This window comes from Lysinibacillus xylanilyticus, assembly GCF_001183605.1.
Classification (GTDB): Bacteria; Bacillota; Bacilli; order Bacillales_A; family Planococcaceae; genus Lysinibacillus; species Lysinibacillus xylanilyticus.
The window spans coordinates 288,358-403,700 of sequence record NZ_LFXJ01000010.1 but is presented as its reverse complement, the minus strand read 5'-3'; the positions used below and the strand labels follow the sequence as shown (position 1 = coordinate 403,700).

The 115,343-nt window shown below is 37.9% G+C and carries 97 protein-coding genes, 3 rRNA genes, 1 pseudogene and 1 other annotated feature (1 of these 102 running past the window's edge); of the genes and pseudogenes, 25 read left to right on the top strand and 76 right to left on the bottom strand.

Translation table 11 applies throughout. From position 1 onward, the window contains the following. Window positions 1-129 precede the first annotated feature (129 nt). From ACZ11_RS19445 to ACZ11_RS19410, 8 genes are all read right to left on the bottom strand, one after another. Entirely contained in the window at window positions 130-1,128 is a 999-nt protein-coding gene (locus ACZ11_RS19445; protein WP_049668184.1) for an HD domain-containing phosphohydrolase, read from the bottom strand. Between the two features lie 66 nt (window positions 1,129-1,194). Next, complete coding sequence (locus ACZ11_RS19440) at window positions 1,195-2,688, bottom strand: helix-turn-helix domain-containing protein (RefSeq protein WP_049668183.1); 1,494 nt, start codon at window positions 2,686-2,688, stop codon at window positions 1,195-1,197. A gap of 1,338 nt (window positions 2,689-4,026) precedes the next feature. After that, entirely contained in the window at window positions 4,027-5,427 is a 1,401-nt protein-coding gene (locus tag ACZ11_RS19435) for a sensor histidine kinase (RefSeq protein WP_049668182.1), read from the bottom strand. Beyond that, entirely contained in the window at window positions 5,428-6,141 is a 714-nt protein-coding gene (locus ACZ11_RS19430; protein WP_049668181.1) for a response regulator transcription factor, read from the bottom strand. It lies immediately after the preceding gene. Between the two features lie 53 nt (window positions 6,142-6,194). Beyond that, window positions 6,195-6,569 carry a YxeA family protein gene (locus tag ACZ11_RS19425; RefSeq protein ID WP_049668180.1) on the bottom strand — a complete coding sequence of 125 codons (375 nt, stop codon included), beginning with the start codon at window positions 6,567-6,569 and terminating at the stop codon, window positions 6,195-6,197. A gap of 19 nt (window positions 6,570-6,588) precedes the next feature. Further along, window positions 6,589-7,320 (bottom strand): ABC transporter permease, encoded by a 732-nt coding sequence (locus ACZ11_RS19420; RefSeq protein WP_049668179.1) that lies wholly within the window; start codon window positions 7,318-7,320, stop codon window positions 6,589-6,591. A 12-nt stretch (window positions 7,321-7,332) separates the two neighbouring features. After that, complete coding sequence (locus ACZ11_RS19415) at window positions 7,333-8,085, bottom strand: ABC transporter permease (protein ID WP_049668178.1); 753 nt, start codon at window positions 8,083-8,085, stop codon at window positions 7,333-7,335. Further along, window positions 8,082-8,999 carry an ABC transporter ATP-binding protein gene (locus ACZ11_RS19410; RefSeq protein WP_049668177.1) on the bottom strand — a complete coding sequence of 306 codons (918 nt, stop codon included), beginning with the start codon at window positions 8,997-8,999 and terminating at the stop codon, window positions 8,082-8,084. The genes ACZ11_RS19415 and ACZ11_RS19410 overlap by 4 nt, the downstream gene beginning before the upstream one ends. A gap of 285 nt (window positions 9,000-9,284) precedes the next feature. On the opposite strand from ACZ11_RS19410, the gene ACZ11_RS19405 reads away from it, so the two are divergent. After that, window positions 9,285-10,157: a glycine betaine ABC transporter substrate-binding protein gene (locus tag ACZ11_RS19405; RefSeq protein ID WP_049668176.1), complete on the top strand. Its 873-nt coding sequence runs from the start codon at window positions 9,285-9,287 to the stop codon at window positions 10,155-10,157. A gap of 390 nt (window positions 10,158-10,547) precedes the next feature. Here ACZ11_RS19405 and ACZ11_RS19400 read toward each other — a convergent pair. The 3 genes and pseudogenes from ACZ11_RS19400 to ACZ11_RS19390 form a co-directional block, all read right to left on the bottom strand. Next, a pseudogene (locus tag ACZ11_RS19400) lies at window positions 10,548-10,754 on the bottom strand (HTH domain-containing protein); the annotation flags it as partial. 120 nt (window positions 10,755-10,874) lie between these two features. After that, window positions 10,875-11,258 (bottom strand): penicillinase repressor BlaI, encoded by a 384-nt coding sequence (gene blaI, locus ACZ11_RS19395; RefSeq protein ID WP_049668175.1) that lies wholly within the window; start codon window positions 11,256-11,258, stop codon window positions 10,875-10,877. A 20-nt stretch (window positions 11,259-11,278) separates the two neighbouring features. After that, window positions 11,279-13,051 (bottom strand): BlaR1 family beta-lactam sensor/signal transducer, encoded by a 1,773-nt coding sequence (locus tag ACZ11_RS19390; RefSeq protein ID WP_049668735.1) that lies wholly within the window; start codon window positions 13,049-13,051, stop codon window positions 11,279-11,281. 222 nt (window positions 13,052-13,273) lie between these two features. Between ACZ11_RS19390 and bla the strand changes: the two genes are divergently transcribed. After that, window positions 13,274-14,215: a class A beta-lactamase gene (gene bla, locus ACZ11_RS19385; protein WP_049668174.1), complete on the top strand. Its 942-nt coding sequence runs from the start codon at window positions 13,274-13,276 to the stop codon at window positions 14,213-14,215. Window positions 14,216-14,645: 430 nt separating this feature from the next. On the opposite strand, the gene ACZ11_RS19380 is transcribed toward bla, so the two are convergent. After that, window positions 14,646-15,263 carry a thermonuclease family protein gene (locus ACZ11_RS19380; RefSeq protein WP_049668173.1) on the bottom strand — a complete coding sequence of 206 codons (618 nt, stop codon included), beginning with the start codon at window positions 15,261-15,263 and terminating at the stop codon, window positions 14,646-14,648. Window positions 15,264-15,395: 132 nt separating this feature from the next. Further along, the gene (locus ACZ11_RS19375; RefSeq protein ID WP_049668172.1) at window positions 15,396-17,135 is read right to left on the bottom strand and encodes an ABC transporter ATP-binding protein; all 1,740 of its coding nucleotides are present in this window, start codon (window positions 17,133-17,135) and stop codon (window positions 15,396-15,398) included. A 218-nt stretch (window positions 17,136-17,353) separates the two neighbouring features. On the opposite strand from ACZ11_RS19375, the gene ACZ11_RS19370 reads away from it, so the two are divergent. From ACZ11_RS19370 to ACZ11_RS19360, 3 genes are read left to right on the top strand one after another with little or no spacing between them, the layout of a single operon-like run. Then, window positions 17,354-18,784: an ABC transporter permease gene (locus ACZ11_RS19370; RefSeq protein ID WP_049668171.1), complete on the top strand. Its 1,431-nt coding sequence runs from the start codon at window positions 17,354-17,356 to the stop codon at window positions 18,782-18,784. A gap of 13 nt (window positions 18,785-18,797) precedes the next feature. Beyond that, complete coding sequence (locus tag ACZ11_RS19365) at window positions 18,798-20,294, top strand: ABC transporter permease (protein WP_049668170.1); 1,497 nt, start codon at window positions 18,798-18,800, stop codon at window positions 20,292-20,294. A 16-nt stretch (window positions 20,295-20,310) separates the two neighbouring features. Continuing rightward, the gene (locus ACZ11_RS19360) at window positions 20,311-22,104 is read left to right on the top strand and encodes an ABC transporter substrate-binding protein (RefSeq protein ID WP_049668169.1); all 1,794 of its coding nucleotides are present in this window, start codon (window positions 20,311-20,313) and stop codon (window positions 22,102-22,104) included. Window positions 22,105-22,586: 482 nt separating this feature from the next. Here ACZ11_RS19360 and ACZ11_RS19355 read toward each other — a convergent pair whose 3' ends face one another. Continuing rightward, on the bottom strand, window positions 22,587-23,168 hold the full coding sequence (locus tag ACZ11_RS19355; protein WP_049668168.1) for a phosphatidylglycerophosphatase A family protein: 582 nt from the start codon (window positions 23,166-23,168) through the stop codon (window positions 22,587-22,589). Between the two features lie 112 nt (window positions 23,169-23,280). Here ACZ11_RS19355 and ACZ11_RS19350 point away from each other — a divergent pair, with 112 nt between their 5' ends. The 3 genes from ACZ11_RS19350 (at window position 23,281) to ACZ11_RS19340 (ending at window position 25,027) form a co-directional block, all read left to right on the top strand. After that, window positions 23,281-24,000: an alpha/beta hydrolase gene (locus ACZ11_RS19350; RefSeq protein ID WP_049668167.1), complete on the top strand. Its 720-nt coding sequence runs from the start codon at window positions 23,281-23,283 to the stop codon at window positions 23,998-24,000. 81 nt (window positions 24,001-24,081) lie between these two features. After that, on the top strand, window positions 24,082-24,597 hold the full coding sequence (locus ACZ11_RS19345) for a YjcG family protein (protein WP_049668166.1): 516 nt from the start codon (window positions 24,082-24,084) through the stop codon (window positions 24,595-24,597). Window position 24,598: 1 nt separating this feature from the next. Then, window positions 24,599-25,027: a GNAT family N-acetyltransferase gene (locus ACZ11_RS19340; RefSeq protein ID WP_049668165.1), complete on the top strand. Its 429-nt coding sequence runs from the start codon at window positions 24,599-24,601 to the stop codon at window positions 25,025-25,027. A gap of 207 nt (window positions 25,028-25,234) precedes the next feature. Here the strand turns inward: ACZ11_RS19340 and ACZ11_RS19335 are convergent, their stop codons facing one another. From ACZ11_RS19335 to ACZ11_RS19310, 6 genes are all read right to left on the bottom strand, one after another. Continuing rightward, window positions 25,235-25,483, bottom strand: a complete 249-nt coding sequence (locus ACZ11_RS19335; RefSeq protein WP_049668164.1) for a stage VI sporulation protein F — start codon at window positions 25,481-25,483, stop codon at window positions 25,235-25,237. Between the two features lie 464 nt (window positions 25,484-25,947). Beyond that, a complete protein-coding gene (locus ACZ11_RS27350; protein WP_049668163.1) occupies window positions 25,948-26,139 on the bottom strand; it encodes a YjcZ family sporulation protein in 192 nt (63 codons plus the stop codon). A 65-nt stretch (window positions 26,140-26,204) separates the two neighbouring features. Beyond that, complete coding sequence (spoVAE, locus tag ACZ11_RS19325; RefSeq protein WP_049668734.1) at window positions 26,205-26,564, bottom strand: stage V sporulation protein AE; 360 nt, start codon at window positions 26,562-26,564, stop codon at window positions 26,205-26,207. 16 nt (window positions 26,565-26,580) lie between these two features. Further along, on the bottom strand, window positions 26,581-27,576 hold the full coding sequence (locus ACZ11_RS19320; protein WP_049668162.1) for a stage V sporulation protein AD: 996 nt from the start codon (window positions 27,574-27,576) through the stop codon (window positions 26,581-26,583). Further along, the gene (gene spoVAC / locus ACZ11_RS19315; protein ID WP_049668161.1) at window positions 27,570-28,025 is read right to left on the bottom strand and encodes a stage V sporulation protein AC; all 456 of its coding nucleotides are present in this window, start codon (window positions 28,023-28,025) and stop codon (window positions 27,570-27,572) included. The genes ACZ11_RS19320 and spoVAC overlap by 7 nt, the downstream gene beginning before the upstream one ends. Further along, window positions 28,025-28,429, bottom strand: a complete 405-nt coding sequence (locus ACZ11_RS19310; protein WP_236690908.1) for a YhcN/YlaJ family sporulation lipoprotein — start codon at window positions 28,427-28,429, stop codon at window positions 28,025-28,027. The genes spoVAC and ACZ11_RS19310 overlap by 1 nt, the downstream gene beginning before the upstream one ends. A gap of 133 nt (window positions 28,430-28,562) precedes the next feature. On the opposite strand from ACZ11_RS19310, the gene ACZ11_RS19305 reads away from it, so the two are divergent. Beyond that, window positions 28,563-29,087 (top strand): CotY/CotZ family spore coat protein, encoded by a 525-nt coding sequence (locus ACZ11_RS19305; protein ID WP_049668160.1) that lies wholly within the window; start codon window positions 28,563-28,565, stop codon window positions 29,085-29,087. Window positions 29,088-29,151: 64 nt separating this feature from the next. Here the strand turns inward: ACZ11_RS19305 and ACZ11_RS19300 are convergent, their stop codons facing one another. From ACZ11_RS19300 to ACZ11_RS19275, 6 genes are all read right to left on the bottom strand, one after another. Next, on the bottom strand, window positions 29,152-29,553 hold the full coding sequence (locus ACZ11_RS19300) for a hypothetical protein (protein WP_134008735.1): 402 nt from the start codon (window positions 29,551-29,553) through the stop codon (window positions 29,152-29,154). A 52-nt stretch (window positions 29,554-29,605) separates the two neighbouring features. Further along, entirely contained in the window at window positions 29,606-30,982 is a 1,377-nt protein-coding gene (mgtE, locus tag ACZ11_RS19295; RefSeq protein ID WP_049668158.1) for a magnesium transporter, read from the bottom strand. Window positions 30,983-31,812: 830 nt separating this feature from the next. Continuing rightward, the gene (locus tag ACZ11_RS19290) at window positions 31,813-32,721 is read right to left on the bottom strand and encodes an RluA family pseudouridine synthase (RefSeq protein ID WP_049668732.1); all 909 of its coding nucleotides are present in this window, start codon (window positions 32,719-32,721) and stop codon (window positions 31,813-31,815) included. 1 nt (window position 32,722) lies between these two features. Next, complete coding sequence (locus tag ACZ11_RS19285; protein ID WP_049668157.1) at window positions 32,723-33,517, bottom strand: NAD kinase; 795 nt, start codon at window positions 33,515-33,517, stop codon at window positions 32,723-32,725. Beyond that, entirely contained in the window at window positions 33,514-34,185 is a 672-nt protein-coding gene (locus ACZ11_RS19280) for a GTP pyrophosphokinase (RefSeq protein WP_049668156.1), read from the bottom strand. Before ACZ11_RS19280 ends, ACZ11_RS19285 begins: the two co-directional genes overlap by 4 nt. 62 nt (window positions 34,186-34,247) lie before the next feature. Then, on the bottom strand, window positions 34,248-34,631 hold the full coding sequence (locus ACZ11_RS19275; RefSeq protein ID WP_049668155.1) for a UPF0738 family protein: 384 nt from the start codon (window positions 34,629-34,631) through the stop codon (window positions 34,248-34,250). Between the two features lie 571 nt (window positions 34,632-35,202). Here ACZ11_RS19275 and ACZ11_RS19270 point away from each other — a divergent pair. From ACZ11_RS19270 to ACZ11_RS19250, 5 genes are all read left to right on the top strand, one after another. Then, a complete protein-coding gene (locus ACZ11_RS19270) occupies window positions 35,203-35,484 on the top strand; it encodes a hypothetical protein (RefSeq protein ID WP_049668154.1) in 282 nt (93 codons plus the stop codon). 13 nt (window positions 35,485-35,497) lie between these two features. Continuing rightward, on the top strand, window positions 35,498-36,082 hold the full coding sequence (locus ACZ11_RS19265; protein ID WP_049668153.1) for a CYTH domain-containing protein: 585 nt from the start codon (window positions 35,498-35,500) through the stop codon (window positions 36,080-36,082). A gap of 39 nt (window positions 36,083-36,121) precedes the next feature. Then, window positions 36,122-36,910, top strand: a complete 789-nt coding sequence (locus ACZ11_RS19260; protein WP_049668152.1) for a lytic transglycosylase domain-containing protein — start codon at window positions 36,122-36,124, stop codon at window positions 36,908-36,910. A gap of 218 nt (window positions 36,911-37,128) precedes the next feature. Beyond that, window positions 37,129-37,536 carry a globin domain-containing protein gene (locus tag ACZ11_RS19255; protein ID WP_049668151.1) on the top strand — a complete coding sequence of 136 codons (408 nt, stop codon included), beginning with the start codon at window positions 37,129-37,131 and terminating at the stop codon, window positions 37,534-37,536. Beyond that, a complete protein-coding gene (locus ACZ11_RS19250; RefSeq protein ID WP_049668150.1) occupies window positions 37,529-38,338 on the top strand; it encodes a DsbA family protein in 810 nt (269 codons plus the stop codon). The genes ACZ11_RS19255 and ACZ11_RS19250 overlap by 8 nt, the downstream gene beginning before the upstream one ends. 79 nt (window positions 38,339-38,417) lie before the next feature. Here ACZ11_RS19250 and ACZ11_RS19245 read toward each other — a convergent pair whose 3' ends face one another. The 6 genes from ACZ11_RS19245 to spxA form a co-directional block, all read right to left on the bottom strand. Beyond that, window positions 38,418-39,017, bottom strand: coding sequence for a TetR/AcrR family transcriptional regulator (locus ACZ11_RS19245; RefSeq protein WP_049668149.1), 600 nt, complete (start codon window positions 39,015-39,017; stop codon window positions 38,418-38,420). An 81-nt stretch (window positions 39,018-39,098) separates the two neighbouring features. Beyond that, the gene (locus tag ACZ11_RS19240; RefSeq protein WP_049668148.1) at window positions 39,099-40,787 is read right to left on the bottom strand and encodes an MFS transporter; all 1,689 of its coding nucleotides are present in this window, start codon (window positions 40,785-40,787) and stop codon (window positions 39,099-39,101) included. An 873-nt stretch (window positions 40,788-41,660) separates the two neighbouring features. Next, on the bottom strand, window positions 41,661-43,472 hold the full coding sequence (pepF, locus tag ACZ11_RS19235) for an oligoendopeptidase F (protein ID WP_049668147.1): 1,812 nt from the start codon (window positions 43,470-43,472) through the stop codon (window positions 41,661-41,663). A 48-nt stretch (window positions 43,473-43,520) separates the two neighbouring features. Beyond that, window positions 43,521-44,642 carry a competence protein CoiA gene (locus ACZ11_RS19230; protein WP_049668146.1) on the bottom strand — a complete coding sequence of 374 codons (1,122 nt, stop codon included), beginning with the start codon at window positions 44,640-44,642 and terminating at the stop codon, window positions 43,521-43,523. A 381-nt stretch (window positions 44,643-45,023) separates the two neighbouring features. Then, window positions 45,024-45,692, bottom strand: coding sequence for an adaptor protein MecA (gene mecA, locus ACZ11_RS19225; protein ID WP_049668145.1), 669 nt, complete (start codon window positions 45,690-45,692; stop codon window positions 45,024-45,026). A gap of 439 nt (window positions 45,693-46,131) precedes the next feature. Further along, the gene (gene spxA, locus ACZ11_RS19220; protein ID WP_024362527.1) at window positions 46,132-46,527 is read right to left on the bottom strand and encodes a transcriptional regulator SpxA; all 396 of its coding nucleotides are present in this window, start codon (window positions 46,525-46,527) and stop codon (window positions 46,132-46,134) included. A gap of 606 nt (window positions 46,528-47,133) precedes the next feature. Continuing rightward, window positions 47,134-47,367, top strand: a binding site (T-box leader). A gap of 103 nt (window positions 47,368-47,470) precedes the next feature. Between spxA and trpS the strand changes: the two genes are divergently transcribed. Next, entirely contained in the window at window positions 47,471-48,460 is a 990-nt protein-coding gene (gene trpS, locus ACZ11_RS19215; protein ID WP_049668144.1) for a tryptophan--tRNA ligase, read from the top strand. Between the two features lie 62 nt (window positions 48,461-48,522). Here trpS and ACZ11_RS19210 read toward each other — a convergent pair whose 3' ends face one another. From ACZ11_RS19210 to ACZ11_RS19200, 3 genes are all read right to left on the bottom strand, one after another. Then, window positions 48,523-48,753 (bottom strand): hypothetical protein, encoded by a 231-nt coding sequence (locus ACZ11_RS19210; RefSeq protein ID WP_049668143.1) that lies wholly within the window; start codon window positions 48,751-48,753, stop codon window positions 48,523-48,525. A 509-nt stretch (window positions 48,754-49,262) separates the two neighbouring features. Beyond that, complete coding sequence (fabF, locus tag ACZ11_RS19205) at window positions 49,263-50,504, bottom strand: beta-ketoacyl-ACP synthase II (RefSeq protein WP_049668731.1); 1,242 nt, start codon at window positions 50,502-50,504, stop codon at window positions 49,263-49,265. Between the two features lie 31 nt (window positions 50,505-50,535). Further along, window positions 50,536-51,474: a beta-ketoacyl-ACP synthase III gene (locus tag ACZ11_RS19200; RefSeq protein WP_049668142.1), complete on the bottom strand. Its 939-nt coding sequence runs from the start codon at window positions 51,472-51,474 to the stop codon at window positions 50,536-50,538. A 1,145-nt stretch (window positions 51,475-52,619) separates the two neighbouring features. On the opposite strand from ACZ11_RS19200, the gene ACZ11_RS19195 reads away from it, so the two are divergent. Next, a complete protein-coding gene (locus ACZ11_RS19195) occupies window positions 52,620-52,814 on the top strand; it encodes a YjzD family protein (protein ID WP_049668141.1) in 195 nt (64 codons plus the stop codon). A gap of 48 nt (window positions 52,815-52,862) precedes the next feature. On the opposite strand, the gene ACZ11_RS19190 is transcribed toward ACZ11_RS19195, so the two are convergent. Beyond that, a complete protein-coding gene (locus ACZ11_RS19190; protein ID WP_082172846.1) occupies window positions 52,863-54,989 on the bottom strand; it encodes an ATP-dependent Clp protease ATP-binding subunit in 2,127 nt (708 codons plus the stop codon). Between the two features lie 271 nt (window positions 54,990-55,260). Here ACZ11_RS19190 and ACZ11_RS19185 point away from each other — a divergent pair, with 271 nt between their 5' ends. After that, window positions 55,261-55,947 carry a Crp/Fnr family transcriptional regulator gene (locus ACZ11_RS19185; RefSeq protein ID WP_049668140.1) on the top strand — a complete coding sequence of 229 codons (687 nt, stop codon included), beginning with the start codon at window positions 55,261-55,263 and terminating at the stop codon, window positions 55,945-55,947. 696 nt (window positions 55,948-56,643) lie between these two features. On the opposite strand, the gene ACZ11_RS19175 is transcribed toward ACZ11_RS19185, so the two are convergent. Both ACZ11_RS19175 and ACZ11_RS19170 read right to left on the bottom strand, forming a co-directional pair. Then, the gene (locus ACZ11_RS19175) at window positions 56,644-56,952 is read right to left on the bottom strand and encodes a metal-sulfur cluster assembly factor (protein WP_049668138.1); all 309 of its coding nucleotides are present in this window, start codon (window positions 56,950-56,952) and stop codon (window positions 56,644-56,646) included. A gap of 53 nt (window positions 56,953-57,005) precedes the next feature. Beyond that, window positions 57,006-57,770 (bottom strand): prolyl oligopeptidase family serine peptidase, encoded by a 765-nt coding sequence (locus ACZ11_RS19170; protein WP_049668137.1) that lies wholly within the window; start codon window positions 57,768-57,770, stop codon window positions 57,006-57,008. Window positions 57,771-57,891: 121 nt separating this feature from the next. On the opposite strand from ACZ11_RS19170, the gene ACZ11_RS19165 reads away from it, so the two are divergent. After that, window positions 57,892-58,701, top strand: a complete 810-nt coding sequence (locus tag ACZ11_RS19165) for a Cof-type HAD-IIB family hydrolase (protein ID WP_049668136.1) — start codon at window positions 57,892-57,894, stop codon at window positions 58,699-58,701. An 846-nt stretch (window positions 58,702-59,547) separates the two neighbouring features. Continuing rightward, window positions 59,548-60,405: a DegV family protein gene (locus ACZ11_RS19160; protein ID WP_049668135.1), complete on the top strand. Its 858-nt coding sequence runs from the start codon at window positions 59,548-59,550 to the stop codon at window positions 60,403-60,405. A gap of 97 nt (window positions 60,406-60,502) precedes the next feature. Here ACZ11_RS19160 and ACZ11_RS19155 read toward each other — a convergent pair whose 3' ends face one another. From ACZ11_RS19155 to ACZ11_RS19145, 3 genes are all read right to left on the bottom strand, one after another. Then, entirely contained in the window at window positions 60,503-61,969 is a 1,467-nt protein-coding gene (locus ACZ11_RS19155; RefSeq protein WP_049668729.1) for an alpha-amylase family glycosyl hydrolase, read from the bottom strand. 352 nt (window positions 61,970-62,321) lie between these two features. Next, on the bottom strand, window positions 62,322-62,684 hold the full coding sequence (locus ACZ11_RS19150; RefSeq protein ID WP_049668134.1) for a YisL family protein: 363 nt from the start codon (window positions 62,682-62,684) through the stop codon (window positions 62,322-62,324). A 397-nt stretch (window positions 62,685-63,081) separates the two neighbouring features. Continuing rightward, the gene (locus tag ACZ11_RS19145) at window positions 63,082-63,984 is read right to left on the bottom strand and encodes a fumarylacetoacetate hydrolase family protein (RefSeq protein WP_049668133.1); all 903 of its coding nucleotides are present in this window, start codon (window positions 63,982-63,984) and stop codon (window positions 63,082-63,084) included. Between the two features lie 228 nt (window positions 63,985-64,212). On the opposite strand from ACZ11_RS19145, the gene ACZ11_RS19140 reads away from it, so the two are divergent. Beyond that, entirely contained in the window at window positions 64,213-64,476 is a 264-nt protein-coding gene (locus ACZ11_RS19140) for a hypothetical protein (RefSeq protein ID WP_049668132.1), read from the top strand. A 145-nt stretch (window positions 64,477-64,621) separates the two neighbouring features. Here the strand turns inward: ACZ11_RS19140 and ACZ11_RS19135 are convergent, their stop codons facing one another. The 5 genes from ACZ11_RS19135 to ACZ11_RS19115 form a co-directional block, all read right to left on the bottom strand. Continuing rightward, window positions 64,622-65,788 carry a DUF418 domain-containing protein gene (locus ACZ11_RS19135; protein WP_049668131.1) on the bottom strand — a complete coding sequence of 389 codons (1,167 nt, stop codon included), beginning with the start codon at window positions 65,786-65,788 and terminating at the stop codon, window positions 64,622-64,624. 98 nt (window positions 65,789-65,886) lie between these two features. Next, window positions 65,887-69,603 carry a helicase-exonuclease AddAB subunit AddA gene (gene addA / locus ACZ11_RS19130; RefSeq protein WP_049668130.1) on the bottom strand — a complete coding sequence of 1,239 codons (3,717 nt, stop codon included), beginning with the start codon at window positions 69,601-69,603 and terminating at the stop codon, window positions 65,887-65,889. A gap of 1 nt (window position 69,604) precedes the next feature. Continuing rightward, a complete protein-coding gene (gene addB, locus ACZ11_RS19125; protein WP_049668129.1) occupies window positions 69,605-73,114 on the bottom strand; it encodes a helicase-exonuclease AddAB subunit AddB in 3,510 nt (1,169 codons plus the stop codon). Window positions 73,115-73,571: 457 nt separating this feature from the next. Then, window positions 73,572-74,201 (bottom strand): TVP38/TMEM64 family protein, encoded by a 630-nt coding sequence (locus tag ACZ11_RS19120; protein ID WP_082172845.1) that lies wholly within the window; start codon window positions 74,199-74,201, stop codon window positions 73,572-73,574. An 11-nt stretch (window positions 74,202-74,212) separates the two neighbouring features. Then, entirely contained in the window at window positions 74,213-74,764 is a 552-nt protein-coding gene (locus tag ACZ11_RS19115; protein ID WP_049668127.1) for a helix-turn-helix domain-containing protein, read from the bottom strand. Window positions 74,765-74,888: 124 nt separating this feature from the next. Here ACZ11_RS19115 and ACZ11_RS19110 point away from each other — a divergent pair, with 124 nt between their 5' ends. Both ACZ11_RS19110 and ACZ11_RS19105 read left to right on the top strand, forming a co-directional pair. Beyond that, entirely contained in the window at window positions 74,889-75,620 is a 732-nt protein-coding gene (locus ACZ11_RS19110; RefSeq protein WP_049668126.1) for an AzlC family ABC transporter permease, read from the top strand. Beyond that, window positions 75,617-75,943 (top strand): AzlD domain-containing protein, encoded by a 327-nt coding sequence (locus tag ACZ11_RS19105; RefSeq protein WP_049668125.1) that lies wholly within the window; start codon window positions 75,617-75,619, stop codon window positions 75,941-75,943. The genes ACZ11_RS19110 and ACZ11_RS19105 overlap by 4 nt, the downstream gene beginning before the upstream one ends. 52 nt (window positions 75,944-75,995) lie before the next feature. Here the strand turns inward: ACZ11_RS19105 and ACZ11_RS19100 are convergent, their stop codons facing one another. Both ACZ11_RS19100 and ACZ11_RS19095 read right to left on the bottom strand, forming a co-directional pair. Then, window positions 75,996-76,226, bottom strand: coding sequence for a DUF2198 family protein (locus ACZ11_RS19100; RefSeq protein WP_049668124.1), 231 nt, complete (start codon window positions 76,224-76,226; stop codon window positions 75,996-75,998). Further along, complete coding sequence (locus tag ACZ11_RS19095; RefSeq protein ID WP_049668123.1) at window positions 76,226-77,407, bottom strand: PDZ domain-containing protein; 1,182 nt, start codon at window positions 77,405-77,407, stop codon at window positions 76,226-76,228. The genes ACZ11_RS19100 and ACZ11_RS19095 overlap by 1 nt, the downstream gene beginning before the upstream one ends. Window positions 77,408-77,643: 236 nt before the next feature. Between ACZ11_RS19095 and ACZ11_RS19090 the strand changes: the two genes are divergently transcribed. Together ACZ11_RS19090 and ACZ11_RS19085 are read left to right on the top strand one after the other, a co-directional pair. Further along, on the top strand, window positions 77,644-78,357 hold the full coding sequence (locus tag ACZ11_RS19090) for a hypothetical protein (RefSeq protein ID WP_049668122.1): 714 nt from the start codon (window positions 77,644-77,646) through the stop codon (window positions 78,355-78,357). Window positions 78,358-78,647: 290 nt separating this feature from the next. Beyond that, window positions 78,648-78,941, top strand: coding sequence for a hypothetical protein (locus ACZ11_RS19085; RefSeq protein WP_049668121.1), 294 nt, complete (start codon window positions 78,648-78,650; stop codon window positions 78,939-78,941). A 143-nt stretch (window positions 78,942-79,084) separates the two neighbouring features. Here ACZ11_RS19085 and ACZ11_RS19080 read toward each other — a convergent pair whose 3' ends face one another. From ACZ11_RS19080 to ACZ11_RS18980, 21 genes are all read right to left on the bottom strand, one after another. Next, the gene (locus tag ACZ11_RS19080) at window positions 79,085-80,026 is read right to left on the bottom strand and encodes an IS3 family transposase (protein ID WP_134008725.1); all 942 of its coding nucleotides are present in this window, start codon (window positions 80,024-80,026) and stop codon (window positions 79,085-79,087) included. Further along, entirely contained in the window at window positions 79,912-80,475 is a 564-nt protein-coding gene (locus tag ACZ11_RS19075) for a helix-turn-helix domain-containing protein (RefSeq protein ID WP_049668120.1), read from the bottom strand. Before ACZ11_RS19075 ends, ACZ11_RS19080 begins: the two co-directional genes overlap by 115 nt. Window positions 80,476-80,661: 186 nt before the next feature. Then, window positions 80,662-83,016: a M13-type metalloendopeptidase gene (locus tag ACZ11_RS19070; RefSeq protein ID WP_049668119.1), complete on the bottom strand. Its 2,355-nt coding sequence runs from the start codon at window positions 83,014-83,016 to the stop codon at window positions 80,662-80,664. A gap of 456 nt (window positions 83,017-83,472) precedes the next feature. After that, window positions 83,473-83,571 carry a hypothetical protein gene (locus tag ACZ11_RS27590; RefSeq protein WP_403089645.1) on the bottom strand — a complete coding sequence of 33 codons (99 nt, stop codon included), beginning with the start codon at window positions 83,569-83,571 and terminating at the stop codon, window positions 83,473-83,475. Window positions 83,572-83,624: 53 nt separating this feature from the next. Beyond that, complete coding sequence (locus tag ACZ11_RS27585; RefSeq protein ID WP_403089642.1) at window positions 83,625-83,750, bottom strand: hypothetical protein; 126 nt, start codon at window positions 83,748-83,750, stop codon at window positions 83,625-83,627. Between the two features lie 66 nt (window positions 83,751-83,816). Then, window positions 83,817-83,932: ribosomal RNA gene (gene rrf, locus ACZ11_RS19060) — 5S ribosomal RNA — on the bottom strand. Between the two features lie 186 nt (window positions 83,933-84,118). Next, a 23S ribosomal RNA gene (locus ACZ11_RS19055) occupies window positions 84,119-87,046 on the bottom strand. Between the two features lie 180 nt (window positions 87,047-87,226). After that, window positions 87,227-88,778, bottom strand: a 16S ribosomal RNA gene (locus ACZ11_RS19050). The 16S, 23S and 5S rRNA genes sit together here, the layout of an rRNA operon. 646 nt (window positions 88,779-89,424) lie before the next feature. Continuing rightward, on the bottom strand, window positions 89,425-90,870 hold the full coding sequence (locus ACZ11_RS19045; protein WP_049668118.1) for a S41 family peptidase: 1,446 nt from the start codon (window positions 90,868-90,870) through the stop codon (window positions 89,425-89,427). A gap of 383 nt (window positions 90,871-91,253) precedes the next feature. Then, a complete protein-coding gene (locus ACZ11_RS19035) occupies window positions 91,254-91,841 on the bottom strand; it encodes a redoxin domain-containing protein (RefSeq protein ID WP_049668116.1) in 588 nt (195 codons plus the stop codon). Window positions 91,842-91,886: 45 nt separating this feature from the next. After that, entirely contained in the window at window positions 91,887-92,504 is a 618-nt protein-coding gene (locus ACZ11_RS19030) for a hypothetical protein (RefSeq protein WP_049668115.1), read from the bottom strand. A gap of 534 nt (window positions 92,505-93,038) precedes the next feature. Next, window positions 93,039-94,370, bottom strand: coding sequence for a murein hydrolase activator EnvC family protein (locus ACZ11_RS19025; protein ID WP_049668114.1), 1,332 nt, complete (start codon window positions 94,368-94,370; stop codon window positions 93,039-93,041). 68 nt (window positions 94,371-94,438) lie between these two features. Next, complete coding sequence (gene ftsX / locus ACZ11_RS19020; RefSeq protein WP_049668113.1) at window positions 94,439-95,323, bottom strand: permease-like cell division protein FtsX; 885 nt, start codon at window positions 95,321-95,323, stop codon at window positions 94,439-94,441. Beyond that, entirely contained in the window at window positions 95,313-95,999 is a 687-nt protein-coding gene (gene ftsE / locus ACZ11_RS19015) for a cell division ATP-binding protein FtsE (RefSeq protein ID WP_049668112.1), read from the bottom strand. The genes ftsX and ftsE overlap by 11 nt, the downstream gene beginning before the upstream one ends. Before the next feature lie 276 nt (window positions 96,000-96,275). Continuing rightward, on the bottom strand, window positions 96,276-97,469 hold the full coding sequence (locus ACZ11_RS19010) for a DUF4097 family beta strand repeat-containing protein (RefSeq protein WP_049668111.1): 1,194 nt from the start codon (window positions 97,467-97,469) through the stop codon (window positions 96,276-96,278). 502 nt (window positions 97,470-97,971) lie between these two features. Then, window positions 97,972-99,528: a glycoside hydrolase family 10 protein gene (locus ACZ11_RS19005; protein ID WP_049668110.1), complete on the bottom strand. Its 1,557-nt coding sequence runs from the start codon at window positions 99,526-99,528 to the stop codon at window positions 97,972-97,974. A 677-nt stretch (window positions 99,529-100,205) separates the two neighbouring features. Continuing rightward, entirely contained in the window at window positions 100,206-103,070 is a 2,865-nt protein-coding gene (gene uvrA / locus ACZ11_RS19000; RefSeq protein WP_049668109.1) for an excinuclease ABC subunit UvrA, read from the bottom strand. A 7-nt stretch (window positions 103,071-103,077) separates the two neighbouring features. Beyond that, complete coding sequence (gene uvrB / locus ACZ11_RS18995; protein WP_049668108.1) at window positions 103,078-105,057, bottom strand: excinuclease ABC subunit UvrB; 1,980 nt, start codon at window positions 105,055-105,057, stop codon at window positions 103,078-103,080. 517 nt (window positions 105,058-105,574) lie between these two features. Continuing rightward, on the bottom strand, window positions 105,575-106,714 hold the full coding sequence (locus ACZ11_RS18990; RefSeq protein ID WP_049668107.1) for a DUF4179 domain-containing protein: 1,140 nt from the start codon (window positions 106,712-106,714) through the stop codon (window positions 105,575-105,577). Beyond that, window positions 106,686-107,279: an RNA polymerase sigma factor gene (locus ACZ11_RS18985; RefSeq protein WP_049668106.1), complete on the bottom strand. Its 594-nt coding sequence runs from the start codon at window positions 107,277-107,279 to the stop codon at window positions 106,686-106,688. The genes ACZ11_RS18990 and ACZ11_RS18985 overlap by 29 nt, the downstream gene beginning before the upstream one ends. Before the next feature lie 230 nt (window positions 107,280-107,509). Further along, window positions 107,510-107,749 carry an IDEAL domain-containing protein gene (locus ACZ11_RS18980; protein ID WP_049668105.1) on the bottom strand — a complete coding sequence of 80 codons (240 nt, stop codon included), beginning with the start codon at window positions 107,747-107,749 and terminating at the stop codon, window positions 107,510-107,512. A 225-nt stretch (window positions 107,750-107,974) separates the two neighbouring features. Between ACZ11_RS18980 and ACZ11_RS18975 the strand changes: the two genes are divergently transcribed. Further along, the gene (locus tag ACZ11_RS18975) at window positions 107,975-108,484 is read left to right on the top strand and encodes a competence protein ComK (RefSeq protein ID WP_049668104.1); all 510 of its coding nucleotides are present in this window, start codon (window positions 107,975-107,977) and stop codon (window positions 108,482-108,484) included. Between the two features lie 60 nt (window positions 108,485-108,544). Here the strand turns inward: ACZ11_RS18975 and prfB are convergent. The 7 genes from prfB to fliS all read right to left on the bottom strand — a co-directional run. After that, window positions 108,545-109,649 (bottom strand): peptide chain release factor 2 gene (prfB, locus tag ACZ11_RS18970; protein ID WP_400910585.1). Its coding sequence is split into 2 segments (ribosomal slippage): window positions 108,545-109,573 and window positions 109,575-109,649, totalling 1,104 coding nucleotides; the frame shifts between segments, so codons are not numbered across the junction. A gap of 132 nt (window positions 109,650-109,781) precedes the next feature. Continuing rightward, the gene (locus ACZ11_RS18965; protein WP_049668102.1) at window positions 109,782-110,327 is read right to left on the bottom strand and encodes a competence protein ComK; all 546 of its coding nucleotides are present in this window, start codon (window positions 110,325-110,327) and stop codon (window positions 109,782-109,784) included. A 441-nt stretch (window positions 110,328-110,768) separates the two neighbouring features. Further along, window positions 110,769-113,282 carry a preprotein translocase subunit SecA gene (gene secA, locus ACZ11_RS18960; protein WP_049668101.1) on the bottom strand — a complete coding sequence of 838 codons (2,514 nt, stop codon included), beginning with the start codon at window positions 113,280-113,282 and terminating at the stop codon, window positions 110,769-110,771. Window positions 113,283-113,422: 140 nt separating this feature from the next. Further along, window positions 113,423-113,974: a ribosome hibernation-promoting factor, HPF/YfiA family gene (hpf, locus tag ACZ11_RS18955; RefSeq protein ID WP_049668100.1), complete on the bottom strand. Its 552-nt coding sequence runs from the start codon at window positions 113,972-113,974 to the stop codon at window positions 113,423-113,425. 161 nt (window positions 113,975-114,135) lie between these two features. Further along, window positions 114,136-114,519 (bottom strand): PilZ domain-containing protein, encoded by a 384-nt coding sequence (locus tag ACZ11_RS18950; protein WP_049668099.1) that lies wholly within the window; start codon window positions 114,517-114,519, stop codon window positions 114,136-114,138. A 345-nt stretch (window positions 114,520-114,864) separates the two neighbouring features. After that, window positions 114,865-115,224: a flagellar protein FliT gene (locus tag ACZ11_RS18945; protein ID WP_338048333.1), complete on the bottom strand. Its 360-nt coding sequence runs from the start codon at window positions 115,222-115,224 to the stop codon at window positions 114,865-114,867. Further along, window positions 115,221-115,343, bottom strand: partial view of a flagellar export chaperone FliS gene (gene fliS / locus ACZ11_RS18940; protein WP_049668097.1) — the final stretch only. It continues 282 nt past the right edge of the window; only the last 123 of its 405 coding nucleotides appear in the window; its start codon lies off the right edge, out of view — the gene reads right to left on this strand; the stop codon is at window positions 115,221-115,223. The genes ACZ11_RS18945 and fliS overlap by 4 nt, the downstream gene beginning before the upstream one ends.

Sequence of the window (115,343 nt, the reverse complement as noted above, 5' to 3'; positions counted from 1 at the left end):
AGGGGTCCGTGGCTCTGATCCCTAAGGAGTCACTCAGCCTTCCGATTTTCGGTATAGTCATTTTTAACAAAAAAGATTAAATATGGAAATAAATTATTGTAGTTTCCCCTATAACTCATAGTTTTGGACTTATAGAAAAATACTATTTTTATGAATAACCTTTTCGATAAACACTTCTACTAAATTAGGTTCAAACTTAATCCCCTTCTGTTCATTTAAATAAGAAAGGGCCTCTTCTTTTGTCCAAGCTTTTTTATAAGCTCTATTCCTAACTAAAGCGTCATAAACATCTACTATAGATATTACTCTCGCTTCAAAAGGAATTTCTTCTCCTTTTAACCCCATTGGATATCCTGTTCCATCCCAGTTTTCATGATGGTGTTTAATAATATTTTCAGCTATTTTTTTGTCATCAAAAACTTTATTGTTCATTTCATCAGCTAGTTTATTCAATACATCTACACCCATAAGAGGATGCATCTCGATAATTTTTTTCTCATAGACTGTTAGTGGCCCAGTTTTATACAGGATTGATTCCGGTATTCCCGATTTTCCAATGTCATGCAAAACACTGTATTCAATAATTTTACTAACATACTCTAACGATAAATTATAAGTTCTATCTTCAAAGAGGTTTAGCAAGAATTCCTCAACTAAGTTTTGCACATTTAAAAGATGTTCTGCTATATTCACATCGCGCATTTCACTTGACAGAGCTAACAACTTAAATAACTCCTTTTGATCTATTTTGTGCTGATTTACTTCATCTATTAATAGTTGTTCTGCTAAGCGCATAACTCCTACATAATAAATAATTCCTTTTATTTCAATTGGCGTAATCGTTATAAATGAGTATCTTAGCTCTAATGATTTGTTGACATTAACCATTGTCCCAGACCATGGCTTTCCTTTTTTTAATGTACTTTTTAACGATTTATACATAACAAATGGCGTTACACTTGATTTTAAACACTCTAGTGGTAATCCGATAAGAAATTCTCTTTTATAGCCGGTGATTGCTTCATATTGTTGATTTACATCGATAATTATTTGATCTTCATCAACGATTACAACAGCATCACCCAATTTCAAATAATACGATAATTCATTTGGTGTATTTTTACACATTTAGACCACCCCCATCAATAATTTAATCATTAGCAAAACTCATCCCCAAAATACCGATTAATTTCTTTAAACTTCACTTAATAAAGTTTTCAATAGTAGCTTATTTGGCTGTTGATACTTATTAAAATAGATTTCATGTAATCTTATTGATAACCTTTCATAATCGCCTTTTTGCGGAACTGTATTCCATACAAATATATCTTCTAAGTCTTTGTAAATATTTAAGTATAGGCGATCTGTTATAATTAGTTCTGCCTCTTCATCTCCAGAACATAACTCAACATGGACAAAAAGACGTTTTATTTGACTGAATAGATAAGGAACATCATTAATCATTGAATATATTTTTATTTTAATGGTATCTCTATTTACAAAATCAATTGTTTGTTTTAATAATTTATGATATCGACCAATTAATATTTCTTTGCGTTTAAATACGATCGCGAACGCCTCATTTTCCAATAGCCGATCGTAAAACTGATTCATGATTTCTATTTGAGCACTTTCATGCATTTCTAACCGCTTTTTATAAAGATCTTCTTTGAATAAATTAGCTGGACCAGAAAAGGTTAAAATAAAATAATGAAGATGCAGTAAGTTTACAAAGAGTGCCCCATATACTTCTACATCTAAAGTAACTGAAAAATGCTCTATAAATATTTCCATCCAATATAAAGTTGCTTGTATAAACAATTCCTGATTATGGTGCTGTGCAAAGTTCATCAATAAACTTACTGCACTATCTTTCTTCTGATAATGTCGCATACAACTAATAATGGAGAATGAAAACATTGTTTCTAATTCAATTTCTTCATCTGTTAAATCAGTAAATTCCTTAAATATAAACTTAATTTTTTTCGATAATTGCTCATAGTTATGATGATATTTCGTAAAGTTTGCATACATTGGATTATATTCAATTAAGCAACCTAGTTTTGCGCGTGTTAAGCAAGTAGCCAGCCAATATAAAAGTTGTTCGGAATAGGCTATATCTACATACTCCATTAATTCAATTATTTCTTCTCTTGCAACTAGAGCAAATGGCCATTCCTCTCCCCAACATGAATTCCAGTAGAACAAGAAATAAAAATAACGAAATTGCTTTTCTGTCCCTTCAAGACTGACTTCCGCATAAGATGTATACTTCAAGTAAAATTGATCTAACAAAGGCTTAACTTTTTTTATTCGTCGATATACGGATGCAGGGCTAGTGAAATTATCCAAAACAAACATGTTAATATCAAAAAATTTATTGTAAAACATCTCATCAAAAGCTTTATATGTTAAGGAGTTTTGTAAATAATATCTTTCTATAGTCTTCATAGAAAAATTATCTTTATAAATTAATTGAAAATACTTAAGCTCTTCTTTTTGGATAACAGCAGATTCGGTAATAAATTCTAAATCAATTGCTATCTCATCTACTATTTTTAAAATTGTTCTTTCAGACAAATCCATCATTTGAGATAACTCTAAACTTGAAAATAGTCTCTGTTCTTTGTAAATATGATGTAGTACATTCACTTTTTGCAAAGGTAAACGATCCAAAAAATTATACATAAAAACACCTCAATGTCTCCACCGGTAAACCCCAGCTGTGTCACACTAATAAACCCTTTATTTGAAGTTAGATAAGCTTATATAATTCTTATCAATACATTCTATTCCCGTTTTTTACGACACTAAACATTAAAAAGCATTATTTTCGATACTTTATAACTACTCTAGATAATAATTGTTGCTAATAAAGCAGATGTTAATGAATATATAAATTCCCTTTTAAACAACAAATGCATCTTATTTTCATCAAATTCACTCATTTTGAGAAACTGTGAATAATTCCTCTAGTTTTTAAGGATATTTACACTATAACAGGCATTTTTAAACAAACAAAATCACTTTTTGTTCGTTTCCGTGCAAAACTTGATAATCCTATAAATCCATTCAAAATATCTATCTTTTAGGGATATTCAATTCTAATTTTTCATCTTTAAACTAGACCATCTACAGAATTTCTATCGTTCTCAATGCCACAGTCTTTCACAAGGTTAGATGTAAAATACAAACGGTGGTATACATATCTAAAATAGAAAAAGAGATGTATCAAATTTCGAAACATCTCCCTTCATGGTTAGACTTATAAATCAAGCGCTCTGTATATGAACGCTGTAAATTGTCTACGTATTAAGTTCATATTGAATCTTCAATTTTCTTAACGCTTGATGTGGATTCCAACCTTTATAACACTCAAGCTTGTGATAGCATCTCCCTAACACGCTCTGTCCTCTATTTCTAAAATTGGCTGACCTTCTATCTCAGTAGGAATAACAATATCCTTGATTCATCCTTAATCGTACAATGGCAACACTGCCACTCAAACTCTCTATTATATAATCCCCTTCACTATCACTGTATTCATAAGTAGATAGATTACAATGATAGTTAAGATACTATCAAAAGTATAACAGTCAATAGTAAGCTAACTTTTTTCATTTACTACAAAATCTCCTTACTGTATTAATCAAGAAAATCAATATTTTAATATTTTACATTTGAAACTATAGCATCACCTATAAAATTAAAAAAATCAAAATTTGTTAGTTTTCGAGCAAATTTTGATAATCTTTTTTCTTGCAATTTTGAGTTTCATCAAAATCAGCACCATAACTTCAACCACGGCTCATTCCTTCCCCTTAAATCCAGCGATATATTGAATACAAAACACTTGCTAGCCATTACTTGCGGTAGCCTTCTACAAAAGATAAAGTGCAACATTAACCAGTGAGGGTTACGTACAGATAATATGGGATAAATTATTCTATGAAAAAAGACATTAGTTTTTATAACTAATGCCTCGTTTAAACTCTCTTAAGTATTTTATTTTCCTTTTATTTCTTCCTAATTTTCTACACTTTGTTGATTCACAGGAAATTCCATAATAACTTTTAGACCACTTTGATCTACACCACTTTCAAGAATTAGGCGACCATTGTGCGCCTTCGTAATCCTTGCCACCATTGGAAGCCCCAGACCGTGCCCTTGCTTGATAGTTCCCTTTCTCTTTGGTGAATAAGGTAGCTCGGTAATATCCTTTAATTGTTCTTGTGGGATACCTAGACCATTATCCGTTACGATAAATCGATACTTGGAGCCTTCCTTAGATAAGGTGGTTTCCAGTATGATTTCGCATCCCTCTGAGTTGTGATGCATACTGTTTTGAATAAGATTGTTAATTGCTCTAAATAGCAATTTCTCGTCACCCATGATTTGTGCTGCTTCAGCGCCCAGTTTTAAATCAATAGAATAGCGCTCATCTATTCCGCTATTAAAAAAATCAGTGGCAACTTGTCTCGCCAAAACCGATAGTCGGATGTTCTTCAAATGTAAAGGTTGCATTTCATACTCAAGCATCGAGACCAAATTCAGATCACTTACAAGTGAACGTAGCTTCTCGCCTTGACGCCGGATAATGCCAGCTTGATGTCTCTGCTCCTCTGGTAAGTCTGAATTTTCCTCCATGTCACTTGCATAGCCGAGAACTAGGGAGAGCGGTGTCCGAATATCATGAGAAATTCCAGCAATCCAGTTGGAGCGTGCCTCATCGCGTAGCTTCAAAGCGTCCGTTTTATGTTGAAGCATAGTAGACGTGGAATTAATACTCATTGCCAAATCACCAAATATTCCTTTGGAGTCCAGCTGAACCACTTCTTCCTTAGCAAGATTATGAACCCCGTCTACAAGCGGACGCACCTTTCTTATAAGTCTTGTTCCAATCATGATAGATATCAGCAAAGCAAGTACTACGTTAGAAATCAGCAACAGTATAAGTCTCAAAGGGAGAGACCCTACCCATTCTGAAAGATAATCAAATTGATACTTCCAGTGGCTTTTCTTTGGATATCCTACCACAATAAGACCATCTTGATGCTCCCAAGTATAAACAGGATATTCCATAAGATAATATCGTGAAAGCTTGGCTACTTCGACTAGACTATACGATTGCGGAACATCATTAGGTAAATGATAGCCCCATTGCACACGACCATCTTCACCGATTAACATAGTCCATGCATTATTTTTTTGTAGAAGCTCAGCAGTATGCTCGTTCAATTGATAGTTGTCGCCCTGCTTTTTTATACCCTGCGCTACTTGCTTCACTACGTCTTCCGGGGAAGGAGACTGATTATTTTCTGTGAACACTAGCACCCATAACATTGTGAAGTTAAAAATAAGCAAAAATATTGAGATTAAGATAGTGGCAGCAACAAATCGTCGTAATATGCGACTAACTCCTTCCACTTATTTTGTCTCCTTCACTAACAGTTTATATCCCAGACCCCTAACAGTGAGAAGATAAATTGGTTTGGAAGGATCCGTCTCGATTTTTTCACGAACTCGCCTAATATGTACCATCAATGTATTTTCATAACCGTAGCTGTCGTCTCCCCAAACTGCCTGACATAGGGCATCACTTGTAACAATTCTCCCCTGATTTTCATACAATTTCACAAGAATAGCATGCTCCTTTGCCGTCAATGGTAGCTCCTTTTGATTCTTGTATACGACTGCACTTTCCAGATTAATTGTCTGTTCTCCAAGTGGGAAAACAGACAACTTCTCCGAAATAGGAGAGGAGTAAACCCTTTTCAGAATTGCCGTAAGCCGTAATACTAGTTCTCGCGGTAAAAACGGCTTCACAATATAATCATCTGCCCCTAGCCCGAGTCCAAGTAAACGATCTTCATCCTCGCCCCGTGCCGAAAGAAAAAGGACTGGCATTTCCGAGAATTGTCTGATGGAAGACAAAAGTGAGAATCCATCGTCATCAGGTAGCATGACATCAAGAATTGCTATATCCGGCTTTTCTGTTTGGCAGATTGACAGGGCCGAGCTGCAATCAGTTGCACTATAAATTCGGAAAAAACCATCTTTTCTCAAAAAACCTTCAATCATTTTTCTGATTTCTGGTTCATCATCTACAATTAATATTTTTTTATCTTTTAAATTTTCCACGCTACATCACCTGACTTTTATTATACATGAATAGGAGGATTATCAGTATTTTCCTATTTCCAGCCGTTATTCTTTTCGTTATTTTTATACTTCTGTTGAACCGTTACTGTCAACTCCTCATAAGGAACTTCTTCCCAATAAGTTACACCCCGAAAACGTGTGTAATACAGCTGAACATAGGCTCCTTTTCTTAATTGTTTCCCGGCTGAAAACTCAAGCTTTTTTTCCTTTCCTTTCTTACTATAGGCAGTCACCTCATAGTCGTGGCGTTTATTATTATCTTGAACTCCTGAATCGTTTATCACTGTATAATAGATAGTCTTTCCAGCAGGATTTTCAGGTGTCAACTTCTCTGGGGTAAAAAAGAACAGTAATAAGCATGCCACAAGCACAATGATAAGTCCCAATATCAGCAATATTTTTTTCATCTAAAATTCCTCCAAACAATTAGGATGAAAGAATATCTTTTTTCTTCAAGCGGCGAATAGATATCGATGCAAAAATAATGATGAAAAATAAATTCGCCACCCAAAATAAAATATTCTGTATATTAGTCAGCTGATCTTGATTCAAGGCACTCATGCCAATCGTGAGGAGTGAGAACGGGAAAAATATACCTAGATTAGCAGTATACATCCCCAAACCGATAAAAACTGCACAAAGACAAATACCGATTGGTGTGGCAAAGCTACGAATTCGTAACGATATGGCCAATTGTAGAGCACTAATGGATAAAGTGGCATACCAACCACGAACGGACCAGCCAATCGTCTCTACTGGAAAATGACCTGGCAAGGAAAACAAGGTGCCCGCTAACCAGTACAACCCTAGAAAAAATGCTTGTGTGAACAGAATTAATATGCTAACTACAAGCAATTTGGCAAAAAAAACACTCGCAACCGATACAGGAGAAGTCAATATCATATTCCAATTTCGGTTCAAATGCTCCAGTCTACATACATAGGAACAGCAGATGGCAATCAAAATAGGCAGGAAGAACTCCCCGTAAAATATGCAAACTTGAGTCCATAAGCTGTACCATCCATTTTCCAGAACGCCTTGATTAAGATAAAAATTTGCACATCCAATCATCAGACTTATGCTGGGAAGTACAACTAGTACAAGACCAATACGAGAATGTCGCAACTTGAGCAATTCAGCAGAAATACTTTGTTTCATCATCTTCTCACCTCAAATTTCCTGCCGAGATACATGGATGCTTCCGGCAATATAAAATAGAACAGTCATCGCTAGTGCAAACAATACAATACCTGCCCCTACAGGCTGTGTTATATAGAGACTTGTAGAACCCGTGTAATGAAAAGTTACCGGGCTGAGATCCAAATAATACGACCAAATAAAAATATGTCTTGCTTCACCCGGGAATAGTCCTGCTGTCATCCCGACGAAGCCCCCTAACATACCTAGGCACAGCGCAAAGGTTTGGTTTTTAATGGCTAAAGAAATCCACTGCTGAAGAGCCGTAACAGCGAGAGTCGTCAGCAAGTTAACTACAATAAACTGGAGTAGAATCTCTATAGGAGGTGTACCAGGAAAACCTTTCATCAATCCGAATACAATCATCATTACGGCCTGTGTAAGAATGCCAAACAAGAGCAAACTATTCGCACAAATATACTTCGCTGCGTAGAGATTGCCGCGTCTCACATTAGTAGCAACAAGCAATTTCCAGGTTGCCCCTTTATGCTCCATATCACAAATACGAGAGACAACAATGGCCGAAATAATTGGCATAAAAAGCCCATTCATAGAGGATATATTGAAAACGATAGATTCCCACACAGCGTGATCCGGATTTTTAGCTATGGACCGGGTAATAGACATGAATGCCCACAGCATCTCCACGCCAAGAAATAATGTAATCATGAGCCATATTTTTTTGCGACGTATTTTGTAATATTCTAGTCCTAATGTTTTAATCACAAGCTTCGCTCCTTCCCTGTCAGCTCCAGGAAAATGTCCTCCAAGCTTTTCTTTTGCTCTTCAATCCTAGTGACAGGAATGTAATGTTCTACAAGTAGTCTATTTATTTCTGCGACCTCTCTGTCCGCAAGATTGTCGAATTCAAGACGGCTACCGCCTTTTGTTAGACTATAGCCTTGCGTGAGGAGCAACTCCTCTGCTTTAGTGTTGTCTCCGGTTTTAAGACGGATTGCGCTTCTACCTTTTTTTCGTAAACTTTCCATACTTCCTTGAAACAGTAGATTCCCATCGCTGATAATGCCTACTGAAGTAGCAATTTGGTCGATCTCTGAGAGCATATGGCTAGAGAGCAATACAGTTATCCCATAGCGTGCTGGCAATGATTTAATGAGTTCTCGAATTTCACCAATGCCTGCGGGATCAAGACCGTTCGTTGGTTCATCTAGAATCAGTAGCTTCGGGAAGGCGAGCAAGGCCATTGCGATACCTAATCGTTGCTTCATTCCTAGAGAATATTGTTCAGCTTTTTTGTCCTTCTGATTTTCCAGACGTACGATACGAAGTACCTCATGTATGTTTTTATCTGGTACATTTCTTAGTCGTTGCATGACCCTCATATTCTCGAGTCCTGTCAGATGCCCATAATAAGAAGGTGATTCGATTAAGGATCCCGTACGTTGTAAAATGGTTGACCGACGTTTGTTTAAACTTTCCCCAAATATATTGATTGTCCCTTCAGAAGGCTTGATGAGGCCAAGCAGCATTTTTAGCGTAGTTGTTTTTCCAGCACCATTCGGGCCCAAAAACCCATAAATCTCTCCTTCCTGAACATAAAGATCCACTTTATTTACTGAATTAATAGATCCATGTTTTTTGGTAAGATTCTGTGTTTGTACAATAGCGGATGTATTCATAGGAAAAAATCATCTCCGTTCAAGTCTTTTATTTTCTGTTCAACTCAAACATTAATGAATTTACCTTTCTCAAATCTAAAGTGAGTCTTACGACAGCCTTAAATTAAAGATTCAACGGCTCTTAAACATGAACTTTTTTACTTGTCCTATCTCAAATCTCCCTTTAAGATTTACAATTTTATAAACAAGCAGATTTGACAAAAGTAACAACCTTTTGATAACTTTAAGTTGTTACTTGTTAATATTTAGATATATCTCATCCTGTAATAAAGAGAGGGAGATTTTATGAAGTTCGGTAATTTAGTGAAGATAGGATTGGCTTTTGCATTACTGTTAGTATTAACTGCTTGTAGCTCAAATGATGGAGGCACGAAAAATAAAGAAAAAAATGAAGTAAACTTAGCCTATGTTGAATGGGATACTGAAATCGCCTCTACAAACGTAGTAGGGCAAGTTCTAGAGGATCTAGGATATGATGTAACACTTACACCACTAGATAATGGAATTATGTGGGAAGCTCTTGCAAAGGGCGAGGTTGATGGTATGGTGTCAGCCTGGTTACCACAAACACATGCCCCACAAGTTGAGAAGTACAAAGATAAAATAGTAGATTTGGGTGAAAACCTTGCAGGTGCAAAAATTGGCTTAGTTGTCCCTAGTTATATGGATGTAAACTCTATCGAAGATTTAACAGATGAAGCTGGTAAAACGATAACTGGCATTGACCCAGGAGCAAATATGACAGCAACTACAGAAAATGCTTATAAAGAATATAGTAACCTTGAAGGTTGGAATGTAGTTACCTCATCAGGAGGCGCAATGACAGCAGCCCTCACTCAAGCCATTGCGAAAAATGAAGAAATCATAGTAACTGGTTGGTCTCCACACTGGAAATTTAACGCTTTTGATTTAAAATATTTAGATGACCCTAAAGGTATATACGGAGCCGAAGAATATATTGGTACATTTGCACGTAAAGGATTGAAAGAAGATAATCCGGGAGCGTATAGTGTTCTTAAAAACTTCCACTGGACTCCAGAAGATATTGAAAGTGTTATGTTCGATATTATGGAAGGTACTGATCCTAAAGAGGCAGCAAAAAAATGGATTAAGGACAATAAAGATAAAGTTTCAGAGTGGACAAAAGATACAAAATAAGCAAATGATGAGTTTCATATACTCGTCTAGCATTACATATTAGGAATAGAATTAAATACAACCAAGTACCTTCTGCACTTTAGTTGATGTTATTTAGAAAATAATTAAAACGTTGAAATTCTGTCTTTTGAGGTTCAACCGAAAAACATACTCTATGCAATTAAAAAGTCAATTCCCAGTACAATATGGAATCGACTTTTTTGTTTTATGCTGCGATTGTTTAACATTTGATTCTAATAATTTTTGAAAGCGTTTTGGTTCAAATTATGGACTTTTCCATAACGCTTCGCACCTAGTATAACGAGTGATACAATGATGCTCCCAATAATCATCATACCAATAGAGATTAAGACTCCTATTCCTGGCACTGATTCATGGTAGGTTATGATTCGATTCGATTCGTTTTATACCGATTAATTCAACATCTAAACCCGCATTTTCAAAAATTTCTCTTGGGAATTTACCTTTTTCATTTTCCGCAATAAAATGACGTTTAAATTCGTCAGTATATGTGATCGCTTTCTCGCTAACTGCTTGCACATTTGGATTACATTTTAGTTGTTCTTGTTCCATTTTCGTAAAATATCTTTTGGTCATTTCACTCTACCCCAACATCTTTTTTCTCATTATAAACAAAAGTACCCTATAGGATAGACTTTTTTCAAAGTGTCTATCTAATAGGGTACAGTTTAAAATTCCAAATCGCTTTTTTAAATATTATTGCTTTTTAGACTTTTTATCTAAAATTAAGCGTAGCTCATTGATATCATCATTAGATAGAGTATCTTCCTGAATGAATTGGGCAAGCATCGATTTCAAGGTACCTCCATAGATACGCTTGATAAATGATTCGGCCTCTGCACGCTGGCACTCTTCCTGTATATAGAGCGGGTAAAAAGTGTAAACTCGTAAATTTTTATTGACACCTACTACATTTTTTTGAACCAATCGATCGAGAAGAGTGCGTATGGTTTTTGGCTTCCAATCAGTTCTCTCCTGTAAGGAAAGTATGATGTCATTCGCCGTTTGAGGAGCTTTATCCCAAAGCACATTCATGATTTCCCATTCCGATTCTGATATATTAGGAATGTTTTTCTCCACAATTATCTCCTCCATTTTCTTTAATAGATTCCTAAATCTTTTAAAATTGATAAAGTAATTTCTATAGCCTTGCTTCCAGATGCAACATCTTCATTTTGTATATTGGTAGCAAAGAAATAAGTATTGTTCTTCGTCTCTACATACCCAATAAACCAACCATTGATGTTTTTTCCATTCACCGTACCTGTACCTGTTTTTCCTGATAGGCGAGCTTCTTCATTCTTTTCTAAGTATAGTGCATCCTTCACAGCCTGGATATTCATTTCCTTATATCCTAACTGATTGTTATAAAAGGCTTGCAGTAGTTGCACTTGCTCGACTGGAGAAATTTTTAATGAGGATTCGTTCCAGAATTCATCTAATCCCCCAGATACATTGGAGTTTCCATAGTTGATGTCTTGTAGATTTGATTGTATGGTTTCAAATCCTTTTCTACGATCTAGTTCTTGGAAATACCAGTTTACAGATTTTTGTAAAGCAGATGCGACATCCTGATCCATATTCCAAGCATCATAGGGGTACTCCGTCCCATCCCATGAAAGGGTGGATTCTTCGGGTGATATCACATTTGATTCTAGTGCAAATAGGGCACTATAGATTTTATATGTGGAATCAGGTGATACTCGCAACGTACTTTTCTCATCATTATAAATACGGTATTGTTTTGCACTAGAATCATATAAAACAAAGCTGCCTTCATACCCATTAAAGAATTGATGTAAATCCTCATAAATTGTTCCGTCATTATTAAAATAGTATCGATCGTTCTCCGTCGAAAATGCGGAAATGACAGGTAATTGGACTGTCAAAATGATACTGGCCAAAACATAAATAAAGACACTTTTTCTTATTGATTTCTTTGCGCCAGGCTTATAGGCAGCAATTTGTTCAATTCGTTTTTTAATTTGACTCTTCGTACCGTTTATTTGTGTAACTAACGGTAGCTTACTTGAACGTTTCGAAAGATCTACAAAATTAATGATTGTATTTCCATATTCATTAAATGAATTATCATCTAGTAAATGTAAAACAGATATATCACATGCGATTTCCCGATCTAATCTCATTTCTCTAAAAGCAAGCCAAACAAGGGGATTAAACCAATAAATGCTTTGATAGAACAACATCAAGTAATTTGTCAGCAGATCCTTGTTTTTATAGTGATTCAATTCATGAAGAAAGATGTGCTCGTAATGTTTCAAGTTGATCCAGTTTTCATGCTGAGAAGGTAAGACGATATATGTTTGAAAAAGTCCAAATATCATTGGAGATTGGACTCTTTTCGAAATAACAATCTTTATTGATTTTTTAATCTGTAGTCTTTTCTTGCATTCTTCGAAAAGCACAAGAACTTCTTGATTGGAAAACGTAGAAGAATAATTCTTTATCCTTCTAAGTGTGATCCACCCACGAACCATTGTAAAAGTAAATAATAGCAACCCTAAGATCCATAATCCCATTACTCCCATATTAAGTAAGGTCAGATCTGTCTGATTGACAGATACAGAAAAGTCTTGTATAAGGTGTAAGCCCTGCATCATATTAGTTCCGTTTTTTTCTGTATTAGGGCTGACAGCAGTAGTCTGATACATATATTCACGGCTAAAGAGAAAACCAAAGTTATACAGACGAGTGGGTATGAATGGAAGTGTTAAAGCGATAAAAAGAAATATCCACAAATGATAGTGCCATTTTGCTGTTAGTTGTCTTCCAAACCATTTTCGTATAAGTAGAATAACAGTAACGGAAAATGAAGATACCAATATGCCAATTATAAAATGCGTTAAAAACATTTCCTCCAACACCAACTCTCTTAGATTTTTACATTTTTAAAACAGGTAGCATATTTATTGGAGCTTAATGGTAAAAAAAATAATGAGTTGACTTAATTTGATTACTTATGTAATACTATACTACAGATGTAATCGGACTACAAACGTAATCTTTGTAAACCCCTTGAAAAAGGTTGTTTTTCAATTCATTAAGAGTCCAATAAAATAATTAGGAGGTTTTACATCGTGAACAAAAAAAGGTTTTTTCAAATCCTAGCACCGATCGGATTGATGCTTATGGTTGTAGGATGCTCGAATGACAACAAACAGGTTATACAACAATCAGAAACAGAACCAAACCAAACGTCAGAAAATATAGTGGAAAATACTACAATAGATAAATTTGAACAACTTGAGAAGAAATATGACGCGAGACTTGGGGTCTATGCTATTGACACCGGAACAAAAAAAACCGTGGAATTTCGTGAAGACGAGCGATTTGCTTACACATCCACATTTAAAGCACTGGCTGCTGGGGCAGTTTTACAACAAAATTCTATAGAAGAACTTAACAAAATAGTTACCTACACTAGTGATGATCTTGTGACCTACTCACCGATTACAGAGAAATATGTTGATACAGGCATGACTCTTAAAGACATTAGTGAAGCAGCAATCAGGTACAGTGACAATACTGCTGGAAATCTTTTGTTTAAGGAACTGGGCGGTCCTGAGGGATTCGAAACATCTTTAAAAAAACTTGGTGACCAAGTAACTAATGCTGAGCGTATTGAGACAGGCCTAAATGAAGCTGTACCAGGAGAAACTCGTGATACTAGTACACCAAAAGCACTTGCTAATGACCTTCAAGCATACGCGCTCGGCGAAGTATTAACACATGAGAAACAAACTATGTTAGTTGATTGGTTAAAGAGAAATACAACTGGAGATAATTTAATCCGCGCAGGAGTTCCCAAGGGGTGGGAAGTTGGTGATAAAACTGGCGGAGGAGGTTACGGAACACGCAATGACATTGCGATTGTTTGGCCGCCTAACAGAGAACCCATCGTTATTGCAATACTATCCAGTCGCGATAAACAGGATGCAACTTATAACGATGAGCTTATTGCACAGGCCTCAGAGGTAGTAATGAATGTTTTTAATTCCACTCCAAATAACAAGTAGTGGAATGAATTATTATAAAAAATTGCTTAACATTGTAAATATGCAGTTTCTTGACGCTACTTCCTTATGAAACAAATAACAAAAAGCCAATTTCCTTAGCTTACAGGAAATTGGCTTTTTCACTGTCGAAATTCGAGTTTCGTTGGTGGGACCCCATGTCCAATGTCTTTTACATAGGGTACACTTTACAGTACAATATCGAATCGACTTTTTTGTTTTATGGCTACGATTGTTTAACATTTGAATCAAATAATCTATGAAAGCGTTTCGGTTCAAATTATGTACTTTTCCATAACGCTTCGCACTTGAAGCCTTTTGACAAATTCAACAAGCTTCACTTTATTTACAACTATATATTTTGAATTAAGAAAGGACCGCCCTCAAAAGGCATTTTCATTACCTTTTGGGACAGTCCCTTTATTAATATCTTCTATTTTAATACTTCCGGATGGAAACCATCTTTTTGGAAGTAATTTTGATGTGACCAAATATTTAACTTTTCTTTTTCTGCATCTTGCTGGATGTCTCTAAATTCATCCTCAAACGTATTGTTTGGTTTATGGATAAAGCGCACTGCTGCAAGACCTTCTTTTAATAATGATTCTTGCAACATTACATCATCAATAAAGACATAGGCTAATAAACGATCGTAGTTATCTGTTTCTGGTCCAACATCGTAAACCGCTTCAATCTTTTTGGCGTGTTCTAACAACTTAATCGTATAATCTCTCGCATCTTTAGCATAAGGCTGTGCTTCACCTTTGTTATAATTCATCTCTGGTGTATCTACCATCAATAGGCGAATTTTTTGTTTCTTGCCATTTATTGTCGCCTGAATTGTATCACCATCATATGCTTTAATATAATCTATATCAAAGCGTTTATTTCCTGTTTTTTCTTCAACCTGTTCAATCGAAATAGCACCATTCTGGTCAGTAGATGTTGTATCTTTTTCTTGGGCTGGTGATCTGCCAAAAATCATATACAATGCAACAGCAATAATGATTGTACCACTCGTAATTAACGTTTTTATATCTTGCATTTTCATGTAGTAGGTCCCTCACAACTATTCATCTTCATTACACTTTAAGGAAGCTTCTAAAAGAATCCTTAACTCATCAAAAGTCCTTAAAAGTTTCACGATGTTTCTATTGTAAAATATCGGGCTACTACATTCAAGCTATGTAGTTGCAATGGCCACCCAATGATTTGGGGATACTTCTACAAGCTGACTATTTTCTATCTCATAGTGTGTTTGTATGTCCTTATTTTCGGTATCCATAAATTTTTGCTTTTCTATTGCCGGATCTGGAATCGGTATTGAGTGTAATAAAGCTTGTGTATATGGATGCTGTGGATTAGAGTACAGCTCCTCACTTTCTGCAAGCTCTACAATTTTCCCACTATACATGACAGCTACACGATCGCTAATATGTTTAACCATAGACAAATCATGTGCAATAAATAAGTAGGTCAATCCAAGACGCTGCTGTAAATCCATTAACAAGTCTACAATCTGCTTTTGAATAGAAACGTCAAGTGCTGAAAGTGGTTCATCACAAACAATAAAATTTGGCTCCACTGCTAAAGCTCTTGCGATACCAATACGTTGTCGTTGTCCGCCTGAAAATTCATGTGGATAGCGCATTGCATGTTCTTTATTTAAGCCTACAAGTTCAAGTAATTCCTCCACACGCTGTTGACGCTCTTCATTTGTTTTAACAAGTTTATGAATATCTAGTGCTTCCCCAATAATATCTATTATCTTTCTTCGAGGATTCAATGAAGAGTATGGATCTTGGAAAATAATTTGCATATGACGTCTCATTGCTTTAAGCTGCTTTTTCGTCAGTCTTGTAATTGGAATACCTTGATACAAGACTTCCCCATGCGTTGGCTGATGAAGCTGCAAAATAGTTCGACCTGTCGTTGATTTTCCTGAACCTGATTCACCTACTAAACCTAACGTTTCTCCTGGGTATATATGGAACGATAAATCATTGACGGCCTTTACTGTCTGACCATGCCCTAATGCGAATTCCTTTGAAAGATGTGTTACTTCGATTAATGGTTTATTTTTATCTATGTCAAGCTGTACATTCGCAATTGGTTTAGGCTGCTTTCTCTCATGGAGCTTTGGTAAAGCATTTAATAGTTTTTTAGTATAAGGATGTTGTGCATTTTCAAAGATTTCCTCTGTTGTACCTTGCTCAACAATTTCTCCTTCCTTCATAACAATAACGCGATCGCACATACCAGCAACAACACCTAAATCATGTGTAATTAATATGATTGAAGTGCCCATCTTTTTTTGCATATCTCGCATTAATTTTAAGATTTGCGCTTGAATAGTTACATCAAGGGCTGTAGTCGGTTCATCTGCGATTAGTAAAGATGGATGACAAGCAAGTGCCATGGCGATCATAACACGTTGACGCATTCCTCCTGAAAACTCATGCGGATATTGTTTATATCGTTCTTCTGCATTTCGAATGCCTACAAGCTTTAATAACTCTATTGTTTGCTTATATGCCTCAGCTTTGGACATTGACTGATGTTTTATTAAACTTTCAGCCACTTGTTCACCAATACGAATAGTTGGATTTGTAGATGTCATTGGATCTTGAAAAATCATACTAATATCTTGCCCACGGATTGCCTCCATTTGTTTTTCGCTCAATGAAGTAATCTCTTGGCCCTTAAACAAAATATTTCCTGACTTTAGATATGAAGGTGGTGATGGTAATAGACGCATAATTGAACGAGCCGTTACACTTTTACCACTACCTGATTCCCCCACAATTCCGAGTGTTTCACCTTGATTTACATGAAAATTAACGCCTTTAACGGCTTCAAACTCTGTCTCTCCCGTAATAAAAGATACATGAAGATCGCTGATTTCTAGAAGCTTTTCACTCATTCGATCCATCCTTTTGTAAATTTTGTGATTGACTTAATTACAAGTATAATCCATACTTTACAATACTGATAGGAATTATACAATATAAACTACTAAACGTTTCTTCTTGCAATCTATTCAATAGAACCTAACTAAAAACGAGTTGGCAACTACGTGTGCTGATGTGGTTTTATCCACACTTTAGAATCTATTATTTTACTTACGTCTGGAGGAAATGCATGGTTATTTCAAAAGTTCGTTCTTCAACTAAGGAACATGTATTCTTTTTTTCAGTTTATCAAAAGCTCATGCACCATAAGTCTTACAATGCTCTATTCTTTCTTTTAAGTATTTTAGTACACCCTTTAACCTACTTATCTTATCGGAAAAGAAAGCATTCACTCCAATACCGACAAACTTTTGAGCAACGAAGTCAGTACTACAAAGAAAAGGGTTTGGTCACAAAATGGCAAGTTAAATTTGCCGAGCAAGAATTAGCCAAAGCTAAATTCTTTCATGAAAGTGTGTCAGAAAAACAATTACAGGAAACTGCTTCGAAACTAGCCGAAACAAAAATTCAACAGTTAGTAGAACAAGATTTATCGAAGGATGGTTTAGAAGATCCATCCTATTTACAATTTTTTAGTCAGCAACTTAAAAATAAAAGCTTTGTGGTCCTTACTTTTTTACCGGCTTTTTTATTTTATGTAGCCCTAATATTGTTTGCGAATCCATTTCTACAATATGTCATTGAACGAATACTACAAAGTTTCATTGTAATTGTAGGTGTCGCGACATTGGTGTTTACAATTTTGTATTTGTCGCCATTCGATCCAGCAAGAAACTTACTTGGTGTTACGGCAACGCCTGAGCAAATAACTAATTTTAATCATATTCATGGTTTAGATCAGCCATATTTATCACAGTTATGGAATGCATTATCTGGCCTATTCACATTCGATTTAGGTACTTCCTTTGCAGGAAAGGAAAACATTACGCATAGCATTGTAAACAAATTTCCTATCACACTTGAAATAGCTATCCTATCACTTTTAATGGCTATCGCTATTGCTATTCCGGTCGGCATTATATCAGCTGTTCGTCCGAATTCATATTTGGACTATACATTTATGTTTATCGCCTTGATTGGATTATCCATTCCAAGTTTTTGGCAAGGATTGATATTTATTTTAACGTTTGCATTAAAGCTACAATGGTTCCCAGCTACATACAATCCTCAAAACTGGCTATCTTTAATAATGCCAGTTATTGTCTTAGGAACATCCATTACGGCTTCCATCGCCCGTATGACAAGATCCAGTATGCTTGAGGTGATACATGAGGATTACATTATTACAGCGAGAGCTAAAGGCTTGAATGAATTTAAAGTGATTTCAAAGCATGCTATTCGCAATGCCATGATTCCTATAATTACAGTGATTGGACTTCTTTTTGGTGGAATGTTAGGTGGAGCATCTGTTACAGAAAAAGTTTTCAATATTAGTGGTATTGGTAGCTATATTGTTGACAAGCAGTTTATTCCGGACATTCCGGCTATCCTTGGTGGGGTCGTCTATATTGCTATTACAATTTCGATAGTTAATTTATTCATCGATATTTTGTATGCCTTTTTCGATCCACGCATTCGCTCGAAAATGAAGAAGTCTTAAAGGGGGATCACCATTGAAAAACAGCTTACATGTCAAACTACTTTTGAAGATTACACAGGAATATGTCAATGCACATTTTACATTTGTCTTTTCCTTACTGTTTTCTTTATTATTTCTAGCTTATAGCTATAATTTCTCTACTCAAAGTTGGCGACCAATCGTCTTAATCTTTTTCGTCATTTATGCAATTACCACAGCCTATGTTGGTTTCCTGACTTTACGAATTAAACAGGATTTAGCAAGCCATAATGACATACGAAAAAGCACTCGATTACTCGGTTATCCACTGTTATTGACAATAGTTTCAGGTAATATTTTTTCCACATCTTTTGCTTTTTTGCTTATGTCAAAAAGTAAGACAGCTGAATATATTTTTGCAGCTTATGCATTCATCACTCAGCTTTTTATTATCGGTATTTCAGCACTGAACTTATTTAAACCGTATGTCACAGATACGTTTTTACTAGCAATGGGGCTTTTCTTATTCCTTGCAATCTTTTATATCGTGATGTTAATTCTATGTACAAAATTTGTAACTTCCGAGGCCGCACCGAAATGGATGCTGTTTCCTGGCATTTTGCTGCTTATTGCCTCTTTGACTGGCAATCTATTTGCAACATTGCTAGGGTATAGCCTTATTCAAAAAGCTCGAAAGTCGAATCCATCTACAATTGAAAAATGGCAAAGGATTTGGGAAAAGATTTTACGCAATACGATGGCCGTCTTCGGGTTATTTTTCATAGTATTTATGTTTTCTTTGTCCGTAACGAGCTCTTGGACATTTGACTATGACTTCGCTATTGAAAATAACTATGGAGCATTGTTACAAACGCCTTCGTTAGAATATCCACTTGGCACCGATAATTACGGACGTGATTTATTTTCTCGCATTGTTTTTGGTGCACAAATATCGCTTATTGTCGGACTTTTCTCAACGATTATACCTGCATTAATCGGCGGTACACTTGGAGCCTTTTCAGGTTATTACGGGAAAGCGACCGACAACCTAATCATGCGAAGTCTTGATATTTTATATGCCATTCCTGGAATTTTACTAGCAATTGCTATTATCGCGGCGTTTGGTGCCAATACCATTAATTTAATCATCGCACTAAGTGTTGGAGCAATTCCAACGTATGCTCGTACTATGCGCGCAAATGTAATGCAGCTCTCTAATTTCGAATTCGTGGAATCAGCCAGAGCATTAGGAGCATCTGATGCTGCAATCATTTTTAAGCATATTGTTCCTAACTCGTTAGCACCGATGATTGTCAAAGCAACATTAACCATTGGTGGCGCTGTGATTTCAACAAGTAGTTTAAGTTTTTTAGGGCTCGGAATTGAACCACACATTCCTGAATGGGGCAATATTCTAAAGGTTGGTAGTACGTACCTGGAAACACATTCTTATGTCGCTATTTTCCCAGGTCTTTGTATTATGCTTCTCGTTCTCTCCTTTAACTTCTTAGGTGATGGGTTGCGAGATGCTTTAGATCCAAAATCAAATTAATAATGGAGGTTTTTAAATGAAAAGATTACTTGTATTCTTATTCATAGCAGTATTAGCATTAGCAGGCTGTGTACAAACAAAAACTGAAGTAGAAGGTAGTAAAGATGATTCAAAAGGTAAAGGTAAAAAATCAATTGAAGTATTAGGAATGTCCGCTTCTGAGGAAGACATGAATATTGTTCGTGACCAGCTAGTTAAAAATGGCTTTGATGTTAAACTAAATATTCAACCTGATTATGGTTCATTTTCAGCACAAAAAGAAGCTGGCAATTACGATTTAGCACTTTCGAGCTGGACAACAGTAACAGGAAACCCTGACTACGCTGTTCGTGGTTTATTTAAAACGGGCGGTGACTATAGTACTGTATCTGATTCAAAATTAGATGCTCTCATCGAAGAAGCAAGTACATTAACAGGTGATGAAGCTGCTGCAAAATATAAAGAATTAGAACAGCTCTTAGTATTCGATCAAGCTTATATTGCACCGTTATATATTTCAAATAAATATCAAGGAATTTACTCTGAATTAGTAAACCCCAAAACAGTACATCTACCAAAATCCCGTGCGCAAGTATGGGAAAGTATTGAATTCAATGACTCATCAAAAAATGCAACTGAACCATTGATTTTACATCAAACAATTAGTTCGTTAACATCGCTTGATCCTATTAAAGGAAATGATGGTTCTATTAATACATTAAATACTAATATGTATGTACGACTTGTAAACTTAACAAATACAGACGACGTCGTTTCTGATGGATCATTATCTTATAATCATGCTATCGCTGAAGGTAACCAAGAATATTATTTCATTTTACGTGATGATATTAACTTCGCTGCTGTAAAAGACGGTGCTGCTGTTGATACAGGTGAATTAGTTTCAGCAGAAGATGTTGTATTCTCATTAAATCGTGCAAAAGATCCAAAATCAGTACCAGACCATCGCACATATAGTCTTCATGAAAATATTGAAACAGTCGAAATCATTTCTGACTTAGCTGAATTACAAAAGAAAAAAGTTGCGGGCTCTGATCAGTCTGTATTAGATGCATTATCTCAACACCTCCCTGCTTCCGTAACGCAATTAGCAAAAGATAAAGGGACTGTTAATAATACAGCTGGAGCATACCAAGTTGTTAAAATTACAACACCAACACCATTCCCACAAGTGTTAAATTATTTAGCACACCAATCTGGTGGTATCGTTTCTGAAAAACAAGTAACAAGCATTAACACATATGATGTAGCAAGCTATAATCCCGATAAGGATATCGCCTATGGTGATCAAACTACAGTAACGGAAGGCACAGCATACAACAACCATCTTTATGCAAGTGGCCCTTACATTCTTGTGAAGAAAAATGATTATGAAGCACAATTTGTAAAAAATCCTGCTTATCGTGTAGGTAGTGAATATGAACCGAAGATCGCAAAAGTTAATGTTCGTTTTATCGCTGATATCGATAGTGCTTTATCAGCATTACGAAATGGTGAAATTCATATTCTCCAGTCAGTACCAGAAACAAAGCTAGACATTGTAAAATCTGATAGTAAACTAACGTTACACACTGCTGATAGTAACGCAGTATCATATTTACTAATGAATACATCTGGTCGCGCTGTATCAGATTCAGCAGACCTACGTAAAGCAATTCTTTACTCAATTAATCAGGATGAATTTATTAGCTACTATCAAGGCAATAAAAAACCTGCTGTATCCACTGTTTCACCACTAGTTAATACAGGATTAAAGCTTGAGGCAGACAGTGCAAAAGTAAAAGAATATTTAAAAGCCTATAAAGATTAATTATTAAAATTAAGTGTGTGCGTTACAAAACAATTGGCTAAGCATACTAAAAAGCAGAACCTCCTCAATAATATGAGGAGGTTCTGTTTAGCTTTTCGGCAAAACGAGAGGTTGATTTCCGTTCCGACTGAGCGCTTTGCCGCTGACGCTTCGCTTTCGCGCAGAGCAGAGCTTCCTGGGGGCGTCCGATGAGCCGCTCAGTCTCCACTCCAATCAACTACTTTTACACAACATGTCACTTTAATTTATAGTGAAAACGAAACTTCAGCAACATTGTTTTATTTGTGCGAAAGCGGAGCGGCAACAACAATGTTTTATCTGTGCGAAAGCGGAGCGGCAACATTAGCGGAGAAAGCGGCTCGACGCTCCAAAATGCCGATAATCGCTGATAACATCGAGAAAATCAAATTTATTTTTCAACACTAAAAAAACAGAGCCCTCACATACTTAAAGAAGGCTCTGTTATCTATAGTAATACTCTATTAAATTTCATTATGTGATTTTGGTTTTGGTCCTAGCTCTTCTGGCTCAATATCAGCAAATGTCTCGCCTTCTTCTTCCAAGTCACGCATACGATGTGCAATACGGGAAGCGGCAGAAGCTGCAATACTGCCAACTAAATCATCTAAAAACGTATTTACATGATGGCCAGGTTCTGTATCCAACTTCTTAATTATACCTATTTTTTGCTTATCTAAGTGTCCGAAAGTCGTTACCGCTATGCTACCATATGTAAATACAGATCCAAGTGCGATTGTTTCATCCACACCAAATAAACCCTCATCGGATTCTATTATTTGCTGTAATGGTGCCGATAATAACTTTTTCTCTGCAAGTTCATCTAATTCAATCCCTACTAATAAAGCATGTTGAACTTCACGCTTACGTAATACACGTTCGACAGAATGAACACAGTGGTCTAAAGTTAAACCTTCATTATAGGGTTTTTGCATTTCATAAACGATTTTAGCAATATCCTCTAGCGATACACCGCGACGAATAAGTGCAGCTTGGGCTGCTTTCGCTACTTCATCAGAGTGTACGCGAGTACTTTTATCATGCATAACTATCCCTCACTTCGATTTTATTGCTAGAATAGTGCTAGCCCAACCTATTATACCTTTACTTTGGGTATATGGTACAATTTTGTTACAAACACGAGAAGGAGTGTCATCATTGGATAAGGGAACTGTACAGGATTTAAAGTTCTATAGTGAAGCATTACAGGAGGAATTACAGCTCTATATTTATGTTCCTGCAAATTATTCTCCACTATATAAATATAATATTTTAATTGCATCAGACGGAAAAGATTATTTCCAACTTGGAGGTATTACAAAACTTGCTGATGAACTTATCGATGACTATGAAATCGAAAATTTAATCATTGCCTTCGTTCCTTATAAGGATATTAAGGATCGACGTCATAAATATATTCCAAGTGGAGAGCAACATGAAGCATATCTTCGTTTTTTAGCACATGAGCTTGTGCCATATCTAGACGCTGAATATGCAACATATCAAATGGGTATGAGTCGTGGGGTCATTGGTGACTCAATGGCTGCAACCGCTTCCTTAATGGCCGCATTAAAATACCCAAGTATTTTTGGCAAGGTCATTTTACAATCACCTTATGTTGATGAAGATGTTTTGCAAGCTGTTGAGAATTTTAAAGATCCAGGTGCAATTTCCATTTATCATATTGTCGGAAAAGAAGAAGATAAAGTTGTTACGATGGATAAAACAATTAAAGATTTTTTAACACCAAATCGTGAGCTTCATAATCTCATGTTAAACAAAGGATTCTCTACATTTTATGAAGAATTTGATGGGAATCATACATGGAAATATTGGAAACCTGATCTACGCCGCGCATTAATTGAAAATTTTAATTAATTAAGACGATTCAAATTACGAAATCGGAAATTTCTGTTATACTTAAATAAAAAATTGTTTATTTTCGGGAGGTAATGGCCTATGAAGTATGGTATTGTGGCATTTCCATCAAAAAAATTACAAGATTTAGCGAATACTTATCGCAAACGTTACGATCCTCATTATGCGAAGATTACTCCGCATATAACATTAAAGGACAGCTTCGATGCAACAGAAGAAGATATTCAATCTGTTGTAAAACAATTAGATGGGCTTGCTGCCAAATATGCACCTTTAAACATTCATGCATTACGCATAAGTTCATTTTTCCCAACAACAAATGCGATTTATTTCCGTATTGAACCAACTGAACAATTAACAACATTCCACCAAGTTCTAGAAGAAAAAGTACCTTTTGGTGAGTCAAAACACGTATTTGTACCACATATTACTATTGCTCAAAAAATGACAGATTCCGAGCACGATGATATCTTTGGGCAATTACGTATGACAGGTGTTGACGAAAAAGATACAATTGATCGTATTCATCTTTTATATCAATTGGAAGACGGCTCGTGGACAACATATGAAACTTTCCGATTGACTGGAGCTGAGTAATCTGTTTAACGTTAAGATTGTTGAAACAACAAAAGAACATGAGGATGCGTTTGCAGTCCGCAAGCAAGTTTTTGTTGAAGAGCAAGGTGTGCCGCTTCATCTAGAATGTGATGCTGAGGATGCATCTGCAACTCATTTCATTATGTACGAAGACAATGACCCTGTAGGTGCTGCACGTTTACGAAGTATCGATGACGATGCTGCAAAAATTGAACGCGTTTGTATTTTACAAGATCAACGTGGCAAAAAACTAGGTGCTTTAATAATGAAAGAAATGGAAAAGTACGCCATTTTAATCAATAAGAAAAAACTAAAACTTAATGCACAAAGCTATGCTATTCCGTTTTATGAAAAGCTTGGCTATACGGTAACATCTCCTGAATTTATGGATGCTGGTATCCCACATCGTGCTATGGAAAAAATGATTTAACTTCTTTCAATTAGTTCTTTGTGCAAGCACAAAGCCGATTCTGGACGATATTATGCGAGACATAATTGATCAAAAAGGTGTTACGAATGCAGATGCATATCGTAACACCCTTTTTTATTGCACTACAATGCTTTAAAGGTTGATTTATAAATGAGAATCCATTTAAATCAACCTTTTAGATATATTACTTTGCATAGTAGATTCATGTTATTTCATCATTTTAGTAATTTTATCTAGATCTAGTGAATTACCATCTTGAATAATAGATTGTACTAACTGATCTTCAAGCTCTTGCGTAATTTGTCTCTTTGACATTTTACTTACGCGTCGTACGATTTTTCTTACTTGTTTTTCATTTTTAAAATCAGCATGTTGAATTTCATTTGCTAATGCGAAAATTTCATCCATCGATACCCCAGTTTTTTGTTCAATTGAATTAAAGAATCCGCGATTCATGTTCCCCCTCCTATCAGTTAAAATTCAAATTTATTACCACTATTGTTCTTATGCATGAAACATATGACAACTAGTGAAGGCTTTAAACTTTATTCAGAAAATGGAGCACTCTGAATAAAAGCTAAAGCCTCTATCTACTGTCACAATCAATTATGCCTCGGCATAATTGCGTTCAGAATCGGCTTTATGCTTAGGCCTGCACGAGGGCCGACACGATGTCGGTCATTTCGGTAATGCCACAGGACGTGGCGTTTTTACCGATGCAGGTCAGTTAGCCGTTATCGCATGGATGCGATGATTTTAGGCTAACATCCTCTAAGAACTCCTTTCCGATTCCGTAACATCCGCCGGAGGCTTTAACTTCTTTCAGTAAATGTTTAGACATCCGCTGAAAAATAGCTAAACCCGCATTCGTCTCACCATCTATAAAGGAGAGAGACTTCTGCCGAAAGAAGTTAATCAAATTATATGCAAGCAGCACCGACAATGATCAGAAGAATGAATAGGACAACAATTAAGATAAAAGTCGAACTATGACCATGTCCACAGCCATAGTAACCGTCGTGGTGACCACCATAATAACCGCCATAGTCTCCTCCGTAGCAGCCATCAGCATGCCCTCCATAAGAATGCGCACCCCAGCCTTGATATCCCATAAAAATACCCCTCCCTTCTACAACCTATAATATGTTAGCGTTGTAAAAATGGGTGGGGTATTCGTCTAGTCAACATTTCCTTTAGGTTTAAATATTAATGCTCCGATAAAGCCAAAAACAACAGCAGCACTGATCCCTGAGCTTGTCACCTCAAACATCCCAGTTAACACACCTACAAGCCCATGTCTTTCCGCCTCAGCAAGCGCACCATGCGTTAAGGAATTACCAAAAGATGTGATAGGGACAGTTGCACCGGCACCAGCAAAATTAATAAGTGGTTCATACAAACCCATTCCGTCTAGAATTGCACCAGCTACAACTAGAGTACTTAATGTATGTCCAGGTGTTAATTTACCATAATCCATTAATAATTGACCTATGGCGCAAATAATGCCTCCTACAAAAAATGCAAACACAAATGTCATAGCCATGATTTTTGCCTCATTTCATTGTAATTTCAATTGCATGTGCCGTACATGGAATTGTTTCGCCCTGTTGAAACGTAAGCGGAGACAGTAATGCTCCTGTCGCCACTAGAAGTACTCGCTTAAAAGTACCTGCTCGCATCTGTTGGATCACATAACTTAAAAAAACAGCTGCCGAGCAACCTGCACCACTTGCACCTGATTGGAATGTTTCATCCTGTCCATAAAACTCCGCGCCTGCATCACGTAAAGGCGTTAACTCCTCACTCTTTATGCCACTTTCAACAAACATTCCTTTTAGAAGTTTTAAGCCAAGTTGACCTAAATCACCTGTTAAAATTAAATCATAGTGGTAAATTTTTTGATTACGCTGTGCTAAATGTGATTGAATCGTCTGAAAAGCGGCGGGTGCCATCGCTGCGCCCATGTGAAATGGATCATCCATACCGTAATCAACCGATTTTCCAACAGTTGCTGCTTCAATAGAAGGGTATTCCTCATGATGTTTACCAATTAGAGCATATCCAGCAGCCGTTACTGTCCATTGAGCAGTTTGGGGCTTTTGCGAGCCATAATTGATTGGATAGCGGAATTGTCGCTCAACCGCATTGTGTTGACTAGATGCACCAGCTAGAGCAAAATTGGAGGCTCCTACTTCTGTCAAAAGGCTTGCGACAATTATTGAAGATATGGAGGTGGCACAAGCTGAGAATAATCCGATAAAAGGAATGTCCAAATCTCTGGCAGCAAAATTGGTTGGTGTCATTTGATTAACTAAATCGCCGCCCATAAAATAATCAATGTCCGTTTTTTTCACGCCTGCTTTTTTCATGGCAAATTCACAGGCTTCTTCAACCATTTTTCGATGACCTTGTTCATTTGTTTTCATTTGCCAACGTTCATCATCGTAGTTTGCATCAAAATATTGACTAAATATACTGCGTTTCTCTAGTGGACCTGCTACCACACCACCTGCTATTAAGGAAGGCTTCGATTGAAAGACAATTACCATGAAACCACTCCTATCGTCACAAGAATGAATTTAATAAGTGCAACAAAAAAGGCGGAGACAACCCCAAATAATACAACTGATCCAGCTAATTTAAATAAATTCCCACCGACACCAAGTACTAATCCTTCAGATCTATGCTCAATGGCAGCAGAAATAACAGCATTACCAAACCCTGTTACAGGTACAGCTGATCCAGCTCCAGCAAATTGACCAATCTTCTTATATAAGCCAAAACCCGTTAAAATCATAGCAAAAAACACCATTGTTGCAACTGTTGGATTTCCGGCAGTCGCTTCGGTAAAATCAAAGAAAATTATATAAAAAAGGGATACGGCCTGTCCGATTGTACAAATAAGTCCACCTACTAGAAACGCCTTTGCAACATTTTTAAAATAGGGCGGTTTCGGCGTGACATTTTGCTCTAATTGCTGGTATTGTTCTTTTTCCACTATGTTTCCTCCTTTGCAAGCTTTTTCAATTTCTTAATTTTATCTTTCAGTTTATTATCTTCAACTTGTTCCCTTTTTATTTTATTTGCTTCATAAAATATTTTATAATCAGCTGAGACAAAAACATCTTTGCTTGGATATTTTTCATCAAATTTCTTTTGCAACTTTTTCTCTAATTTAGCCTTTTTCCACTTATCCCATGGTTTAATTTGCACTGCCACAAGCATACTATTGTCATATTGGATAACCGTTGTTTTGTCTACATAATCCTCTTCTTTTAAAACGGCTTCAACTTCCTTTTCATTTTCGGGTGAACCGTAGACGATAACTTTTTCTTTTTCACCGCAACCGCTTAAAAGCGATAAACTGACTAATAGAGGTAACATCATTCCTAAGAGCTTCAAGTTTTACCCTCCTTTTCTTTAAAGTTTCTCCATACATAAAAAAACTATTCATTTAACTATATATACGAAAGCCCGAGTCCATTTTTCAGAAGCACATATTGTAGAAGTAGTAACAAGGAAAGGAGGTGACAATATGGGTTGTGGCAAGCCAACAAATCCTATTGGACCAATCCATTCAGCAGGCTGCGTTTGTGACGTAGTACGCGCTATTTTAGACATTCAGAATCAAGCGGTGAGAGATGAATGTCAACCATGTACAGCTAACTGTTTCTTAGAACCACTTGGAGGCATTGTAAGTCCTGCACGCTCTCATGCAGATACACGTGTATTCATGTTAATTACGAAAGACGGTACTCCTTTTAAAGCATTTTTCAGTTCACCAACAGCAGATCCATGTATATGTACATCAGTATTTTTCCGTGTAGAAGATATGTTTGATGAGTGCTGCGCTACTTTGCGTGTTTTAGAGCCTTTATGTTCATTTGACTCCAGCGAAAGTACAGTAGATCTATTAAGTCGAGATGGCTGCTGTGTCAATATGAAAAAAATATGTAAAGTAGATGATTGGAATTCAACTGAGAGCTGTATCACTGTAGATTTATCATGCTTCTGCGCTGTACAATGTATTGCTGATGTTGACTTAGGAATTTGTGACTAATCTTTTCTCCTTTGACACACTACACATAAAAAAAGTGTACAGCATCCTCTGCTGTACACTTTTTTCATAAGGTCGGTAATTGTTTACCTCGCCATAATACTTGATCTATGTCCTCAAAATAGATAATCTCTTGCGTCTTTAATTCGTAAGAAGTAAGCATCAATGAATCGGTCTGTACTTCAGATGCACTACCACGTAATTCTCTACCATCCTTCAAACAAACAAGTAACGGTTGATAAGCTTTTTGACGAAAAGGCTTCTCTAAAAATTGAAGCTGCTTTAGTAAATACGGATCTATTTGTGCTTTTTTAACCACTTCTTCTTTTTCTTCAAAAGTTTGCTCATTGCAATAGCCGTCCTTGGTATACACTGACGTACTTTCATCCAATTCAAGTTCATGTAGCATCTTAGAAATATTTAGAAAATAAGATGGTGACTTTATAAACAAGCGTGGCTCATGCCCCACATTACTCACTTCCCTTTTTTCATACAATATGCAAAAGGAAGATATTTGGTTCTCAGCCTATCTGACTTAAGAATACTGTTGCCAAACCTAAGTAAATTAAAATACTTGTAATATCATTTAATGTTGTAATAAATGGACCTGATGCAACAGCCGGGTCAATCTTCATGCGATGCATTAGTAGTGGAATAAAAGAACCTGCAAGTGTTGCTACTAAAATAGAACCACATAGCGCTGCTCCCACCAACATTCCAAGAACCAACTCTTGTTTCCAAACATAAACGATGCCGATCACAATTAGTCCACAAACAATTCCAGACATTAAGCCTGTACCGGCTTCACGTAGAAGTAATTTTAGCTTACTATGTTCTTCGACATCTCCTGTTGCAATTCCTCGAATAGCTACCGCTAGTGCCTGTGTTCCACTATTTCCAGAAGTACCTGAAATGAGAGGGATAAACACTGCGAGTAACGCAACCTGTTCTAACGTTGCCTCAAACTGTCCCATCAAATTTGCAGTCAACATCCCTAAAAATAATAATATAACAAGCCATGGTAAACGCTTCTTAGCCGCTTGGAACGAGGTTGTATCAAATTTATCCATATCGGAAATACCCGCTAATTTAGAGTAATCCTCAGATGCTTCCTCATCAATAACGTCGATAATATCATCGACTGTAATAATCCCTAGTAATTCTCCCTTATCGTCAATAACTGGTGTCGCTAAGAAGTTATAGTCCTTCATAATTTGAGCAACCTCTTCTTGGTCATCCCCTGCGTGCACCATCACAACACGTTCATTCATAATCGAACGTATAAGGGTATCTTCATCAGCAATAATTAAATCACGAAGCGAAATAACGCCTGTTAGTCGATGTGCTTCATCAACGACAAAAATATAATAAATAGTTTCGGCATTTGGCGCTTCTTTCCGTAAAATCGCCATCGCTGAACGAACTGTAGAATTTTCTGGTATCGCAACATATTCAGTCGTCATGATAGAACCAGCTGTACCTTCGTCATAGCTTAATAACTCATTAATCTCTTCAGCTGTTTCCTCATCCATCATGCCTAAATAGCTTTCACGTTGTTTCGTATCCAACTCATTTAAAACGTCTGCTGCATCATCTGCATACATATGAGAAAGCATTTCTGCACCATATGACGGATCCATTTCAGCTAGATACGCTGTGTATTCATCATCATCTATTTCGATTGCCTCAAAAATATCAGCCATTTCCGCCGGAGACAAGAACGAATAGATGATCTTCCTTATATCAGGCTCCACCTTCTCATAAAACGTTGCCTGATCATATGGATGAAGCTCTAAAAACTCATCGCGGAATGCGTTAATTTCATGTGCTTCGAGCATTTCTCGCAAACGTGCCTCGTCGAACTGCACATCATCCTTTTCTTTTCTTTCCTCTATCATGCTTGTCCCCTCCTTCCGAGCAATCAATTATGCCCCGGCATAATTGCGTCCGGAATCGGCTTTGTGCTTGCACAAAGAACTCCTTTCCGATTCAGTGACATCCGCCGGAGGCTTTATATTATTTCAGCGGGTGTTTGACCAACCGCCGAAAAGTAAATTCATTTGTACCTGTCGCTATGCTTTCAGGTACAGAAAACATTTGCTGAAATAAATTAAATAATTGATACGGGCAATGCCGTAAATCTACCCTATATATAATAGAATGTATTATGCCTTTTCTGCAAACCCTTTTTTTACTACATAGCAACCTACACCATTACCAATATCTAATTGGATAAATCTACAGGTAAACGTTTCCGTTTTTCATCTGTTACCATACCGTGGGGTTGACTTCCGCCTGAGGCTTCTTTCAGCGGATATTTACACACCCTCTGAAAAGTGACTTAAAATCGCATTCATCTCATCACCTATAGAGGAGGTGGGAGACTTCTGTACCTGTCGCTACACTTTCGGTACAAAATACATTTGTAGCTGACGCTTCGCTTTCGCTACCAACACACTTGCTGAAAGAAGTTAAAAAATGTCATTCCTAACTTGCGGTACTGAGCTAAATAACCCTCTGCTCAACTATACCCTACAATCACTTTCTTTTCTGTTACCGTGCTGTTAAGAAAAACTTATTACTTTAATAGTGTTATAAAATGGTAAAGAGATGCCCGTTTGTGCGAACATCTCCTTAAATATATAACATATTCAGTATTAGTTTTCACTCTTAGTGAACTAATGAAGTCTTCGTTCATAGATAGGTTTTGAAAAACAATAGCCGAGCTTCAAACTAAGGAGTCATTCATTAATCGTTGCATATCTTCATTTAAATAACTAGTGAATTGTAAACTCTCACCTGTCAGAGGATGAAGCATCTTTAAGGATACACAATGTAAGGCTTGTCTATTTATATACTCACGACCTCCACCATAAAGTTCATCTCCAACAAGTGGATGTCCCATATAGGCCATATGCACACGAATTTGATGTGTACGCCCTGTGTGCAACTTTAGTTGTATATGTGTCATAGGTTCATCCTGTAAATAAAAGCGCTTTAAAATTGTCACATCTGTATGTGCAAATTGACCATCCTCACGTACCTCTCGCTCAATAATACTCGTCTCCTTGCGTCCAATAGGAGCGATGATTGATTGTACATCTTGTGCAACATGTCCATGTACAATTGCTTCATATTGTCGAGAAATCTCTCCACTGCGCTGTGCAAGTCCCGTTAAATGATGAATATGAGCATGTTTGGCAATGCATAACAAGCCAGAAGTATCACGATCAAGTCTCGTTACGATATGAGCTGTTGATGCTAGACCTTGCTGCTGAAAATGACCACACACTAGATTAGCTACGCTATGTGTTGGATGCTCACGCGAAGGAATCGTACTCTGATGTGCTGGCTTATTAAGCACTAAAATAGCTTCATCTTCATAAATAATAGAAAGTTCACCATGTTCAACAGCAAGCCCTTCACTTTTTTCTTCTGGAGGGAATTTAACTTCAACTCGATCTCCAACGTGAAGAGGATGTCGAACATTGCGCTCAACATCATTCACTGTCAGCAAGCCTCCATCAAATTTAATTGCCGTTAAAGCTCGCTTGGAAATGCGCCATTCAGATAAGGCCTCCCTTAGTAGTTGGCCTTCCTTTTCCGCTATAAAATGCAGTGTAAATCTTGTATCCATTTTACTCATTTGCCACGAATGATTCATGTACTCGTTCCCAGAATGGGAATGGACGGAAACGAGCAAAACGTACTCTTTCAGTTGCTACATTAAATGAAATCGACTTCACATCGTCTTGCGTGACTTGTAAATGATCAACTGTCATATTAAAGTTTTGTTCATTTACTGGACGTAAAACACAGTGATGGTGTGCTGGTAAAATGAGTGGTGAACCAACTGTACGGAAGACACGGTTATTGATAGATGCTATCTCAGTAATTTGGAGTGCCGCTAAAGTTGGGTGAATAATTGCTCCACCGAGGGCTTTATTATAAGCTGTACTACCAGAAGGAGTTGACACACAAAGACCGTCTCCACGGAAACGTTCAAACTGATTACCATTTAACTCCACATCCATAACAAGCGTGACATCAGGTGATTTCACAGTTGCTTCATTTAACGCTAAATACGTATTGGATTCCGCATTATGATGCTCCACCTTTACCTCTAGTAGTGGATACTCCACAACGTTAAAGTCCTTTTTGGCAATGGACAAAACAAGCTTTTCTAATTCAGATGGCTTCCAATCCGCATAAAATCCTAAATGTCCCGTATGGATACCTACGAAAGCAACCTGATCTAGCAAATGAGCATATCGATGAAAGGCATGTAGTAAAGTGCCATCTCCTCCAATAGAGATTACTATCTCAGGAGCCTCTTCATCATAAGTTAACCCAAAGTCCTGCAAATACGTTCTGGCTAGCTCCATTAATTCGTTCGACTGTGCATCTCTACGTGATTGAATGGAAAATTTCATTTTGAGTCACGCTCCTTCTCCGATAGTAAATTAGGATTCGATGCTTCTTTGTATTCACTAAAATAGGCCTGCGCTTCTTGTATCTCACTACGAATGGACGACATTTCCTCATCCAATCGGAAGGCGGCCTCTGCTGCACTTTGAAGGCGATTTTTAATTTCCTCTGGGAACATGCCTTTATATTTATAATTTAAAGAATGCTCAATAGATGCCCAGAAATTCATAGCTAGTGTTCTTATTTGAATTTCAGCTAATACCACTTTTTTCCCCTGTATCGTCTCTACAGGATATTCGACAATCATATGATAAGAGCGGTAGCCACTTGGCTTATTATGTGTAATATAGTCACGCTCTTCCACTACACGCATATCTTTACGTTGACGTATTAGCTCTGTAACTGTTGAAATATCATCTACAAATTGACACATAATACGTAAGCCTGCGATATCCCCTAGCTCATCACCTAGCTGTTTAGACGGCTCAAATGAGAGTCCTTTTTCTAAAGTTTTATCGTATATACTTGCTAAAGGTTTTACACGTCCCGTCACAAATTCAATTGGTGAATTTGCATTAACAATACCAAACTGAGAACGCATACCCTTTAATTTTACTTTTAACTCATCTACTGCTTGTTTATAAGGACTTAAAAATATTTCCCATTGTCCCATCACAAAAACCTCCCGACATTCGGTATCGAACAAAACCAACACCGTCTGTTCGTTTCGTCTTTTTATTCAGAAAGAAATGTCTTGAAGTGTTTCTCCACCTCTTGGACAAATTCCGCCCCATAATTGAAATTTCCTTCAATATTATACACGAGCATTTCTAGTTCATCGTAAAAATTTGTCAGCTCAATAACTTCTGCACCTAGTTGTAGCTTTGGATTTTGCTTTTTTTGTAAAATATGTACAAGTTCATCCCAACTACTCGGTGGAAAACGCAAGTAATGATAATTCTCCCCTGCATCAAGTAAATAAATAAACGCAAAGTCATCAGAATCTGCTATTAATTGTGCAGCAGGTTTTAACTGTAAATTTGCTTCAATGTCGTTTAAACTAAAATGAAGTTGCTCGTTTTCAAAATTCAATGTTTCTATTGTATAAATTTTACGCACACGCGGTTCCCCTTTTCGTCGTACTCTTCCTCTTATTTTATCATAGAGGGTAAATAGTTGCAGTGTGTAAATATTAATTCAATGAAATCAATTATGCCTCAGCATAATTGCGTCTGGAATCGGCTTTGTGCTTAGGCCTGCTCGAGGGCCGACACGATGTCGGTCATTTCGGTAATGCCACAGGACGTGGCGTTTTTACCGATGCAGGTCAGTTAGCCGTTATCGCATGGATGCGATGATTTTAGGCTAACATCCTTTATGAACTCCTTTCCGATTTCCGTGACATCCGCCGGAGGCTTTAGGCCAACGTGATGTTGGTCATTCAGTCGTTGCCACAGGACGTGGCGTTCTTAGACTGAGTTCCTATATTTCAGCGGATGTTTGTACACCTGCAGAAGTAACTTAAACTCGCATTCATCTCACCACCTATTGAAGTGAGAGACTTGCTGAAAGAAGTTAAATCAATGAATTAAACTTTTTAACGCATAACAATACCGTGGGGTTGATTTCCATTCCGACTGAGCGCTTTCCTAGTGGCCTCCGATGAGCCGATTAGGACAACACATGTTTTTTGTGCGAAAGCGTAGCGACAGCGGCAACTGGGGTTTGTCTGTGCGACAGCGTAGCGGCAGCGGCAATTGGGGTTTGTCTGTGCGACAGCGTAGCGGCAGCGGCAACTGGAGTTTGTCTGTGCGACAGCGTAGCGACAGCAACAAAAGGGTTTTATCTGCGCGAAAGCGTAGCGGCAGCGGCAGCGGCAGCGGCAGCGGCAGCGGCAGCGGCAACGACATGTTGGCACACAGCGTTATTCGACCGATCTTTCTTAATCAATACACAAAAAAAATTTATATAAACAGGTGAGGATAATGGCACAACAACTTGAAATAGAATTTAAAAATCTCTTAACAAAACAACAATACGAACATTTATTGCAAGCTTTCAATATTCCCGAAAATGCTATTCATCGTCAAACAAATCATTATTTCGACACACCCTCTCAAGCTATTCGGAAACTACAAAGCGGGCTTCGTATTAGACAAATCGACAAATATTTTGAATGTACTTTAAAAGAAAAAAATGCAGAGCATGCTCATTTAGAGACGACTGACGAATTAACCGCTGAGCAAGCTAAGAAAATGCTTGCTGGAGAAGGTTTCTATGCCCCAGAAGTTGCAAAAAGACTAGCTCTCTTCAACATTTCTTTAGAAAAATTAGCAGTATTTGGTTCACTTACAACTGATCGTGTCGAAATTCCTTATAGGGATGGCCTTCTAGTATTCGATCATTCTTTCTATTTGCAGTGCGACGATTATGAGGTAGAATATGAATCAAAAGATGCAATAAAAGGAAATGCAATCTTCGACGAATTTCTACAGCAATATGGTATTGAAAAACGAGTTACAGATAAAAAAATCGCACGTTTCATGAAAGCATTACAAATGAATAATTAACAGTAGCCTAACTAGTTTACAAGAAAGGATGACAATTCCTTGGATATCCAATCACTCAGAACTTTACTTGAAATTCAAGCATTACAAACACTAGGATCTTCAGAAAATTCATCGTCAAACAATCTTACAGACAGCAATTCTATATTTTCTGATATGATTAGCGAATTGCTCGGCGACTCAACTACTACTAACAATGCAAAATTATCCAGTTTGCTCGGGGGCGTATCAAGCGCTTCGTCAATGATGAGCCAGTTCAGTAGTTTAAATGGGTTAGCTGAAAACATGCAAAATAGTGCGTATCAATCATTACTTTACAATGGTTCTAACGACGTCTTTATACCTTCTGCTGTACAGACGGCATTAGCAAATACACAATCTAGTACAAAACTCGACTCCTATGTTTCGGATAATGTAATTGGTTCAACAGCGTATGCCAATTCATTAGCAGGTGCAAACCAATACGCTTCGATTATTCAAAAGGCAGCAGCTACATATAATGTACCTGAGAAACTTATCGCCGCAGTGATCAAGCAAGAGTCTAATTTTAATTCAAGCGTGGTTAGTCATGCTGGAGCACAAGGATTAATGCAATTAATGCCAAAAACAGCGCAATATTTAGGGGTTACAAACGCCTTTGATCCTGAGCAAAATATTATGGCAGGGGCAAAATATTTACGCCAATTGCTAGATAAGTTTGATAATGATCCTACTTTAGCGTTAGCTGCTTATAACTCAGGCGCTTCACGCGTAACAAAGTACGGTGGCATTCCTCCTTTCAAAGAAACACAGAATTATGTCAAAAAAGTGATGAATTACTACACAGTCTAATCGCATAAACATTGTTAATACAGTCTTTTTCGGCAAATTTCACCCGCGTGGTGAAATTTGTGCTTTTCTAGCGAAAAAAATTTCGGAAAGCGCTTTGTTTGTGTTAACGAAAAGACGTTGATAGAATGAAGGTAGTCACAAGAAATTCACATTTGTAAAGATGACCAAGTATAAAAATATACTTTACGATATAAAGAATTAAAAGGGGCATTAAACATATGAGTCGAAAATACACTGTTCCTTATGAGGAGCTGGGGGCTGAAAAGCTTTCAGAGCTAATCCATGCATTCTATAAAAGAGTTGCTCAGCATCCTGATCTTATTCCAATCTTTCCGAAAGATTTAACAGAGACAGCTCGCAAGCAAATTCAATTTCAAACACAGTATTTAGGTGGACCAAATCTTTTTACTGAGGAGCATGGACATCCGATGATGCGTGCACGCCATATGAATTTTCCGATTACACCTGATCGTGCTCAAGCTTGGCTTGAATGTATGTCCGAGGCGATGGATGAAGTTGGGTTGGAAGGGAAGTTCCGTGAAACTTATTATCAACGTTTAGTATTAACAGCTCATCACATGATTAATACACCAAATGACGATGAGGGGGAATTGTTACGTGAATAATATTCAAATGCTGCAGAAGCCAACGCCTGAGATTTCTACTGCTAATAAGCCTATTGAATTGTATATTTTCGTAGATCCACTTTGTCCAGAAGCATTTAATATGCAAGCCATTCTTCGTAAGTTAAATCTTGAGTACAACCATTACTTTACATGGCGCTTTGTACTAAGCACAGAGCTCGCCTCTTTGAATTGTTTAAGCAAACGTGTAAAGGGTTGTATATCAGGTATTGAACTCGACATTAATCACCCTGTTTTACCATCTATCGCTATTAAAGCGGCAGAATTACAGGGCAAACGTGTAGGAGCTCGCTATTTGTCGAAACTACAAGAATATGTATTACTAAACCAGCAAGATGTCAATTCATATGCAACGCTGTTAAAAATTGCAGAAGATGTTCAATTAGACATGAATGAGTTTTCTGCAGACTTTGGTTCAAAAGAAGCAGCACGTGCCTTCCAATGCGATTTATATATTAAACGTGAAATGGAAGTTGATGAAGTACCGAGTATTGTATTTTTCAATGAATGTATTGAAGATGAGGGTCTTAAAGTTAGTGGTAACTATTCCTATGAAGTTTATGAACATATTTTACAAGAAATAATGGATGAACAGCTTGTGCGTCAACCATTACCAACATTGGAAGAATTATTTACAAAATTTCATACACTTTCAACAAATGAAGTAGCTTTCATCTACTCATTAACAGAACAAACGGCTGAACGCGAATTAAAAAAGCGTATGCTGCAACAAAAGATTGAACGAATTCAGACAGATCACGCTACATTGTGGCGTATTAAATAATGCAATTATACTATTATTCTAAGCTCCAAAGAATAAGAGCAAGTGAAGTTTTCTTCACTTGCTCTTATTTGTCTTTTCATTAACTTTCTTTAGGATTATACAAACTTAAAGTAAATAAATGCACAACCTCATCTATCATCTCATCAATATCTGGATTAATATGCTCATTTATATATGGTAACGTCAATTGGAAAACTAAAATTGAGGACAGCAAAGAATAGAAAAAATTTGCTGTATATTTAAAGTTCCCTTTTGGAATTTTCCCTTGCTCATGTAATTTAATTAAATAATTCTCTAAATGGTGAAATAACTTATTTGGGTATTCAAAAAACATTTTTTCAAATTCTTTGTCTTGTTGAATCTCACGCATAAGTACCCAAATAGTTTCCTTGACAGGAATGTTTTCTTCAAAATAAGCTTGTGCCAAGATTTTAAGGTCATGCTTAATATCACCCGTAAACGCCTCTTCTACTTTAGGAAAATAATCTCTGTCTGTTTTATGTGAAATAACACTCTCACGAAACAAATTCTCTTTATTTCCAAAGTGTCTAAAAAGTGTAATGTGATTCACACCGGCACGTTCAGCAATTTCACGTGTCGAAGTTCCAGCAAACCCCTTTTCACCAAAAAGTGTCAATGCAGCATTAAGAATTTTTTCTCTTGTCTTCAACTTTGCCATTATGCCCACTTTCCTCCTTCGAACATAATTTGCTCAATATTATATCGGAATCAGAAAGTGATAGCAATCAGTTGCGTTCAATTAACGTTTCATAGCAACCTCAAAGTTTCGTTTTCTTATATATTTCTTCATTCTTCTTGCATTTATGCCATTTAAATAAGCGAAAACGGCACCAACTAACATGACAATTGCTCCAAATCTAAAAACTGCTTTAAATGCTAAAGAAATATGATCCTTAATTATTTTTTCTAACGCTGGATAAATATTTATTATTTCCTTTCTTTCAATGGCAAATCTCTTATTAATTTCAGCATGTGCGATGTCTGGTGAAGATTTTAGTACTTTTTCCTCTTCGTCCGTTAGCTTATGTAAAACATCCTGTAGTGACGATTTATTTTCTGTTAGCTCATTTTTATTTTTTTCGAATTGAAGTTTTAGCTTTTCCTTAGTATTATCACTAAGTTTACTAATTTCAACCTTTTCGATCATCTCATTTTTTGCTGTTTTCATTTCGTTCTGCATCATATGCTGTAGCATCACTACTAAAATTGCCACGCCAACCGCAGCCCCAATTACACGACTTACTTGAAATAACCCTGATGCAATCCCTGCCTTTTCTTCGGGAACCTGCAAAATGAGTGCTATTGATAATGGGCTAAAGATTAATCCTGATCCTAAACCGACAATCATTAAAACTCCAACAATAGCCCAAACCGATTGATCTGGTGAAATAAAACCTAACAAGTAGGTTCCAATACTAAATAGTACATAACCAATGACACCAAACCACAATGTTCCCCATTTATTTGCTTTAGCTGCAATAGGTGTAATGAGCATTGTCGCTATAGAAGATGAGCTAAGAATTAAGCCCGCTTGTATCTGAGAAATTCCGTTTACTGTTGTTAAATAAAATGCCATTAAAAAGTAGACACACATCATACCGATTCCTAAACATAACAGTGCGATATTCCCACATGCAAATTGATAGTTTTTAAACAACTGAACTGGAAGCATTGGATCTTTATTTTTTGATTCAATCTTTACAAACAATAGTAAACCTATAACACTGCCAATTAAACAACTAAGAACAAGTGGTGATGACCACCCAAATTCTTTCACTTGTAAAAGACCGTATATAAGTGCAAACAATGAAATACTAATTGTTATCATACCCATCCAGTCTATTTTCTTAGAGGCAGTAGGATCATACGATTCATGTACAAAGGAATGAATTAAACTCACTGCTAAAATACCGATTGGTAAATTAATATAAAATATCCACTGCCATGAAAAATTCTCTGAGATTACTCCTCCAATTGTCGGTCCCAATGCTGTCGATATTCCCGCCATTATTCCAAATAGTGCCGTTACAACACCAACCTTTTCAGGCGGAGTATGAACAAGTACTAAAGGAATACATACTGGAACAATCATTGCTGCCGCCAAACCTTGAATCGCCCGAAATAAGATTAATAACTCAATAGATTGCGATATTCCACATAAAACTGACGCAACCACAAACAAAATAAGCCCTATTTGAAATATTTTCTTCCTACCAAATTGGTCTGCAAATCTTACCGCCGTTAGCAAAACAACGCCAAATGCAATGTTGTAGCTATCAATCACCCAAGAAATTTGATCAATTGTAGTTTCATAGTATGCTGTAATTTTTGGCAAAGATACATTCACAACTGTGGTGTCCAATAAAGCCATAAAAAAACCAAGCGCCGCAGCAATTACCGGCATAATATAACTTTGTTTACCTTTCATTTTCTAGCCTCTTTTCATTAATTTCGCCTTGGCGTAATTGCCGCTGTCGCTGATAAACAATGCGTCCGGATTTTGAATTGTGCCCAGGCCAGCTCGAGGACCGACACGATGTCGGTCAATTCGGTTATGCCACAGGACGTGGCGTTTTTACCGATGCAGGTCAGTTAGCCGTTTTCGCAGGATGCGAAGGTTTTAGGCTAACATCCTTATATCATTCCTTTAAAAATCCGTGACATTCGCCGGAGGCTTTATCTCCATTCAGTGGGTGTTTTGACACCCACTGAATGGAGATATAATGTAATCATTTGATTGCATTATAAAGAAAAAATAAAATGAATGCAACTGGTTGCATTCATTTTATTTTTGAAAAATCGGCGGTTCTCGGTGTTTTGGAGCATCGAGTGGCTCTTCGGAACGCCCACCAGAATTAGGCTATATATATTTATCGGAATGTTCTAGTGATTTATCGGAACGTTTCGGTGATTTATCGGAACGTTTTTGAGTTTTATCGGAATACTTCGCCGTTTGATCAAGATTTATAAAAAATAAAAGAAGCGCCACTATCCTCGACAGATAGTGACGCTTCTTTTTCACAAAGGGGATGGGAGAAATGTTCACGTTCAAACAAAGGGGTGTATGTTTGTTTTGTGATTTATTTCACATGAATTACTTTATCATGGGATAGTAAATATAGCAATAAATCCGATGGTAGATTCACAAATTTGTCAAATAGAAAGCGATTTCAAACAGTATTTTTTCAAGATACGCACTTTTAAACATTTAGAAATCAAAAAAATTCATTATTCTTTTATTGTTAATCACTCAACTAACCATAGAAAAAAGGCTGTAGTGAAATACCTACAGCCTCCAAAATTAATTATTCAACAATAATTTTTCTAACTCATTTAAACGTTCTTCAAATACTTTACATGCATCATCAATCGGCTTAGCAACGTTCATATCAACACCCGCTGCCTTTAATACCTCAATTGGGAAATCAGAGCAACCTGCTTTTAAGAAGTTATTAATATAACGTTCTACAGCTGGTGTACCCTCTTCTAAAATCTGTTTACTTAATGCTGTTGCAGCTGACTTACCTGTAGCATATTGATACACATAGTAATTATAGTAGAAGTGTGGAATACGAGCCCATTCTAAGCCGATTTCCTCATCTACAACTATATCCTCGCCGAAGTATTGTTTATTTAAATTATAGTAAACCTCTGTTAAACGCTCTGCTGTTAAAGATTCACCATTCTTATCCATTTGGTGGATTAGGTGTTCAAATTCAGCAAACATTGTTTGTCTGAAAACAGTACTTCTGAAGCCATCTAACCAATGATTTAATAAATAAATTTTCTGTTGTGGATCTTCAATTGTTTTAAGTAAATAATCATTTAACAGTTCTTCATTACATGTCGAAGCTACTTCAGCCACAAAAATAGAATAATCACCATAAACGAACGGCTGATTTTTACGTGAATAATAACTGTGTACACTATGACCAAATTCATGAGCTAGTGTAAATAGATTATTAACATTGTCTTGCCAGTTCATTAAAATGTATGGATTCGTCCCATAAGCACCTGAAGAGTACGCACCACTGCGTTTCCCTTTGTTTTCTAAGACATCCACCCAACGGTTATCAAGACCACCCTGAACAATCCCTTGATATTCCTCACCTAGTGGCGCTAAAGCCTTTACTAAAATATCCTTAGCATCGTCGTAAGTGACTTTCATATCGACTTCCTTAACGAGTGGAGCAAATAAATCCCACATATGCAGTTCATCCACACCTAAAAGTTTCTTACGTAATGAAATATAGCGCTGCATAGCTGGTAAATGCTTATGGATTGTTTCTACTAATTGATCATAAACACTTTCTGGAATGAAATTGTTAGACATTGCTGCGTGGCGTGCGGAATCATAATTACGGATACGTGCGTTAACATTATGCTTTTTAACATTGCCAGTTAATGTAGACGAAAACGTATTTTTAAAGTTACCGTAAGTTTCATACATTGCTTTAAAGGCATTTTCACGAACAGTACGATCTTTACTTTCTAGAAACTTAATGTAGTTACCTTGAGTTAGCTGTACTTCTTCCCCTTCTTCATTTTTTACTTTTGGGAAGACCATATCAGCGTTATTTAACATACTAAATGTATTGGAAGCAGTACCTGTAACCTCAGACATTTGTGCAAGTAATGCTTCATGTTCTGCTGGTAAAACGTGCGGACGTGCCATCGTTATTTCAATTAAGGATTGCTTATACAGTTGTAAATCTTTGTTTTCTGCTAAGTACTGTTCTATCGTTTCTCCACTCAACGATAAAATCTCAGGTGTTAAAAACGCTAGGGCAGCTGAGATACTAGTCGCTAATGTTTGAATACGACTATTCATATCTTGGTAGAAGCTATTTGTCGTATCTTGGTCATTACGCATATGAGCATACGTGTAAAGCTTCATTGTACGTTGATAAATATCATCGTGATAAGTAAGAACTGCTAATAACGCATCTGCTCCGTTTTTTAAAGTACCTGCAAAGCTAGATGCCTTTTTTGCAATTTCTGAAACTTCTTTATACTCCTCTTCCCATAGAGCGTCAGTAGCAAATATATCCTCCAAGCGCCAAGTTAACTCTTCTGGAACTTCATTTCTTATTAAAACTTTATTACTAGCCATGTGCCAGCCCCCTTTATATGTGAGTTTTTCCTATACTCTCATATTTTCTCAGTATATTGTGGCAATTGCAAATAAATGTGCGTACACCTGCTCACAAATATCCGGAAAACAATCATTTTCCTTATAACTTTTCGCCAGCACCATTCCATAATTTTTGATTGCTTGTACTGTTTGATTTGTTACCTCTACATTTTGTTGAATTAAAAACGATCGAATATTTCCCTCGTTTAGTTCATGAGGTACTAATTGTAAACGACGACAAAAATAATGTAAGATCGTTTGCCACTCAATAGAAAACATCGGTATCGCTTCCGCATCTTTTACCGGAACACCTACGTAATCAGGCATAGCGATTAAAGCAAAACGTAATTCATAACAACTTCGTAAAAATGAATCTTGTACCCCACTTTTACTATGTAATAAACGTTGATATACGAATTGCTTACAATGCTTTTTATAAAGCTGCCAATAAAGATGAAATTCCTCTTTCGAAATTGACTTAGGCTCATAAAAAGGAAAATGTTGCTTGTGAATAGTTAGTTCCTGTACTTTACCTATAAAAGTATGCCCATGAACATGAAGAAGATTCGTCCAATAAATAAATCTCGATGTGTTTGCATCATAGGTCACCAAATAAGCCAAGCCTCGTGCTGTGGCAATTATCATCTTTTGCATAATTGGGGAAATAGAAATTTTTTGAATACCTTGTGTAGATTGTCTTTGAGGTGTTTGAAAAAGCCACAATGGCTGTATAGAATTATTCTCGTATCCAGATGTACGCAGTTGCCACTTTTCATGTGAAATTGTACTACATTGAAATTCAATGGCAATTTGCTTTTGCTCCTTTATCAGAAGCATATCTGGTCGCTGTGAAAGTTTCTGTAAATAAGGCTCCAGCTTTACTGTATGCCCGAGTTTTCTCAGCCATTCAAATAATTGGACTTTCCCTTGTAAATGAAGTTTTGATTCACCCTCTGCAAATAACTGTACACAGCTATTATTAGCAATATGAGCGAAATGAGGGATATTATATTTACCTATCTTTAATTGAACAGGCTGTTGGCATTGGGGACAATAAAATTTCATCTGCCGCCTATATCGTTGTAAAGCTTCCCTTGAATATTGGTATGGAAGAAAAATCTGCCGCTGCTCGTTATAGGCCATAAGCATAAAATCATCTCCTTTTTAACTAATTGTAAAGGAGTGTTTTTATAGCAACAAATAAAGAACGGCTTTTTCTTGAAATATCAATTTTGCCTCGGCATAATTGTAGCTGCCGCTACGCTTTCGCTATAGATAAACAATACCTCCGGAATCGGTTTTGTGCTTAGGCCTGCGTGATGCAGGTCAGTTAGCCGTTATCGCATGGATGCGATGATTTTAGGCTAACATCCTATGTGAACTCCTTTCCGATTCTACGATGTTCGGACACCGCTGAAAGACGTTAAAATTGCTATCTTTTTAATCCTTTTAAATAAAAAGACTGTAAATAAACTTGATAATCACCAAGTTTGTTTACAGTCTAAGCCACTGAATCAAGTACTCATTACTTTAAATAAAATATTTTCGTACTGTTTCAAAGCAATTAAATTCTATAATTTTTTCGCCATATTCCTCTAAGCGATGGATTGTGAAATTTGATGGTATTAAAAATTCTTTAATAACGGCATTTCTATCGTGATGATTCAGTTCTTCATCTGCGTTCGCAAAGTCTACTACTAAATAGTACCAATTTTCATATTTAAATAATGAGGAATCCACTAATTCATCTGTCATGCGTTTCGCTACAGGGATTAACTCATCAATATCTTTAAATTTATAAACATAAATGTCTGTATCCATAAATAACTCTGACTCATCTAAGTCACCAAACTGAGTTAGTTGACTGAGAAGATCCTCTCCAACGTCCTCGAATGGGGCAAACATCTCTTTGTGTTCGTCAAATTGCGAAGAACCATCTAAGGTTTCACCGTCTTTTAAAATATGTGCACGTGTGACAATGATTTCTAAGCCTACTTCAGACGCATTGATATGAATCCAAATAGGACCTTCTACATCAAAGTAATCCTCCGTGTTTACTTCATCAATCATATCCCAAAAAAGTTGTTCACCCTTTGCTCGATTGTACCAGATTTCTTCACGACTATAGCCGCGATCCTCTATATCATTGTACGTAATAAAGAGCTTGAGTGTATTTTCGTTTACACGTTCGATGTCCACTAGACCTCATCTCCCTTCACTGTCATTTGTCGAAAAACAGTTTTGTTTCATTAGTATGCTTTTATTCATTGTTTTTAACCTCATACTCCGTTTTGTTTTTCAACCTTTGACCACACTACAGTAAAACTCTTGAGCAACCGAAATCAAAAATAAAATTAATTGTCCACAGTTGTCTCTAATTATATTGTATGCTGTTCTGTCATAAAATGAAAAGGATATACACCGTTTCACAGAAGATATTTGAATTATTGAAATTGTAGTAAACTATTAAGTTTAAATCAAGTTTAACATACTTTACGGAAATATATGACTTCTCCCTATTATTTATTATACTTTATATAGAAGGTTTTACATAAGTAAAACAAAAAAAAATAGATGTCACAATATGCTTGATGCACATGTAACATCTAATACTTATTCTATGCAGAATACGGAGATATTAGTTCACCATACGCTGTGCTTCTTGCAATTGATACGCACGAACCTTACGAGGTAGGAAACGACGAATTTCATCCTCATTGTAGCCAACTTGTAAACGTTTCTCATCTAAAATGATTGGACGACGTAATAAACCTGGATACTCTTGAATTAACTCATATAAACGTTGTAATGGTAAGCTTTCAACATCAACATTCAATTTCTGGAAAATCTTTGATCGAGTTGAAATAATTTCATCCGTACCATCCTCTGTCATACGCAAAATTTCTTTAATTTCACTAATGCTTAATGGTTCGGAAAATATATTACGTTCTGTATATGGAATTTCATGCTCCTCTAACCATGCTTTCGCTTTTCGGCAAGACGTACAACTTGGTGATGTAAATAAAGTTACTATCATACTGACACATCCTTTCCATTTAATCATTATCTATAACCAGTGTGTTAAATTAGAATTAATGTAATGTAATCTACATACCATTATACAGTACTCTGTGATGTTTGAATATAGTCCCAATAAAAAAAGAATAACCTTATCACACTAAATTTTCTGTCTATTTGTTTAACTTTTCAAAGCAGCAGTTACTTCTTGTCATGTCTAATGAACTACTAATAATATACCCATTCGTAGCGTATTTTAAACACTCATCTCTGATTGTTTTTGTTCTCATTTAAAAAATTTAAACGAGAATATTGTCAGTTCAGTGTGTACAATATAGACGTATATTTACTAATATTGGTTGCATTTTCAAATAAATAGCTCATCACCATAACGTTTGGTTAATTTCCATACCGACTGGGAGCTTTTCTAGAATGCTAAATGGATAAAAAAAGCAACAAAAATAGCATATAATTTTTTTTCGAGAATGACCACCGCCAAAAGTCTGACTTTGCACACTTGCATTTCACTAAGCCTTTATAATATAATTTTTTGCAATCAATCAATTATGTCTTTGGTGAGTTCACCTCATCTATACACTTGGAAGACAGTTATTGAACTAAATAAAAAACGCTGACGAAGAGTAGTACATTTGCACTTTACACGTTTAGAGAGTCTGTGGTTGCTGCAAACAGATCGTGTAAGCATTTGGAATGGGCTTCCGAGTTAGCTTTGTGAACGTCTTAATTTCCTTACTGGAGTCTATTAGCAGAGCTCGTCCCTTCACGTTACGAAGTAAAGTGGCCTATTTAGGCAAGCTGGGTGGTACCGCGGATTCAAACATCATTCGTCCCTTCATTAGAAAACTAATGAGGACGCATGATGTTTTTTATTTTGGAACAATTGACCTGGTCTTATGTAAAGACTATCTGAGGCAACAAAATTCAAGGAGGAAATGACAATGACAACTATTTTTTCAGGCGTACAGCCAACAGGTATTGTAACTCTAGGGAATTATTTAGGTGCGTTTAAGCAATTCCCTGCATTACAAGATGAAGGAGACGCTGTTTATTGTATCGTCGATCAGCATGCAATAACAGTGGCACAAGATCCAAAGGAATTACGTCAAAATATTCGCAACCTAGCAGCTATGTATATCGCTACTGGTATCGATCCTAAAAAATCTACATTATTTATTCAATCAGAAGTGCCCGCTCATGCACAGGCAGGATGGATGTTACAATGTGTTGCATCGATCGGTGAGCTTGAACGTATGACACAGTTCAAGGATAAATCTCACGGTAAGGAAAGCGTATCTGCCGCTCTACTAACATATCCACCATTAATGGCAGCAGATATCCTTTTGTATAATACAAACATTGTTCCTGTCGGTGATGATCAAAAGCAGCATATTGAGCTTACTCGTGATTTAGCAGAGCGCTTTAACAAACGTTATGGTGACGTTTTAACGATTCCTGAAATTCAATTACCAAAAGCAGGGGCTCGTATCAAATCACTACAAGAGCCAACAAAGAAAATGAGTAAATCTGATCCAAATACAAAAGCGACAATTAAGCTTTTAGATTCAGCGAAAGATATTGAGAAAAAAATCAAGTCAGCTGTTACTGACTCTGATGGTTTTGTGGCATTTGATGTAGAAAATAAACCTGGTGTTTCTAATTTACTAACAATCGAATCTGCCATTTCAGGTGTATCTATTGACGATCTTGTAAAAAAATACGAAGGCGTTGGCTATGGTGGTTTTAAGCAAGGTGTGGCAGCAGCGGTTATTGATCACCTGACTCCAATTCAAGAGAAGTTCTATAATTTGGTAGAATCCTCAGAATTAGATACTATTTTAGATGCAGGTGCTGAAAAGGCAAATGCAATTGCAAGTGCTACATTAAAACGTATGGAAGAAGCAATGGGCCTTGGTCGTGCACGTCGCTAAAAATAAAAATTTATCATAGAGATAATCAGAAGAGCTTGGCCAAAAAGAGAGTAATTTAAGAGTTACATCTTATCTTTTTCATTTAAAGTTTTATCATAACCAAGATCAAGCACAACAGCACATAACACAACGGCTGATCCAATGGCCAGATAAAATGCTGATGTTTGTGCCATGAACTTAAAAACCACTAGCCAGGTATATCCAAGTGTACGATAATTTAAATACAAGATGAGATTCCCTACGGAGAGAATCAATAAGCCATAGCTCATTAAAAATAAAAATAGTCGGAACAAGATAAGAGCATCCTTTCTATTTCTTCTTAATTATCATCTATTCACAAAACTATAAAAAAAGACGTCAGCCACGTAAATAAAATGGGCTGACGTTTTTTTGATCATATTAAATAAAGTAAGGCTCTTCTGTAAAACAAGTGGTTGATTTCCGTTCCGACTGGGCGCTTTGTTGCTGACGCTTCGCTTTCGCGCAGAGCAGAGCTTCCTAGGGGCGTCCGATGAGCCGCTTGGGCCAACAGATGTTTTTTGCGCGAAAGCGTAGTGCTAACGCAGCGTCAGCAGCACGATGTTGGTCACGAAGGCGTTATCACAGGACGTGATGGTTTTAGCCTTCGTTCCTCTATTGCTAATCCCCAAGGAGTCGCCCAGTCTCCACTCCAATCAACCACTTCTCTTAGCGTGCATCTTGTGGCATGTCAATCTAATTTATAGTGATTAAACAGCCCTTTGGTGAATACTAAAAATCAGTGGAAGATGAAGAACCTCCCACTGATTATAGTTTTACTTTATTATTCCTCGATTTTTTTGAATAGTAGACTAGCGTTGTGTCCACCAAACCCAAGTGAGTTACTCATAGCATATTTAATATCTGCTTTTCGAGCTTCATTCGGTACATAATCTAAATCACAATCTGGATCTGGATCTGTTAAATTAATTGTCGGTGGTAAAATGCCTTCTTTAAGTGCAAGCGCTGTGAAAATAGCTTCAACACCACCAGCTGCACCTAATAAATGACCTGTCATTGATTTTGTAGAACTCATTGCAAGATTATAGGCATGTTCACCAAAGACTGTTTTTACTGCCTGTGTTTCAAATAAATCGTTATATGGTGTACTTGTTCCATGTGCGTTAATATAGTCTACTTGTGAAGCTTCTACGCCGCCATCAGTTAAAGCTTGCATCATAGCACGAGAAGCACCTTCTCCTTCTGGAGCTGGAGCTGTAATATGATGTGCATCCCCTGTTGCACCGTAGCCAAGAACTTCTGCATAGATTTTTGCACCGCGTGCTTTTGCGTGCTCATACTCCTCCAAAATAACAATACCTGCACCTTCACCGATAATGAAACCATCACGATTTTTATCGAATGGACGGCTAGCTGTTTCTGGATCTGTATTTAAAGATAATGCAGTATTTGAGCAGAAGCCTGCTACTGCCATCCTAACGATTGGCGCCTCAGCACCACCAGTAATCATAACATCTGCATCGCCTCGTTCAATTACTTTAAAAGCATCCCCAATAGAGTTTGTACCTGAAGCACAAGCAGTTACTGAACAAGAATTAATTCCCTTCGCACCAAGGTGAATCGACACTTGGCCTGAAGCCATATCTGGAATCATCATTGGAACTAGAAATGGACTTACACGTCTTGCTCCACGCTCTTGGAATGTTAAAAATTGTTGTTCGTATGTTTCCATACCACCGATTCCAGAGCCAATCCAGACACCTGCACGTGGTGCTAGCTCTTCATCGATTGTTAATTGTGCATCTTCCATCGCCATGATGGACGCTGCTAAAGCATAATGTGTAAAGCGATCCATTTTACGCGCTTCTTTACGTTCAATATATTTTTCTATATCAAAGTCCTTCACTTCAGCGGCAATTTTTGCTGCGAAAAGATCTTTATTTAAACGTGTTAATTCGCCGACGCCAGATTTTCCTGCTTTAATGTTAGTCCATGTTTCTTCGATGCTATTTCCTAGTGGTGTAACTGCGCCAATTCCTGTAATTACTACTCGTCGTTTACTCATTGTATTACTCCCCTCAAGCATTTTTCGTTTTTTATTTTCCCCATCTAACTGTAACGGCACCCCATGTTAAGCCACCGCCAAATCCAACAAGTACTAATAAATCATCATCTTTAATCTTACCTGCCTCAAGCTCATCTACCAAAGAAATACCTATAGACGCTGCCGACGTATTACCATATTTGTGAATCGTTTTCGACATTTTTTCCGGTGGTAGTTCTAGACGCTCTCGAGCAGATTCCATAATTCGAATATTCGCCTGATGCGGCACTAAAAAATCTACGTCTTCTTTTGTTAAACCTGCTTTTTCTAATACGTTTACTGCAGATTCACCCATTTGACGAACTGCAAACTTAAATACTTCACGGCCATTCATAGCGATTGTGTCTTGCTGTGTTAAATACAAGTTCTTTCCACCTGTACCGTCAGCTCCAAGCTCAAATGATAAAATACCTCTACCTTCTGATACTGGACCAACAACTGCTGCACTTGCACCGTCACCGAATAACACAGCGGTATTACGATCTTCCCAATCAAGTACTTTCGACAGCTTTTCAACACCTACTACTAAGACATATTTATAAGTATTTGATTCTACAAACTGCTTTGCTGTCACTAAACTATATATAAATCCTGCACATGCAGCCGCTTGGTCCATCGCAGCCGCATTGACTGCTCCAATTTGCTCCTGAACCATACATGCTACACTTGGAAAGTTTTGATCTTGTGTTACAGTTGCTACAAGGATTAAGCCTATTTCCTCTGGCGTAATACCTGCTTTTGCAATAGCTTCTTTTGCTGCAGCTACTGCTAAATCTGAAGTTTCTTGGTCATCTGCGGCAAAACGGCGTTCTTCAATCCCTGTACGAGTTCGAATCCATTCATCCGAAGTGTCCATAATTTTTTCTAAATCAAAATTTGTAACGACTTTCTCCGGAACGTATTTGCCAATTCCTATAATACCAGCGTTCATTTAGCAACCCCTCTGCTTTCTTACTATCAATTATTAGTAACTGGTCTTAATTATAACTCATAATGAAGTATTGGTGCAAGATGAATTAAATTTAACGTTCCTCATCACGATAATGTGGGGTTGATTTTCGTTCCCACTTTGGGCGTCCGATAAGCCCTAAGGAATCGCCCAGGCGGAACGAAAATCAACTTATATACATGGCATACGATTTAACAAATGTCATCTCCAACTTTTAGAGCTGATGCAAGAAAAAGCATATTTAAGTGAGGCTGATAAATTTAATAATAACGGGTTAATGAAAAAAAGCTGCAAATAAATCTGCAGCTTTAGCCTAGCAATTGCTAACATATATTATCAACAACGTAAAAGTTGATATCGTAAAAAGATGAAAGGTGGCAATCGCATGAATCTGCGTACGTCCAATCTTTTTTCTAATAGGTCGTTAAGGATCATTTTCTCTTTAGAACGCTTAATGCTCTGAAGAAATCGCTCGATGGGTTGAAGTTTCAAACGACGTGTTGTAAGTTTCTTTTTGTTTGGTTTGCTACCGTAGTTGTGTCGACGTAATAGCTGACGCTTTAATCGTCTGGTGTTGCGGTGGTGTTTTTGGTTCAATAAACAACGTTGAGTAATACGCATCCGCAATGGTAATCAAGTAAATTACAAAAAGTAATTGTTTCATTCAATGGTTCAAAAATTCATTTCTCCCTTTTTTCAGTTCTATCAATTCGAATTGTCTAGTTATAATACGAATGGTACGTAAAAAAGTTTCAAATTAAAAATGACAAACGCACAGATAATCCCAATAAGCCACCTCGGTATGAGATTAACATTGGTTTGAAGAACAGCGGCAAGATGAATTAAAATTAATGCTTTTTTGCCTTAATCGACTCGACTACGAATAGAACGACTTTTCCTTAGATTAAAACAACCACGGACACTCCCTAGCATTCAGCATTTACGACGTCCTCGAATTTCGCCGATCCTACTGAAATTACATAAAAGTACAAAAGAAAGATTATCGTTGTGACAAATTCGCCATGTTTCACAGAAATGGTTCTTTTTTTTTCGATTTATGATATGATATGATAATGAATATGTAGTAAAATTTTATGATATAAAAAAGTTCGGTTGAGGTGAAATTAATGCAATATATCGTAACATTCATATGGTCATTCCTACTAGTTACAATGTTAAACTACGTAGTAAGCTCTGTACTTGGTGTAGATTTTGATTTCCAAACTGCTATTGTAACATCAGTTGTATTTACAATTCTTGTTTTCATTATCGGTGCAGTTATTCCAAACGAGTCAACTCCAGAAGCTGCAGACAATCATTAATTCAACTAGAAAAAACCTGTTTCGCTCAATGCGGAACAGGTTTTTTTGTTATTTTTCAACAATACATTGACCATCATGCATTCTAATGTGCAAAGTTTCTCCTGGTAATACTTCACCTCGAAGCAATTCTTTTGCAACTGCAGTTTCAATATAACGTTGCACGAAGCGTTTTAGTGGTCGTGCGCCAAACTGAGCATCTGCTCCTTGTTCTACAACCCAATCAATTACATTTTGTTCTACTTGTAAAGTAATATCTTGCTCTGCAACTCGTTTGACAAGCTGCTCGACATATTTCCAAGCAATCGCTGTAAAGTGCTCATCTGATAGTGCATGGAACATAATAATATCATCCATACGATTTAACAGCTCTGGTTTAAAATGTTGACGCAGCGCAGCCATCACTAAATCCTCCACTGCTATATCGTCTTCTTTTGCTTCCATTAAATAGCTTGAGCCAATGTTAGAAGTTAAAATGACCACCGTGTTCGTAAAGTTTACCATACGACCTTGGCTATCAGTAATACGTCCATCATCTAAAATTTGCAGTAAAATATTCGCAATATCAGGGTGGGCTTTTTCAATTTCATCTAATAATACAACTGAATATGGATTTCGACGAACAGCTTCTGTTAATTGCCCACCTTCTTCATAGCCAACATAGCCTGGAGGTGCCCCTACAAGTCGTGATACGCTATGCTTCTCCATATATTCACTCATATCAATGCGAATAAAATGATCCTCAGAATCAAACAGCTGTGCCGCTAGTGCCTTCGCAAGTTCTGTTTTCCCAACACCTGTTGGCCCTAGGAATAAAAAGCTACCAATTGGTCGATGTGGGTCTTTGATGCCAGCTCGAGCACGCCATACCGCTTCTGTAACAAGCTGTACAGCATTATCTTGTCCGACTACACGTTCATGCAATGTATCTTTCAAGCGCAATAATTTTTCACGCTCACCTTCTACTAATTTCGTCACTGGTATTCCTGTCCAACGTGAAACGATAGATGCGATTTCTTCAGCTGTTACCTCTTCACGTAAAATACGTGATTCCGTAGCATTCTCTAATTGTTTTTCCATCTCTTGAATTTCCTTTTCAAGTGTAGGAATTTTCCCATGTCGTAGTTCGGCTGCTTTATTTAAATCATACTTACTTTCTGCTTCATCTAAGTCACGGCGGTATTTATCAAGTTTTTCACGTTTTTTCTGAATGCCATGTAACGCTTCTTTTTCGGTTTCCCATTGTTTACGCATGCCCTCAGAGGATTCCTTCAGCTTTGTTAATTCTTCACTGAGTTGCTCTAGACGCTTTTTACTTGCCTCGTCCTTTTCCTTACGTAGTGCTTGCTCCTCAATTTCGAGCTGCATAATACGTCGTGTGACTGCATCCAATTCCTGTGGCATGGAATCAATTTCTGTTCGAATCATCGCACATGCTTCATCGATTAAATCAATGGCCTTATCTGGCAGGAAACGCTCTGTAATATAGCGATTTGAAAGTTCTGCTGCCGCTACAATCGCACGGTCATGAATACGTACCGCATGATGTAACTCAAAGCGCTCTTTCAAACCACGTAAAATGGAAACTGTATCTTCAATAGATGGCTCACGTACAAGTACTTGTTGGAAACGACGCTCTAAAGCAGGATCTTTTTCAATATACATACGGTATTCATCTAATGTCGTAGCCCCGATACAATGTAGCTCACCTCGTGCAAGCATTGGCTTTAACATATTCCCCGCGTCCATCGCGCCATCCGTTTTACCTGCACCAACAATTGTATGAATTTCATCGATAAATAAAATGATGCGCCCCTCTGAGTCTTTTACCTCTTTTAAAACACCCTTTAAGCGCTCTTCAAATTGTCCACGATAACTAGCCCCTGCTATTAAGGCACTCATATCCAACTCATACAATATGCAATCTTTTAATCCCTCAGGCACATCGCCTTTTACGATACGTTGGGCTAACCCTTCTACAATTGCTGTTTTACCTACCCCCGGCTCACCTATTAAGACAGGATTATTTTTCGTTTTGCGTGTTAAAATACGAATAACATTACGAATTTCTTCATCACGACCGATTACCGGGTCCATTTTGCCGTTTTTTACTTCTTCAATTAAATTACGACCAAATTGTTCTAACGGTTTTTTGTCATTAGTTTGTTGAAATTGCATATTTAGCACTCCTTTTCAATAATGTTAAGCGGAATCCCGTTTGCCATTCTGTTTCTAAAAAAAATGTTTGACCTTCTTTGACTAACTTTATTTTACAACATACGACAAACCTTCGCAAAGAATTAGCACTAAAATTCCTTCCCTTATAACTGGAAAATTACGTTATAATAAAACTATGTTTCTTAGTTTTAGTATCGAAAATTGTACCATTCTTTTGTAATAATTAGACATTTTTACAAAAAGAAAGCGATGTGTTGGAGATATGGTTATAATGAATAATATACAAGAAAAATTTCACGATCTTTTTCAAAAGCACGGTGTTTTTATTAAAGTGAATAAGGATAGTAAAATTTTTTTAGAGGGCGAACGTTCGAAAGAAATTTATTATATAAAAACAGGAGCTATCTCAATTAGTCAGGAAACGGAGAATGGAAAGGAATTAACCATTCGTATTTGTGGTCCAGACAGTATTATTGGAGAAGGCTCATTATTTTGTAACCTTACTTACAATTCCATGACTGCTAAAGTTTTAGAACCCTCTAGTTTATATGTACTAAGCCGTGAATCATTGGAACTTTTACTAGTGGAACAACCTGATTTAATGGTGGAATATATGAAGTGGTTGCAAACAGAAAATTTAAAGCATCAAAGTCGTTTACGAGATTTGATTTTAAATGGTAAAAAGGGTGCTTTATTTTCAACACTCATTCGCCTTTCGAATACTTATGGTAAGCCTTTAGAGAATGATACTATTTATATTGACCTCCCATTAACAAATACAGAAATCGCTAATTTATGTGCGACGAGTCGAGAGATGATTAATCGCATGCTTAATGACTTAAAAAAGCACAATATCATATCCTTCGAAAAAGGTTATATTACCATTCACGACCTACAATTTTTAAAGGATGAAATCTCCTGTGAGAATTGTCCGTTACAAATATGTCGTATCGATTAATTCGTTACACGCAAAATCCCCGCTTATGCGTTATAAGCGGGGATTTCATGTTATGGTCAAGGAAATCATTGTGAATATTATAATATTTAAATGAGGGGGATTTCCGTTCCAGGCTACTCGCTTTCCTGTGGGCGAGCGTCGAGCCGCTTCCTCCGCTGCGCTCCGTCCAGGGTCTCGCCTGTCTCGCTTTCCCACGGGAGTCGAGTAGCCTTCCACTCCAATCAGCGATAGTGTAGAACTTTTATAAATTTTTGTATTTCAAAAGTGAACGCTATGGAAACTTATCCATAATCAAACAGAAGAATCTTATAACAGTAATGCTATTGTACACCTAATCTTGCTGACGCTCCGCTTTTGCACATAAAAACATTGCTGAAGTTTCGTTTTATCGCTATAAATTAAAAGTAACATGCCAGAAGATACATACTAAGAGAAGTTGTTGATTGGAGTCATCGGACGCCCCCAGGAAGCTCTGCTCTGCGCGAAAGCGAAGCGTCAGCGGCAAATGTTTATCTGTGCGAAAGCGAAGCGTCAGCAACAAAGCGCCCAGCCAGAACGGAAATCACCCCCTCTTTTTTTGCCGAGAGCTATATTTTTTATATGCCACCTTAATTTCATTGGCACAGTAGTTTTTCGACAGCAAAAATCCCCGCTTACTGTTGCAAGCGGGGATTTTTTATCGTGCTTTAAGTGGACTTAGCGTACACCTAATGCCATTTTTGCATAGCGTGACATTTTATCTTTTGACCAAGGTGGATTCCATACAATGTTGACATTTGTACTTTTTACCTCAGGAAGCTCACCTAAAGCTGTATTTACTTGATCAACAATAACAGGTCCAAGTGGGCAGCCCATAGAAGTTAATGTCATTGTAACAGTTGCTGCACCTTCTTCATCTAACTCTACATCATATACTAAACCTAAGTTGACGATATCAATACCAAGCTCAGGGTCAATTACATTTTCTAATGCACCTAACATGCTGTCTTTCATATCTTGATCCATCTGTATTTCTCCTTCCGTCACAGTGTTAACTTAATCATAGCAGATGCATCTTATTATGCCAAATGCTGTGCAAGCCATTCAGTTGCTGCTAACATACCATCTCGCGATACAGCATGGCCTGCTCTTTTGTTAGCTAAGAATTTTAAGTCTTCTGGATTTGTTTCATAGTATTTGCGTAAAGTTAAATAAAAATCATACGTTTCATTGAAAGGTACAGTTTTATCTAATTCCCCATGCCAAAATATCACAGGTCGTCCTGCGAATTTTTCTGGTGTTATGCTAACATCGTATTTAGCTAGAAGCTCATTCGTTTGATGTACTTCTTCTTCGGTCATAGGCAAATCCACACCGCTTTTAGCGAATTGTTGTAATTGATACTCTGCTAATTTAAGAAAACCTGGTGCGCCCATACATACGGCAGCTGTTTTGATCCAATCATACTGCTTTAAACAGCCTGATGTTACAATTCCACCCATCGATGTACCAGCAACGCCAATTTTATCATTCACTAATAATTTTTTATTCTTTAATTCATTATATAATTGTTCAACTTCATGAATAGAATTTAAAACAATATCCCAAAAATGTAAGCTCATTTTCATCTCAGATAGGCCTTCACTACGGTCGCCATGTAATTTTGCATCTGGTAATAGGACACGCACCCCGCTGCCTACTAATTGATATGCATAATGTAAGTTATGTTCTTTTGCACTCATAAAGCCATGTAAAAAAATCACTACTGGGGTTGTTTCATTCATATTTTCTGTATGTATATGTAATAAAGGAATATTCCCCCACAATTCTTTCTCAACAATCATCTTTGTCACTCCCAATTTTTGTCTCATCTTTATGTTAGCAAACTTTTCTCGATGTGACAAAATTTTGACGAACGGTTTACAAAGAGATACTATTCAAATTATAGGAAAGGGGCAATGAGCTATGAAACCGCATTTAATCGTTTTAGACTTAGATGGTACGTTATTAACGGACCAACAACAAATTTCAGCCAAAACTAAAAAAACATTATTGCAGGCAAAGGAACAAGGCCATCAAGTTATGATTGCTACAGGTCGTCCTTATCGTGCGAGTGATATATATTATCACGAGCTTGGCCTTACAACGCCCATCGTGAATTTTAATGGTGCTTATGTCCACCACCCAAAAAATGCTGCTTGGCAGACTATGCATACTCCTATTGATTTAGGCGTAGTGCATAATGTCGTCGAATCCATTAATAGCTATGAATACGAAAATATTATTGCAGAGGTTAAGGACGATATTTACGTGCATACAGAGGATGAACGTATATTAAATATCTTTAACATGGGGAATCCAAAAATTACTCTTGGAGATCTCTATATCCATTTACTTGATAACCCAACTAGTTTACTGATTCAAGCTAATGAAGTAAATTCCATGATTATTCGTGATCATTTACAGGAAGTTCATGCTGAGGTCATTGAGCATCGCCGTTGGGGAGCGCCACTTCACATTATAGAAATTGTTCGCCGCGGTTTAAATAAAGCAGTGGGAATCGCCCATGTGGCAAAAGATTTAGGTATCCCACGCGAGCGTATTATTGCATTCGGTGATGAAGATAACGACTTAGAAATGATTGATTACGCCGGCATAGGTGTAGCAATGGGCAATGGCATTCCCACTTTAAAAAATATTGCCAATGAAATTACCACAACCAATAATGACGATGGAATCGCTAAAATACTCATCGATCGCTTGAAATTATCCTAGTTAAGTAGTGATATCCTATTATTTAGCTCATCACCAAAAGTTTTGGATGACATTTGTTAAAACCTATGAAAGTTGATTGGAGTGAAGACTGGTCGACTCTTATGGGATTAGCAATAGAGGAACGAAGGCTAAAACCATCACGTCCTGTGATAACGCCTTCGTGACCAACATCCTGCTGTTGCTGTCGCTACGTTAGCACTTCGCTTTCGCGCAAAAAACATCTGTTGGCCCAAGCGGCTCATCGGACGCCCCCAGGAAGCTCTGCTCTGTGCGAAAGCGAAGCGACAGCAACAAATGTTTTATCTGTGCGAAAGCGAAGCGACAGCAACAAAGCGCCCAGTCGGAACGGAAATCAACCACACGTTATAGTGATGAGCTCATTCTTTTCAGTTTAACTCTATTCAGGGGTATTTTTTATTTAATGGGTACTTATTGAATAAAGATCACTTATGCCTCGACATAGTGCGTCCGGAGGCTTCAGGCCAGCAAGATGTTGGTCACTCAGTCGTCTCCACAGGACGTGGCGTTCTTAGACTGAGTTCATCTTTTTCAGCGAATGTCTTTTGACCGAAAGCGTAGCGACAGGTACGGATGTTTTTTGCGCGAAAGCGTAGCGTCAGCAGCGGATATTTGGACACCCGCTGAAGTAAGTTAAAAATACATCAGTATTCCTGAGTTGCAATTATACTGAAACTCGATATGATAATATATCTATATAACATTTCATTTAGAAATAGTTTAGAGAAACATAGAGTGGAAAGTGAAAGCTCGACACTTGTTCACCTGTTATGTAGTATAGGTATTTGAAAACTTCTCATATAGAATATTAAATTAGGGGGACAAATGATGAAAATTTTTACTGATAGTGGATGCGATTTACCAAAGTCTTACTATGAAGAAAACAATGTTGAACTACTTCCACTACGAGTGCAATTGAACAATAATGAATATGATGATGTCATTTCAATTGATTCCAAAGAAATTTACGAAGCTATTCGTCAAGGTGCTCGCCCAAAAACATCCCAAGTATCACCAGAGCTTTTTCTCAAGCATTTCGAAAATCTAGCAAAGAATGAAGAGGAAGGTATCTATATTACCTTTTCATCAGAACTATCAGGCACCTATAATACGGCGGTCATGATTCGCAATCAAGTTCAGGAGCAATATCCTTCCCTTAAATTAGCTATCATCGATTCTAAATGTGCTTCGCTAGGTTTTGGCCTAGTAGTCGAAGAGGCCGTTCGACTCCGAAATACAGGTGCCTCATTGGAGGAACTCGAAGCAAAAATTACAGCCCTTACCCCACAAATGGAACACTTATTTACAGTAGAGGATTTAGATTACCTTGCTAAAGGTGGGCGTGTATCAAAGGCAAGCGCATTTCTAGGAGGACTCCTTAGCATTAAACCTATTTTAAATGTAGAGGACGGTAAGCTTGTGCCGATTGAAAAATCTCGCGGACGCAAAAAAGCTGTCTCTCGCATGTTAGATTTAATGCAAGAGCGCGGCGGTAATTTTTCAGAGAAAATTATTGGTATTAGTCACAGTGATGATGTGGACTTTGCCAACGAAGTAAAAGCTTCTATCCAAGAAAAATTTTCACCAAAAGCCATTCAAGTAACAATGATCGGTTCAGCTATCGGCTCACACGTAGGACCAGGTACAATTGCCATCTTCTTTACAAATAAAAGCTATCAAGCTTAACAAAAACCCCCTCCGCACTTAAAAGTGTTGAGGGGGTTTATCATTTTATCTTGCAATAACTGCCCGTAAAATCAATGAGGGATGAAGCCCCTCTTCATTATTGAACATCTTGCTCCTTACGTCGTACTTTACCTCGTCTAATAATAACTACTACAAATCCTATGAATATAACCCATACTAATCCTAGTGCTACCATATAAGGTACATTTAATCCTTCATCATCTCTAACTTGATAAATCTCTACCATTTCACGATCTAAAATAACCGGATACACGTCTTTTTCATTAATACGAACTTTTTCTTCGTGTAAAATACCATTTAGCATTTTACCTTCTCCAAGTTGAGCAGGTGTTAAATCAACGCGTTGTGTTTTACTAGTGTTGTTAACCATGATGACCCATTTCTCTTTATCAGATGTTCGTGTAAATACAAGTAGGCCATTTTCATTTGTAATAACTTCAAAATCACCGTCGCGTAATGTCTCAGATTTATTACGTAAAGATTGAACATTTTTAATATATTCGATTAACTCATCGTCTGTTTTAAAGTTGAAAATTTGGTGCGTATCTGGCTTTGTTTCCCCGTTCATTGCAATTTCTGTACCATATTGCACAACTGGAACCCCTGGCATCATAAATAAAGCACCCATCGCCATTTTCAAACGCGTCGGTGGGAACATATTTTCAGCTGCAGAATCAAATGTAAAACGACGTGTTTCTAGCGAATCCACCATAATTTGAGTTGGCTTTTCACCTGTAAGAGGTTCCATCAACTTAGAAGAATCCATATCAACATTTTTAAATATATTACGGTAAATATCAGCCGTAGCCGGTGAAATGCTTGCATCAAAGTTTGCATCACTTTCTTCATTAGAAATCACATAGAGCGATTTTTTCGAATCCTTTAATGCTTTAATCATTTCATTGATAAATCCTTTATCGACACCAGCAATATTTGTTAAACGCATCCCACCAACATCATATGTAGAAACAAAATCTGTTGCTGATTTAATAAGTGCTTCTTGTACATCTTTGTTTGTTAAGTCCCACTGTACTTGTCCATTATTCGTTGAAGCAATCCAGTCCTTTTTCGCTGGATCCTTTGCCCACTCATGATTCGGACTTACATTATTTAGTGGAAAATCAACCATGATCGATACATTTTTTGCTTTATAGGTCTCAATGACACTGTGAAACTCCTCAGCTGTACCAAAATGACGTTCAATTGTTGAGTAGCTCGTCGGCATCGATCCATCATATTTCTCAGTGGCAAAAATCGGACCAATAGAAGCTATTGTAAAGCCCATCTCTCCGATAAATTTTAGTTTATCCTGTAAACCTGCAAAATCGCCTCCTGCAAACTTAGTAGGGTCTTGCGTATTTGTATCAAAATCGTTAGTGCCCGAACCATTAAAGAAACGGTCAACGAGTAAATCATAGATGCTTTCTTCTGCAATCGTTCTTGCCGACGCTTCATCAGCATGTGCAACTGGTGTAGCACTAACTAATGAAGTTGCTAGTAAAAGCGATGCAGCTGTCGCACTTATCCACTTCTTGAATTTCACTTTTTTTCCCTCTCTTTCAAACCAATCCATCGTCATTTTACCAAATAAAATAGTCACGTCGCTATCATTTCAAAATATTTTCCGAAAATGCAAAATTAATTACGGCAAAAAGGTGTCAACTTCACCTATAAATTTATTCGGCGGCTTGGGAGGGGGCGCCGAGCGATTCTTCAACTTACCTGAGCAGTTTTCTGTCCTACCCGATTATTTCTCCGGCTTACCTGAGCAGTTTTCGGACCTACCTGATCACTTCTCCAGCTTACCTGAGCAATTTTTCCAGCTACCTGAGCGATTTACCTTCCCCCAAAAAATAAAAGCCGTGAAGCGAAATCTTCACGACTTTTCTAAATAATTATGCCAAGAAATCTAGTCCTATTGGCAGTTTGAAGCCTAAGAATAATGTAATGAATAAGAATACTGCGAATAAAATCCAAAACAGGCCGGTTGGTTTATTTTTCTTTTGACGAACTAATACCATTTCCATCATACCAATGACTAAAATACCGCCTAAGAATTTCATGCCATAAAGCATTGGATCATTAGTTTGATACTGGAAGAATAGTGCCCCACCAGTAATGATAATTAAAATGTAGAATAAACGTAAAGTCATATGTAAGCCTTTTGACTGCTTGCCCAATGCTGCAATTAAAAAGATTACGATTGCAATTACCCAAGTAGTAATATGCAAATGCGTTTGGCTAGTTAAGAAATCCATTATTGTCCCACCTCATATTCTTTTTTCTATCAAACTCTATCCTACCATGTGATGGAAAGGGTTTCAAACATTACAATAGTGTTCATGTAATTTACATTAATTTTGCCTCGGCATAATTGATCCTGACGCTTCGCTTTCGCACAGAAAACATTTGTTGCTGGCGCTTCGCTTTCGCACAGAAAACATTTGCCGCTGTTGCTTTCGCTACAGATATACAATGCGTTCGGATTCAGCTTTGTGCTTAGGCGTACATGAGGGCAGCCATTATGTCGGTCATTTCGGTAATGCCACAGGACGTGACGTTCTTAGACTGAGTTCCTCTATTTCAGTGGATGTTTGAACACCCTCTGAAAGAAGTTAAAAATCCGCGGAGGTAAACTCACGCGGATTTGAAAAATTATTCAAAATGATTCACTAAAGTACCGATGCCTTGGATAGACACTTTCACAGTATCACCAGCTTTTAAGAACTGAGGTGGATTCATGCCTTTGCCAACACCCGCTGGAGTACCAGTTAAAATAACATCGCCTGGCTCCAATGTTACATGCTGAGATAAATTCGATACTAATGATTCTACAGTGAACATCATATCTTTTGTTGAGCCGTTTTGACGAACTTCGTCGTTCACTTTTGTTACCACTGTTAATTCTTGTGGATTCGGAATTTCATCTTTTGTTACAAGGTAAGGTCCAAGTGGACAAGTTCCTTCCAAGCTTTTTCCTAAGAAGAATTGCTTATGTTTTTCTTGTAAATCACGAGCTGTTATATCATTGGCAATCGTGTAGCCAAATACATAATCGTATGCTAAGTTTTTCGGAATATTTTTACCACGTTTACCAATGACAACTGCTAATTCGCCTTCATAATCCATTCTCGATGAAAGATCAGCATGGATAGAAATTGTTTGGCCATCAGCTGCAATAGCAGTCGGAGATTTTGTAAATACCATTAAGTCTGTTGGAGCTGCCTCTGCACCCATTTCTTTAGCATGTTCATCATAGTTTTTCCCAATACACATAATGTTTTTTGGTGTACGTGGAATCGGTGATAACCACTCGATCACTGTAAATTCACGTTTGAAGCTTTCTGCACGGTCTGATTTTTCAGCGGCTTCTACTAATTTACGAATCTGTTCAACAAAATCAAAGCCTAGAGCAATGCCATCTACAATTGAACTTGAAAAAGAAGGGAGAACTTGAAGTTCATTTTGAATAGCGAGTACATCCCATACCGCTTCTTCTTTTTTTACTTTTGGTCCAAAGCTTACATGTCCACCTAATTTAAATGATAAAATTTTCATGATTTTCAGAGCTCCTTCTTTTTTCTACATGATACAACAAAATAATAGAAATTGCCTTACTTTTGCGACAATAATTTTTATTCCTAATCAACCGCGGGGCCATTCACCATAACGTGGGGTTGATTTCCGTTCCAGCTGGGCGCTTTGTTGCTGTCGCTTCGCTTTCGCACAGATAAAACATTTGCCGCTGACGCTTCGCTTTCGCGCAGAGCTTCCTGGGGGCGTCCGATGAGCCGCTTGGGCCAACAGATGTTTTTTGCGCGAAAGCGTAGTGCTAACGCAGCGTCAGCAAAAGGGGTTCATTCTGTGCGAAAGCGTAGTGCAACGAAGCGACAGCAACAGCAGGATGTTGGTCACGAAGGCGTTATCACAGGATGTGATGGTTTTAGCCTTCGTTCCTCTATCGCTAATCCCCAAGGAGTCGCCCAGCCTCCACTCCAATCAACTTATATACATGACATATGTTTTAACAAATGTCATCACCAACTTTAATGATGAGCCAAATCGCAATAAATTATTCTTATAATACAAGACGTGATTATTAACTATATGTTTCCACCACATAGAAGATGAAGGCTGATTTCCACCGTAGATTGCTAGATTGCATGAGAATCGAATACCTTATATCGATAAAACATTAACCCACTTTAGCATTCGCCTTATATGTTAATTTGCGCCATAAAGCTTCTAACGGACCTTGTTGCCATTTCGCTAGCCAAATTTCTGCCACAATCATTTGGACAATAATAATACTGACTGCTATTAACACGCCTGTTGCGACGCTCACTTTTCCATACCAGCCAAATCCAAATTGATAAAATAAACACGTTCCTATGATTGATTGAAGTATGTACATCGTTAATGACATGCGCCCCATTTTTGCAAAAGGACTAAGCAACTTTGATACAGCTGGAAGTAAACAAAGTAAAACAATGAGCCCCGTATAGCCAACTGCTAAAATCGGACCACCTATGTAAACTTTCAAGTAGTCTAATAAATACGTACGTGTAAACATAATCGGTAAGCTCTTGATTAATATACCAACTGCTAATCCAGCTATTGCTAATGCAAGCCAAAGCCATTTTAGCTCCTTCGCTCGTTCCACTAAACGCCATTTAGAGGCCGCTGCACCAATTAACATAAATGGTAAAATTGTAAATAATGCCACAAACCACATGCCGATCCCAGCCTGAACAGATAAATCGGTTAAACGTTGCATAAATGCATCTACCCAACTGCCCGTTCCGTAAGCAGTTATCGCCTGCTCTACCGAAGTAATATCTAAATACTCATCAATTTTCGTATTAAAATTAATATATCCTACAATAAATAACATAAAAACTTGCATAACACCGTTAATCAAAATACCGATTGACAATAACCAAATAGGATGAAGACGTAGTAAAAGCAATAAAAAAATGCCGCAAAATGCATACATCATCAAAATGTCGCCCCACCAAATGAGCACAGCATGTATTAAACCAAATACAAATAATACAGAAAGTCTTCGCAGTCCTATCTCATAAAAATTTTGTTCGCGACTTTGAGCTTTCTGCCATTGCATAGCGAGTCCATAGCCAAATAACATGGCAAACAGTGGATAAACGCTACTTTGAACATAAATATCTAAATTTTGTTGCCACACCATATCTGACGGTGTAGTAAACCATGATGCCAAATCAATATATGGCATTGGCAAATAAAAGGCAAACATATTAACGAGTAAAATGCCTAGTAAGCTAATACCACGTAAAATATCTAATGTTGCGACGCGTTCTTGCAACATTGTCGGTTTTAACTCCACAAAATAGCCTCCTCTATGTATATGTCGAAAACAGGGCTCTTTAAATTCATTCCCTTATATGAAACTATATCAGATAGCCCTGTTTTCACCGCAATCACTTATGCATGTAAAGCGCGTTCAATATCGAATAAATATAGAACCTTATCACTTACTTTGATTTGAAGGATAGCTTCAATCGCCTCACTATAAACTCTTAGCTGAACACCATACCGGTCTAAGAGTTCCTTCGTTAGCGCTGGTTCCTCAGCAAAATGTGATTGAATACGATCTGTCTTATAATCAAGCAAGATCCATTCACCATTCTCATCCTCAAACAAGCAATCGATAATCCCTTGTACTATTTGAGCGTCGCCATCTTCATCTACTCTACTAATCGTAAATGGCAGTTCTCTCCGGATTGTTTTTGCTTTTTTAAAGCGTTGTCCAATGCCTGTTGTAAAGAAATTATATATTTTTTTCCATGGAACAACCTTGCCCTCAGTCTCTGTCAGAAGCTGCCTTGCCACTAAATTAGCGACAAACCCCTTAACCTCCTGTACATCCTTAAAGCCGTTTTGAGGCACATGCTGCATGACTGTATGGACAGCTGTTCCTATTTCAGCACCTGTCAGCTGTTTGTCCTGTAAAAAGGTTGGACGGGGTGCAATAGTTGTCGTTTTTTGCTTAGAAGGTACTGAAAAGTAATATTCAGGCTCCTCCTGTCGCTGTAGATTTTCTAAACGCTTTATTTCACTTACAGATGTTTTTGAGCGTTTTTGTGTTGATTTCTGAAATGCATAATGTGCTTGAAAGCGCATCGTAATTTCCGACAGCAAAGCTTCGTCCTCTGTCGTTTCTAGCAATGGCTGTATCTCATCCTCTAACGCCTGTATGTCATACGCATAATGGCTTGTTTCAACAGCACGTACCCACCAATGCGATACATCATCAGGTGCCTTATAGGAAGAAGAAGCAAGTGTTGCAAAATCTGCGTGTCTAGCAACTGCAGGTCCAAGCCAATCAAAGTAACTATTAGCTCTCGCGCGTAAATACTCCTGTAGTGGGGCATCCACTGGTAAACTTTGAGCATCATGCCAATTATCGAGCGTTTTATTCCAATTTTTCACGGAGCCTACTAAAATAAGTCGCTCTTTCGCACGTGTCATCGCTACGTATAATACACGCATTTCCTCAGCACGCATTTCAAGCTCCTTTTTCTCCTTCAAAGCTAAAAATGGAAGAGATGTATACGTAATACGATTTTCTGGATCAATTGCCTTCACGGCAAGGCCAAAATCTTGATCGAATAAATATGGATTGTGGAAATCCATTTTATTAAACGGTCTCCCCATCCCTGCAACAAAGACAACAGGGTATTCCAAACCTTTTGAAGAGTGGATAGTTACAAGACGCACAACATCATCCTTTTCTCCAATCGATTTAGCTGTTCCTAAATCATCCCCACGTGTACGCATACGATCAATGAAACGTAAAAAGCGAAATAGTCCTCGAAAGGCCGTTTTCTCATACATTAAAGCACGGTCATGTAAAATACGTAAGTTGGCCTGACGCTGCTTACCATTCGGCATCGCCCCTACCATCTCATAATAATGCGTGTCTAAATAAATTTTCCAAATTAAATCTGACAGTGAACCACGTCGCGCTAAATCTCGCCAGTTTTCAAATGCTAGCATAAATCGCTGAAGCTTCACAAAAATGTCAGTTTGCACACCATGCCCATCACTGCGAATAAATTGCCTTAATGCATCATAAAATGGCGCTTTTTTATCTGCTAGCCGTATTTTTGCTAGCTCATTTTCTGTTAAGCCAACAAATGGTGCGCGTAGTACTGAAGCTAAAGGAATATCCTGATATGGATTATCGACAACCTTTAGTACATTCAGCATAATCATGACCTCAAGCGCATCAAAATATCCTTTGGAGGACTCCGCATAGAGAGGGATTCCCGCAAGCTTAAATTCCTCAACTAAATCAGTTGACCAAGTCATTGAACGCATTAAAATCACAATATCACTATATTTTAATGGACGTTCTGTCTTCGTTTTTGTATCGAATACGGTTGTCCCATCCTCCATCATCTGGCGAATACGCTCAATGATAAAACGTGCCTCATACTGCGATTTTTTTAATTCCTCTAGCTCAGAGGCGTCGCTTGCAATGTCTTCCGCCTCTTCGTCCAACTCCTCATCCCCGGGAGGATGCATGATGACTAGCTCTACCGGAACTTCTTTATCATCATACGGCGCTGCTGGCTTTAATGAAGCATTTTCATCATAAAGAATTTCCCCTACACGCTCACCCATAATTTGTGCAAATACGTAGTTTGTAGCGTTCAACACTTCTTTTCGACTACGGAAATTAGCGTTTAAATCTATACGCATTCCCGTTAAATCTGGGGCCTCTAGAAACTCACTGTACTTTCGCATAAAAAGCTTCGGTTCTGCTAAACGGAAACGGTAGATGCTTTGTTTTACATCCCCAACCATAAATAGATTTCCCTCTTGCTCACTACCTGTTTTCACAAGCTGTAATATTGTCTCTTGTAGCATATTTGTATCTTGGTATTCGTCAACAAGTACTTCTTTAAAACGTTGTTTCAAATCTAGAGCAACAGGTGAAGGCTGTAATTCACCTTCGACTTCTATTGTTAAAATTTGCAACGCGAAATGTTCTAAATCCGAGAAATCAATAATTCCTCGTTCTAATTTTGCCATGCGGAACTGTTCACTAAAAACATTTGTCAATTCGACTAATGTTCCTATCGTCGGACCCATTAATCGTATTTCTTCAAGCAAGCGCGCAGGAGTCCGAACAAAATAAGTTTCTTTCAGCTTGTTCACAATTTTCTTAGCTGCCTCACGCTTTTTCTTGGCAAGCTCCTGGAGCTCCACATCCACTAAAGCATCCTTTGATACACGCTTTAAAGTTGACCATTTCACCGTACCAAAATAATCAAATAGTTCCTGCCACGTTCCTTCACGACTAATGCGAATGCCTTCCTGAATCATGGCAAAATCCATTTCTGCTGTTTCAGCATATGGTGCAGGTCCCTCGGGCTGTAGCGTAATGGCACGCATTTCAGAAATTAATACGAATGCCTCTTCAAAACTATGCTTTACTGTTAACTTCACATATTTCGACAACTCTAAATCATCAATGGTCACGTCCGCTGCTAAGTCATATGTCTCTGGTAGACTACGAAGCCATTTTTGAGGCTCTGCATGAACACGAGACGTATCATAAAGCTTGCTCATTAATGTTTCGATAGCTTGATCATCACGATCCGACGTAAAGCTATCAACAAGACGGTAGATTGCTTGAACCTGAGCCTCATCCTCAGAATCGTAAGCATCTTCTAATACTTCTGCTAATATATCGTCCCTTAACAAAGCAACCTCAGCCTCATTTGCTATACGAAAGCCTGGGTCAATATCTAACATATAGGCATACTGTTTAACTATGGCTAAACAGAAGGAATGCAGCGTTGAAATTTGCGCTTTATTGACAAGGCTTAGCTGGCGTCGTAAATGGTTGGAAGTTGGATTTTCTGCAATAGCCTTTTCAAGTGCCTCCGCCATACGGTGTCGCATCTCAGCAGCGGATGCATTTGTAAATGTTACGACAAGTAACTCGTCCACATTGATGGGACTCTCTATCGCAACTACCTTTTCAATCATGCGATTAATAAGTACTGCCGTTTTACCAGAACCTGCCGCAGCTGATACTAGTGTATCCTGACCGCTTGCATAGATGGCCTTCCACTGGTCGTCGGTCCACGTCACTTCCGCTGGCTTTTCGGGTATTTTTTGTACCAACTTACTTCATCTCCTTCCGAATTTTCTCAACGATATCATTCGGTTTTGCTTGCTGTAACTGACGATAGCTTTGCTTGCCATCGGATGGGTCAAATTGACAAACCGCTGTAAATTGACAATAGTCACATGCTGTTTTTGTTTTAAGTTTATAAGGACTAATGGAAGTATCCCCTGCTAAAATTCCATTACCAGCCTCTTGATGCTTGCGCCGTACAAAATGCTGTAGATTTTTCATATCATTAACAGGTACAATACGTGACTGAGATTCTGATGGTGTCCCATCTTTCTTCATATAGACAGGAATAATTTTCGAATGCCCAGACGATTCCTCTAATTGCTCGTCCATCGATAAAATGGCCTCTGCATTTTCTGACAAAAGACCTTTCATTTTGTATTGTTTTAAACGGTCTTCCTCAATTTCGCTATCGCTTAAATCCTTATCAAGCTTTAGCATTGGATTGTGGACATGTACATAAAGAACCCCGGCTGGCTCCGCCTCACCTGGCAGCCAATAAGACGAGTTTTCCATCGCCACATCTAGATACGTTAATACCTGTAGAGACAATCCGTGGTAAACCTCATTCAAATCTAAATCACGAGCTGATGATTTATAATCGACAATCCGTAAATAAGAGCGGTCATCAATAGACGCACTATCCACCCTATCAATACGACCTCGCATAAACATTTTCTTACCACCTGTTAAATCAATTTCAAGTGGAGGAAGCTGTTCATTTTGTCCCGGTCCAAATGATGCCTCAATGGCAATTGGCTTAAAGTGGGATACATTCGCATGCTGCGTAAGTGCCGTCATTGTTCGTTCGACAATACGAATAAGCTTGCGTTGAATGTAACGATAACGTGCACTTGACAGTAAGATTTGATGAGAGAATACCGGCACAATTTGCTCTACAGCTTGGCGTGCTAATTGTTTAATTTGCTGATGTGTTAAACGTATCCATGATAGTTGCAGACGGTGTGTCTCCTCCGTAATCCATTTCAATGCCTCATGGAATAAATCACCCATTGCAAATGTTTCTAGTCTGTACTCTGCCCGCTCTTCTAGATGAAGCCCATACGTTGTAAAATGAGAGAATGGGCAACGGAAAAATTTCTCAATACGAGACACACTAGATGTTAGCTTTTGACCATATAATTCCTGAGTGATGTAGTTTTCTAATGGCTCTGCTTCATTTTTATGAGTGATTGGATGTAACACTCGATCATATACAAGTGCCCAATAAGGGTCCTGTTTATAATATTTTTGTAAAGCAAGCCACTCTGGTGCTAGCTGTCGGCTATGCTCAGCTTGACGTTTTTGCACCATTAAATGTGCTAAAGCTGTACGTGGATGGCGTAAATAAGGTAAAGCACTTTCATTCAGTAATTCAATTGGATCAATCACAACTCGCTCTACCTCAACACCGCTCAAAAGGCCAGCTGTTTTATCATTACCGATAATTTTCTTTATATAGAGTGAAGACAGTAGTGCCTTGCCCTCTTCATCTGCCGTTGGATAGGACATATATAATTTATCGGATGGCGTCGTTAAAGCTCGATATAGCAAGAAATTCTCCTGCAGTAAACGATTTTTAGATGTCGGCGCTAGCTCATAGCCAATTTGACCAAACCATTCACGTTCAGTATCTGACAGCAATCCCTCATAATCTATACGAGTTGGATAGACTCCATCATTCATTCCTAAGACAAAAGCAACTTTTATATTCGATAAACGAGCTAAATCAACTGTCGCTACCATTACCTCATCTAATGTAGGTGGGATACGTGAAAATTCTAATGTATCAAAGCCTTCATCTAAAATTTTCGCCGCTTCCTCCACTGACATCTCCTGCTCACCAAACATATAAACAAACTGATCGAGCACTGCAATCCATTCTTTCCACGCTTGATCATGCTCACTTGCAGCTAATGCATCGCCTCGATCAAGTTCACGGTCTTTCATTGCTTGAAGCTTTTCAAAAACATTTAAACTCTCAATCAACTCGAATAAAGCTGTCGCTACATCTCGCCCTGTTGTTGCCACTTCCAGCTTGTCCTGTAATAATTTAAGCGGCTGACGAATTTCATCGCGAATGGCCTCGATTTCTGCCTGCATAGCACGTTCTTCGTCTGTTTGTACACGTGAATGGAATTCAAGTCCACGATACTTTTTGAAAAACCATCGAGCTTCCTCAAACCAGCGCTCACCAAAGACACCCTGCGCTAAACAGTAGTTTTCTAAACGATCCGCACGCTCTCGCCAAACATTTAATTCAGCATGTAACGGGAAAAATAAATCTGTTTTCACACTACGAAAAACTGGTTCGTATTTCCAATTAGAAGTAATAATCTCTAAAGCAGAGCGACTAAGCTCAATTAAAGGGTGGTGCAACATTGTCTTTTTCGAATTTGTAAAAATAGGAATTTCATATTGTTGAAAAATTGTTGTAATGAGCGGGTCATATACTTCTGCTTGTCTATAAAGAAGTACTATATCTTGATAACGATACCCCTTCTCTCTTGTCAGCTTTGTTATTTCCCGGGCAATGGCATGTATCTCCGCACGTCGATTAGATGCTTCAAATATCGTTACATCACCTGAAGTTTCTTTCGTTTGAGGCACCATATCAGCAAATCGAGCTTCCACATGTTGTAAATCATCAGATTGAAAACGATACGTATTGTAGAAGTGCAATGGTGCTTCAACTTCAATGCCTTCTTCATGTGCAATGTCGTGTAAACGTTGGTTCGTAGAAGCGGCTTCATAGAATAAAGATTGCTCATCATAAACCTCTTCGATATGGTCAAAGGGAAGAACTACGGTTACCTGTTTCGTCACCTTTAATAATTCTTTTACAAGTTCTAATTCTCTTACCGTAAATGCTGTAAATCCATCTATATAAATTGACGCCTGCTTCATCGTCTCGGAGTATTTTAGTTGCTCAGTTAAAATTGGATAATACCCCTCACTATCGACATAAGTCGTGCCAAGTCGTTCCTCCAAAGCCTGCAAAACTACTTGTAAATCATTCGTCTTCGCTTGCAATGTATTCGGCGCATCAATGGCCTGCAAAGACGCTGACACTTCACCTAGCACCGAACTATTTACACTATAACGACTAAACTCTCGTAATAGCGTTTCAATCTCCTCCGTAAAGCCCCGTTTCCCAGCTGCTTGTCGAAATAATGAGAACTCACTTTTTTGTTCCTCTAAAAGTTTGCGGATAAGCATTCGATAACCATAGCCATTTACTTCTTTTCGAGCAATACCACCCGTTTCCTGTAATACTAGCCATGCTAATCGTTTAAATGTCATGACCTGCGCACGGATTAAGCCTTGCAAGCCATGCTTATTCGTAAGCTCATACTCCGTTGAATAAGACATCTGGTCAGGTACAATCACAAAAATTGGGTGACCTAACGGCTCTGATTTTAGTTGTTCGACAATCTCTTGATGAATAAACGTTGATTTCCCCGTCCCTGAACGTCCTGATACAATACGCAATGTCATGTACTTTTCTCCTCCTGTTAATAATCTATATATATAAATGTATGTCGTAGATACTTGGGCTTTGCTACTCAACATTGGTGGTAATCTTTTATGTCTGATCACTTTGCTGTTGTACTTGAGCAGGTTTTACATTGACCTGATCACTTCATGACCTCACCTGAGCAGTTTTCTCTTCGACCTGATCACTTTGCGATTCCACCTGAGCAGGTTTCTCTTTGACCCGATCACTTTGCGACCTACCTGAGCAGTTTTCTCTTTGACCCGATCAGGTTTTGCATGGACCCGATCACTTTGATAGTACCCCCGAGCTTTTTGCTGCTCTAACTGTGCATTTTAATATTTTATCTAAGCGCTACTCCATATTACTTGAGCAATGCCTTACCTTTAATTAATTAAGATAAAAAACCCCTTCTCTCATTTTACATGATAAAAGGGGGAAGATGTGCATATTCAACTTTCAACGGTGGTGATTTTTCGTCAATTTTCGCGCTTGTTTCAAATCTCTCTCTACACGCGTGTTTAATCGTTTCTCTATAAGCTTTCCAACCCACCAAAGCACGACAATCGCAACAGCCGCAATAATCAGTCTTACAGGGCTTGTTAGGAGCGATTTTAAATCATAGCCAAGAACGCTCATTCCTAAAATCATTACGAACTTTCCTGCCATTAACACTACTAGATAAAACTTTTTATGAATATGAGATAGCCCCGCTACAATGTTTACAATGATTGAGGGTGTAAAAGGAAAACAAAGTAACACGAATACAGGACTAATACCATTCATATCTACCCATTTAATTAGCTTCTCTACTTTTTTACTGCCTGTTACAAATCGAAGCTTTGGATGCTTGCCAAAATGTCGGACAAGCAAAAAGACTGCATATGAACCCGCTACAGATCCTATCCATGATAATAAAAAACCTAACCATAAGCCAAATGCGCTCGCATTGGCGATAACGAACACGACCAAAGGTAAAAACGGCAAAAATGCCTCTATAAAAGGTAATAATAAACCCATGATTGGGCCAAGCGTTCGATATTGTGCCGCAATTTGCTCAATATTATCTACAGTAAACCATTCACTCAAAATCGACACCTCTATTTATATTGTAAAATTAAATGTAAAATCGTTAACTTTTCCGAAGTATTTTTATACTCATGTGGCTGATGTCCTGAGAATACTAGTGTATCCCCTTCTTCTAGTAATTCATGCATCTCCCCAGCAGAAATGATGGCTTGTCCTTGGATAACCGTTACCGTTTCCTCTACCCCTTCTGTGTGGGCCTCACTCCTGCTAAAGGCGCCAGGCTCCATTTCTATCTTATATAGTTCCCAACCACGTTCCGGATTATAAGGAATAATGGAGTACACACGATATCGACCCTCATCTTCATCTACATGTAGCGCATCCTTACTACTATATTTCATGAAGTGTGCTGTTGGTGATTGTAATAGCGAAGAAAATGAAATGCGCATTCCCGCAGCAATTTTCCAAATTGTTGATACTGTAGGATTTGCCTCCCCTTTTTCAATTTGAGCAAGTTGCGCTTTACTTACCCCCGTAGCTTTGGCAACATCGTCTAAGCTTAAATGACGTTGTTGTCGGATCTTCTTTAATTGAAATGCCAAATTTCGACTCATTTGCTCCATTTTTATTCACCAATTTCTATTGTTTATTTTATCGGACATATGTATACTTTAATAAACATCATTAACTATCAGACTATTCCATTATTAGTATACATGGAAATTTTTAAGAAAGGACGATCTATTTATGACAAGTACAACAGATTTTCAGAATGAAACAGCAATCATGCCAGACGATAGCTTTTTACAAGGCGTTAAAGATTGTATCCCCACTTTACTCGGTTATATTAGCATAGGACTCGCTTTCGGTGTTGTAGGTTCCGCTTCTGGGTTATCTGTACTCGAAATTGCACTTTTAACTATACTCATCTATGCAGGCTCCGCACAATTTATCTTTTGTGCACTTCTTTTAACAAATAGCCCTGCTTCTGCTATTATTGTAACCATTTTCGTCGTAAATCTACGCCATTTATTAATGAGTTTAACAATAGCTCCCCATTTCACACGCTATTCCATGCTAAGAAATATTGGTTTCGGCACATTATTAACGGACGAAACATTTGGTGTAGCTGTTACAAAGCAAATGCAAACCGGTAAATTATATGGCAAATGGATGGATGGGCTGAATATAACTGCTTACCTATTTTGGATACTTTCTTGTGTGACTGGTGCTTATTTAGGACAATGGGTAGCAACTCCTGAAAAATGGGGCTTAGATTTCGCATTGATTGCTATGTTTGTGGCACTTCTTGTTCTCCAGCTTAGCAGTGTAGGTAAAAGTAAAATAATGCATTATCTTATGTTAATCGGCTATATGGTTGTCATTATGTATGGTCTTTCTTATATTGTACCTTCGCATGTGGCTGTTCTTCTTTCAACTGTTATTGTAGCAACTATAGGGGTGGTGACAGATAAATGACGACAACTGCTACTATGGTATGGCTCATCATTGGCTGCGCACTTGTAACTTGGCTACCGCGTATTATTCCTTTTATATTCGTCCGAAATGTGAAGCTACCAGAGGTTGTATTAAAATGGTTAAGCTTTATCCCAATTTGTATTTTGAGTGCTCTTGTAATTGAAAACTTATTGGATACAGAAAGCGGAAAAATTGTTACACTCAATTGGCCTGTATTTATTACATTTGTGCCAACGCTTGTGATTGCACTTGTTACCAAAAGCTTATCTATTACAGTTGTAGCAGGGGTTATCATTATGGCAGCCGTAAGATTTTTCATGTAAAAAGGTCAGTCTTAAAAGTGAGAAAGCTATCACTTTTGACTGACCTTTTATATTAATTTTTGTTTTTTTTCATTTTACTTGCTAGCCAAAAGCCTACTGTTAACGAAAATGCATCGATTACGAATATAATAGGTGGCGACGTATGTCCTGCATAAACAGATGCCGCAATAAGCGCAATTGCCAATATTAAAGCAACATACCGATTAAACGTAATTCTAGTAAACAATAATACGAGTAATGCTGGTAAAAACAACGCTAACATCATTTTCCCGAAAACATCCATCAAATATCCCTCTGCTCAGCTAGTAATAATCCAATACGATAATGATCATTGCTATAGATAACATGCTGTGTTAAGCGTATTTCATTGTTACGATCAATTACTTCTAAACGACAATGTGCAGCATTTAATTGCAAAGCCTCATATAAGTCATTTTCAGTAAAAATGGCCTGACCGTTTACTTTACGAATACATTCCCCTGCCAGTAAGCCCATTTTTTCAGCTGGCGAATCCGGTAAGACTGCCGCAATAATAGCACCCTTTGAACTTGGTGCAACTGCATAATTATCCGTTTTATCTTGCAGCGCATAAAAGATTGAAATACCAATACGAATCGCCGCACCAATTACCAACGTGATAAAGCCGATGAATGGCAACAAGGCTGCAGCGAGTCCACCTATTAAAATTAACTGCCCTAGTATTAGTACTGCTCGGCCAATTTTAGGCAATTGCAACGCCGGTAATTCTTTTCTAGTAATCTTTGAAAAGCCTATTACAAGTGGAAATAGTACGAGTGAAAAGGTACTCTCTCCTAATGTAAATTGCGGCCAGTATGGGAAATCTACAGGAATAATATCACCAGGTATTACAAAGAAAATTGGCAATACCCATACATTTCTTGAACGATAGACAATTGCCTGCATACCTCGCTTTGTCTTTTCAACTCGTGGTGTCGTTACCTTCATTGCTGCTCGACGAATTAACATCCCCTCAGCAATCACACTTAGACCTGCTAAAATTGTAATCGTTATAATGGTACCATCTAATAAATTTACACCTTCTAATGAGATTTTCCACCAAGAAAATGTCCAATTGTAATGGTACATCAACCACATTGCTAGCGTCGCAAGCCCCATTATATAGATAGGTGAAAGTGCATTAATGAAGAACAATACTAGTGCCACCGCAGAAATAGCGATTAAAATCATTAAAAAAGCTTTAGGTACTGATAAACCTAAACCAACACTTATAAGTGAAATGAGGAGGGCATTTAGCCAACCATATTTCCATTGACCAATTAGCTCTGTCCAACCCCAAATAATACGCCTATTAAAAAATTTTCGCTCCTGCCTTACACGACTATAACCTAATAAAACCGCAAATAGAATTGCGATATACATTAATGGGTTGATTAAAAAGCGGCCAATCGCTGTTACTATTTCTATTAAAATATCACTAACCATACGAACACCCGCCGTTTCTTTCTTGAATACTATGATTTCATTGTATCAAACGACTACACTCTTGCGTAGTACAAACTAGAAGAAAGCTTTCTATTCTTAATTTTTTATCGAATTCAGCAGATAAATTTTAAACGTTGTAGGTGTGTCGATTACAATTTTATAAATCACTCTGAATAATCACTTTATATAAGTAACCAAAATTTGTAATAATCGTCTAATAACTAGGGGGTGTTATGTTGAAGGTTTTTAAAAGTATGATATTTATTTCTGTATTTGCTTTGTTGTTATCTTCTTGCAGTAACTTCACTTTTCTTAATGGATGTCCTGATGCAGAAATTGAATGGGTGGATGTGCTGATGACTAATGATATAAAGTATGAGCATCATTTTCTAGAGCCAGCGAATGAAAATCTTCCTATAACGATTGAAAAAGGTAAAGAACTAGGTAAAGTGACATATAGGATGGCTGGCAGTGCATGTAGTAATCACAAGATGCAAAATGGTGATGCGGCATATTTAAAAGAAGGAACAATCATTTTTGAAATAAAAGGATATCCAACTTCCTTGATTATTGCTGCAGATGATGCTGTTTATGTAGCCAACACAAATAAAAATGCTAAAACGGCAGGAGAACTTTACCCTATGGATAAGTTGGTGAAGAATATCTATTTTGAAAGCACTGAAGATGGAAAGAGAATTCACACATTCTCTCAGTCTTCTAAGGATACGTTCCTAGCCGCATTTAATGATTTAAAATTAGAAGATGCACAATCATTAATTGATGAAGGTAAGCTAGAAGGTACACGTATATTTTTGGATATTGAACTTAATAATGGTGTTTCATTTAGGCGGCTTTATTGGAGCGATTCTAATACATTCCATTTTGGAGCAATTGGAAACGATAAGATAAAGGAAGTTATTAACTATGAATTATCAAATCTAAAAAAATAATACCAGTAATATAATAAAAATTGCATTGCTACAATCATGAGTTGAAGAGCGAAGTTGATTGAATGGGAAGAACTTTATAAACTAAAAGAGGTGAAAATTCGTGGATAAACTGCTTCAACATTTACAAAGAGTTGGCGTACATTACTTAAAAAGTGATAGTGTAATTATTTTATAATTTTAGAAATATAAACTTCATCTTGCTTCTGAAATAGATGTGCTTATAAATGAAAAGTAATCAAAGGGATAGTTATTCCTTTAAGAAAAACCGTTTTTAGAAAAGAGGGAGTTAAATGGAAAGTTATTTCTTAATACTTATGTGCTTTTTTATCGTTATTGCAAATGTTATTGGGTTTGTATTCTTCCAAAAAAAGAAAGATCTATATTTTGCTGCTTTCATAATATTACTACTAGCAGGTGTATTTGGTGGACTAGGAAGCGTATTAGCACTATTTATTATTCGTGATGCTTTTGCGGTATTCTACGGGTTGAACCTTGCCTACTATTTACTAATAAATAGTCTTATTGTATTTCTTCTTGCGATTTTAGTTACTATCATTAAAAAATATAATAGTAGAAAAATATGATTATGAAAAATCAACTTAGTTTGTGAATGAATACACTTAAATTATCGGGCGCTATAGTTACATTTTCGATTCACGAAATATCGAAAAAAAAGACAGAATTTATTCTACACGTTGGTAGTGACCCCTTAAAGTTAGAGTTTTTATTATGCAGCTAATTGGCTGGCTTGAGTTCGGTATTTTACTGGACTCATGCCAGCCAGTTTTTGTTTAATACGTTCATTGTTATAGTAGTCGATATACCGTTCGATTTTCTTCTTCAATTCTTCATACGAGATTAATACTTCACCGTAATACATCTCTTGTTTGAGTATGCCAAAGAAGTTTTCCATCGCCGCATTGTCTGCACACGTCGCTTTGCGAGACATGCTTTGAAAAATCTTGTTTTGTCGTAATATTTTTACCCATGAATTGTGTTGATAATGCCAGCCTTGATCCGAATGAATCGTTGCACGGTATATAGCTCGGTTCTGAATGATTGGTAGAACTTGATGTAGCGATTCTAATACGAAATCTAATGTTGGACGTTTGGACATACTAAACCCAATAATTTCTCCATTATAGAAATCCATAATTGGACTTAAATAAAGCTTTTCATCTTCTGTACACTTGAATTCCGTTACGTCTGTCACAAGTTTTTGTAAAGCGTTTGTCGTATTGAAACGGCGGTTTAATCGATTATTTGCGACTTTACCCACCTTGCCCTTGTACGATTTATAACGAGATTTACGAACGAATTTCACACACTTTAAACCCAATTCCTTCATGATTCGCTGTACTTTTTTGTGATTGATGACGTATCCTTGCGCTTTTAATTCCGCATGGATTCGGCGATAACCATATCTACCTTCATGCTTATCAAATAGCGCTAAAACCAACGTTTTCCACTCTTGATTGGGATCTTCATTTTTTAACTGTTGAACATGGTAATGATATGTTGCTTCAGGGATTTCAACGATTCTCAATACATCTTTCAATCGGAACCCTTCTTCTTTGAGTTCGAACGCCAACGCTGCTTGTGCTTTTCGAGGAAGGCATCCGGGTTCGCCTCTAAAGCTTCTAACTTTTTTAAGTACGCAATCTCTAATCGGAGAAGCTCATTTTCACGTTCTAGTTGTTCTTCACGAGACATTGTATTTGGTTGTTTGACAGGTTTATTTTTAGGATTATTAGACATAGGTGGCCGTCCCTTCGCTTTTTCTTGCAGGCCTTCTATCCCTTCCTTCAAAAATTTACTGTTCCAGTTCGCTATTAACGTTGGATTATTCATGTTAAATTTAATCGCTGTATCTTGATAAGAAGCACCTGTTTGTTTCATAAAGTGTAATACATCGAGCTTGAATTGAATAGAGTAAGCCTGTTTTGTTACTTTTCTACGTAATCCAATTTCTCCAAATTCTTTGTACGCACAGACCCAACGCTTTATTTGCGAATAAGTTGGAATGTTATGTTTTTCCGCTAATAATTTATAACCTAAAGGACCTTTCATATATTCATTAACCACATTTATTTTGAATTCTTCACTGTATTTCGCCATATAAAAACACCCCTAAAGTTAGATTTTTGACTCTAACTTTAGGGGTGCGGGACCGTTTTGTAGATTAAATCTGTCTTTTTGTTTTAACAGCAACAATCTTTACTCAAAAAGGACTTCCTAGACATCCTCTTTGCCTTTATACACGGATGTAAGAGCTATCGGAATTAGCTCTATCTGCTCTAATTTTTACCAGATAGAAACTCGATCCTCCGGTGCTACATACATGCCATCTCCAGGCTTAATTCCATAAGTATCATAGAATTGCTGGAAGTTCACAATCGTGCGGTTTACCCGAATTTTAGCGGCTGAATGTACATCGTTTTTGCTCAGCATCGCTGTAAATTCTTTTGTAGTTGTAGTTTTCCATATTTTTGCATTACTTTCGAAATATGCTTTATAATCGGGAGTACTCATGTTGGATACAACTTGCAATGAAGCCGCCATTCCACCTAAATCAGCGACATTTTCGCTCTGTGTAAGCTGACCGTCGCTCAACACACCCGGAATAATCTCAATTCCATTATAGAACTCAATCAGTTTCTGGTTTTTCTCTTTGAATTTCTTAAAGTCCTTTTCTGTCCACCAGTTGTTTGCATTTCCATTTTCGTCGTATGCAGATCCGTTGTTATCAAATGCATGGCTGATTTCATGGCCAATGACCATGCCAATGGCACCATAGTTTGCTTCTGGTTTAGCATTAACATCATAGAAAGGCGCTTGGAGAATACCGGCAGGGAATGTAATTTCGTTATTAAAAGCATTGTAGAAAGCATTTACGGTATATACACTCGTTGACCATTTCGTTCTGTCCACCGGTTTTCCTAGCTTGGCTTTCATGTCATCAATGTATGCTTTGTTTACTGTGATGGTATTAGACAATAGCGAACCACCTTCGTCATATGTCTTGATAGCTACTTTATCTAATGTCGTATCCCATTTATCTGGGTAACCGATCTTAACAATCATCGTATCCAACTTTTTAATTGCTTTAGTTTTTGTAGTTTCTGACATCCAATCTAGAGATTTGATTCTTTCCTCATACGTAGCAATTAACTTCTCTACCATTTGTTCAACATCTTTTTTAGCTTCTGGTGAAAAATGTTTCTCGGCAAACATTTGCTCCAAATATCCGCCCATTGTTCCAGTTGTCTTGGCTACTGCTATTTCTTGAGCTGTTTTTTCACCTGTAACGCCTAATAACGTTGCGTCAAACTCAATAGCAGCAACTTTGAATTCATCTGACAACGAACCGCCTGTTGCCATAAGCAATTGCACTTTGGAGTAAGCTTTAAGTACATTAAGATTAGACTCAGTAAAGAGATCCGCACCTTTTTGCGCCAGCTTCACATCGGTTACGATCACTTTATCAGCACTGTCAACTTTCAGCGATTTCAAGACTTGTTTCATATCTACTGTTTTGAACATGTCATCGAATTGTTCGATTGTAAACGGATTATAGTATTTATTGACGTCGCCTTGTTCATGAGGTTCAAGTGATACAGAAGCTAAGCTTTTCTCCATATCATATATTTTTTCGGCAAGTGCATTCGCAGCAGACTTTTCCTCGCCCGATGCCACAAGAAGTTTGGTCATATATTGAATATAGGCTTTTTTCGCTTTCGAGTCTTCCGTTACAAAGCTGTTCTTATCCAGACCCGTAGTTAATCCAGAGTAATACAAAGCATATTCACTGCTGTTTTTTGCATCGTTCATGATTGCAAAGTTGAATAATGAGGTTAAACCCAATTCTTTCTCCAGGATAAGATCTGCTTGAACGAGTTCATCAAGCTTTTTAGCCCCGTCAATTGCCTTTACATATTTTTGGATGGGCTCAATCCCTTGTTTATTTCTATTTTTTGAATCCAATGCTGTCGAATAGAAGTCGGCAATTTTCTGTTCTTTTGTTCCTTCAGCGAACTGTTTGCCAGCGAGCTCATCTATTATTTTTTCTATTTTATCGTTATTTTGATTGTACAGCTCGGAAAATACGCCGCCCATGATTTCTCCTGCCGGAATTGTCGATTTATTTAACCATTCCTTATTGATTGCTTCATAAAAATCGTCATTTAAATGGGAGCCTTTAAGCGTCCAAATTCTGGCGATAATGTTTTGGAACTCATCGATTGTAATAGTGTCATTTGCCCCTAATGTGCCGTCAGTGTTGCCCGTCAGTACGCCTGCTTTTGCCAGATTATCGATATCTTTCTTAGCCCAAGCTGGTACATCGGTGAACTCGACGCCAAATGTTCCACTGCGCAGATCATTTCCGATAGGCTTTGGTAATTTGCCGAATGCTCTGCTCAACATAACTAAAGCTTCAACCTTCTTAGCTGGCTCATTCTCTCTTAAATCTCCGTTTTTAGAGCCTTGCATAACGGCTTCTTTATTAATTCCTGGTTGATAGGCGTCTGCTGACGTCAACAAGGTTTTTACGATATCTCCTCTTGTCGCTGGTGGCGACTTTTCATCGGCATATACCGATACGCTAACTGATAGGACCATTGTTATGGCCATGAATAAGGATAAAAACTTCTTTTTCATCTTCGTGCTCCTCTTAGTAGATTTGTATAAATAAAGTTAAATGATTAGAAATTAGAATTTCTACCATTTATAATACATTGTAGTTTATTTATTGCAATTTGAAAATATGTAAGGAGCTTTTTCATTTTCAAGAAAGCATTATCTAGTCAATTTTCAGCATCTTTAAGCTAAAACGGTATTATAAGTATGGTCATTTTTTTAGTCAAAAATTCGACTATAATAGTATCACTTTAGAGTGAACTATAGGTGTCAAATAAGAACCGCACTAAGATAAATCGCGATGAACAATACCACGATTAAGTGCGGTTTTTATTTAAATAAAAAATAAGGCCGATTTTTCTATACTAAAAGAAAATCGGCCTTTATAAATCCTATAATGATTTTTTTATGTACTTTTATTAATGTGCAGTTAAACCGCATCGATAACGCTAGCCTCATCAGAAGCCAAGAACAATATCATATTTTTAAAACTTCTTCTGGTTGTGCTACGCGTTTTAATGGAATGCGTTGAGAGAATGCTTCTACAGCCGATTTTGTATCTTCTTGTACAACCATTGGTGTTACGATAACGCCTGGGTGTACAGAGTTTACACGAATGTCCTATGGAGCTAGTTAGATAGCCACAGTGTTATCCCACGTACTGCGAATCTTGTATCTGCGTAATCTACAGCACCAGCAACTAAGCTGTTCATTGAAGAAATATTCACGATTGAACCGCCATCAGCTTTCATCATTTGGGTTAACTTGTTAAAAAATCACAAATAAAAAAGCCGAGGAATAAACCCTCGACTTTTCTAGGTGCCTAGCGATGTCCTACTCTCACAGGGGGAAGCCCCCAACTACCATCGGCGCTAAAGAGCTTAACTTCCGTGTTCGGTATGGGAACGGGTGTGACCTCTTTGCCATCATCACTAGACTATTAACGGCTTTCAATATACGTCGTATTTCTTCGTCAGCTTCAGTCGTTCAGTCAGTCACGTACTTAAGTACGCTCCTTCCCTCTCTCCATCGCTTCCTCGAACTACTCGTATCTTGAAACCCTAAAATGAAAGGGTTTGTTCTTTCAAAACTGGATAAACGTGCATTGAATGTTTCAAACGTTTTGGTTAAGTCCTCGATCGATTAGTATTCGTCAGCTCCATGTGTCACCACACTTCCACCTCGAACCTATCTACCTCATCGTCTTTGAGGGATCTTACTTACTTGCGTAATGGGAAATCTCATCTTGAGGGGGGCTTCATGCTTAGATGCTTTCAGCACTTATCCCGTCCACACATAGCTACCCAGCGATGCCTTTGGCAAGACAACTGGTACACCAGCGGTGTGTCCATCCCGGTCCTCTCGTACTAAGGACAGCTCCTCTCAAATTTCCTACGCCCACGACGGATAGGGACCGAACTGTCTCACGACGTTCTGAACCCAGCTCGCGTACCGCTTTAATGGGCGAACAGCCCAACCCTTGGGACCGACTACAGCCCCAGGATGCGATGAGCCGACATCGAGGTGCCAAACCTCCCCGTCGATGTGGACTCTTGGGGGAGATAAGCCTGTTATCCCCGGGGTAGCTTTTATCCGTTGAGCGATGGCCCTTCCATGCGGAACCACCGGATCACTAAGCCCGTCTTTCGACCCTGCTCGACTTGTAGGTCTCGCAGTCAAGCTCCCTTATGCCTTTACACTCTACGAATGATTTCCAACCATTCTGAGGGAACCTTTGGGCGCCTCCGTTACCTTTTAGGAGGCGACCGCCCCAGTCAAACTGTCCGCCTGACACTGTCTCCTGCCCCGCTAAGGGGCATGGGTTAGAATTTCAATACAACCAGGGTAGTATCCCACCGACGCCTCCTTCGAAGCTGGCGCTCCGAGATCTCTGGCTCCTACCTATCCTGTACAAGTTGTACCAAAATTCAATATCAGGCTACAGTAAAGCTCCACGGGGTCTTTCCGTCCTGTCGCGGGTAACCTGCATCTTCACAGGTACTATAATTTCACCGAGTCTCTCGTTGAGACAGTGCCCAGATCGTTACGCCTTTCGTGCGGGTCGGAACTTACCCGACAAGGAATTTCGCTACCTTAGGACCGTTATAGTTACGGCCGCCGTTTACTGGGGCTTCAATTCGCAGCTTCGCTTGCGCTAACCACTCCTCTTAACCTTCCAGCACCGGGCAGGCGTCAGCCCCTATACGTCACCTTACGGTTTTGCAGAGACCTGTGTTTTTGCTAAACAGTCGCCTGGGCCTATTCACTGCGGCTCTCATGCGCTTGCACGCTCAAGAGCACCCCTTCTCCCGAAGTTACGGGGTCATTTTGCCGAGTTCCTTAACGAGAGTTCTCTCGCACACCTTAGGATTCTCTCCTCGACTACCTGTGTCGGTTTGCGGTACGGGCACCTCTCACCTCGATAGAGGCTTTTCTTGGCAGTGTGAAATCAGGAACTTCGTCCATACGGACTCGCCATCACAGCTCAACGTTATAGTGTGCGGATTTGCCTACACACACGCCTTACTGCTTGGACGCGCATATCCAACAGCGCGCTTACCCTATCCTACTGCGTCCCCCCATTTCTCAAACGGTGAGGAGGTGGTACAGGAATATCAACCTGTTGTCCATCGCCTACGCCTATCGGCCTCGGCTTAGGTCCCGACTAACCCTGAGCGGACGAGCCTTCCTCAGGAAACCTTAGTCATACGGTGGACGGGATTCTCACCCGTCTTTCGCTACTCATACCGGCATTCTCACTTCTAAGCGCTCCACCAGTCCTTCCGGTCTGACTTCAACGCACTTAGAACGCTCTCCTACCACTGACATCGTAGATGTCAATCCACAGCTTCGGTGAATCGTTTAGCCCCGATACATTTTCGGCGCAGCGTCACTCGACCAGTGAGCTATTACGCACTCTTTAAATGATGGCTGCTTCTAAGCCAACATCCTGGTTGTCTGTGCAACGCCACATCCTTTTCCACTTAACGATTACTTTGGGACCTTAGCTGGTGGTCTGGGCTGTTTCCCTTTTGACTACGGATCTTATCACTCGCAGTCTGACTCCCGTGTATAAATATCTGGCATTCGGAGTTTGTCTGAATTCGGTAAACCGGGATGGCCCCCTAGTCCAAACAGTGCTCTACCTCCAGTATTCTCATCACGAGGCTAGCCCTAAAGCTATTTCGGAGAGAACCAGCTATCTCCAAGTTCGATTGGAATTTCTCCGCTACCCACACCTCATCCCCGCACTTTTCAACGTGCGTGGGTTCGGGCCTCCAGTAAGTGTTACCTCACCTTCACCCTGGACATGGGTAGATCACCTGGTTTCGGGTCTACGACCACGTACTAATTCGCCCTATTCAGACTCGCTTTCGCTGCGGCTCCGCCTTCTAAAGCTTAACCTCGCACGTAATCGTAACTCGCCGGTTCATTCTACAAAAGGCACGCTATCACCCATTAACGGGCTCTAACTACTTGTAGGCACACGGTTTCAGGATCTATTTCACTCCCCTTCCGGGGTGCTTTTCACCTTTCCCTCACGGTACTGGTTCACTATCGGTCACTAGGTAGTATTTAGCCTTGGGAGATGGTCCTCCCGGATTCCGACGGAATTTCACGTGTTCCGCCGTACTCAGGATCCACTCAGGAGAGAACGAACTTTCGACTACAGGGCTTTTACCTGCTCTGGCGGACCTTTCCAAGTCGCTTCATCTAACTCGCTCTTTTGTAACTCCGTATAGAGTGTCCTACAACCCCAAGAGGCAAGCCTCTTGGTTTGGGCTCTTCCCGTTTCGCTCGCCGCTACTCAGGGAATCGATTTTTCTTTCTCTTCCTCCAGGTACTTAGATGTTTCAGTTCCCTGGGTCTGCCTTCAAGACGCTATGAATTCACGTCGAGATACTACGCGATTAAACGTAGTGGGTTCCCCCATTCGGAAATCTCCGGATCAAAGCTCACTTACAGCTCCCCGAAGCATATCGGTGTTAGTGCCGTCCTTCTTCGGCTCCTAGTGCCAAGGCATTCGCCGTGCGCCCTTAATAACTTAACCAAGTTATTAAGCCTATAAAAAACTTAAAAAATAAATGTGTTTGTTACAATTTCAATGTCGTTTTATCCAGTTTTCAAAGAACAAGTTTTGAAGTGTTTCATTCAGAAGAATGAACCTTCAAAACTGAACGCAAAACGTAATCTTACAAACCCTAGGTTTGTATTCCGAAAATATCCTTAGAAAGGAGGTGATCCAGCCGCACCTTCCGATACGGCTACCTTGTTACGACTTCACCCCAATCATCTATCCCACCTTCGGCGGCTGGCTCCAAAAGGTTACCCCACCGACTTCGGGTGTTACAAACTCTCGTGGTGTGACGGGCGGTGTGTACAAGGCCCGGGAACGTATTCACCGCGGCATGCTGATCCGCGATTACTAGCGATTCCGGCTTCATGTAGGCGAGTTGCAGCCTACAATCCGAACTGAGAACGACTTTATCGGATTAGCTCCCTCTCGCGAGTTGGCAACCGTTTGTATCGTCCATTGTAGCACGTGTGTAGCCCAGGTCATAAGGGGCATGATGATTTGACGTCATCCCCACCTTCCTCCGGTTTGTCACCGGCAGTCACCTTAGAGTGCCCAACTAAATGATGGCAACTAAGATCAAGGGTTGCGCTCGTTGCGGGACTTAACCCAACATCTCACGACACGAGCTGACGACAACCATGCACCACCTGTCACCGTTGTCCCCGAAGGGAAAACCATATCTCTACAGTGGTCAACGGGATGTCAAGACCTGGTAAGGTTCTTCGCGTTGCTTCGAATTAAACCACATGCTCCACCGCTTGTGCGGGCCCCCGTCAATTCCTTTGAGTTTCAGTCTTGCGACCGTACTCCCCAGGCGGAGTGCTTAATGCGTTAGCTGCAGCACTAAGGGGCGGAAACCCCCTAACACTTAGCACTCATCGTTTACGGCGTGGACTACCAGGGTATCTAATCCTGTTTGCTCCCCACGCTTTCGCGCCTCAGCGTCAGTTACAGACCAGAAAGTCGCCTTCGCCACTGGTGTTCCTCCAAATCTCTACGCATTTCACCGCTACACTTGGAATTCCACTTTCCTCTTCTGCACTCAAGTCCCCCAGTTTCCAATGACCCTCCACGGTTGAGCCGTGGGCTTTCACATCAGACTTAAAGGACCGCCTGCGCGCGCTTTACGCCCAATAATTCCGGACAACGCTTGCCACCTACGTATTACCGCGGCTGCTGGCACGTAGTTAGCCGTGGCTTTCTAATAAGGTACCGTCAAGGTACAGCCAGTTACTACTGTACTTGTTCTTCCCTTACAACAGAGTTTTACGATCCGAAAACCTTCTTCACTCACGCGGCGTTGCTCCATCAGGCTTTCGCCCATTGTGGAAGATTCCCTACTGCTGCCTCCCGTAGGAGTCTGGGCCGTGTCTCAGTCCCAGTGTGGCCGATCACCCTCTCAGGTCGGCTACGCATCGTCGCCTTGGTGAGCCGTTACCTCACCAACTAGCTAATGCGCCGCGGGCCCATCTTATAGCGACAGCCGAAACCGTCTTTCAGTATTTCACCATGAAGTAAAATAGATTATTCGGTATTAGCCCCGGTTTCCCGGAGTTATCCCAAACTATAAGGTAGGTTGCCCACGTGTTACTCACCCGTCCGCCGCTAACGTCAAAGGAGCAAGCTCCTTCTCTGTTCGCTCGACTTGCATGTATTAGGCACGCCGCCAGCGTTCGTCCTGAGCCAGGATCAAACTCTCCATAAAAAGAAATTTGATTAGCTCAAATTGTTTTGCTGGCATCATGTTTGATGTCCAAAATTTTGTTTCATTCACCAACTCAAGGTTAGCTACTAAAAACTTTATTGATTACGTTTTGCTTGTTCAGTTTTCAAGGTTCATTTCGTCGCCGCTTTCTCAGTATCAACTTTTATATAATATCATGTCGAAAACTCTATGTCAACAACTAATTTATTTAATTTAATTCAATTGTTTTTAAGTAGATGTCTTAGCGACTTGTATAATATTATATTATTGATTTAAAAAGGTCAATACTTTTTCGAAAAAAAGTTTATGTTTTTTCACTTCCTCGAGAAACTTCCTATTAAAATAATTTTATATTTGACTCACAATCTGAGCTTAATCTGTCACATTAAATAAGAGCATGTTTTGATCAATCTTTTTCAAAACATGCCCTTTTGATATGTTCCCGTATCAAGTTTAATATCGTTAATTTAATCAAATTCAACTACAAAACTATAACGGGCTACTCGCTTTCTTGTGGAAAGCTTTGCTCTGCGACTAGAGTAGCCCTCCATTACTATAAGCTAAATATAGGGATACAAAAGTAAAATATCAACAAATAAATCCTTTTACAAGTCTACATTTCCAAAATCAACACACTTAATATTTTTTATTCTTCAATATTGTGCAATAAAAAACTTGTAGCCATTTGGAACTGTAAATCATTTTGACGATCCTCTTTATATTTTTTCAACGTTTCGTTTAAGCTGTTAAAGAAGGTAGTGTCCATATTAGAATTATCTTCTGCCTTTTTCAATTTCTGATCCTCCCGATAAAGCTTAACAGCCTCCTCCGTCGATTCATCCAAGTAACCGTCTAAACGAGCAATTTTATAGCCTAGCTTTTTCAAAGCATTTTGCGTATAAGCAATTTCCTCACTCATATCGCCTTCTTTAAACTTCCCTGATAGTGGATGCATTTGGAAAGCGAATAATTCATTTGGTTCAACTACTAAATTAGCCTCAATACCTTGCCCATGAATCCATTCGCGCTTTGGTGTCAGCCATTTATTTGTGGACAGTTTAAGCTCTCCACCATTTTTCAGTGACCAAGACTCCTGTACTGTTCCCTTTCCAAAACTCTTAACACCAACAAGGGAGGCACGCCCCCAACTTTTTAAAGCGCCACTAAGTACTTCACTAGCAGATGCACTGCCCGAATTCTGTAGAACAACAATCGGTATTTTGTACATTGTCTGTAAATATTTTTCATCAAAGCTTTTTGATTCCGTTTTTAATGGTTCCATAGCACCTTCAGCATTTTGCATATAGGCAAACACTTTGCCCTTCTCCAATACTGTGCTCAGCAGCGCTGCGACGCTATGTAAATAACCACCTGGATTATCCCGCACATCAATCACTAAACCTTTTATATCCTGCCGAAGCAACTTACTCGTTTCGGCAACCCACTCATTTGCCGTTTTCTCACCAAAAAGTGAGATTTCCACATATCCTAGCGGAGTATTTTCTACGTTCACTACTTCGCTCGTAACTGTTTTATTAGAAATTGCTGCTCGTTCCATCGTCATTTTAATATGTTTATCTTCACTTGGACGATAGACGACAATAGTTACTTTCGTTCCCTTCTCTCCTTGAATTAAATGCATTAATTCACTCATCGTTTTACCATCTACTCGAACGCCATCGACTTGTACAATTTCATCGAGAGAGCGCATTCCTGCCTTATCTGCTGGGGAAGAACGGACTGGAGACACAACAATAAATTTTCCGTTGTTTTCAGATAGCTCAATCCCAATGCCCACTCTTTCCTCGGCTAACATTTGTCGGTGTTGTTCTGCCTCTTCCTTCGAATAATAGGTGCTGTAAGGGTCCTTTATAGCATCTGCCATACCACGAAGTGCCCCCTCCACCAATGCATCTTTTTTCGTACTGTATACAGATTTCTCCTCAATTAAATTCATCGCTTCATCAATGGAATCAACCTCTGCGACGACCGGCTCCTTTTTATCCCCTAAATTAAACCAGTCAAAATAAACTCCACTACCTAGCAATAGACTACTAGCAAGTACGCCGACACCCGCCATTATTTTGCGCAAACCTTCCCTCCTCCGTCTCTTCTACTGTATGAAGTTTATTTTTCAAACATACAAGATTAAACTTCAAAATAATTTGTTGAATACTATGATATTTGTTTCAAGAGTATTCTATTGCGTAATGTGGGTATTTATTTTCTATCGCGAGTATTTCCCTTACTTCCGCGAGTATTCTATCGCCAATCGCGGGTATTTGCCTTCCTTCCGCGAGTATTCTATCGCCAATCGCGGGTATTTGCCTTCCTTCCGCGAGTATTCTATCTCCAATCGCGAGTATTTCCCTCACTACCACGGGTATTCATTCACGAATCGTTCGCGCTTTATAAACAAAGAAAAAATCTGCTCCGTTTCTATGAAAAAACGAGCAGATTCTTTGATTTATTTTATTAGTCTAATGCCTCTACATATTGTTTTAACATTTCCGCATTCATTGGCCCTTTAATAGCACGTTGAATATATCCATTTGAGTCAATAAAGTAAGTTGTAGGAATCGTCAAGATTTGATAGTCTTCGCCGGCTGAGTTTTTTGGGTCAAGTAAAATAGGAAATGTTAAATTGAAGCTATCTCTAAACGTCATTACAGAATCTACTTTTGCGTCATCTGTAATATCTCGTTCAGCCTGTGTTAAATTGACAGCTATTATTTCTACATTATCTTTTTTTGCATATTGTTCATAATAATTTTGCATATGTGGCATTTCTGCCTTACACGGTGGACACCATGTTGCCCAAAAGTTTAACACTACTTTTTTCCCACGAAGCTCACTCAATGTCACATCCTTACCATCCAAACTTGTTAAAGTAAAATCCGGTGGCGTATCTCCATTTTTCAAACCAATCTTTCGCTCATCCATTTCTTTTCCAAGAGAAGTTGTTTCAATTTCACGATCTTTATCAATTTGCTGTTTTACATATGTACCAATCATCGCGGCTACTAGTAACACGACGATAAGAAGCCCAATATTTTTTTTCATCCCTTACCTCCCAATAATTTAGTACTTTCTTTTAATCAATTTCATTTATATACGTCCAGCACGTTGAATCACTATACCTAATATAAGTAATATGACGCTCACACCTACAGCCGGTTGCCATAAACCATGTGGCTGAGAAAGGGCAACAATTATAAGACCAATCGTATATAAAATTAATGCCCGATTGATAGTTGTTATTCTCCATAATATGAAGACTGTTAGTGTACTTAGCACAAGTAAAGTTATCACTTCGCTAGTGGTTTGGTTATCATTTAGTAACACTACAAGCCATTGATAGATCGATTGCGTTAAAATGATTGCCCAGCTATAGGCAGCGATCCCAGATGCGTCAAACTGAATTTTTTGCCGCTTCCACCAAAGCTGTAGCGATACTGCCATTACCCCTAAAAAAACACCAATAGTTCCACCATTAAAATAAAGGAGCGCAAATGGTTGAGCGATAACAGCTTTAAAATCAGTGACAATTAAGCTGAATTTCCAAACGACAATAAAGGTAAAGACTGCGTCACCATATACCCCCGCCCATTTCTTCGGAAATTGCACTCGTAAAACTAGCCATACAATAAAAAAGGCCACAAGAAGAGCGACAGCTGTAGCTGGTAATGTTAGTGCCCGAATAGAGTACCATTCTGTATTATTCATTTAACAAATCCTCCAGATAGTTACAGCATAGCATATAATCTTTATATGAAATGTCATTTCACACTGTGTTCAAAAAATCTCCCTGAAACATGCAAAGATAGACTCTATATAAACAATTCAAATGTTATTCAGACTGCTCCAACCTACATGAACTTAATGATGTTCTATCCACCACTAAGTTGGTTCTAACCATCACTTTGATGGTTCTATCCACCGTTTCGATGATTCTATCCATCTCTTCGCAAGTTCTATCCACCGTTTCGATGATTCTATCCATCACTTTGCCTTTCTATAAGCCTTTATTTTTTCTAAACTCACAGTGCGAAGATCCCTCAACGTTTCGCGCTAACTGACTGCCTATCTTCCTCTATTTATTGACAATACACAATCTTGACTAAAAAACCTTTTTGGCAGGAGGGTCGAACTTTCGCTTTCATATTGATGTGCCGGTACCCAATCAATATTATAGTAGCTTAATGGAAATAAAAAAAAGCTATACATTAGCGGAATCCTAATGTATAGCTTTCTATAATTTTATACTGGAATATATTTCAATGGATTTACACTACCGACTGCTTGTCCACGCCAAGCGCCAATATGCACTTCGAAGTGTAAGTGCGGTCCTGTTACACGTCCAGTCATACCCATTGTTGCTATTTGCTGACCTTGGGATACCTCTGAACCAACACTAACATTGAAAGAATTTAAGTGTGCATACACTGTCGTATAAATTTGACCGTCGATGGAATGTGTAATAATGACAACATTACCATACGAGCTAAGTGGTGCAGCATAGGCAACAACACCGTCTGCAGCTGCCCAAATCGGGGTACCTGTACTATTTGCAAGATCGACTCCATAGTGGAATTCTGGACCTGCACCAATATTACGCCAACCATAAGGTGATGTTAAACGACCATTTGTTGGCTTAATCCATGTACCATTCGATTGTGGGGCATCGACAGTTGTAGATCCAGATCCGGATCCAGATCCACCACCACTATTGCTTGTATTAGCTGCTTTGGCTTTGGCTGCGGCAGCAGCTGCTGCCTTACGCTTCGCTTCTTGTTGACGAGCAATTTCAGCTAATCGGTTTTGTTCATGGATGATTTTTTGTTGTAATTCCGCACTAACATCAAGTGCCTCAGAATACTCTTTCTCAAGTAATACTTTTTCTGATTTTAGCTTTTCTTGTTCTTTTTCTAATTGATCAATTAATTTGTTTTTCTCAGCTTTCTGTCCATTCAATGATGCTTTTAAACGATCAAGCTCAGCTTTTTTATCTTCGAGCTTTTGACGTTTACTTTCTAAGACTTGCTTTTGTTCTTCTAATTTTTGCTTGTCCTCTTTTTGATCCTGGATAATTTGTCGATCCGCTTCAAGTAATGCATTAACAGCAGAGAATCGATCAATAAAATCTACGAAGCTATTAGAACTAAGTAGCACGTCTAAATAGCTAACGGAACCACCCGCCTGAATGGCACGAGCACGATCCTCTAACAATATATCACGCTCTTCAATTTTGTGCATAAGCTGTGCTATGTCATCTTTTAAAGATCTTATTTCTGCATTTGTAGATTGAATTTCTGCCCTTACATTATTGATACTGCTATTCGTTTTATCAATTTCAGCATTTAATGTTTGAATTTGATCTAATATTTTTTGTTGCTTGTTTTCATTTACATTAATAGCATTTGATTTATTTTTGATGGATGAATTTAAGCCATCTTTCTTTGATTCAATTTCTTTTTTTTCATCTTTTAAATCAGATAAATTAGTTGCATACGCTGATGGAGTTTGGATAAAAAGAAATAGTGCAGATGCTGCAGCAAGTGTTTTCAATGAGTTTTTCGCCATACTTTTCACCGGTTGAACTCCTTTTCGACTATTATTTTGGTTGGATTATCATTCTGCTAACAGAAGCCTAACGAAATCTAGATCTTTAAAAATTTACGTACTGACATGAAACTTCCCCAAATACCAATTAGTACACCGATGAGTAATATTAGACCGCTTACTTGGTACACAAGAGGTGAGAAATCAAGTACTTGAACAAGTTCGCCTTTTAATCGAGGCGCAATAATTTTATATACATTGTGGTAAAGGGTTGCGATGACCGCAATCGGAATAATAGATCCTAATATTCCGAGCCACATTCCTTCTAATACAAACGGGATACGCACGAATGAATTCGTTGCTCCGACAAGTTTCATAATTTCTATTTCATCACGACGTGCAATAATGGTAATTCGAATCGTATTAGAAATTAAGAAAATCGCTGTAAATAATAATCCTAAAATAAGCACTATCCCTACGTTACGGCTAACATTTAAGAAATTAAATAGTTTTTCTACTTTGCCTTCACCATACATAACGTCATATGTATAATTAAATTTATCAATACTTTTAGCAACAGTAGCTGTTTTATGAGGATCAGAAGCCTTCACATAAATAACATTACGTAATGGATTACTTTGCTCAAATAGTTTGAAATCGTCCCCAAAATCTTTTACTAATTTCGTTAATTCATTTTCCTTTGTCGAGTAGGTCATCTCTTCGATACCTGGTATTTTCTTTATTTTTTCCATGAGCGCTTTTTCAGCAGCTTTATCTGCTGTTTCATCAATTAACACTTTAATTTCAACATCGTTCTCTAAATCAGATGCTACTTTATTTAAGTTCATCATAATAAGCGCGAAGACGCCTACTAATATTAATGTAACTGTAACTGCACTTACTGAGGCAATAGTCATCCAGCTATTACGACCAAGAGACTTTAAACTTTCTCGGAAGTGACGTTTTACTGTATTAAATTTCATAGCCGTAGTCACCTCCGTGCTCATCACGGACAATCATTCCGCCTTCAATTGCAATTACTCGACGACGAATCGTATTTACGATTTCACGGTTATGGGTTGCCATCACAATAGTAGTACCTCTTGCATTAATTTCTTCGAATAAATTCATAATGTCCCAAGATGTCTCTGGGTCAAGATTCCCTGTAGGTTCATCCGCAATAACGACCTTCGGCACATTCACAATAGATCGTGCAATCGAAACACGCTGCTGTTCGCCACCTGAAAGTTCATTAGGGAACATTCTTGCCTTTTGCTTCAGTCCCACGAGCTCTAGAACCTCCATTACCCGACGACGAATTTCAATTGGGTCTTCCTCGATTACCTCTAGTGCAAACGCTACATTTTCATAAACACTTAAGCGGGGTAACAGTTTGAAGTCTTGGAAAACAACACCGATTTGACGGCGTAGAAAAGGTACTTTTTTATTTTTTAATTCTGCTAAATTTATGCCATTAACAGTGATATCTCCAGAAGTGGCTCTCTCCTCGCGGTACATTAATTTAATGAAAGTTGATTTACCTGCACCACTTGGACCTACAACATAGACAAATTCACCTTGCTTTATGTTAACGGAAATCCCATTTGTCGCAACAACGCCATTTGGGTACTTCTTTGTCACATTTTTCATTTCTATCATATTTAGACCACCTAAATCTCTTACCTTGTAAGAGGTATTTCGTTCTCTATTATAACACTCTATTTCTCCCTTTTTTATTACAGTTTCATTTCATTCCGTGGTAGTTCCTGTTATTTCGTTATTTGATTGCCATAAAGATATCATAAACTCGACATATAAGAGAACAGAAATCGAGCCCAATAGTGGAAAGTCGATTTTTGCTTTTCTTCTGTTTTTAAGCAGTAAAAAAGCATTCAAGCTATGCTGTTTTGCATAGCCTGAATGCTTTTTGTTAGATTAAATTTGCTGCTCGCCAGTTGTTGTATAGCGTACTAAAACTGCACCTGTTTTTGACTCACCTTCGATAAATAGACGATTAGCATTCTCTACTTCTTTATCAAAACGTACTACTTTTGATAAAAATTGATCCTGTGATTCTAATTTTGAGGCGTCTTGAATACCAACATCCACTTTACCAAAATTCGTTACAATTTTACCACTTAACGATATTGTACGTGGCACATACAATTCAACAGCTCCTGCGACTGTTTGTGCTTTGATTTTCGACGAATTAGTAGAACAAGTTGTGACAACAACATGTCCATTAACCGATTTTGCTTCAACTTCATCCAATGCGCCATCTAAATAAACACGACCATTCAATGTTTCAGCCTCTATATCTTTACCACGAACATTTGTTAATTCAATGGAACCATTAGAAGAATCTACTTCTGCCTTTCCAAAGTTAAACTTAGAGCCCTTAATCGCACCGTTTAATGTTTTTACTTTTAATTGCTCGAAATCCGTATCTTGTAAAGTAACACTACCGTTCATTAAACGTACTGATAATTTTTCTAATTTATCCTTTGGAACAAGTACTTTAACATTTACTTGAACAAGCTTAAGTTGACTTAAAATTCGTAGTGAATCTCCATCTTCTTTGACAACGAATTGCTCTAGGAAATTAGCGCGAGTTTCTTCCTCACTATCATTAACAAGTGGTGCCTTTACTTTGCAAATGACTTGGAAGCTATCTCCTTCAGCAGATTCTAATGAAAAGTTGCCATTTGGTAATTCTGCAATTATTTTATCTATATGTTCAGCTGCTACTTCTTCCGTATGTGTAAACTCGAATTTATCACCAAATGGAGAAGTCACATCAAATTCTTTGACCTTTTTTACTGCCGTATTCATCATATCCATAAAGAGTGAACCAATTTGTGAAATATCTTTACGGAAATCTCGCATTTCTTCTTGGAAGTATTTAGAGCAATCTTCATCTTTTTGCGGTTGTTGATCCTGTTGACTTTTATCTTTATATACTGACTCTTTTTCTGTTGAAGAAAACTGGTCCTCATTTACCACATCATTCATAACATTTTGAGTGGACTTAGTAGGTTGCTCTAATGATTCTAATAATATAATCGCCTCTTGCGCTGAAATTGTTCCTTTTTCCACAAGTTCTAAAATTCGTTGACGTTCATTTTGCATAATTAAAATAGCCTCCCTCAGTTCGTTATATTATTTATACGATTCATTTTGTGAAAAGTTTCACCAAAAAATGAAAAATTGAGGATATATCTTTTTTTCATCACCATAACGTGCGGTTGATTTCGTTCCGGCGTGGCGCTTGGGGTGACACATTTTTTTGCGCGAAAGCGTAGCGGCAGCTACAGGATAGACGTGATGTTCTTAGCCTTCGTTCCTCTATCGCTGATCCCCAAGGAGTCACCCAGCTTCCACTACACTCAACTTATCCACAACGTACGTTTTAACTGTTGCTTTAAAATAAAGTTTGATCAAAAATTCTTCACAAGCCAGCATTTACGATAAATAAAAAGAATCCATTTTGAAAAAAGATTGATCAAAATGGATTCTTATCCCTCAAATTTAAAATTGTTTTTTATAAAAAAGATCGATTATTTTCTACCAATAGGCTTTGGATCTACAGGTTTTTCTGGTTGCTCTGGCCCTTCAGGTGTTGGCTCTATTGCTACTGGTAAGGATTTCCGTCTTTTAGAACAAAAGCAGTTTTACTTTCCACACCTGTAGCAGATATAGACTTTATACCATATGTGTATACTTTACTATTATTTGCAATAGTATCTACATAAACAGTATTACCTTGTGTGTTATAAACCACGTCTACTATATTTTTAACGTCTTCATATGATCCTTCTTTTGTTCCATCAAATCGGTATATTACATATTTCCTTGGTTGAGTACTATTTTCATCTGTAATAGTAAGCTTCATGCCGAAAGACTCTTTACTCAATTTAACATCAGTTGGACATAAAGGTATCGCAGAGCCTTTCCAATAAATTGTAGGTGTTAAAGCTTTATAATTGTATAGTTGCTGATTTAGATAAGAAGCATATCCAAGAGCGTTATTGTTAATACTTCTTAGAGAAAAATGCATTTGTCCTTGAGCATTTTTATTTGCTCTGTTGGCGATTACTTGGCTGATAAGTTCCGTCTTATTATTCCATGCAGTATCAGAATCATTTCCAACTTTATGATTGGCCATGCCAATATATAAATTAACAGGATGGACTTTTGCGTACGTTTGAACTTCTCTTCCCCACCAATCTAATAAAACAGAGTAATTTGCTGCTTTATGATTTCTGGACCAATAGATTTGAGGAGCAATATAATCGATACTTCCATCTTTAATCCACTGTCTTGTATCAGCATAAAGATCATCGTAGTTACTCATTCCATTCGTGTTACTACCAGTAGAATCTTGCCCTTTGTTTCGCCAAATTCCAAACGGAGATATTCCATATTGAACATGAGGTTTAATTGCCTTAATGCTTGCATAAACCTTTTTTACTAATTGATTAACATTATTTCTGCGCCAGTCTTCAATATTATTGAATGAGCCACCATACTTTTTAAAAGTTTGTTGATCTTGAAAAGTCTCTCCTTTTATTTTATAAGGATAGAAGTAATCATCCATATGTACAGCGTCGATATCATAGTTGCTTACTAATTCTTTTATGGTTGATAATAAGTAATTTTGAACTTCTGGCAAACCAGGATCTAAATAGTATTGTTTACCGTATTTCACTACCCAATTAGAATTTTTACGGGCTACATTATCGGCAGCAAGATTAGTCAAAGATTGCGAAGGCATAGTGACCCTATATGGGTTTACCCAAGCATGAAGTTCTAATCCTCGCTTATGTGCTTCGTCCAGCATTATTTGCAATGGATCAAAACCCGGATTGGTCCCTTGTGTATTGCCTGTTATATACGATGACCATGGAGCAAGCTTAGACGGGTACAGTGCATCATTTAATGGCTTAACTTGAAAAATAACTGTATTAAAGTTATCAGCTTTTAATTTGTCTAAGGTACTTTGAACCCATTGAGTATATTGGGTTTTACTCATACCTGCCTTCATATCAATATTAGATACTGTTGCAATCCAGGCTGCACGCATTTCATTTTGAGGTAGTGAATTAGCTGTAGCCTTTTGATTTGTAAAAACAGGGATAAGTAAAACAAAAAAAGTTACTAAGCACTTTCCAAAAAAATTTTTAAACATAAATAATAAAATCTCTCCTTTTAATTCTCAGCTATTAAAACCTAGCTGTTACTATAACCTAAGTAAATACCATTTCAGCCTATTCTATAAAAGTAGGAACTGATTTATCCTTCCAAAAAGTGTCTTACAGTAATTAGGTCTGTAGCATTTTGTCGGCAGGACCCTCTATTGGTAATTTCAATTGTTTGCGAAGCTCGTTGGAAAATTTCATTCTGTTTCTTCGCTCACTATATAATACCACAAATCCCCAATTATTCTCCCTTCACCGGTAATTTCCATTTGTTTAAATTCTTGACGCCAATTTTATGATAGCGTTGAATAGCAATCATTTGGTCAATTGTTAAGTTCGTTTGATAAAGTGGACCATACGGTGGAAGGATTGGAAGAAATTCTTCACAGGATAAACATCAGTTTTCACATAAATGTCCAATAAAAAAATCATCTCAAAGGATAACTAAAGAGATGATTTTTATCAAACTTTATTACAAATTATCAATCTTTATTATAAACGTTCAATCTTTTTTACAAAGCTACATTAACATAATGTCATCCAACTTTTGATTTTTATCGGAACAGTTTTACGTTTTATTACCCAACTTTTAATTTTTATCGACATCCGCCTTCGAGCACGAAAAAAAAGTTCGCAACTCCACCTAGGGAGTTTGCGAACTTATACTTTATTGAGAAGCCTTTGCTAATACAGCTTCCATACGCATACGATCTCTTGTTAATATCGGTTTTAAATATTTTCCTGTATAAGAGCCACTTACTTCAGCGACTTCTTCTGGTGTACCTGTTGCAATAATAGTACCACCTTTGTCGCCACCTTCAGGCCCTAAATCGATAATGTAGTCAGCTGTTTTGATGACATCTAAATTATGTTCGATTACTAGTACGGAATCGCCATTTTCTACGAGGCGCTGTAAAACAACGAGTAAACGTGCAATATCATGTGCATGTAAGCCCGTTGTCGGCTCATCTAAAATATAGAATGATTTACCTGTTGAACGACGGTGTAATTCAGAGGCTAATTTTACACGCTGTGCCTCACCACCAGATAGAGTTGTAGCAGGTTGCCCTAATTTCATATAGCCTAATCCTACATCCACGATCGTTTGTAGCTTACGTTGGATTTTTGGAATATTTTCAAAGAACACTACTGCGTTTTCAATCGTCATATCTAAAATATCTGCAATGCTCTTATCTTTATATTTCACTTCAAGTGTTTCACGGTTATAACGCTTTCCATGACAGACTTCACATGGCACGTAAACATCTGGTAGGAAATGCATTTCAATTTTTATAATACCGTCACCACGACAAGCCTCACAGCGGCCACCCTTAACGTTGAAGCTGAAGCGACCTTTTTTATAGCCACGTACCTTCGCTTCATTTGTTGTTGCAAAAACATCTCGTATATCATCAAAAACGCCTGTATACGTAGCAGGATTAGAGCGAGGTGTACGACCGATTGGTGATTGGTCAATATCAATTACCTTTTCGAGCTCATCAATCCCCGTTACTTCTTTATGTTCGCCCGGCTTCACTTTTGAACGATTAAGCTTTTGAGCTAATGACTTATATAAAATTTCATTAATAAGTGTTGATTTACCTGACCCTGAAACCCCTGTTACTGCAACGAATAAGCCAAGTGGTACATCAACCTTCACATTTCTAAGATTATTTTCCTTAGCACCTTTAATCGATAATTTGCGCCCATTCGGTTTGCGGCGCTCAATTGGCAATGGAATAAACTTCTTGCCACTTAAATATTGCCCCGTCAAAGAATTTTCATCTTCCATTACTTCCTGCGGTGTTCCCGCCGCTACAATTTGACCACCGTGCACACCTGCACCAGGACCAACATCAATGAGATAATCAGCCGCCAGCATTGTATCTTCATCATGCTCGACAACAATTAGCGTATTGCCAATATCACGCATATTTTGCAGTGTACTAATAAGACGGTCATTATCACGTTGGTGTAAGCCGATTGATGGCTCGTCTAAAATATAGAGGACGCCCGTTAAACGCGAGCCGATTTGTGTCGCAAGGCGAATTCGTTGCGCTTCTCCCCCTGAAAGTGTTCCTGCTGCTCGACTTAACGTTAAATAATCTAACCCTACATTAACAAGGAAGCCAAGTCGTTCTTCAATTTCACGTAACACAAGTCGCGCAATTTTCATATCCTTTTCTGATAAATCTAGCTCTTTGAAAAATGTATCAGCTTCCTGAATCGAATACTGTGTAACTTCACCAATATGCTTATCTGCTAGTTTTACAGCTAATGTTTCAGGCTTTAAGCGATAACCTTTACAAGATGGACATGCTTGCTGCGCCATATATTTTTCCATTTGTTCACGCACGTAATCAGACGTTGTCTCCTTAAAACGGCGCTCCACATTGCGTACAACACCTTCGAATTCGATCATTTGATCTCGCACATTGCCAAACTCATTTTCATAATGGAAGTGGATCTTATCTTTACCAGAACCATATAAAATTTTATCCATCTTCTCTTTCGGAATATCCTTTACTGGTACGTCCATCGGGATATCATAATGATCGCACACAGCCTTTAATAATTGTGGGTAATATTGAGAGCTTGTTGGTTCCCATGGTGCTATAGCATGCTCTAATAAACTACGGTCCCAATCTGGTACTACTAAATCAAGATCTACCTCTTGTGTCGAGCCTAAACCATCACAGCTAGGACAAGCTCCAAATGGACTATTAAATGAAAACATGCGAGGCTCTAACTCACCGATTGAAAAACCACATAATGGACAAGCATGATGCTCACTAAATAATAATTCCTCATGCTCCATCACATCGACAAGTACACGCCCATCTGCTAAACGTAATGCTGTCTCTATAGAATCACTAAGACGTGCCGCGACCCCTTCCTTCATTACAACACGATCGATGACTACTTCTATTGAATGCTTTTTGTTTTTATCAAGTTCAATCGCATCATCTAAATCACGTAGCTCATCGTCAATACGTACTCGAACGAAGCCTTGCTTTTTTAAATCTTCCAGTAGCTTTACGTGCGTTCCTTTACGCCCTGATACCATTGGAGCAAGCAATTGCATTTTCGTTCTTTCTGGATAAGTTAATAAACGATCGACCATCTGCTCAATCGTTTGGGAAGTAATTTCAACACCATGATTCGGACAAATAGGCTTACCAATACGCGCATAGAGCAAACGTAAATAATCATAGATTTCCGTTACTGTCCCAACTGTAGAACGTGGGTTACGGCTCGTCGTTTTTTGATCGATTGAAATTGCAGGAGATAATCCCTCTATCGCATCGACATCTGGTTTATCCATTTGACCAAGGAATTGACGGGCATAGGCTGAAAGGGATTCTACATAACGACGTTGCCCCTCGGCATAAATCGTATCAAACGCTAATGATGATTTCCCTGAGCCCGATAAACCCGTTAGCACGACTAATTGATCGCGTGGAATTATGACATTGATATTTTTTAAATTATGAGCTCGTGCGCCTTGCACGACTATTTCAGTATTTTTCACAAGCCATTCACCCTTCTAACTTCAATTCAAATATTGTATCGCGCAGCTCAGCAGCACGTTCGAAATCGAGTGCTTTTGCTGCTTCCTTCATTTCTACTTCTAGAGTAGCAAGTAACTGATCTCTTTCCGCCTTCGTCAGCTTCTTACCTTTTGTTGCCTTCGCTACATAGGATTCTTCTTCCTCTGCGACCTGTGTCGCACGAATAACATCAGGAATTTTCTTAACGATCGTTTTCGGTGTAATGCCATGCTCTTCGTTATACGCCATTTGCAGTGTTCGACGACGCTTTGTTTCTTCAATCGCCTTTTTCATCGAATCCGTCATATTATTTGCGTACATAATGACATGACCATTAGCATTACGAGCAGCACGTCCAATCGTTTGTATTAATGAACGCTCTGAACGTAAAAATCCTTCCTTGTCAGCATCTAAAATCGCCACAAGAGAAACCTCAGGAATATCTAGCCCTTCTCGCAATAAGTTAATGCCGATTAGAACATCGTAAGTACCTTTACGCAGCTCGCGAATAATTTCAATTCGCTCTAGCGTCTTAATTTCTGAATGCAAGTACTCCACCTTTAAGCCCATTTCTTTCAAATAAGCCGATAAATCCTCTGACATTTTTTTCGTCAATGTTGTAACTAGGACTCGTTCATTACGGGCAATACGACCTTGAATTTCATCGATTAAATCATCAATTTGTCCTTCAATAGGACGTACGTCAATTTGTGGATCAAGCAGCCCTGTTGGACGAATAATTTGCTGCGCCATTTCCGGAGTATGCTCAAGCTCATACGGGCCTGGTGTTGCTGATACATAAATAGCTTGATGTATATGTTTCTCAAATTCTTCAAAACGTAAAGGGCGGTTATCTAGTGCTGATGGCAAACGGAACCCATGCTCAACTAGCACACCTTTACGTGCTTGGTCACCGTTATACATCCCTCGAACTTGTGGTAAAGTAACGTGACTTTCATCGACAACAAGTAAAAAATCCTCAGGGAAATAGTCAAGTAGCGTATATGGAGTTGCCCCCGATTCACGCAATGTTAAATGACGCGAGTAGTTTTCGATACCTGAGCAAAAGCCCATTTCACGCATCATTTCTAAATCGTAGCGAGTGCGTTGCTCTAAACGCTGTGCCTCTAATAATTTATCCTCTGCACGTAAAAGAGCTAAACGCTCCTCCAACTCTTTTTCAATATTTTCAATGGCCTTTAGCATTTTTTCTTCTCGTGTAACGAAGTGGGATGCTGGGAAAATAGCTACATGATCACGATCCGCTAATATTTCACCAGTTAACGCATTCACCTCGCGAATTCGATCGATCTCGTCCCCGAAAAACTCCACGCGGATACAATGCTCATCACGAGATGCAGGGAATATTTCCACTACATCGCCACGTACCCGAAACGTCCCACGTGTAAAACTCACATCATTACGCTCATACTGTACATCGACCAGTTTTCGAAGCAACTGATTACGTTCAATTTCCATTCCAGTACGCACTGATACGACCATTTCACGATATTCTTCTGGAGAACCTAGACCATATATACAGGACACGGATGCAATAATAATGACATCATCACGCTCGAATAATGAAGATGTTGCAGAGTGACGTAACTTATCAATTTCATCATTAATGCTTGAATCTTTCTCGATATAAGTATCCGTCTGCGGTACATATGCCTCTGGCTGAAAGTAGTCATAGTAGCTGACAAAGTATTCAACGGCATTATTAGGGAAGAACTCTTTAAACTCACTATATAATTGACCCGCTAAAGTTTTATTGTGTGCCATAATAAGTGTCGGTTTTTTTACCTGTTTAATGACATTAGAAATCGTAAACGTTTTTCCTGTTCCAGTTGCACCGAGCAACGTTTGATGACGTTTACCGGCACGTACACCCTCCACTAATTCCGCAATTGCCTGCGGCTGATCTCCACCAGGCGTATATGGCGCTTGTAAATCAAATGTTTGCACACATGTCCCCGTCCTTCCCTACCAATTTGATACATATATTTTAGCATAGCACTATTAAAATTTCGAACATTTAACGAACGAATGTTTGTAAATGTTTTTCGTTTGCTCTATTTGAGATGAATTAACAGAACGTATGTACTATAATAATTAATAGAAACATCTCTATCAATAGATTACCCTTTCCAAATGTTAGCTAATCGAGATTGGGCGATGTAAATACATGACCTTAGCAGGAATTTCACTGTTTGGTGATGGATTGTTCGTCGAAATCGGGTCCAATAAAGAGCATCTTAGGGAGATTGGATTGAGTAAGAGGAGGATCGCTCAGGTTGCTTGGAGAAGTGATCAGGTAGTTTGAAAAAGTGATCGGGTTGCTTGGAGATATGATCAGGTTGACAGTAAAACTGATCAGGTAAATTGAATATCTGATCGGGTTACCATTATAAATTCAAATTCGTAAAAGATAATTTGAAATGTTTAGTAGAGAAAGTGAAGTTTACCTCACTTTCTCTACTATTTATTTTTGTGAGTTTATTGGTAGTGTAACCTCCAGCTCAGGAATATATTGAATCTTCGGCTCACCATTTTCATCTAATTGATATACCCCCATTTGGTTATCCTCATAAAGTTGTACATATGGCTTGAGGGTTATTGTCTTTGGAATGGATTCAAATGGATGGAATCGATAATCCATAATCTGATAGCTTCCACCGGTAGCATTCCATCCATTTCCATTAATTAATTTAAGTTTATTGCCTTGATCATCAAAAAAATCTACGCCCATGTGCTTTGCTATTGGTGATTGCGTGAAGTTTGAGTTGTCAGTCAAATCAATTTGTGTAGTTAAATTTGTCGTGATTGGTGTGAATTCGAGTTTTTTTACAGTAAAGCGAATATTGTCGTAATCTCGGCTTACATTAGGTTGTAAAGTTACAAAGTCTTCTATTTTATTTTCCACAGGAATATCAATTATTAAAGGGTTCTGTATGCCAGTTATTGTAGTACTTAACGTTAAATCAAACTGTTCAGGAAAAGGACGCCCCCCTTGATTTCTCTCATCCACAAATTCAATAATGGCAGAATCATTATCCTTCCCTGGGTTTAAGAAAATTCCATTCATTGAATTTTCCCTACCAAAAGAATTAATAGGATTACCATTTATAAACAATTCAATATTGCTGATACGATCACTTAAAGTTTCTTTCTCATCTTCTTTATGAGGGCGCTCAATCCCTATTGAAACACGTGTACCGTCAAACACTACTTCTGATACATTTAATGTAAAATCATCATGAGTAACACTTGCATGAAGTTTAGTTGAGAGTCCCTTTTCATCAGCTGTTTGCAGACCAAGATCACCAGCAAGCTTGAAAATAGATGAAAGTACAGGAACTTGTTTTATCGTTGCAGCCATCGTTGGTGAAATTAGGCTAGTGACAAATAAAAAGCTAAAAATCATTGCTGCAGAGGCCGTAATCATCATCACTCTTTGACGCATTTTCTTTGAGATTCTAGAACTTTCTGACTGCTTTGTATAACGACTGCTTTCATATTTGTTCATTGTACGATTAACTAAATCAATTTCTATAGGGGTCTCTCGAATAAATCTTTCTAACTGCTCTAACTCTTTATCCTCCAGTTTTGAACGAGTGTTCATAAATATCCCCTCCTAACTTATTCTCTTTCATCAACTTTTTACGTAATCGTTCATATTTTTTTCGAACAGTCGTTGGTTTAAGTTCCATAATAGAAGCAATTTCGTCGAAGCTATATTCCTCTATAGATCGAAGTAGCAGAATCCGTCTTTCGTCCACATTTAACTTTTCTAATAACTCGTGAATGATATCGCCATATTCAAATTCTTGTCTGTGAGTATGATTATTCGCATGATCTTTCTTAAAACCTGTCCAAAATTTAAAGCCTTTATTTTTCTTTTTTATTAAATCAATACAGTGGTGATGAGCAATTTTATAAAGCCATGCTGAAAAAGAAACAGTATAAGAAAAATTACTAATATTTTCTAATCCCTTTATAAAAATATCTTGTGAAGCATCCTCAGCTTCTTCTTTGTTTCCTAAAAGATAATAGCAGTAAATATAGATTGGCTTTTGAAAGCAACGAATTATTTCTGTATAGGCATGAATATCACCTGTTTGAACTTGTTCCACGATAGATTTTATATCTAAATTGGGATTTTCCTTAGATTTATTTAGTACAGTCAAATGTTCCCCCTCCTTTCTAACCTATATAACTGAAATCAATGGGGATTTGTGACACTATAAAAAAATTATTTTGGAAAAGATTTAACAAAATTCAGGACGCTTTACTTCTATTTTAGATTGTCGTATGTAATAAAAATTGAATAACTGATCAGATTACCATTCGAGATATCCAAATAAAATAGCAAAAAAATCCCACCCTCCAATAACAGAGGGCGGGTTCGTCATATTATTCACTTGTCATCTTGGTGTAAAGCTACTAGTTCGGTTGCGTATAGATGAAATGCCTTTTCATCTTTTTCATCGAGTGCTCTATCTATCAGAACCATGAGCTGCTCTTCACGATGCTTACGCTGGATATGATTTAAAAATAAATCTAAATAAATCTCGTTTAATAATTTCTCTGCCTCATCAACTTTCTTTGACTGACCAACGGCTTTTAGAAAATCTGTATACGAATAATATTTATCCAACGATCTCACCTCGATCCTTTTCTAAATTATAAGAAAATTGAAATTAAAATGCAATGCTTAAGAACTGAAAATCATTTCGATTTACTATTAATCTCATGCAATTTAGAGCAATTTCTCTATACAATTGCTTGATATATCAATGGTTTTCTTCTTTTATTTATATTTTCTGAATTTAAATTTGTGTTCTACACTTCAATAACAAATAGAAAAAGGAGGCTTACATAGATGTCAGCAAACTACGTCAATGGATATATAATGTCTTTCAACACCTATTTACTTCAGCCAATTCAGTATGACTCTAAAATTTTCACACGGGTAATTGATAAGCATAATGAACTTACCGTCACACGGAAACCAATGCATATATTACGAAAATCTTGTGTCTCACTAGGAACAACCTATGAAACAACAAGACATTCCGCCAAACGCTTTTTCGGCAATCAACATAAGCTTCCAATCGTTGTTGCTTATGATTATGGTTATCCTTGTATTTTTCTACCAACATATTCGCCAAACTCTATCCACAATATTTGGATCGGACTTCACGCCATTTCGAATATTGTACCGAGTAAAATGGGCTGTATCGTTACATTGAAAAATGATAAACAGATTGAACTGCCGATTCAATATGCTTCGATTAGCAAGCAATTTGTCAATGCATCGATGCTCTATAAACATTACATGAATGAACGGAAGGAGATTAGCCAAGACACTCCGTACTACCCACCATTTTGATTTAAACCATAAAAAACCCCCTCAAAAGCACAATATCACTGTGCCTCTGAGGGGCTTTCATTACCCGATTTTTGAACGTAAATATGCATTAATGAATGGATCTACATCACCATCCATCACCGCACTTACATTACCAGTTTCTTCATTTGTACGATGATCCTTCACCATTGAATATGGATGGAATACATATGAACGAATTTGTGAGCCCCAGCCGATTTCCTTCTGTTCACCACGGATTTCATCTAGCTGTGCTTGTTGCTTTTCGATCTCTAATTGATAGAGTTTACCTTTTAACATCGTCATTGCTTTTTCACGGTTTTTAATTTGTGAACGTTCTGCCTGACATTGTACGACAGTACCAGTTGGAATGTGCGTAATACGAACAGCTGAATCTGTTGTATTAATATGCTGACCACCTGCACCCGTTGCACGATACGTATCAATTTTTAAATCCTCTGTACGAATATCAATTTCAATATTATCATCGAATTCAGGCATAACATCACAAGAAACGAAAGATGTATGACGACGACCAGAAGAGTCAAACGGTGAAATACGCACTAAACGATGGACACCTTTTTCTGCTTGCAAATAGCCGTACGCATTATGACCCTTAATGGATAATGTTACAGATTTAATCCCAGCTTCATCGCCTGGAAGATAATCAACTGTTTCGACTTTAAAGCCACGTTTTTCCGCCCAGCGTGTGTACATACGAAGCAGCATTGAGCCCCAGTCCTGAGATTCCGTACCACCTGCTCCGGGGTGAAGCTCTAATATCGCATTATTTTGATCGTATGGACCGCTTAATAATAATTGCAGCTCAAAATCGCCCATTTTTTGCTGGAATTCTACTAATTCATTGCCTAGCTCCTCCTGCAATTCTTCATCAGGCTCTTCACGCAATAGCTCTAGCGTCATATCTAGGTTCTCATATGTTTCCAATAAATCTTTATACTCATTAACAATTGCCTTTAAGCCATTACTCTCATTAATGATTACCTGTGCGCCTTGCTGATCATCCCAGAAGCCTGGCTCAAGCATCATTTCATCTAATTCTTGAATACGTGCCTCTTTGTTTTCTAAGTCAAAGAGACCCCCTAAAGTCCGCCAATTTTTTGGCTGAAGTGTCTAACGCGTTACGTACATCTGCTAATTCAATCATTTGTTAAATCCTCCGAACGTTATTAATGGGGCAAACTTGTAAATACTGATACTTCATTTTTTAAAGCCCCGATCTCTTTATTATAACGTTTTTACGGGGGAAAACATACTTTTTTACAACACAGGATTCGTTTCAGTCTTTTTCAGCTTCAGCCTCAAAGATAACATCGTTGGCCATACGTTTGAATACTTTACCTCGATCATATTGAACTAATAAATTCTTTGTTCGTTTCTCCAGTTTATATTTTAGTAAAAATGCTCTTTGAATTCTGTTTTCAAATGCTCTAGCACTTAGATCCACATTTGTTTCGTAGCCGTTCATAAAAATTACTCTTGTATTCTTTTTATCGACAGCTAGATAGTCCTGAATATGATGAACAGCAAACCACGTACATTCACGTCGTAAATAAGACATACTTGGAAACCATACAATATTACTTTGCTCATGAACAACTATTGGATTTTTATTCAGCTTTCCAAGTATCATTCTCGATCCATCGAAAGCGCCTCTTAAGCTTGAACCAAAATAACGTAGATTATAATCCATTAATTTTGTCGGCGCTAATTTTGATATATATTCGTAATCCCTTTCTATTACACGTGTACACAAGTTACCATGGGCATCATACTCAGGTATATACAGCATCGTTTTACTACTCATAATGTCATCACTATGCATGTCAATCCTCCTTAAAATAGTATTTATTTTTTCTAGTAAAGAGGAGTATACTAATAAATATATTGGTATACTCCAATGTATTTCCTCGAGAAGGTCTGACCAGGACTCCTTTTCTCGAGGATTTTTAATATCCACCCATGAATCACCCCCTTTATTCAAAGAGTTGGCTATTATTATCAAAACTTTCAAACTATTTATACATCCATAATAAATTAGAAAAAAGTTATAAACATTACCCTTTTCATTGAACTATTTACCTATTGTTGTAGTATTATGTATCTTTTTCTGAATTTTCTAATATTTCCATTCGCTAAAACTCTGATTTTGACGATTGTTCGCACATTCACTATGTTCTTACCTAGCAGTAGTCGTATCGTGGAAATGTCCTAAAACATAAAAAAAGACCATTTTAACATATAGTAAAATGGTCTTTTTCGAATATTATTGACCTGCACCATGGCAGTTTTTAAATTTCTTACCGCTTCCGCATGGACATAAATCATTACGTCCGACATTTTCAGCCTTACGGACAGGTTGCTTTTTCGGAGCTGAACCTCCTTCATCCTCTTTCGGATTAACAGCTTGACCTTTTGCAACTTCCTCACGCTCTAAATTATTATGGATTTCTGCCTTCATCGCATATTTTGCTACATCTTCACGAATGGAAGCGACCATATCCTCAAACATAGCAAAGCCCTCTTGTTGATACTCACGAAGCGGGTCGTTTTGACCATATGCACGAAGATGGATACCTTGACGTAGCTGATCCATCGCATCAATATGATCAATCCACTTCGTATCAATTGAACGTAGTAAGATAACCTTTTCAAATTCACGCATACGCTCTGGTGTAAGATGTTCTTCTTTTTCATCATAACGTACTTGGACAGCGTTAGAAATTAACTGGTTAATCTCTTCTGCGGATTTACCTTGGAAATCTTCCACCTTTAGATCGCCTTCATCTAATAGATTTGCTGCGACAAAGTCATCAATTGCTTTTAAGTTCCAATCCTTTTGCTCACCTTGCGTATACAATGCGACAACATTGTCGATCGTTTCTTGAATCATAGACTCAACAAGAACACGCATATTATCTGTTTCTAATACGTCATAACGCTCTTTATAAATAATCTCACGTTGCTGACGTAATACATCATCGTATTGTAATAGTCGTTTACGAGCATCAAAGTTATTACCTTCAACACGTTTTTGAGCTGATTCTACTGCTCTTGAAACAACTTTAGATTGTAATGGCTGGGAATCATCCATCCCTAATTTCATCATCATGTTCTTCATATTATCAGAGCCAAAACGACGCATTAATTCATCTTCTAGTGACAGATAGAATTGAGTAATCCCTGGGTTCCCTTGACGACCAGAACGACCACGCAGCTGATTATCGATACGACGAGATTCATGTCGCTCCGTACCAATTACCGCTAAACCACCAAGCTCCATTACACCTTCTCCAGGTTTAATGTCCGTACCACGACCTGCCATGTTAGTAGCGATTGTTACCGCACCCTGCGTACCAGCATTCGCAATAATTTCCGCTTCACGCTCATGGTTTTTCGCGTTTAATACGTTATGTGGGATTTTATATTTATTCAATAAATTCGAGATAATTTCAGATGTTTCAATTGCAACAGTACCGACAAGAACAGGTTGTCCTGCTTTATGGCGCTCTGCAATATCTGCCGCCACCGCTTTATATTTCCCTTCCATCGAAGCAAAAATTAAGTCCGGACGGTCATCACGAGCAATCGGTTTATTCGTTGGAATCGCCACAACACTCATATTATAAATATTACGGAATTCCTCTTCCTCTGTTTTCGCTGTACCTGTCATACCTGCAAGCTTTTGATACATACGGAAGTAATTTTGGAACGTAATTGTCGCCATCGTCATCGATTCATTTTGAATCTCTACGCCCTCTTTAGCTTCGATCGCCTGATGCAGTCCATCTGAGTAACGGCGACCTTTCATTAAACGACCTGTAAAGCCGTCAACAATAATGATTTCGCCCTCTTGTACAACATAATCAACATCATTATGCATACTGACATGTGCTTTTAACGATTGGTTAATCGCATGGTTTAAACGCACATGTGTCAAATCAAATAGGTTATCAATGCCAAATGCCTTCTCTGCTTTTTCAACACCAGCATCTGTTAACGTAACACCTTTTGTCGACTCTTCATATGTGTAATCCGTTTCCGCACTTAACATACGAACAAACGCATTAGACTGTTTATAAAGCTGCGCTGATTTCCCAGCCTGACCCGAAATAATTAATGGTGTTCGCGCTTCATCAACTAAAATCGAGTCAACCTCATCGATTACCGCATAATGTAGCGGACGTTGTACACGTTCTTCTTTATAAAGCACCATATTATCACGTAAATAGTCAAAACCAAGTTCATTGTTTGTACTATACGTAATATCAGCTTCATAGGCTGCACGTTTTTCTTCTTTTGACAGGCTGTTCAAGTTTAAACCAACCGTTAAGCCTAAGAAATTATACAAATGTCCCATTTCTTCAGCATCACGACTTGCTAAATATTCATTGACTGTCACAACATGTACGCCTTTACCAGTAATAGCATTTAAGTAAACAGCCATCGTAGCCGTTAACGTTTTACCTTCACCGGTTTTCATTTCCGCAATATTACCTTCATCTAATGCAGCAGCACCCATAATTTGTACACGGAATGGGTACATCTCTAGCACACGCTTTGACCCTTCTCGACAAACGGCAAAAGCTTCCGCACGAATCGAATCTAAATGCTCTCCGTCGGCAAAACGTTTTTTAAACTCTTCTGTTTTCGCTTGTAATTGATCATCTGAAAGCTGTTCCATTTGAGAAGCGAATCCCTCAACCTGGTCAGCGATTTTTTCTAATTTTTTTAGTTCACGTTTATTGAAATCAAATAATTTATTTAATAGGTTTACCATGAATTTTTTCACTTCCTATATAGTCTCAACTTCCATTTTACCATTGTGTAACAGTTTCATGCAAACAGAGTCCTTAGCATGAAATGAAAGCCCTAAAAAAGGCTCCCGCTTTTCGCGAGAGCCCTTATGCATATTAAAGTTTAAGTTGTTTCAATTAAGCCATATTTACCGTCTTTGCGTTTGTAGACAATATTTGTGCCGTTTGATTCCGCATCTGTAAAGATATAGAAATCATGCCCTAGCATATTCATTTGTAATACAGCTTCTTCTTGATCCATCGGTTTTAAATCAAATTGCTTTGTGCGAACAATTGAATATTCATCTTCCTCTGTTACTGCATCAGCTGCTGCTTGAGAAGTAGCAAAATAAAGGCCTGTACCTTCGCGCTCTCGGAATTTACGGTTTACTTTTGTTTTATGCTTACGGATTTGACGTTCTAATTTATCAACGATTAAGTCAATTGCAGCATACATATCATTATGACGCTCTTCTGCACGAAGAGTTAAGTTCTTCATTGGAATTGTAACTTCCACTTTAGTTTGCTTGTCATTATAAACCTTTAAATTTACGTTAGCGTTGGCGTTAACATCTTCGTTAAAATAACGTTCAACTTTCTCGACTTTGTTCTCAACATACTCTCGAATAGCTGGAGTTACCTCAATATTTTCACCGCGAATGTTAAAGTTTAACATGTAAACTCCTCCTTTATAACTGCTATACTTTATACTTCTACACAAGTGTGCGAAATTCCTCTAAAATAATTCTTTTTTTCAAAAAAAAATTTTTCCTACAATAATGTATAAGCAAAGAAGTTAGATATGGGATGAATAAAACTACTGATGAATGTTTCACTTTATGAATTAATGCTATTTAGTTTTGCCTCATCAGCTTCTCTTCTTCGGCGCAGTTTCAACTCTTCGACAATCAAATCCTCAATCGATTCTTGATCATTGAAATTAACACCATACTGCTTGCCCTTGCCAAAAGGACGGCTCCAAATTATTTCACCATAAGCTCGTACCTCTCTAGTATCTAGAACAAAACGTAAATCCAGAGGAGGTGGATTAACACCTAAATCCACCTCAGTAAACATCTTTAAACCTCGTGGACTAATATCAAGCAAGTCAGCCATTGCCGTTTGCGCTTGATTGACTCTACCATCCTCATATACTGCAAAAGTCATTTTAACAGGCTTATCGAACTTAAATCGAAAGCCTTCTTGGCGTTTAAATTTCATCTACCCACCCCAATACTATTCTAAACATCTGTTTAGCATGATTATGACACGATGCATGTTTTACATCTAGAGGGAATAAGTAACATATTATACAGGATAAAGACCTATTTCATGACTTAATGCCCTTAAATAATTCAAAAAAGGAATTAGGACACTTCACCAACAATAATTGTCGTTATTTACTGAAATATAGCGGTATTTGTAAAATATATATACTCACAGAACTTCTCTAATCTAAATTCTGGTGTTACTATTCTAGAAACAAACACAAAACCAGGAACTCATTTATAAAGAGTCCTGGTTTTGATGAATATAAGATCCTTAAAAGTATAAGTATCTTTTAACTTATTTTTTCCCGTCGTAATACATACCATCCATTACACGGACAGAGCTATACGGATTTAAATATTGCTGCTCAGTTTTTTTAGACTGTTGAAGAGTTTTCATATCTGTTTTAATTTCAGTCATAACCTTTTGTAACCGTTCCTGTATGCCACGATCTAGCTCTTGTAAATGCTTATTTAATTGATGGCCATCTAAAGATTTACCGGATTGTTTTAACTCTTCGATTATTGCTCCACGCTCGTCGAGTAATGCATCTATCTTTTCAATAAATTCTTCTCGATCATCTCCGTTAGGTATGGTTGACAAATGCTCGTAAAGTTTAGCTGAAGTTGAGAGCAATCGTTCAACTGGTCCCATCATATTCTGTCTCCGTTTCCGTATTGTTGCTGACGATTTATACGAATAACTTCCTTCCAAGTATCACGGAATTCTGTAACTAGCCCTTCAACCTCTTCAATTATGGAAATGTCGTTCCGAAT

Excerpts from the sequence above, each read along its gene's own strand:
- ACZ11_RS19445 (WP_049668184.1), bottom strand. The coding sequence starts at position 1,128 with ATGTGTAAAAATACACCAAATGAATTATCGTATTATTTGAAATTGGGT.
- ACZ11_RS19440 (WP_049668183.1), bottom strand. The coding sequence starts at position 2,688 with ATGTATAATTTTTTGGATCGTTTACCTTTGCAAAAAGTGAATGTACTA.
- ACZ11_RS19425 (WP_049668180.1), bottom strand. The coding sequence starts at position 6,569 with ATGAAAAAAATATTGCTGATATTGGGACTTATCATTGTGCTTGTGGCA.
- ACZ11_RS19420 (WP_049668179.1), bottom strand. The coding sequence starts at position 7,320 with ATGAAACAAAGTATTTCTGCTGAATTGCTCAAGTTGCGACATTCTCGT.
- ACZ11_RS19410 (WP_049668177.1), bottom strand. The coding sequence starts at position 8,999 with ATGAATACATCCGCTATTGTACAAACACAGAATCTTACCAAAAAACAT.
- ACZ11_RS19405 (WP_049668176.1), top strand. The coding sequence starts at position 9,285 with ATGAAGTTCGGTAATTTAGTGAAGATAGGATTGGCTTTTGCATTACTG.
- ACZ11_RS19390 (WP_049668735.1), bottom strand. The coding sequence starts at position 13,051 with ATGTTTTTAACGCATTTTATAATTGGCATATTGGTATCTTCATTTTCC.
- ACZ11_RS19380 (WP_049668173.1), bottom strand. The coding sequence starts at position 15,263 with ATGAAAATGCAAGATATAAAAACGTTAATTACGAGTGGTACAATCATT.
- ACZ11_RS19375 (WP_049668172.1), bottom strand. The coding sequence starts at position 17,135 with ATGAGTGAAAAGCTTCTAGAAATCAGCGATCTTCATGTATCTTTTATT.
- ACZ11_RS19370 (WP_049668171.1), top strand. The coding sequence starts at position 17,354 with ATGGTTATTTCAAAAGTTCGTTCTTCAACTAAGGAACATGTATTCTTT.
- ACZ11_RS19360 (WP_049668169.1), top strand. The coding sequence starts at position 20,311 with ATGAAAAGATTACTTGTATTCTTATTCATAGCAGTATTAGCATTAGCA.
- ACZ11_RS19355 (WP_049668168.1), bottom strand. The coding sequence starts at position 23,168 with ATGCATGATAAAAGTACTCGCGTACACTCTGATGAAGTAGCGAAAGCA.
- ACZ11_RS19345 (WP_049668166.1), top strand. The coding sequence starts at position 24,082 with ATGAAGTATGGTATTGTGGCATTTCCATCAAAAAAATTACAAGATTTA.
- ACZ11_RS19335 (WP_049668164.1), bottom strand. The coding sequence starts at position 25,483 with ATGAATCGCGGATTCTTTAATTCAATTGAACAAAAAACTGGGGTATCG.
- ACZ11_RS27350 (WP_049668163.1), bottom strand. The coding sequence starts at position 26,139 with ATGGGATATCAAGGCTGGGGTGCGCATTCTTATGGAGGGCATGCTGAT.
- spoVAE (WP_049668734.1), bottom strand. The coding sequence starts at position 26,564 with ATGACATTTGTGTTTGCATTTTTTGTAGGAGGCATTATTTGCGCCATA.
- ACZ11_RS19320 (WP_049668162.1), bottom strand. The coding sequence starts at position 27,576 with ATGGTAATTGTCTTTCAATCGAAGCCTTCCTTAATAGCAGGTGGTGTG.
- ACZ11_RS19305 (WP_049668160.1), top strand. The coding sequence starts at position 28,563 with ATGGGTTGTGGCAAGCCAACAAATCCTATTGGACCAATCCATTCAGCA.
- mgtE (WP_049668158.1), bottom strand. The coding sequence starts at position 30,982 with ATGATAGAGGAAAGAAAAGAAAAGGATGATGTGCAGTTCGACGAGGCA.
- ACZ11_RS19290 (WP_049668732.1), bottom strand. The coding sequence starts at position 32,721 with ATGGATACAAGATTTACACTGCATTTTATAGCGGAAAAGGAAGGCCAA.
- ACZ11_RS19285 (WP_049668157.1), bottom strand. The coding sequence starts at position 33,517 with ATGAAATTTTCCATTCAATCACGTAGAGATGCACAGTCGAACGAATTA.
- ACZ11_RS19280 (WP_049668156.1), bottom strand. The coding sequence starts at position 34,185 with ATGGGACAATGGGAAATATTTTTAAGTCCTTATAAACAAGCAGTAGAT.
- ACZ11_RS19265 (WP_049668153.1), top strand. The coding sequence starts at position 35,498 with ATGGCACAACAACTTGAAATAGAATTTAAAAATCTCTTAACAAAACAA.
- ACZ11_RS19255 (WP_049668151.1), top strand. The coding sequence starts at position 37,129 with ATGAGTCGAAAATACACTGTTCCTTATGAGGAGCTGGGGGCTGAAAAG.
- ACZ11_RS19245 (WP_049668149.1), bottom strand. The coding sequence starts at position 39,017 with ATGGCAAAGTTGAAGACAAGAGAAAAAATTCTTAATGCTGCATTGACA.
- ACZ11_RS19240 (WP_049668148.1), bottom strand. The coding sequence starts at position 40,787 with ATGAAAGGTAAACAAAGTTATATTATGCCGGTAATTGCTGCGGCGCTT.
- pepF (WP_049668147.1), bottom strand. The coding sequence starts at position 43,472 with ATGGCTAGTAATAAAGTTTTAATAAGAAATGAAGTTCCAGAAGAGTTA.
- ACZ11_RS19230 (WP_049668146.1), bottom strand. The coding sequence starts at position 44,642 with ATGCTTATGGCCTATAACGAGCAGCGGCAGATTTTTCTTCCATACCAA.
- trpS (WP_049668144.1), top strand. The coding sequence starts at position 47,471 with ATGACAACTATTTTTTCAGGCGTACAGCCAACAGGTATTGTAACTCTA.
- fabF (WP_049668731.1), bottom strand. The coding sequence starts at position 50,504 with ATGAGTAAACGACGAGTAGTAATTACAGGAATTGGCGCAGTTACACCA.
- ACZ11_RS19200 (WP_049668142.1), bottom strand. The coding sequence starts at position 51,474 with ATGAACGCTGGTATTATAGGAATTGGCAAATACGTTCCGGAGAAAGTC.
- ACZ11_RS19195 (WP_049668141.1), top strand. The coding sequence starts at position 52,620 with ATGCAATATATCGTAACATTCATATGGTCATTCCTACTAGTTACAATG.
- ACZ11_RS19190 (WP_082172846.1), bottom strand. The coding sequence starts at position 54,989 with ATGCAATTTCAACAAACTAATGACAAAAAACCGTTAGAACAATTTGGT.
- ACZ11_RS19185 (WP_049668140.1), top strand. The coding sequence starts at position 55,261 with ATGAATAATATACAAGAAAAATTTCACGATCTTTTTCAAAAGCACGGT.
- ACZ11_RS19175 (WP_049668138.1), bottom strand. The coding sequence starts at position 56,952 with ATGGATCAAGATATGAAAGACAGCATGTTAGGTGCATTAGAAAATGTA.
- ACZ11_RS19170 (WP_049668137.1), bottom strand. The coding sequence starts at position 57,770 with ATGATTGTTGAGAAAGAATTGTGGGGGAATATTCCTTTATTACATATA.
- ACZ11_RS19165 (WP_049668136.1), top strand. The coding sequence starts at position 57,892 with ATGAAACCGCATTTAATCGTTTTAGACTTAGATGGTACGTTATTAACG.
- ACZ11_RS19160 (WP_049668135.1), top strand. The coding sequence starts at position 59,548 with ATGAAAATTTTTACTGATAGTGGATGCGATTTACCAAAGTCTTACTAT.
- ACZ11_RS19150 (WP_049668134.1), bottom strand. The coding sequence starts at position 62,684 with ATGGATTTCTTAACTAGCCAAACGCATTTGCATATTACTACTTGGGTA.
- ACZ11_RS19145 (WP_049668133.1), bottom strand. The coding sequence starts at position 63,984 with ATGAAAATTTTATCATTTAAATTAGGTGGACATGTAAGCTTTGGACCA.
- ACZ11_RS19140 (WP_049668132.1), top strand. The coding sequence starts at position 64,213 with ATGAGCCGCTTGGGCCAACAGATGTTTTTTGCGCGAAAGCGTAGTGCT.
- addB (WP_049668129.1), bottom strand. The coding sequence starts at position 73,114 with ATGACATTGCGTATTGTATCAGGACGTTCAGGGACGGGGAAATCAACG.
- ACZ11_RS19115 (WP_049668127.1), bottom strand. The coding sequence starts at position 74,764 with ATGGAGCAAATGAGTCGAAATTTGGCATTTCAATTAAAGAAGATCCGA.
- ACZ11_RS19110 (WP_049668126.1), top strand. The coding sequence starts at position 74,889 with ATGACAAGTACAACAGATTTTCAGAATGAAACAGCAATCATGCCAGAC.
- ACZ11_RS19105 (WP_049668125.1), top strand. The coding sequence starts at position 75,617 with ATGACGACAACTGCTACTATGGTATGGCTCATCATTGGCTGCGCACTT.
- ACZ11_RS19100 (WP_049668124.1), bottom strand. The coding sequence starts at position 76,226 with ATGGATGTTTTCGGGAAAATGATGTTAGCGTTGTTTTTACCAGCATTA.
- ACZ11_RS19095 (WP_049668123.1), bottom strand. The coding sequence starts at position 77,407 with ATGGTTAGTGATATTTTAATAGAAATAGTAACAGCGATTGGCCGCTTT.
- ACZ11_RS19085 (WP_049668121.1), top strand. The coding sequence starts at position 78,648 with ATGGAAAGTTATTTCTTAATACTTATGTGCTTTTTTATCGTTATTGCA.
- ACZ11_RS19075 (WP_049668120.1), bottom strand. The coding sequence starts at position 80,475 with ATGGCGAAATACAGTGAAGAATTCAAAATAAATGTGGTTAATGAATAT.
- ACZ11_RS19070 (WP_049668119.1), bottom strand. The coding sequence starts at position 83,016 with ATGAAAAAGAAGTTTTTATCCTTATTCATGGCCATAACAATGGTCCTA.
- ACZ11_RS27590 (WP_403089645.1), bottom strand. The coding sequence starts at position 83,571 with ATGGTTGTACAAGAAGATACAAAATCGGCTGTAGAAGCATTCTCTCAA.
- ACZ11_RS27585 (WP_403089642.1), bottom strand. The coding sequence starts at position 83,750 with ATGATGAAAGCTGATGGCGGTTCAATCGTGAATATTTCTTCAATGAAC.
- ACZ11_RS19035 (WP_049668116.1), bottom strand. The coding sequence starts at position 91,841 with ATGAAAAAAAATATTGGGCTTCTTATCGTCGTGTTACTAGTAGCCGCG.
- ACZ11_RS19030 (WP_049668115.1), bottom strand. The coding sequence starts at position 92,504 with ATGAATAATACAGAATGGTACTCTATTCGGGCACTAACATTACCAGCT.
- ftsX (WP_049668113.1), bottom strand. The coding sequence starts at position 95,323 with ATGAAATTTAATACAGTAAAACGTCACTTCCGAGAAAGTTTAAAGTCT.
- ftsE (WP_049668112.1), bottom strand. The coding sequence starts at position 95,999 with ATGATAGAAATGAAAAATGTGACAAAGAAGTACCCAAATGGCGTTGTT.
- ACZ11_RS19010 (WP_049668111.1), bottom strand. The coding sequence starts at position 97,469 with ATGCAAAATGAACGTCAACGAATTTTAGAACTTGTGGAAAAAGGAACA.
- ACZ11_RS19005 (WP_049668110.1), bottom strand. The coding sequence starts at position 99,528 with ATGTTTAAAAATTTTTTTGGAAAGTGCTTAGTAACTTTTTTTGTTTTA.
- ACZ11_RS18990 (WP_049668107.1), bottom strand. The coding sequence starts at position 106,714 with ATGAACACTCGTTCAAAACTGGAGGATAAAGAGTTAGAGCAGTTAGAA.
- ACZ11_RS18975 (WP_049668104.1), top strand. The coding sequence starts at position 107,975 with ATGTCAGCAAACTACGTCAATGGATATATAATGTCTTTCAACACCTAT.
- ACZ11_RS18965 (WP_049668102.1), bottom strand. The coding sequence starts at position 110,327 with ATGCATAGTGATGACATTATGAGTAGTAAAACGATGCTGTATATACCT.
- secA (WP_049668101.1), bottom strand. The coding sequence starts at position 113,282 with ATGGTAAACCTATTAAATAAATTATTTGATTTCAATAAACGTGAACTA.
- hpf (WP_049668100.1), bottom strand. The coding sequence starts at position 113,974 with ATGTTAAACTTTAACATTCGCGGTGAAAATATTGAGGTAACTCCAGCT.
- ACZ11_RS18950 (WP_049668099.1), bottom strand. The coding sequence starts at position 114,519 with ATGAAATTTAAACGCCAAGAAGGCTTTCGATTTAAGTTCGATAAGCCT.
- ACZ11_RS18945 (WP_338048333.1), bottom strand. The coding sequence starts at position 115,224 with ATGATGGGACCAGTTGAACGATTGCTCTCAACTTCAGCTAAACTTTAC.